The organism is Solibaculum intestinale (assembly GCF_040096205.1).
Classification (GTDB): domain Bacteria; phylum Bacillota; class Clostridia; order Oscillospirales; family Acutalibacteraceae; genus Solibaculum_A; species Solibaculum_A intestinale.
Window position 1 is genome coordinate 1 of record NZ_JBBMFD010000005.1, and the last position, 115,343, is coordinate 115,343.

Annotated in this window: 101 protein-coding genes, 3 tRNA genes, 1 pseudogene, 1 CRISPR repeat array and 1 other annotated feature (1 of these 107 running past the window's edge); of the genes and pseudogenes, 85 read left to right on the top strand and 20 right to left on the bottom strand. The window is 53.7% G+C overall.

Annotated elements, in window-relative coordinates; translation table 11 throughout:
• Nucleotides 1-92: 92 nt before the first annotated feature.
• The 9 genes from WMO26_RS04385 to WMO26_RS04430 form a co-directional block, all read right to left on the bottom strand.
• A complete protein-coding gene (locus WMO26_RS04385; RefSeq protein WP_349218416.1) occupies nt 93-3,680 on the bottom strand; it encodes an NEAT domain-containing protein in 3,588 nt (1,195 codons plus the stop codon).
• 707 nt (nt 3,681-4,387) lie between these two features.
• Nucleotides 4,388-5,227: a hypothetical protein gene (locus WMO26_RS04390; RefSeq protein ID WP_349218417.1), complete on the bottom strand. Its 840-nt coding sequence runs from the start codon at nt 5,225-5,227 to the stop codon at nt 4,388-4,390.
• A 1,319-nt stretch (nt 5,228-6,546) separates the two neighbouring features.
• A tRNA-Tyr gene (locus WMO26_RS04400) sits at nt 6,547-6,631 on the bottom strand.
• A gap of 39 nt (nt 6,632-6,670) precedes the next feature.
• Nucleotides 6,671-6,746, bottom strand: a tRNA-Thr gene (locus WMO26_RS04405).
• A gap of 100 nt (nt 6,747-6,846) precedes the next feature.
• Nucleotides 6,847-7,710, bottom strand: coding sequence for a PSP1 domain-containing protein (locus tag WMO26_RS04410; RefSeq protein WP_349218421.1), 864 nt, complete (start codon nt 7,708-7,710; stop codon nt 6,847-6,849).
• A gap of 140 nt (nt 7,711-7,850) precedes the next feature.
• Complete coding sequence (locus WMO26_RS04415; RefSeq protein ID WP_349218423.1) at nt 7,851-8,828, bottom strand: DNA polymerase III subunit; 978 nt, start codon at nt 8,826-8,828, stop codon at nt 7,851-7,853.
• A 9-nt stretch (nt 8,829-8,837) separates the two neighbouring features.
• Nucleotides 8,838-9,161: a cyclic di-AMP receptor DarA gene (gene darA / locus WMO26_RS04420; protein ID WP_349218424.1), complete on the bottom strand. Its 324-nt coding sequence runs from the start codon at nt 9,159-9,161 to the stop codon at nt 8,838-8,840.
• Nucleotides 9,162-9,239: 78 nt separating this feature from the next.
• Entirely contained in the window at nt 9,240-10,580 is a 1,341-nt protein-coding gene (locus WMO26_RS04425) for an aminotransferase class I/II-fold pyridoxal phosphate-dependent enzyme (RefSeq protein ID WP_349218425.1), read from the bottom strand.
• 90 nt (nt 10,581-10,670) lie between these two features.
• Nucleotides 10,671-11,342 (bottom strand): 4Fe-4S double cluster binding domain-containing protein, encoded by a 672-nt coding sequence (locus tag WMO26_RS04430; RefSeq protein WP_349218427.1) that lies wholly within the window; start codon nt 11,340-11,342, stop codon nt 10,671-10,673.
• A gap of 354 nt (nt 11,343-11,696) precedes the next feature.
• On the opposite strand from WMO26_RS04430, the gene WMO26_RS04435 reads away from it, so the two are divergent.
• The 16 genes from WMO26_RS04435 (at nt 11,697) to WMO26_RS04510 (ending at nt 27,555) form a co-directional block, all read left to right on the top strand.
• The gene (locus tag WMO26_RS04435) at nt 11,697-12,077 is read left to right on the top strand and encodes a NusG domain II-containing protein (RefSeq protein WP_349218429.1); all 381 of its coding nucleotides are present in this window, start codon (nt 11,697-11,699) and stop codon (nt 12,075-12,077) included.
• A gap of 20 nt (nt 12,078-12,097) precedes the next feature.
• Entirely contained in the window at nt 12,098-12,613 is a 516-nt protein-coding gene (locus WMO26_RS04440) for a Gx transporter family protein (protein ID WP_349218430.1), read from the top strand.
• A 70-nt stretch (nt 12,614-12,683) separates the two neighbouring features.
• Entirely contained in the window at nt 12,684-14,048 is a 1,365-nt protein-coding gene (gene rsxC, locus WMO26_RS04445; RefSeq protein ID WP_349218431.1) for an electron transport complex subunit RsxC, read from the top strand.
• Entirely contained in the window at nt 14,048-14,992 is a 945-nt protein-coding gene (locus tag WMO26_RS04450) for an RnfABCDGE type electron transport complex subunit D (protein WP_349218433.1), read from the top strand. The genes rsxC and WMO26_RS04450 overlap by 1 nt, the downstream gene beginning before the upstream one ends.
• Nucleotides 14,989-15,555, top strand: coding sequence for an RnfABCDGE type electron transport complex subunit G (locus WMO26_RS04455; protein WP_349218434.1), 567 nt, complete (start codon nt 14,989-14,991; stop codon nt 15,553-15,555). The genes WMO26_RS04450 and WMO26_RS04455 overlap by 4 nt, the downstream gene beginning before the upstream one ends.
• Nucleotides 15,555-16,250 (top strand): electron transport complex subunit RsxE, encoded by a 696-nt coding sequence (gene rsxE / locus WMO26_RS04460; RefSeq protein ID WP_349218435.1) that lies wholly within the window; start codon nt 15,555-15,557, stop codon nt 16,248-16,250. Before WMO26_RS04455 ends, rsxE begins: the two co-directional genes overlap by 1 nt.
• Nucleotides 16,250-16,840 (top strand): electron transport complex protein RnfA, encoded by a 591-nt coding sequence (locus WMO26_RS04465; RefSeq protein ID WP_349218436.1) that lies wholly within the window; start codon nt 16,250-16,252, stop codon nt 16,838-16,840. The genes rsxE and WMO26_RS04465 overlap by 1 nt, the downstream gene beginning before the upstream one ends.
• 18 nt (nt 16,841-16,858) lie before the next feature.
• Nucleotides 16,859-17,689, top strand: coding sequence for an RnfABCDGE type electron transport complex subunit B (locus WMO26_RS04470; protein WP_349218437.1), 831 nt, complete (start codon nt 16,859-16,861; stop codon nt 17,687-17,689).
• A gap of 236 nt (nt 17,690-17,925) precedes the next feature.
• Nucleotides 17,926-20,073 carry a CRISPR-associated helicase Cas3' gene (cas3, locus tag WMO26_RS04475; RefSeq protein WP_349218439.1) on the top strand — a complete coding sequence of 716 codons (2,148 nt, stop codon included), beginning with the start codon at nt 17,926-17,928 and terminating at the stop codon, nt 20,071-20,073.
• A gap of 147 nt (nt 20,074-20,220) precedes the next feature.
• On the top strand, nt 20,221-20,874 hold the full coding sequence (gene cas5c / locus WMO26_RS04480; RefSeq protein ID WP_349218441.1) for a type I-C CRISPR-associated protein Cas5c: 654 nt from the start codon (nt 20,221-20,223) through the stop codon (nt 20,872-20,874).
• Nucleotides 20,871-22,631, top strand: coding sequence for a type I-C CRISPR-associated protein Cas8c/Csd1 (gene cas8c, locus WMO26_RS04485; protein WP_349218442.1), 1,761 nt, complete (start codon nt 20,871-20,873; stop codon nt 22,629-22,631). The genes cas5c and cas8c overlap by 4 nt, the downstream gene beginning before the upstream one ends.
• Nucleotides 22,615-23,505: a type I-C CRISPR-associated protein Cas7/Csd2 gene (gene cas7c, locus WMO26_RS04490; RefSeq protein WP_349218444.1), complete on the top strand. Its 891-nt coding sequence runs from the start codon at nt 22,615-22,617 to the stop codon at nt 23,503-23,505. The genes cas8c and cas7c overlap by 17 nt, the downstream gene beginning before the upstream one ends.
• Nucleotides 23,502-24,176, top strand: a complete 675-nt coding sequence (cas4, locus tag WMO26_RS04495; RefSeq protein WP_349218445.1) for a CRISPR-associated protein Cas4 — start codon at nt 23,502-23,504, stop codon at nt 24,174-24,176. The genes cas7c and cas4 overlap by 4 nt, the downstream gene beginning before the upstream one ends.
• Entirely contained in the window at nt 24,173-25,204 is a 1,032-nt protein-coding gene (gene cas1c / locus WMO26_RS04500; RefSeq protein ID WP_349218447.1) for a type I-C CRISPR-associated endonuclease Cas1c, read from the top strand. The genes cas4 and cas1c overlap by 4 nt, the downstream gene beginning before the upstream one ends.
• Nucleotides 25,205-25,214: 10 nt before the next feature.
• The gene (gene cas2 / locus WMO26_RS04505; RefSeq protein ID WP_349218448.1) at nt 25,215-25,505 is read left to right on the top strand and encodes a CRISPR-associated endonuclease Cas2; all 291 of its coding nucleotides are present in this window, start codon (nt 25,215-25,217) and stop codon (nt 25,503-25,505) included.
• Nucleotides 25,506-25,664: 159 nt separating this feature from the next.
• Nucleotides 25,665-27,253: a CRISPR direct-repeat array (repeat unit 33 nt; unit sequence GTCGCCCCTCGCGAGAGGGGCGTGGATTGAAAT).
• 68 nt (nt 27,254-27,321) lie between these two features.
• Nucleotides 27,322-27,555, top strand: a complete 234-nt coding sequence (locus tag WMO26_RS04510) for a hypothetical protein (RefSeq protein WP_349218450.1) — start codon at nt 27,322-27,324, stop codon at nt 27,553-27,555.
• A gap of 261 nt (nt 27,556-27,816) precedes the next feature.
• On the opposite strand, the gene WMO26_RS04515 is transcribed toward WMO26_RS04510, so the two are convergent.
• From WMO26_RS04515 to WMO26_RS04530, 4 genes are all read right to left on the bottom strand, one after another.
• Entirely contained in the window at nt 27,817-28,479 is a 663-nt protein-coding gene (locus WMO26_RS04515) for a potassium channel family protein (RefSeq protein ID WP_349218451.1), read from the bottom strand.
• 28 nt (nt 28,480-28,507) lie between these two features.
• Nucleotides 28,508-29,134 (bottom strand): potassium channel family protein, encoded by a 627-nt coding sequence (locus WMO26_RS04520; RefSeq protein ID WP_349218453.1) that lies wholly within the window; start codon nt 29,132-29,134, stop codon nt 28,508-28,510.
• A gap of 362 nt (nt 29,135-29,496) precedes the next feature.
• Nucleotides 29,497-29,573 (bottom strand) — tRNA-Arg (locus WMO26_RS04525).
• 89 nt (nt 29,574-29,662) lie between these two features.
• On the bottom strand, nt 29,663-29,830 hold the full coding sequence (locus tag WMO26_RS04530) for an alpha/beta-type small acid-soluble spore protein (protein ID WP_349218454.1): 168 nt from the start codon (nt 29,828-29,830) through the stop codon (nt 29,663-29,665).
• A 175-nt stretch (nt 29,831-30,005) separates the two neighbouring features.
• Here WMO26_RS04530 and WMO26_RS04535 point away from each other — a divergent pair, with 175 nt between their 5' ends.
• Entirely contained in the window at nt 30,006-30,296 is a 291-nt protein-coding gene (locus WMO26_RS04535; protein WP_349218456.1) for a DUF2508 family protein, read from the top strand.
• 38 nt (nt 30,297-30,334) lie between these two features.
• Complete coding sequence (locus WMO26_RS04540) at nt 30,335-30,553, top strand: pro-sigmaK processing inhibitor BofA family protein (RefSeq protein ID WP_349218457.1); 219 nt, start codon at nt 30,335-30,337, stop codon at nt 30,551-30,553.
• 42 nt (nt 30,554-30,595) lie between these two features.
• On the opposite strand, the gene WMO26_RS04545 is transcribed toward WMO26_RS04540, so the two are convergent.
• From WMO26_RS04545 to WMO26_RS04565, 5 genes and pseudogenes are all read right to left on the bottom strand, one after another.
• Nucleotides 30,596-31,174: a DUF4364 family protein gene (locus WMO26_RS04545; RefSeq protein ID WP_349218459.1), complete on the bottom strand. Its 579-nt coding sequence runs from the start codon at nt 31,172-31,174 to the stop codon at nt 30,596-30,598.
• A 1,160-nt stretch (nt 31,175-32,334) separates the two neighbouring features.
• A pseudogene (locus WMO26_RS04550) lies at nt 32,335-36,489 on the bottom strand (rhamnogalacturonan lyase family protein).
• Between the two features lie 327 nt (nt 36,490-36,816).
• Complete coding sequence (locus WMO26_RS04555; protein ID WP_349218461.1) at nt 36,817-39,363, bottom strand: family 43 glycosylhydrolase; 2,547 nt, start codon at nt 39,361-39,363, stop codon at nt 36,817-36,819.
• Between the two features lie 522 nt (nt 39,364-39,885).
• Nucleotides 39,886-43,698 (bottom strand): rhamnogalacturonan lyase, encoded by a 3,813-nt coding sequence (locus tag WMO26_RS04560; protein ID WP_349218462.1) that lies wholly within the window; start codon nt 43,696-43,698, stop codon nt 39,886-39,888.
• Between the two features lie 208 nt (nt 43,699-43,906).
• The gene (locus WMO26_RS04565) at nt 43,907-47,239 is read right to left on the bottom strand and encodes a GDSL-type esterase/lipase family protein (protein ID WP_349218464.1); all 3,333 of its coding nucleotides are present in this window, start codon (nt 47,237-47,239) and stop codon (nt 43,907-43,909) included.
• 482 nt (nt 47,240-47,721) lie between these two features.
• On the opposite strand from WMO26_RS04565, the gene WMO26_RS04570 reads away from it, so the two are divergent.
• From WMO26_RS04570 to leuB, 4 genes are all read left to right on the top strand, one after another.
• Nucleotides 47,722-48,378 (top strand): SatD family protein, encoded by a 657-nt coding sequence (locus WMO26_RS04570; RefSeq protein ID WP_349218466.1) that lies wholly within the window; start codon nt 47,722-47,724, stop codon nt 48,376-48,378.
• Nucleotides 48,375-49,118: a DUF3307 domain-containing protein gene (locus WMO26_RS04575; protein WP_349218467.1), complete on the top strand. Its 744-nt coding sequence runs from the start codon at nt 48,375-48,377 to the stop codon at nt 49,116-49,118. The genes WMO26_RS04570 and WMO26_RS04575 overlap by 4 nt, the downstream gene beginning before the upstream one ends.
• Nucleotides 49,119-49,252: 134 nt before the next feature.
• Nucleotides 49,253-49,502 (top strand) — a binding site (T-box leader).
• A gap of 95 nt (nt 49,503-49,597) precedes the next feature.
• Nucleotides 49,598-51,280, top strand: coding sequence for a 2-isopropylmalate synthase (gene leuA / locus WMO26_RS04580; protein WP_349218468.1), 1,683 nt, complete (start codon nt 49,598-49,600; stop codon nt 51,278-51,280).
• 138 nt (nt 51,281-51,418) lie between these two features.
• Nucleotides 51,419-52,492 carry a 3-isopropylmalate dehydrogenase gene (gene leuB, locus WMO26_RS04585; protein WP_349218469.1) on the top strand — a complete coding sequence of 358 codons (1,074 nt, stop codon included), beginning with the start codon at nt 51,419-51,421 and terminating at the stop codon, nt 52,490-52,492.
• Between the two features lie 445 nt (nt 52,493-52,937).
• On the opposite strand, the gene WMO26_RS04590 is transcribed toward leuB, so the two are convergent.
• The gene (locus WMO26_RS04590) at nt 52,938-53,186 is read right to left on the bottom strand and encodes an AbrB/MazE/SpoVT family DNA-binding domain-containing protein (RefSeq protein WP_349218471.1); all 249 of its coding nucleotides are present in this window, start codon (nt 53,184-53,186) and stop codon (nt 52,938-52,940) included.
• 394 nt (nt 53,187-53,580) lie between these two features.
• Here WMO26_RS04590 and WMO26_RS04595 point away from each other — a divergent pair, with 394 nt between their 5' ends.
• The 24 genes from WMO26_RS04595 to WMO26_RS04710 all read left to right on the top strand — a co-directional run bounded on the left by WMO26_RS04595 (nt 53,581) and on the right by WMO26_RS04710 (nt 80,853).
• The gene (locus WMO26_RS04595; protein WP_349218472.1) at nt 53,581-54,165 is read left to right on the top strand and encodes a nucleoside recognition domain-containing protein; all 585 of its coding nucleotides are present in this window, start codon (nt 53,581-53,583) and stop codon (nt 54,163-54,165) included.
• 30 nt (nt 54,166-54,195) lie between these two features.
• Nucleotides 54,196-54,720 (top strand): spore maturation protein, encoded by a 525-nt coding sequence (locus tag WMO26_RS04600; RefSeq protein ID WP_349218474.1) that lies wholly within the window; start codon nt 54,196-54,198, stop codon nt 54,718-54,720.
• A gap of 74 nt (nt 54,721-54,794) precedes the next feature.
• Entirely contained in the window at nt 54,795-55,538 is a 744-nt protein-coding gene (locus tag WMO26_RS04605; RefSeq protein WP_349218476.1) for a pseudouridine synthase, read from the top strand.
• A gap of 242 nt (nt 55,539-55,780) precedes the next feature.
• Nucleotides 55,781-56,893: an ABC transporter ATP-binding protein gene (locus WMO26_RS04610; protein WP_349218477.1), complete on the top strand. Its 1,113-nt coding sequence runs from the start codon at nt 55,781-55,783 to the stop codon at nt 56,891-56,893.
• Nucleotides 56,894-57,282: 389 nt separating this feature from the next.
• Nucleotides 57,283-58,368, top strand: a complete 1,086-nt coding sequence (locus WMO26_RS04615; RefSeq protein WP_349218479.1) for a PucR family transcriptional regulator — start codon at nt 57,283-57,285, stop codon at nt 58,366-58,368.
• Between the two features lie 225 nt (nt 58,369-58,593).
• Nucleotides 58,594-59,280, top strand: a complete 687-nt coding sequence (ftsE, locus tag WMO26_RS04620) for a cell division ATP-binding protein FtsE (RefSeq protein ID WP_349218481.1) — start codon at nt 58,594-58,596, stop codon at nt 59,278-59,280.
• On the top strand, nt 59,267-60,181 hold the full coding sequence (gene ftsX / locus WMO26_RS04625; RefSeq protein ID WP_349218482.1) for a permease-like cell division protein FtsX: 915 nt from the start codon (nt 59,267-59,269) through the stop codon (nt 60,179-60,181). Before ftsE ends, ftsX begins: the two co-directional genes overlap by 14 nt.
• Nucleotides 60,171-61,577, top strand: a complete 1,407-nt coding sequence (locus tag WMO26_RS04630; protein WP_349218484.1) for a murein hydrolase activator EnvC family protein — start codon at nt 60,171-60,173, stop codon at nt 61,575-61,577. The genes ftsX and WMO26_RS04630 overlap by 11 nt, the downstream gene beginning before the upstream one ends.
• A 153-nt stretch (nt 61,578-61,730) precedes the next feature.
• Nucleotides 61,731-63,074 (top strand): S41 family peptidase, encoded by a 1,344-nt coding sequence (locus WMO26_RS04635; RefSeq protein WP_349218485.1) that lies wholly within the window; start codon nt 61,731-61,733, stop codon nt 63,072-63,074.
• A 262-nt stretch (nt 63,075-63,336) separates the two neighbouring features.
• The gene (locus tag WMO26_RS04640) at nt 63,337-64,197 is read left to right on the top strand and encodes a hypothetical protein (RefSeq protein ID WP_349218487.1); all 861 of its coding nucleotides are present in this window, start codon (nt 63,337-63,339) and stop codon (nt 64,195-64,197) included.
• A 191-nt stretch (nt 64,198-64,388) separates the two neighbouring features.
• Complete coding sequence (gene greA / locus WMO26_RS04645; RefSeq protein WP_349218488.1) at nt 64,389-64,868, top strand: transcription elongation factor GreA; 480 nt, start codon at nt 64,389-64,391, stop codon at nt 64,866-64,868.
• A 164-nt stretch (nt 64,869-65,032) separates the two neighbouring features.
• Complete coding sequence (gene lysS, locus WMO26_RS04650) at nt 65,033-66,547, top strand: lysine--tRNA ligase (protein ID WP_349218489.1); 1,515 nt, start codon at nt 65,033-65,035, stop codon at nt 66,545-66,547.
• A gap of 616 nt (nt 66,548-67,163) precedes the next feature.
• On the top strand, nt 67,164-67,952 hold the full coding sequence (locus tag WMO26_RS04655; RefSeq protein WP_349218491.1) for a MarR family transcriptional regulator: 789 nt from the start codon (nt 67,164-67,166) through the stop codon (nt 67,950-67,952).
• Complete coding sequence (locus tag WMO26_RS04660; RefSeq protein WP_349218492.1) at nt 67,949-68,497, top strand: hypothetical protein; 549 nt, start codon at nt 67,949-67,951, stop codon at nt 68,495-68,497. The genes WMO26_RS04655 and WMO26_RS04660 overlap by 4 nt, the downstream gene beginning before the upstream one ends.
• A 221-nt stretch (nt 68,498-68,718) precedes the next feature.
• Nucleotides 68,719-69,102, top strand: a complete 384-nt coding sequence (locus WMO26_RS04665) for a fimbrial protein (protein WP_435431548.1) — start codon at nt 68,719-68,721, stop codon at nt 69,100-69,102.
• A 40-nt stretch (nt 69,103-69,142) separates the two neighbouring features.
• Nucleotides 69,143-69,853: a hypothetical protein gene (locus WMO26_RS04670; RefSeq protein ID WP_349218493.1), complete on the top strand. Its 711-nt coding sequence runs from the start codon at nt 69,143-69,145 to the stop codon at nt 69,851-69,853.
• Nucleotides 69,854-69,868: 15 nt separating this feature from the next.
• The gene (locus tag WMO26_RS04675) at nt 69,869-70,795 is read left to right on the top strand and encodes a hypothetical protein (protein ID WP_349218494.1); all 927 of its coding nucleotides are present in this window, start codon (nt 69,869-69,871) and stop codon (nt 70,793-70,795) included.
• Nucleotides 70,795-72,192: a C39 family peptidase gene (locus tag WMO26_RS04680; RefSeq protein ID WP_349218496.1), complete on the top strand. Its 1,398-nt coding sequence runs from the start codon at nt 70,795-70,797 to the stop codon at nt 72,190-72,192. Before WMO26_RS04675 ends, WMO26_RS04680 begins: the two co-directional genes overlap by 1 nt.
• A 9-nt stretch (nt 72,193-72,201) precedes the next feature.
• Nucleotides 72,202-75,183 carry a TraG/VirB4 family ATPase gene (locus WMO26_RS04685; protein WP_349218497.1) on the top strand — a complete coding sequence of 994 codons (2,982 nt, stop codon included), beginning with the start codon at nt 72,202-72,204 and terminating at the stop codon, nt 75,181-75,183.
• A gap of 74 nt (nt 75,184-75,257) precedes the next feature.
• Nucleotides 75,258-75,800, top strand: a complete 543-nt coding sequence (locus WMO26_RS04690; RefSeq protein ID WP_349218498.1) for a DUF5697 family protein — start codon at nt 75,258-75,260, stop codon at nt 75,798-75,800.
• Entirely contained in the window at nt 75,797-76,459 is a 663-nt protein-coding gene (locus WMO26_RS04695; RefSeq protein ID WP_349218499.1) for a DUF6100 family protein, read from the top strand. The genes WMO26_RS04690 and WMO26_RS04695 overlap by 4 nt, the downstream gene beginning before the upstream one ends.
• 141 nt (nt 76,460-76,600) lie before the next feature.
• Nucleotides 76,601-77,722 (top strand): hypothetical protein, encoded by a 1,122-nt coding sequence (locus tag WMO26_RS04700; RefSeq protein WP_349218501.1) that lies wholly within the window; start codon nt 76,601-76,603, stop codon nt 77,720-77,722.
• The gene (locus WMO26_RS04705) at nt 77,713-79,605 is read left to right on the top strand and encodes a VirD4-like conjugal transfer protein, CD1115 family (RefSeq protein WP_435431549.1); all 1,893 of its coding nucleotides are present in this window, start codon (nt 77,713-77,715) and stop codon (nt 79,603-79,605) included. Before WMO26_RS04700 ends, WMO26_RS04705 begins: the two co-directional genes overlap by 10 nt.
• An 18-nt stretch (nt 79,606-79,623) precedes the next feature.
• Nucleotides 79,624-80,853 carry a S1 RNA-binding domain-containing protein gene (locus WMO26_RS04710; RefSeq protein WP_349218503.1) on the top strand — a complete coding sequence of 410 codons (1,230 nt, stop codon included), beginning with the start codon at nt 79,624-79,626 and terminating at the stop codon, nt 80,851-80,853.
• Between the two features lie 29 nt (nt 80,854-80,882).
• Here the strand turns inward: WMO26_RS04710 and WMO26_RS04715 are convergent, their stop codons facing one another.
• Nucleotides 80,883-81,380, bottom strand: a complete 498-nt coding sequence (locus WMO26_RS04715; protein WP_349218504.1) for a hypothetical protein — start codon at nt 81,378-81,380, stop codon at nt 80,883-80,885.
• Nucleotides 81,381-81,420: 40 nt separating this feature from the next.
• On the opposite strand from WMO26_RS04715, the gene WMO26_RS04720 reads away from it, so the two are divergent.
• From WMO26_RS04720 to WMO26_RS04910, 39 genes are all read left to right on the top strand, one after another.
• Complete coding sequence (locus tag WMO26_RS04720; RefSeq protein WP_349218506.1) at nt 81,421-81,693, top strand: hypothetical protein; 273 nt, start codon at nt 81,421-81,423, stop codon at nt 81,691-81,693.
• A gap of 75 nt (nt 81,694-81,768) precedes the next feature.
• Nucleotides 81,769-85,770: a SpaA isopeptide-forming pilin-related protein gene (locus WMO26_RS04725; RefSeq protein ID WP_349218508.1), complete on the top strand. Its 4,002-nt coding sequence runs from the start codon at nt 81,769-81,771 to the stop codon at nt 85,768-85,770.
• Nucleotides 85,771-86,006: 236 nt separating this feature from the next.
• Nucleotides 86,007-86,342: a hypothetical protein gene (locus tag WMO26_RS04730; protein ID WP_349218509.1), complete on the top strand. Its 336-nt coding sequence runs from the start codon at nt 86,007-86,009 to the stop codon at nt 86,340-86,342.
• A gap of 34 nt (nt 86,343-86,376) precedes the next feature.
• Nucleotides 86,377-86,787, top strand: coding sequence for a zinc-finger-containing protein (locus tag WMO26_RS04735; protein WP_349218511.1), 411 nt, complete (start codon nt 86,377-86,379; stop codon nt 86,785-86,787).
• A 39-nt stretch (nt 86,788-86,826) separates the two neighbouring features.
• On the top strand, nt 86,827-87,441 hold the full coding sequence (locus tag WMO26_RS04740) for a sigma-70 family RNA polymerase sigma factor (protein ID WP_349218512.1): 615 nt from the start codon (nt 86,827-86,829) through the stop codon (nt 87,439-87,441).
• A gap of 96 nt (nt 87,442-87,537) precedes the next feature.
• Nucleotides 87,538-88,155: a hypothetical protein gene (locus WMO26_RS04745; protein ID WP_349218514.1), complete on the top strand. Its 618-nt coding sequence runs from the start codon at nt 87,538-87,540 to the stop codon at nt 88,153-88,155.
• A gap of 2 nt (nt 88,156-88,157) precedes the next feature.
• Nucleotides 88,158-88,643 carry a hypothetical protein gene (locus WMO26_RS04750; protein ID WP_349218515.1) on the top strand — a complete coding sequence of 162 codons (486 nt, stop codon included), beginning with the start codon at nt 88,158-88,160 and terminating at the stop codon, nt 88,641-88,643.
• 103 nt (nt 88,644-88,746) lie between these two features.
• Nucleotides 88,747-89,406, top strand: a complete 660-nt coding sequence (locus WMO26_RS04755) for a hypothetical protein (RefSeq protein WP_349218517.1) — start codon at nt 88,747-88,749, stop codon at nt 89,404-89,406.
• A gap of 2 nt (nt 89,407-89,408) precedes the next feature.
• Nucleotides 89,409-90,395, top strand: coding sequence for a nucleotidyl transferase AbiEii/AbiGii toxin family protein (locus WMO26_RS04760; RefSeq protein WP_349218519.1), 987 nt, complete (start codon nt 89,409-89,411; stop codon nt 90,393-90,395).
• Between the two features lie 539 nt (nt 90,396-90,934).
• Nucleotides 90,935-91,348 carry a single-stranded DNA-binding protein gene (locus WMO26_RS04765; RefSeq protein ID WP_349218520.1) on the top strand — a complete coding sequence of 138 codons (414 nt, stop codon included), beginning with the start codon at nt 90,935-90,937 and terminating at the stop codon, nt 91,346-91,348.
• Nucleotides 91,349-91,373: 25 nt separating this feature from the next.
• The gene (locus tag WMO26_RS04770; protein WP_349218522.1) at nt 91,374-92,255 is read left to right on the top strand and encodes a hypothetical protein; all 882 of its coding nucleotides are present in this window, start codon (nt 91,374-91,376) and stop codon (nt 92,253-92,255) included.
• Between the two features lie 33 nt (nt 92,256-92,288).
• Nucleotides 92,289-92,690: a hypothetical protein gene (locus WMO26_RS04775; protein ID WP_349218524.1), complete on the top strand. Its 402-nt coding sequence runs from the start codon at nt 92,289-92,291 to the stop codon at nt 92,688-92,690.
• A 35-nt stretch (nt 92,691-92,725) separates the two neighbouring features.
• On the top strand, nt 92,726-93,559 hold the full coding sequence (locus tag WMO26_RS04780; protein WP_349218525.1) for a hypothetical protein: 834 nt from the start codon (nt 92,726-92,728) through the stop codon (nt 93,557-93,559).
• A gap of 98 nt (nt 93,560-93,657) precedes the next feature.
• The gene (locus WMO26_RS04785; protein WP_349218527.1) at nt 93,658-94,200 is read left to right on the top strand and encodes a sigma-70 RNA polymerase sigma factor region 4 domain-containing protein; all 543 of its coding nucleotides are present in this window, start codon (nt 93,658-93,660) and stop codon (nt 94,198-94,200) included.
• 26 nt (nt 94,201-94,226) lie between these two features.
• Entirely contained in the window at nt 94,227-94,460 is a 234-nt protein-coding gene (locus WMO26_RS04790; protein ID WP_349218528.1) for a hypothetical protein, read from the top strand.
• A gap of 123 nt (nt 94,461-94,583) precedes the next feature.
• On the top strand, nt 94,584-95,465 hold the full coding sequence (locus tag WMO26_RS04795; protein WP_349218529.1) for a hypothetical protein: 882 nt from the start codon (nt 94,584-94,586) through the stop codon (nt 95,463-95,465).
• Complete coding sequence (locus WMO26_RS04800; protein WP_349218531.1) at nt 95,462-98,497, top strand: N-6 DNA methylase; 3,036 nt, start codon at nt 95,462-95,464, stop codon at nt 98,495-98,497. Before WMO26_RS04795 ends, WMO26_RS04800 begins: the two co-directional genes overlap by 4 nt.
• A gap of 25 nt (nt 98,498-98,522) precedes the next feature.
• Nucleotides 98,523-98,936, top strand: coding sequence for a YopX family protein (locus tag WMO26_RS04805; RefSeq protein ID WP_178353067.1), 414 nt, complete (start codon nt 98,523-98,525; stop codon nt 98,934-98,936).
• A 4-nt stretch (nt 98,937-98,940) separates the two neighbouring features.
• A complete protein-coding gene (locus WMO26_RS04810; protein WP_178353066.1) occupies nt 98,941-99,111 on the top strand; it encodes a hypothetical protein in 171 nt (56 codons plus the stop codon).
• A gap of 22 nt (nt 99,112-99,133) precedes the next feature.
• Nucleotides 99,134-99,559, top strand: coding sequence for a defense against restriction DarA-related protein (locus tag WMO26_RS04815; RefSeq protein ID WP_349218534.1), 426 nt, complete (start codon nt 99,134-99,136; stop codon nt 99,557-99,559).
• An 80-nt stretch (nt 99,560-99,639) separates the two neighbouring features.
• Nucleotides 99,640-99,888 (top strand): hypothetical protein, encoded by a 249-nt coding sequence (locus WMO26_RS04820; RefSeq protein ID WP_349218535.1) that lies wholly within the window; start codon nt 99,640-99,642, stop codon nt 99,886-99,888.
• A complete protein-coding gene (locus tag WMO26_RS04825; protein ID WP_349218536.1) occupies nt 99,881-100,411 on the top strand; it encodes a DUF6788 family protein in 531 nt (176 codons plus the stop codon). The genes WMO26_RS04820 and WMO26_RS04825 overlap by 8 nt, the downstream gene beginning before the upstream one ends.
• Nucleotides 100,408-101,124: a Fic/DOC family protein gene (locus WMO26_RS04830; protein WP_349218537.1), complete on the top strand. Its 717-nt coding sequence runs from the start codon at nt 100,408-100,410 to the stop codon at nt 101,122-101,124. Before WMO26_RS04825 ends, WMO26_RS04830 begins: the two co-directional genes overlap by 4 nt.
• Nucleotides 101,125-101,210: 86 nt before the next feature.
• A complete protein-coding gene (locus tag WMO26_RS04835; RefSeq protein WP_349218538.1) occupies nt 101,211-101,747 on the top strand; it encodes a hypothetical protein in 537 nt (178 codons plus the stop codon).
• A gap of 15 nt (nt 101,748-101,762) precedes the next feature.
• Complete coding sequence (locus WMO26_RS04840) at nt 101,763-102,185, top strand: hypothetical protein (protein ID WP_349218540.1); 423 nt, start codon at nt 101,763-101,765, stop codon at nt 102,183-102,185.
• Nucleotides 102,178-102,384, top strand: coding sequence for a hypothetical protein (locus tag WMO26_RS04845; protein ID WP_349218542.1), 207 nt, complete (start codon nt 102,178-102,180; stop codon nt 102,382-102,384). Before WMO26_RS04840 ends, WMO26_RS04845 begins: the two co-directional genes overlap by 8 nt.
• Before the next feature lies 1 nt (nt 102,385).
• Nucleotides 102,386-103,576, top strand: coding sequence for a single stranded DNA-binding domain-containing protein (locus WMO26_RS04850; protein WP_349218543.1), 1,191 nt, complete (start codon nt 102,386-102,388; stop codon nt 103,574-103,576).
• A complete protein-coding gene (locus tag WMO26_RS04855; RefSeq protein WP_349218544.1) occupies nt 103,563-103,928 on the top strand; it encodes a hypothetical protein in 366 nt (121 codons plus the stop codon). Before WMO26_RS04850 ends, WMO26_RS04855 begins: the two co-directional genes overlap by 14 nt.
• Before the next feature lie 169 nt (nt 103,929-104,097).
• Nucleotides 104,098-104,838 (top strand): phosphoadenosine phosphosulfate reductase domain-containing protein, encoded by a 741-nt coding sequence (locus WMO26_RS04860; protein ID WP_349218545.1) that lies wholly within the window; start codon nt 104,098-104,100, stop codon nt 104,836-104,838.
• A gap of 28 nt (nt 104,839-104,866) precedes the next feature.
• Nucleotides 104,867-105,556: a DUF2786 domain-containing protein gene (locus WMO26_RS04865; protein ID WP_349218546.1), complete on the top strand. Its 690-nt coding sequence runs from the start codon at nt 104,867-104,869 to the stop codon at nt 105,554-105,556.
• A 123-nt stretch (nt 105,557-105,679) separates the two neighbouring features.
• Complete coding sequence (locus WMO26_RS04870) at nt 105,680-106,591, top strand: ParM/StbA family protein (RefSeq protein WP_349218547.1); 912 nt, start codon at nt 105,680-105,682, stop codon at nt 106,589-106,591.
• 4 nt (nt 106,592-106,595) lie between these two features.
• The gene (locus WMO26_RS04875; protein WP_349218548.1) at nt 106,596-106,979 is read left to right on the top strand and encodes a hypothetical protein; all 384 of its coding nucleotides are present in this window, start codon (nt 106,596-106,598) and stop codon (nt 106,977-106,979) included.
• A gap of 473 nt (nt 106,980-107,452) precedes the next feature.
• Nucleotides 107,453-108,169, top strand: a complete 717-nt coding sequence (locus WMO26_RS04880) for a LytTR family DNA-binding domain-containing protein (protein WP_349218549.1) — start codon at nt 107,453-107,455, stop codon at nt 108,167-108,169.
• A 129-nt stretch (nt 108,170-108,298) separates the two neighbouring features.
• Nucleotides 108,299-109,294 carry a C39 family peptidase gene (locus tag WMO26_RS04885; protein ID WP_349218550.1) on the top strand — a complete coding sequence of 332 codons (996 nt, stop codon included), beginning with the start codon at nt 108,299-108,301 and terminating at the stop codon, nt 109,292-109,294.
• A gap of 50 nt (nt 109,295-109,344) precedes the next feature.
• Entirely contained in the window at nt 109,345-109,866 is a 522-nt protein-coding gene (locus WMO26_RS04890) for a hypothetical protein (protein WP_349218551.1), read from the top strand.
• Nucleotides 109,867-110,090: 224 nt separating this feature from the next.
• Nucleotides 110,091-111,740, top strand: a complete 1,650-nt coding sequence (locus WMO26_RS04895; protein ID WP_349218553.1) for a dynamin family protein — start codon at nt 110,091-110,093, stop codon at nt 111,738-111,740.
• A gap of 114 nt (nt 111,741-111,854) precedes the next feature.
• A complete protein-coding gene (locus tag WMO26_RS04900; protein WP_349218555.1) occupies nt 111,855-113,795 on the top strand; it encodes a dynamin family protein in 1,941 nt (646 codons plus the stop codon).
• A 29-nt stretch (nt 113,796-113,824) separates the two neighbouring features.
• Nucleotides 113,825-114,004, top strand: a complete 180-nt coding sequence (locus WMO26_RS04905; protein WP_349218557.1) for a hypothetical protein — start codon at nt 113,825-113,827, stop codon at nt 114,002-114,004.
• A 42-nt stretch (nt 114,005-114,046) separates the two neighbouring features.
• Nucleotides 114,047-115,343 carry the 5' portion of a dynamin family protein gene (locus tag WMO26_RS04910; RefSeq protein ID WP_349218559.1) on the top strand. Its footprint extends 671 nt past the window's final position, so the window shows 1,297 of its 1,968 coding nt (coding positions 1-1,297); it begins with the start codon at nt 114,047-114,049; its stop codon lies off the right edge, out of view.

Here is a 115,343-nt window from a genome sequence, read left to right on the forward strand (position 1 = left end):
CGATCTCTCGCCACGAGGGCGAGCATCACCACCATACTGCACAGCGCCCGCATGAGCTTTGTTGCAGTATTCGCCATGTTAGGTTCTCCTTTTTAGGCTTCTTTGGATCTGCGCTTTCTGGTAACCAGGGTTACTCCCATCATACCCGCAGCGGCCAGAGCGAGCAGGGCGATGGCTCCCATATTGGAAGCGCTGCCGGTCTGCGGACTGGTGATGCTGTTCTGGTTTGCGTTCCCCACGGCCCCACTGTTTTCCGCATCGGTGATGGCGCTGCCCTTTTCGACCAAGGCATAGTTTCCAGCAGATTTCGTGTTGACGGTATAGTAGCCGTTCTCTACCATACCCTTTACCAGGATCTTGTTTGCATCCGCCATACGGTATACCGCTACATTCGCGGAATCATAACCCGCTGTGATCGGGAAGCGGATGCTCACCGTACCGTTGGGGGCTATTTCCTTGCCTTTTGCATCGAAGAACTTGACATCATAGAGTTTAAATTTCTTGCCCACATCGCTGAGGGAAGCAACGGTGCTGTCATAGTCCGCCCCCTTCGTGATTTCCAAAACGACAATCTGTACGCCTTGCGCAAACACGCCTTTGTCTGCATGGACCTTCACGCCGGTTGCATCGTCGGTGTAATCCACCGCAGGAGACGGTTCGGTCGGCTTTTCAGGTTCAAAATCTTCTTCACTGGCCGTTTTCAAGCTGGACCAGTCGATTTTCATCAACACATCCTGATCGCCGTTTCCTTCTGCAATCGCTTCCATAATGGGAACAAATACATGAAGAGGAACAAACCCGTCGGTATCGGCAATTGCGGTGGGCACCAATTCAAATCTTACCAAATCCGGATACAAGTTATTTTTATCATTGTATTGGTCGATTACATCTGTTCCGTCAGCATTTTTCTGCGTAGTAAGAACTTCTGACGGAATCCGTTCTCCTTGGGGAAGTCCATTTTCGGCATAGGTATAGCCATCTGCATAGTAGGACAGATCCCTTAAGTATCCAAACTGATTATTGATAGCCAACCCCTTAAAATCCAACTCAATGTAATACTTGCCGTCTTTTACTTCCAATTTTACCGTATGATTTATGGCGTTGTCAGACATGGACTTCTGGCCGCGGTTTGTTTTGTACATATCAACGTACAAGGAATAAATACCGTCTTCGAGGTTGTCTTTATCTAAGGGCTCGTCTGATTTTTCTTCCAAAGCATCCATTGCATTTGCCAGGGCGGTAATCTGATCGGCTACATCTTGCTCGGAAGCAGCCGGATTGTTGTATACAGTTTCAGCTTCTTCAATTGCCTTCTGTAAAGTGTTGTAGGTAGTGTCCGTGTAATTGTCCTTTTCAATTGCTTTTGCTTCATCGATTATATCTTTCAAAGCTTGTTTATCAACCGTCGGCTTTGCATCCTCCAGGCTGTCTAAAACCTGATTCAATACAGCAATTTGGGCATTTACAGCATCCTGAGAAGCCTCTGGGTTATTGTATACGCCTTCCGCCTCTGCAATCGCATTTTCGAGTTTTGTTCTGGAGGCATCTGTCAAATCTCTGTCCAAAGCTGCTTTGGCCTGGTTAATGGTTTCCAGCAGTACGGATTTATTTACTTCATCGCTTGGGTTTAAGCCGTCCAAGGCTTCTTTTAACTTAGTATAGTTCTCTTTGTTGTACTCTCCAGAAGCATAAACGTCATTATACACTGCTTCCAAAGCCGCGATTTTATCTGCATCGTATAACGCGCGCTGCGCTTTGCTGCAGAGGATATCAGCAATTTCATCCATGGTACTCTCGCACATTGCGGAGTAAGTGCTGTCCGGTGAAGATTGATACAAAGCGTTTAACGCATCGTAAGCGGCGTCTACTTCATAGATGGTGGCGTTGGGATTTCTTTTCACCTTTTTTGCCTGGGCAAGAGCTTCTTCCAAGGCAGCAAACCACTCGTCGGTATAGTCAACGTCAGAAAGATCCTGGTCCATTAACTCAATCAGCTGATTGAGTTCCGATTTGTCAACATCCAGTTCACCGACTCTTTTGGCATTTTCGTAATCAACCTGGACATAGGCTTCATCACTGCCGACATAGTTTCCATTCTTGTCGTAGATATAGTAGCTGAACTTCACGCTTTCCTTGTCGGATTGTTCCGGATAATCTACATAGAACCTTTTTGTGATGGTGGCGGTTCCTCCGTCTTCTGTCTGAACTTCTTCAGTTAAATCTGACATACTGGTAACATCGCCAAGAGTATTGGAGATTCTGAACCAATTGTCAGCCAAAGGATTCTGGGCGTTTTGGTTTACATCTATAAACAGTTTCGGAAGCTGATAGTAAATCTCAAGGGAAGCGCCTTCAAGTCTGCCATTCTCAGCACCGGTGTAAGCGTCCAATTTATCTGTTTTTACAAAATTGCCGTCTTCCGTCTTGTCATAGAACTGGAGGCCCACTTCATATTTGCCGTCCTCTTCGATGACAACGCGCAATTTCTGCATGTTGTCTAATACGTTCTTTGCCTGTAAATAGTATTCACGGCACTTGATTTCATCTTTTTTATAAATGCTGCTCATTTTTGATGAAATGAAACAGCTTTCTGCATTACGGTAGACCTCTGAAGTATACTCATCCTGATTCAGAGCCTGAAACTGTTCATATAAATCCTGGTACAGCTTGGAATATGGTTGTGCATTATTCGTGCGCGTCATCGTGGTAATGATTTCGTCAAGTTCTTTTGACAGATCATATACGTCCTGATCTGTACAATACTCTGTATCAATAAATGCTAAAATTTCCTCAATTTTACTCTGCAAAGCCTTCCAGCTTTCATCCGTAAAATCGCCCTGGTCTTGTTTTGCATAGTTGGAGGCGACGTTTTTGAGGTTGCTTTTTCGTTCATAATAAGTCCTCGAATCATAGGAAGAAGAGAAATGGGCATTGATCCAATAAAAATCATCGTCCGTAGAAGATTCCTTTGTCAGCAGCATTTTAGCGTCGAACAGGTTTCTTTCATAAATTTTTTCATAATCATCTGTATAGATGATTTCGCTGGTTTGATTGCTGAACTGCTCCACATAAAATGCAGCCAGCTCTTTGCCCTCCAATTTTCTCGCTTTGGTAAAATCGAAACCAAGACGAACGCCTGTTTCTGCATAACCCATTGCATCAACCACCGTGCACAGCCAGACAACTGGGTCGGGAGAAGAAAGCGGGAAGCTGATCTGGGATGGATAAATACCGTCATAAAAGCTTTCTACGCTTACATCATGGCGATTGTTGTCCTTACCATGAATCCAATCGTCATAATCTTCCTTATTTTCGTAATAGTACATTTTTGTTAAATGGCCGATACCGCCGTTGTATGCCATTTCGTGGAACTGTACCTTTGCAGTCAATTCGCCATCGGGACTCAGCATGATATAAGCCGTATGACTTAAAGCATCGTTGCCCATTGAGTAAGTGTCCTCTACATCGGCATTATATAAATATGCCGGTACTTCCAAGACTGCATAGTAATAGTCCTCTTGGTATGCTTCTTTATTCAGCGGTTCTGTTGGAATCTTTGCAGGCGGGAGAGCCTCCGCATCCTCCGCAGACACATTTGCAATTCCCAGGCTCATCACCATCATCATAGCTAGCAGCAGCGCCAGGCTCCGCTTAAGCCACGACTGTTTTGTCGTTGTCATTGTAAAAACCTCCGTTTCTCATGTTCCCCTCGGTTGGGGAGGACGACAACTTGGTTAGTGAAAACTAACTATCAAGGAAATGAAGATTGCCGTTTTACGGCGAACGGTCTATTTGGATCATGTGTTCCTCCTTCTGTTTCAATCTGGTCAGTGGACTGAGCTGCTCGCTCACTCACCCTGATATCTATGGACACGCTTTGCATTGATCTCGATGCCTGCCGTTTGCAAGTTAGTAAAAACTAACCAAGTCTCGAAAAAATGGCCCCTTACGGAGCATCTTTGAAGTGGTTATTGATTATGATGGGCTTTTATTTCGTTATGGAAAACACATTCCAATAAAACAATGAAAGTCTTCCGCTATTTCGAAGAAATTGGCTGTTTTCTATATTTCGCCCTTCGAGATTTTGCCTTTATATTGCCCTTAGAGGCGTCTTTGAGCTATTAAAAATTTACACAGGCCTGGCGGCAAACGTCAAAACCTTACGCGGATTTGATCTGCATTTATCTTTGAGAATTCCGCAATTTCCCTAAAGCATCCTCAGTATACCGATTTGCCTTTTTCCTGTCAATCAATTTTTTGTACCAAACCTGGGCCAAACAGTCTTTTCTGACCTCAAAAAACGCTGTCAGCCCCTATCAATCCCCAAAATCAAATTGTACCAACTATGGTTCAAAAAAATTTCAATTCGCCGTTGACAGCTCTGTTTTCAATGGATAAACAAGGCGAAAACCGCCATGCTCTCCGGCATATGGAAGTCCCCCACGCTGCACTGCATTTTCAGGCAGACGCTGCCGTGGAGCAAGGTATCCCGGCCTTTCCCCATGGAAATAAAGTCCAGCGCCGTTATCGGGAAGTACACATATCGTCCGTCGATCCCACCGTCTCGAAACTCCCCGTCACGGAGGTACTGCAGCTTGTTGACCCGGCCCTCCATCTTTTTTCCACTGGACATGGATTCGGCGGACACTGTTTTCGCCGTCAGATATATCAGCCCTTCGTGATTTTTTACGATCAGCTCACAGGGATTCTCAAACCCACGATTTGCCATGGAGAGGTTGTTGCTGTTTTTGATTTGCTCCCGGTAGATGATAAACGGGAAGTAGTAACTGCCGTCCTTCAGGTGGTCGCATATCTCGCGCCCGCTGAAATTGCGGCGTCCCGCAAAAATCTCTTTCAGGTGCATTCGGCTCTCCTGCTCGGCCAGCCGCTCCATGAATTCGTCGGAAAAACCTGCCGCCAGCGCCCGCAGTACGTTTTCCTTGATTTGAGCGGGTGGGATATCCTGATATTGCATGTACTGCTCCAGAAAGTTCCGCTTGTGCAGAAGCTCCTGCGCTACGCTTTGCCCCGCAGCGGTCAGCGCCGATTTTCGCGCTTCCACACGCTCCATCAGCGCCAACTCGTCCAGGCTGTCGAGCACATGGGTCAGCGTGGACTTTGGTTTATTCAGATATCGGGCGGCCTCGGTCACCGTCCGCTTTTTTGGCTCCGCCTCCAGGAAGTACAGCAAAAGCTGGATCTGGATGCCGGAAAGATTTTCGGACATAAAAAATCCCTTCTTCCTGTTTTTAACACACAAAAACCAAGCCTGTCCGCTTTTCCATGCGCACCGGCTCCATTTTACATACACACTTTCAGGCTGTAGGGAAATTTTAGTTAGCCATGGCTAACTAAAATGAATATATCACACCTTGCGGTGGTTGTCAAGTATTTCCGGTTATGGTTTCCTTTCCAGCCCTGCATGCTACCGCATTCCCTCCTCCTGATTTTCGCGCTAACAGACAGAGTCGGTGCTTGGATTTGTCATGATCCACGGCTGCTTTACGAAGACCGGCTTCTTGAAGGAAAGGGACGGACCGGTGTTTGTCGTTGATACGCAGGTCATCGATGATGCCCAGCTATTTTTTGTCGCCTTTGTCTGTGCCGTTCAATTCGTTTACAATAAGGAAAGCACAGTCCGGTTTCAAGACATGGAGGCTTCACGGAAGCTTGTAGCCGGGACCGGTCAGAAATACACGGTCTTAGAAGCCGCCGTGTCAAAGGGGAGTACCATGTCGCAAGACCGAACATCATCCGCAGATTCCGGTTGTCTAGGCCGTCCAGCATCTCCTTCGTTTCCTTGCCCCTGAGTTCGGAAACATACTTATGGGCTTCCCCCAAGATAGAGAAACTCGCTGCACAGGCCTACCGGCGATTCCCGCCGCTCTTTAAACAACGCCTTGATCTGGTCCATACTTTGGGCGATACCGCTGCAAAAGATGTTCCTGCTTCTCGTGGTCAAAACCAGGATAGGAAGCAGCCTATGGGTAGCGCGATATTGAAAGCCTCGTCAATAAGCGGGTAGGCCGGAGCCGCCAGCCGACCTTTGTATTTCCGGTCGGCTACAAGGTACGGTATTTGGATCAGCTGCCTGTAAAGCATGCCGACGAGGTAAGTTGGGAGTTTTGCCGCTGTCCGGAATACAGCAGAACAGGGCCGCCTTTCGCCCGCTCGTTTCCTCCAGATGGAGATCATCGGTATAGGGCGGACGATCTGCGGTAGGCTGAAAGCTGACATTCTAACACTTGATCCGCAGGAAATGCTTCTAAAGTATCTCGCCCAAACCTACTCAATGATTTTACAATAACCATATTGAACCTTTGTAATGTTCCATCTCGAATCATCTTCACATATCCTGGATGATTTTAATTCGAATTCCAGAACCTATATCAAAGCAATCCCTTATGAACGTCCAATTTGTATTTTCCCTCAGATAAAATATAACAAAAAGCTGCCTTTCGATTTCTTGAAAAGTAGCTTCTAACTTGGAAAGTAGAACGATTTAAAAGAAAAGAGTCTGAACGCGAATTGCGTCCAGACTCAGTCTGGTGGGGAGAGATGGATTCGAACCATCGAAGTCACTGACAACAGATTTACAGTCTGCCCCCTTTGGCCACTCGGGAATCTCCCCATATTCAGTTGTTTCGCACGCCTGGTTTTGGAAAGCAGGTGGAGCTGGTGGACGGACTTGAACCCCCGACCTGCTGATTACAAATCAGCTGCTCTACCAACTGAGCTACACCAGCACAATGGCGACGTGTCATAATATAGCATAACAAACGCGCCCTTGTCAACACCTTTTGATAAAATTATGCAGTTTTTGTCTTTGTTTTTTTCGCGCGCAGATTATTCCTTTTGCGCGGCAGGCTCGGGTTCCTCCTTGCGGATTTTTCCCCGTCCATCCTTGATGATTTTCACATCCTTACGGGAATATGCGCGGGGCAATGCTTCCCGCTGCTGGTCCAGACGCACCTTCAGCTGGCCGGTGAGAAGGCTGACCTCCTCCACCATCCCCCTGCCTTCCGGCGTGGCGACAATAGCGCCTACCCGGGGTGTAATGCGCAGCAGGTCGTCGTAGGCGTTCTGCTCGTACTTTAGGCAGCACATCAGCCGCCCGCAGGTCCCCGAAATTTTCACCGGATTGAGGCTCAACCCCTGCTCCTTGGCCATCTTGATGGATACCGGCTGAAACTCTCCCAAAAAGGAGGAGCAGCAGAAAGGCCGCCCGCAGATACCCATGCCGCCGAGCATTTTCGACTCGTCGCGTACGCCGATCTGGCGCAACTCAATGCGGGTGCGGAAAACCGAAGCCAAATCCTTTACCAGCTCCCGGAAGTCCACCCGGCCGTCCGCGGTAAAATAGAACAGAATTTTCGAATTGTCAAAGGTGTATTCCACGTCGATGAGCTTCATGCCCAGCTTGTGGTCTGCGATTTTTTTCAGGCAGATGCGAAACGCTTCCTTTTCCTTGCGGGAATTCTCCGCCACCCGTTTCAGGTCCTCCTCCGTGGCGGCCCGCATCACGGGCTTTAAGGGCTTGACGATGGTGGAGTCGTCCACCTCCCGGTTGGGCATGGCGACTTCGCCGCACTCGACTCCCCGGGCGGTTTCCACAATCACCCGCTGGGACAGGGAAAACGTTTCCCCGTTGGGATCGAAATAATAAATCTTGCCGACGGTTTTGAACCGGACACCGATCACTTCAGCCATTTGTTCCTCCAGACTGTTTATCCATCGCGTTTGCAAAAAAACGCGCACTTGAAAGCGAAAAAACCGCCCTTTTTGGGCCGCGTCTTATTATACCGGATTCCTCCGCTTTTTACAAGGAGGATTTTGCCGGAAAACAAAGGCTATCCCCGCAGACGGGCGCACAACAGAGTGATGAGCAGGATCTGGTTTATATTCCCGTCAAGCAGGCGCATCAGTTCTTCCACTTTGCCGATCAAAGAGAGAAGACGCTCGCTGGTCAGCGTCTGGGCCAGCACCGCCGCAGCCGCCGGGTCTGGGGAGATGGGCTTGCCGCCCCCCAGGCGGGCCGACAGCCCGTCCCGCAAAAGCAGCAGCAACTCTGACAGGGTGGCCCTGGTCAGGGGCTTGTCCCGTTCCAATTTGCCCGTGAGCTTTAATAGAGGAAGTTCTGCCGGGGCGCAGAGGGCCCGGGCCATTTTTCCCGCAAGCTCTGCTGCTTCGGAAAGCTTCCCGTCCTCCAACGCTTCCATTGCCCGGCCGATCACGCCGCCGCACAGGCTTGCCGCCCGGCAAAGCTCCTCTTCCGGCCGGTCAGGGAAGGCGGCACGCAGGGCCGCAACCGTTTCCTCCTCACTCACTGGGGACAACGCAATGGTTACGCATCGGGAAAGAATGGTGGGCAGCATGGATTCCCGGCTTTCGGCAGTCAGCAGAAAGACCGCGTAGGAAGGCGGCTCCTCCAGAATCTTTAAAAGAGCGTTTTGCGCCTGTACGGTCATCGTCTGGGCGTTCTCCAGAAGATACATTTTGTATTTCCCCTCGTTCGGGGTAATGAACACGTCCGCCTTGATGGCGCGGATCACGTCTAAGTGAAAAGACCGGGCTCCGCCGTCCGACCCGTATTCCCGGATATCCGGGTGAATACCGGTCAGGGACTTGCGGCAGGCGGCGCATTCCCCGCAAGGGACCTCACCGGCCCCTTTGCACTGATAGGCAGCGGCAATCAAGCGCGCCAAGGTGCGCCGCCCGCAGCCGGCCGGGCCGGTGAGCAGATAAGCATGGGGCAGCCTTCCAGACTCAAACACCCGGGAAAGCTGCTCCTTTGCCGCTTCATTTCCAAGAAAGGTCCCAAATTTCATAAAACGTCCTTACAGCTTGATAAACTGGTCTACATTAACTACGAACACCGTAGCACCGCCAACCGTAACCTCCACCGGATAGGAGGCGTATACTTCCATGCCGTAGGCGGAACTGGCCGGGGCGATCTGTGTGCGTTTCTTGCAGCATTTCGAGATGATATCCAGCACATCGTCTACCTTTTCGTCGTCCACGCCCACGAGCAGAGTGGTGTTGCCCGCCCGCAGGAAGCCGCCGGTGGTAGCGAGCTTGGTGGCCGAGTAACCCGAGGTAGTCAGAGTAGAGGAGAGCATGGAACTGTCGTCGTTGTTGACGACTGCAAGAATCAACTTCATAGAGGGTACCCCCTTTAATAGGTCATGGAACCGCCCGGCTTTGTACATTGTGTTTCAAAAGGGGCGGATATCCTCTTTCTATTTTATCACTTTGATCTCACAAATGCCATAGCTTTTGAGAATTTTCGCCGCCTCTTGGTCGATGATTTCCCCCGGCGCCACCACCGGCACGCCAGGCGGGCAGGGGCAAGAGGCCTCCGCCGCAATCCGTCCGACGCTGTCGTCGATTGCGATGCGTTCCCCCGGAGCCAACAGCGCCTGCCTGGGCGAGGCGGCTACCTTAGGCAGCGCCGTCACCGTTCCGGCCTTCGGCAGGGGCGTGCGGCACCCTGGCAGGGCGGACAGGGCGTTTTTCAGCCGCACGTAGTCTTTTTCCGGGTTAAACGGGGACGGAATGAGAACCACATGCAGCCCGTCGGCGTATTCCGGCTCCACCCCCTGCTGGCGCAGAAGTTCCGCCGCCGTATGTCCGGTAAGCCCCAACGGGCCGGTGCCGATGGTGATGCGTACCGGGTCCCATTCCCCCTGGGGCAGTGTCATCCCCAGAGCCAGCGCGTGCCGGCGTACGTCCTCCACCTGCTCCTTGAGCCTCGAAAAGGCTGCGGTGCCTTCCTCCTCAAGCCAGGCCCGGCAAAGGTCCAAAGACACCATGATGGGATAGGAAGGGCTTGTGGAGCCGAACAGGGCCATGGCGGAGGGGGCCTCCGCGCAATAGGCATCCTCGGCAATGTGCAGCCAGGCGCCGCCGGTCATCACCGGCAGGGTCTTGTGGGCAGAATCGCAGGTGATGGAGGCGCCGCGCTCCAAAGGATGGGCGCCAGGCGCTGCGAATTTCAGGTGGGCGCCGTGGGCGTTGTCTACCAGGAGCGGCACCCCGTGGGCCCGGCAAACCGCGGAAATGCCCTTTAGGTCGCACAGCACCCCATAATAATCGGGCGTAGTTACATAAACCGCGCAGGCGTCCGGGTTCTCGGTCAGGGCGGCCTCGATGTCCTGCGGGTAAATCCGGCCGGGAAGGCCGTCCCCCGCGTCGGGCCTGGGAAGGACCCATACAGGCGTAATGTCCAAAAGAGCCATGGCGTTAACCGCCGAGCGGTGGATGGTGCGTCCGGCTACGATCTTTCCCCCCTGAGGAACCGCCAGGCGCAGCATGGTCTGGATGCAAAGAGAACAGCCGCCAGCGGAAAACAAGGTGCGTTTGGTTTTGTACAGAGCACTCGCCCGCTCCATGGCTTCCGCGATAGGGCCGGCGGCCTCGTAAAGGCTGTCGGTATCGGGAATTTCCGTGGTATCCAGCCGCAAAAGGTCGCCCATCCGATCAAGGGGAGAGGCGATTCCCTTGTGGCCGGGCATGTGCATGGGGACGCGGCCCAGGGCAAGATGCTGTTCGAGTGCGTTTAACAAAGGAGAAGCGGACATATTCATTCCTCCATCGGCGTGATCAAAAAAGAAGGCGTTCTTTCTCATTATATGAAAAAGAAACGGTTTTGTGTCAAAAACGCCCGGTTTTTACCGCTTCCCCACCGGGCAGTTGGCCATGCAGATGCCGCATACCGCACCGCGGCCGATGTGCTGGTAGGTTTTCATGTGTTTCGAGCACTTGTCCGGGTCGTAATAGGACTCCCGGTCCATGCCGGGACGGAAGGAAACTCCCGCAATAGCCCCTGCCGGGCAGCAGTCCTGGCAGACGGTGCAGGCCCCGCAGCCGGGATAAACGGGCGGCTCGGTTACCGGAAGGGGACAGTCGGTCAGCACGGTGGCAAGCCGCACCCGGGGCCCCCACTGAGGGGTAATAAGCAAGGCGGACTTGCCGATCCACCCCAGCCCCGCCGCCACCGCTGCGGTCTTGTGGGGAAAGAGGCCCCGGTATTCCTCTCGCGGCGGGATGGACTGGGAGGCGGCGATGGGCATCGCTTGATAACCAGTCCGTTCCAGCCGCGCCGCCGCCCGCAGCGTCCAAGAGTCTAAAAAGGCGTTGGCGGCCCGGTAATGCTGGAAATAAGGATAGGTGGGCCCGTCTGCGACCGGGGCTACAATTGGGGACGAGAGGGCAAACACCAGCGTGATTCCGTAGGGAAGATGGGCCAGAGATGAGGGCAGCCGCCCGTCCAGCCGGGAGAATCCCACCGCCGCCATCCCGTCCTCTTCCATTTGCCGGACAAGTCCATCCAAGTCGAACATGGTCAAAGCCTCCTGATCCTATCCATATTCATAAGGCACAGCAAGAAAATCGACCGAGCAAGGAAAAACCGCCGCCGGACTGCACCGCTCCCGTTTCGCGGCTGCGCTGCCTCTAGGCAAAAAGCCGGCCTAGGTATAGCAAGCTGCCCGGGCGCATATAGAAGGGAGAAATCGAACCGCTTTTCTTCTGCCGGATTCTCATGTGTGCATAATATGTGGTATTATACAATATTTTTTGGGTTCTGGGGAGGTTTTGTTGCAATCAAGAGGGAGGGATGGTAAAATATTTGGGTATTGGATAAGAAATTTGCCGCGTTCTTTTCTCTGGAGCGGCACATGGGCAGGAGGCAGCTTTTGAAAGCACGCAAGCTTTGGCGGATGGCCGATCTGGCGCTGGTTGCGGTGGTGCTTGCCGCTGCAGTGATCACGGCGGTCCTCCTTTGGGTTCCCACCGGCGGCGACGCGGTGGCGGTCATTGCGGTAGGCGGGGAAGAGGTAGGCCGCGTGAGGCTCAGTGGTGTGACCGCAGGGTATGACCTGCCGCTTCACACCGACCCGCAGGTGATCCTTCGGGTGGAGCCCGGGCGCGTCTGCTTCCAAGAAGCCGGGTGCCCCGACCAAGTCTGTGTCAACACCGGGTGGCTGACCTCCCCCGGCCAGACGGCGGTCTGTCTGCCCGCCCGCGCCTCGGTGCGTATCCAGGGGGCTGGCGGGGTGGACGCGGTGGTCCGATGACAAGGCGGAGGTGCAAGCGAGTGGAAAGGAAAAGCCGGGCCAAACAGGTGGCGCTGCTTGGAATGCTTGGAGCGGTGGCCATCGTGCTGTCCTGGCTGGAAGGGATGCTCGGCCCGGTGCCCGGGCTTCCGCCGGGTGCCAAGCTGGGGCTTTCCAACGTGGCGACCATGCTGGCGGCTTCCACCATGGGACCCGGCAGCGCTATGGCCATTGCGCTTTTAAAGGGCCTCTTCGCGGGTTTGACCCGGGGCCTTACCGCAGGGCTCATGAGCCTTTCCGGCGGCCTTCTCAGCACAGGCGTGGTCTGCCTTCTCCTTTGGTGGAAAAGGTGCCCGCTGGGTTATATCGGCATTGGGATTGCGGGAGCGGTCTGTCACAACTTGGGGCAGCTTATGGTTTCCTTTTTGCTGACAAACGCCGCCGTCTTTGCCTACCTGCCTTTTTTGCTGCTGTTCGCTTTGCCGGCAGGAGCGGTCACCGGGCTTACCTTGTATATTTTACTGCCGGCCTTCTCCCGGCTTCGGGGAGAAAGGTAACGTTTGGTTATCCTTATGGTATAATGGGAACGAAATTATACCGGACAAGATAGATGATGGAGGAAACACAATGGAAAACAAAACCCTCAGGCGGTTCTTTTCCTTTGGGACGTCCCGGCCGCACGGCGGCGCGTCGGTGCCCCACCGGAAGAACACCGCGGACAGCGAGTCGGTGGTCATGCCGCCGCCCGAACGGGTGATCATTGCCATGCAGCAGCACATCGGCGCGCCCTGCGAGCCGACGGTGAAGCCGGGCGACCCGGTGGCGGTGGGCCAGGTGGTGGGGGACACGAAGGCGTTCGTATCCGCGCCCATCCATGCCAGCGTCTCGGGTACCGTTCAGGCAATCACCGAAATCCAGCTGCCCGGCGGGCAGAAAACCAAGGCGGTGGTCATCGAGAGCGACGGGGAGCAGCGGGTGCACGAAAGCGTACAGCCCCCGGTCATTCAATCCAGGGAGGACTTTGCGGCGGCGGTGCGCGCGTCGGGGCTTGTGGGCCTGGGCGGCGCGGGATTTCCGGCCCATGTGAAGTTAAATCCCCCCAAGGACGCGAAGATCGATACGCTGATTGTCAACGGCGCCGAGTGCGAGCCTTACATCACCGCCGACTACCGGGAGATTATGGAGAACAGCTGGGACATTATGTCGGGCGTTTATGCGGTCAAGGACCTTTTGGGCGTGGAAAACGTCATCATCGCCATTGAGAACAACAAGCCCGACGGCATCAAGGTTCTCAGCTCCATCGCCAATAACTCCAACGACCCCGATAACCAGGTGAACATCAAGGCCCTGCCCTCCCGGTACCCCCAGGGGGCGGAGAAGGTGCTCATCCAGGCAACCACCGGGCGGGTGGTTCCCACCGGCAAGCTTCCCAGCGACGTGGGCGTGGTGGTGATGAACATCACTTCCATCGCCTTTTTGTCCCGGTATATGAAAACCGGGATGCCTCTTACCACCAAGCGGCTGACCATCGACGGGTCCGCTATCTGGTCGCCGAAAAACGTGATCGTTCCCATCGGAACCCCCATCAAGGATGTCATCGCGTTTGCCGGGGGCTATAAGGAAGACCCCAGGAAAATCATCATGGGCGGCCCGATGATGGGCCTTGCCATGGTGGACGATTCCCTTCCGGTTTTGAAGCAGAACAACGCCATTTTAGCCTTCGACGAAAAGGAAGCCAAGCTTATGGAGCCGCTGCCCTGCATCCGGTGCGGCAAATGCGTGCAGGCATGTCCCATGAAGCTGATGCCCACCTCCATCGAGCGGCTCTATAAGGCAAAGGACGTGGAGGGCTTGCAGAAGGCGGGCGCCATGACCTGCATGGAATGCGGCTGCTGCGCGTTCGTATGTCCCGCGGGGCGGCGGCTGGTGCAGTCCATGCGTCTGTCCAAGGCCCTGATCAAAAACGCACCGAAGAAGGAGGCGAAGGGATAATGGAAAAGCTGTTTGTATCCTCGTCCCCCCATCTGCGCAGCGGGACGGGCGTGCGCTCCATCATGCTCGACGTGATCATCGCCCTGACCCCCGCCTTGATTGCCTCAGTGATCCTGTTTGGCCTGCGGGCCCTGCTGGTGACGGCGGTGTCGGTTGCCGCGGCAGTGCTGGCGGAATACATTTCCCGGAAACTCATGAAGCGCCCCAATTCCATCGGGGATTTGAGCGCCGTGGTCACCGGTATGCTGTTGGCCTTTAACCTGCCCGTGTCCATCCCCCTGTGGATCGCCGCGCTGGGCTCGGCCATCGCCATCGTGGTGGTCAAGCAGTTCTTCGGCGGCATCGGGCAGAACTTTGTCAATCCCGCCCTGGCCGGGCGCATCATCCTGATGGTGTCCTTTCCGGCACAGATGACCAAGTGGACCATGCCGCTGACCTCCTTTAGCGGGGTGGACGCGGTGACCACCGCTACCCCTCTGGGAATCCTCAGCGAGGGCGGGGAGCAGGCCATGCCCCCTCTTCTCGACTTGTTCTTCGGCGTGCGGGGCGGCTGCCTGGGAGAAACCTGCGGGGTGGCGCTTTTGCTGGGCGGGGTGTACTTGGTGGCCCGCAAGGTGATTAACCCCATTATCCCCATCTGTTATGTAGGCACGGCGGCGCTGTTGTCCCTGGCCTTCGGGCTGGACCCGCTGGTACAGATCCTGTCCGGCGGTCTGCTTTTGGGTGCCATTTTCATGGCGACCGATTATGCCACCTCTCCCTTGACCAATTGGGGCAAAGTGATCTTCGGCATCGGCTGCGGCGTACTTACCATGATCATCCGCCAGTTCGGCAGCCTGCCGGAAGGTGTGTCCTTCTCCATTGTGCTGATGAATATCCTGGTACCCTATATTGACCGGCTGACCCGTCCGGTTCCGTTTGGAGAGGAGGGAGCGCGGCAATGATAAAAAAGATCATAGGCCCGGCCGCCGCGCTGACCATTATCTGCGTGGTGGTGACGGCGCTGCTGGCAGGCACGAACTATATCACCAAAGACATTGTGGCAGAAAGAGCCGCCGCCACGGCGGAGGCTTCCCGCAAGCAGGTGCTCCCGGCGGCCGCTTCCTTTGAGGAGGTGACCATCGCCGAAGAGGAGAACGGCATGTATGCCGGGCTTGATGCGGCGGGCGAGGTGGTCGGCTACGTGTTCGAAACCTCCGGCAAGGGCTATGGCGGTGCGGTCAACGTGATGACCGGCATGACCAAGGACGGGGAAATCACCGCTGTGACGCTGGTTTCCCACAGCGAAACCCCAGGCTTGGGCGCTAAGGCGGGCAACGACGCTTTTATCTCCCAGTACCAGGGCGCTGCTCCGGAAGGCGGCTTTGCGGTGACCAAGAATGCACCCACCGCCGACAATCAGGTGCAGGCGGTCACCGGGGCCACCATTACCTCCAAGGCGGTCACCACCGCGGTCAACGAAGCCATCGAGCTCTATGAAACCTATGGGAAAGGAGGCGGTGCGTAATGGCAAAGGGCAAGCTTCTTTCTACCTTTACCAAGGGCATTGTGAAGGAAAACCCGGTGCTTCGCCTGGTGCTGGGCACCTGCCCGACCCTGGCGGTCACCACCATGGCAGAAAACGGCCTGTGGATGGGGATGGCGGCCACCCTCGTCCTTTTGGGGTCCAACGTGGTCATTTCCCTTACCCGCAAGGTCATTCCCGATAAGGTGCGCATTCCGGCCTTTATTACCATCATCGCCGGCTTTGTCACTCTGGTACAGATGCTGGTAAAGGCGTATGCCCCCGAGGTCAACGATAAGCTGGGCATTTTCCTGCCCCTGATCGTGGTCAACTGCATCATCCTGGCCCGGGCGGAAATGTTCGCCAGCAAAAACAAGGTGCTTCCCAGCATTTTAGATGCGCTGGGTATGGGAATCGGTTTTACCGCGGCCTTGGTGCTCATGGGTTCCATCCGGGAGCTTTTGGGCAGCGGCAGCCTCTTCGGCGTTCCCATCACCAGCAATTTCATTGATCCCATGATCGTCATGATTCTCCCGGCCGGCGGCTTCTTCGTGTTCGCTATCCTCATCGTGCTGGCCAACAAGCTCTCCGGCGACGGCAAAAAAGCGGTTCTCGGCTGCGCCGGATGCCCCTCCGCGGCCCACTGCCCGAATGCCCAGACGGGTGGCTGTGAGGAAAAGAAGGAGGGTGAGCAGTAATGCAAATGGCCATAACCATCCTGATTTCCGGGATTTTGACCGATAACTTCGTGTTATCCAAGTTTTTAGGGATCTGCCCGTTTTTGGGCGTGTCCAAGAAGACCAACACCGCCGCCGGCATGAGCGCGGCCGTTATCTTCGTCATGCTCATCGCCACTTTGGTGACCTATCCGGTATATGCCTGGCTGCTAGTTCCCAACGGCCTGGACTATCTGCAAACCATCGTGTTCATCCTGGTCATCGCGGCGCTGGTGCAACTGGTGGAAATTGCTCTGCGTAAATTCTTACCGCCGTTATACAATTCGTTGGGTATTTATCTGCCCCTCATTACCACCAACTGCGCGGTGCTGGGCGTGACCATCCTCAATTTCGACAACAACTACAACTACGGCGAGGCCCTCCTCAACGCCTTCGGCGCGGGCGTGGGCTTTCTGCTGGCGATGATTCTTTTTGCAGGCGTGCGGGAGAAGCTGGAGGGGTGCGACATCCCCGAGTCCCTCAAAGGCCTGCCCATCACACTCATTGCCGCGTCGCTGGTATCCATCTCCTTCCTGGGCTTTCAGGGCCTGGCGGAAGGGCTATTCAAGTAGAAAGGAGGCGCTTTTCCTTTGTTTCAAGAGATTTTGTTTCCGGTTATGATTGTCGGGATCATCGGCCTGCTGGCAGGCGTCGGCCTGGCGGTAGCGGCCATCGTCATGGCCGTGCCGGTGGACCGCAAGGCCCAGGCCATCAAAGAGGCGCTTCCTGGGGCCAACTGCGGCGCCTGCGGCTATTCCGGCTGCGAAGGGTACGCCAAGGCCCTGTCGGAAGGCTCGGCCCCGGCGGGGCTCTGTTCCCCGGGCGGCGCGCAGGTAGCCGAAGAGATCGCTTCCATTCTGGGGACCGCTCCGGCCCAGGTGGAGTATAAAACCGCTCTGGTCCGCTGCAACGGCACCATTCAGAACACCGGGGTGAAGATGGAGTACGACGGCCTGAGAAGCTGTGCGGCGGCCAGTATGTTTTACGGAGGCACCGGCAAATGTTCCTACGGCTGCATCGGCTATGGAGACTGCGTGGCGGCCTGTGAGTACGGAGCCATCCAAATTTGCAACGGGGTGGCGGTCATCAACCCGGCCCGGTGCAAAGGCTGCAACAAATGCGTCACCGTCTGTCCCAAGCACATCATCGAGCTGGTCAGCGCCCAGGCAGCGTCGGTGGTGCGCTGCCGCAACCAGGACAAGGGCGGCGAGACCCGCAAGCAATGCTCCGCCGGCTGCATCGGCTGCATGCGGTGCGTGAAGGCGTGTGAATTTGACGCGGTGCATGTGAAAAACTTCCTGGCAACGGTGGACTATGACAAGTGCACCGGCTGCGGCAAATGCAACGAGGTCTGCCCGGTGGGGTGCATCAGCATTCTGAAGGTGCAGGAAATCCAGGAAAATCCCGCAATCGTTTCTTAAAAAAGTCATATGGCAGAAAACCAGCCCGCCGAGATTTCGGCGGGCTGGTTTTCTATTTGCGGTAGAAATCAGTCCCATAAAAACGGATTGTGGACATTTGCTTAATTGCGTTCACATATAATTTCAAAATTATTGCTTTTTCACCAATAAAGTGCTATAATACTGTTAAATTTTAGTTGTTTTAAGTGCTCAACTAAGAAAATCTACGATTTTCGTACGAAAAAGGGGGATTGCCTATGACCATCTATTTGGGGCACCGCGCCGAAGATGGCCGGGAGCAGCTGCTTTTGGACCATTTGACCGGCGTCGCCCGGTACGCGCAGGCCTTCGCCGATTCCTTTGGCGCCGGTGCGCTTGCGTACCAAATCGGCCTTGCCCACGACGCCGGCAAGTATTCGGACAAGTTTCAGCGCCGCATTCGCGGCGCAGCCGTGCAGGTGGATCATTCCACCGCAGGGGCGCAGCTGATGATTGAGCGGAGAAACGCCCCCGCCGCCTACTGCATCGCCGGCCACCACGGAGGACTGCCCGACGGCGGCGGGCAGTATGACCAGGCGCAGCCCACCCTGTCTGCCCGCAAAGAAAAGCCGGTGGAACCTTACGACGGATTTTGGCGGGAGGTGACGCTTGAACCGGCGGCGTTTGCTCCCCCAACCATCTTAGGCAGTGGGGGCTTTACCGCCTCCTTTTGGATTCGAATGCTCTTTTCCTGCCTGGTGGACGCAGACTATCTGGATACCGAGGCCTTTATGCAGGGAAAAAAGCCGCCTAGGGGAGACTACGCTTCCATTGAGGAACTGCTTGCCCGCCTGTACCGATACATGGAAGACAACTTTAAAAACCCAAAAGGTGATCTCAACCGGGAGCGGTGTGCCATTTTGCAGGCCTGCATGGATGCGGGTAGGCAGCAAAGCCCCGGGCTTTTTACCCTGACGGTTCCCACCGGCGGAGGAAAAACCGTATCCTCCCTGGCCTTTGCGCTGGAGCACGCGAAGAGACATCACCTTAAGCGCGTGATCTACGTCATTCCGTTTACCTCGATCATCGACCAAACGGTGAGCGAGTTTGAAAAGATTCTGGGAAAAGGAAACGTGCTGGCCCATCACTCCGGCGTGGAATATGAGGACGGGGAAGGAAACGATTCCGACCAGTCCCGCAAAAAGCTGGCGGCGGAAAACTGGGACATGCCCGTGGTGGTCACCACGGCAGTGCAGTTTTTCGAGTCCCTCTTTTCCAATAAGCCTTCCCGCTGCCGCAGGCTTCATAACATCGCCCAGAGCGTGATCATCTTTGACGAGGCCCAGACCATTCCGCTGCCATACCTAAAACCCTGCGTGCGCGCCATCGCGGAGCTGACCGTCAACTATCGCACGTCCTGCGTGCTGTGTACCGCCACCCAGCCTGCACTGGGCCCCCTGTTTGCCGAAGTTCTGCCCGCGCTTCAAAGCCGGGAGCTGTGCCCGCCGCTCAACTACGATGTATTTCGCCGGGTGCAGTATGCGAACTTGGGCAAGCTTTGCGACGAGGAACTGGCGTCCCGGCTCAACGGGCATACCCAGGTGCTCTGCGTGGTCGGTTTGCGCAAGCATGCACAAACGGTTTTCGCGCTTCTTGAGCAGAAGGGAAGCGTGCACCTATCCACTCTGATGACCCCGCGGCACCGCCGCATCATGCTTCGGCTCATCCGCAGGCGGCTCAAAAGGGGTAGGACCTGCCGGGTGGTTTCCACCAGCCTCATTGAAGCGGGGGTGGACGTGGACTTCCCGGTGGTTTACCGGGCCGAAGCGGGGCTTGACTCGGAAATTCAGGCCGCCGGGCGCTGCAACCGGGAGGGAAGCCGCCCTCTGGAGGAAAGCTTTGTCTATCTTTTTACGCCGGAGGACGCCTATACCGCTCATCTGCCGCACATGCTCCGCCGCCCTATGGAAACCGCCCGGAATGTGGTTCGCGGCTGCAGAGAGCTCGACGCGCCCGAAACCATCGAGCGGTATTTTACCCAGCTTTATCAGCTCAGCGGGCCTCTTCTGGACCAAAAGCAGGTGGTATCCCGGTTCGAGAAGGCCCAGGGAAGTTATCCCTTTGCCACCGTAGCGGGGGACTTTCGCTTGATCGAAACGAATACCCGCGCCGTCATCATTCCCAAAGGGGCGCAATACCGCAAGCTGGAGGAGCGGCTGCGAAGCGGGGAGCGTTCGCGTGGATTGTTTCGCAAGCTGGGAGTCTTTACGGTCAGTGTCTACGAGCGGCAGTTTGAGGCTCTGGCGGGCCGGGGCGCGCTGGAATTTCTCGACGAGCAGGTTGCCATTTTGCGGGACCTGACGCTTTACGACGGAAAGACCGGGCTGAAAATACCGGAAGGGTGCGGGGAAGTGCTGTTTGTCTAAGCACAGGCGGCGATTAAAAAAATTTCGGAGGAAAGACCGGCAATGAAAAAGGAAAGAGGGAATGCCACTGAAAGGAAGGTTGTATTTTGACAGCCGAATGATCCGGCTGCTCTTTTTTGAAACGGAAAAGAAATGGGGGGATATTTTATGAGCAAAGGAATTCAAGTGGAGGTCTGGGGCCCCTATGCTCTGTTTACCCGCCCGGAGCTGAAGGTGGAGCGGGTGAGCTATGACATCATTACGCCCAGCGCGGCGCGGGGGCTAATAGAGGCCATCTACTGGCATCCGGGGCTGCGGTGGTGCATTGACCGCATTCATCTGCTCAGCCCCATCGCGTTTACCAACATCCGCCGCAACGAGGTCAAAAGCAAACTGCTCGTTTCCACCGCGCGCAGCGCGATGATGGGGACCGGTAAACTCCCCGCCCTTTATACCGGGGAGGACATCCAACAGCGCGCGTCTATGGTGCTTACGGATGTGCATTACGTCATCGACGCCCATTTTGTGCTGACGGACAAGGCCGCGCCCTCCGACAACGAGGGCAAATTTATCGACATCGCCCGCCGCCGCCTTTCCAGGGGCCAGTGTTTCCATTCGCCCTGCTTCGGATGCCGGGAGTTTCCCGCCTCCTTCCGGGCATGGGAGGGCGGACCCGTGCCCGCCATCGACGAAACCCGCGACCTGGGGCTGATGCTGTACGACATGGACTATTCTAACCCCAGAGACATTCAGCCCACCTTTTTCCGTGCGAAGCTGGAAAAGGGCGTCCTAGAGGTGGCGGGGCAGGAGGTGCTGCGATGATTCTCCAAGCGCTAACCAAGTATTACGACGCGCTGCTCACACAAGGCGCCATCTCGCCCCCCGGTTGGTGCGACGCGAAGGTTTCCTATGCGCTGCACATTGGGGACAACGGGGAACTGCTGGACGTTTTTTCCCTCAAGCAGCCTTCCCCCGACGGCAAGCGGGAGGTGCCGCAGATTCTCCGGGTGCCCGAGCAGGTGAAAAAGGCTTCGAATATAGCATCCAATTTCTTATGTTGTAATAGTTCTTATTTTCTTGGAATCGACACCAAGGGAAAGCCAGCTCGCACCGCAAAATGCTTTGCAGCGGCCCGCGCCCTGCACGAAGCGGTGCTGGCAGATGCGGATTCGCCTGCCGCCCGGGCCGTCCTGGCCTATTTCGCCCGGTGGGAACCGGATAAGGCCGCATCTCACCCTGCCCTGCAGGAAACCCTTTCCGATATCCTCAAAGGGGCCAACCTAGTCTTTTGGATAAACGGTGGGTACGCCCAGGAGGATCCCGCCGTCCGCGCCGCGTGGGAGGGCCGCCGGGGCGAAGAGGAAGCTCCCTGCGGACGGTGCCTGGTTACCGGGGAAACCGCCCCCATTGCCGTGCTGCACCCTTCCATCAACGGAGTGAAGGGTGCCCGCTCCAGCGGCGCGTCCCTGGTTTCTTTTAATGAATCGGCAGAGGAATCCTACGGCAAGGAGCAGCGGGACAAGACCGGCCAGGGCTTCAATTCACCGGTCAGTAAGCGGGCGGCCTTTGCCTACGGGACGGCCCTCAACCAGCTGCTGCGGGACCGGGAGCATGTACAGGTAGTGGGGGATACCACCATCGTCTACTGGGCCGAGGACGGGGAGCCTCTCTGCCAGGATCTCTTCGGCGCAGGCATGTTCGGCGCGCCCAGCAGCCGGATGACGCAAAACGATTTAAACCGGGCCATCATAGCGCTGGCAAAGGGAAAGCCGGTAAAGGTAAATGATGCCCTGTTAAACCCGGACAACCATTTTTATGTGCTCGGCCTTGCGCCAAGTGCGGCCAGAGTCAGTGTGCGGTTCTTTTATATGGATACCTTTGGCCGCATTCTGACCCATCTGCACGAGCATCACGAGCGGCTGCGCATTGAGCCGGTTGGGCTGTATCCCCCGTCCGTCTGGCAGCTGCTCAGCGCCACCGTCAACCCAAACAGCCGGGATAAAAAAGCCTCCCCGCCCATGGCGGGCGCTATGGTCCGGGCAGTGCTGGCCGGCGGGATGTACCCGGTTTCCCTGTTTGAGAATACCATGATGCGCATTCGCGCCGAGCGGGAGGTGTCCCCCAGGCGCGCGGCGATTCTCAAAGCGTTTTTTCTGCGCAACCAGATGTTTGCCGTCCCAAAGGAGGTTTTAGACGTGAAGTTAAACGAGGAAAGCGCTTATCTGCCTTACGTGCTCGGCCGGCTTTTTGCCGTGCTGGAAAAAATACAGCTGGATGCCAATCCGGGTGTCAACGCGACCATCAAGGACAAGTATTTCAACAGCGCCATGGCGATGCCGGCGGGGATTTTTCCACTTTTGACCAAGCTCTCTCAAAGCCATTTGCGTAAGCTGGAGGAACGCCGCCGCATCTACTATGAAAGAATGATTACCGATCTAAAGGGCCGCATAGGGGAAACCCTGCCCGCCCGCCTGTCTTTGGTCGAGCAGGGCACCTTTGATCTGGGGTATTACCATCAGGTGCAAAAGCTGTATACAAAGAAACACAAGGAGGAAAAAGAAGATGGCGGAGCCGATTAAAAACCGTTATGAATTTGTGATTCTTTTCGACGTGGAGAACGGCAACCCCAACGGGGACCCCGACGCGGGCAATCTGCCCCGGTTAGACCCGGAAACCGGCTACGGGCTGGTAACCGACGTGTGTTTAAAACGCAAAATCCGCAATTATGTGGAAACCGTCAAAGAAGGGGAGTCCGGCTACCGCATCTATATCAAGAGCGGCGTTCCGCTCAACCGCTCCGACGCCGAGGCGTTTACCGGCCTTGAGATTGATCCCAAGACCATTAAGGAGCTCAAAAAGAAGGACGACCAGCTGGACACAAAGGTCCGGGATTGGATGTGCCGCGAATTTTACGACATCCGTACCTTCGGCGCAGTTATGACCACGTTTATGAAAAACAACCTCAACTGCGGACAGGTGCGCGGCCCTGTGCAATTGAGCTTCGCCCGGTCGGTGGACCCCATCGTTCCCCAGGAAATCACCATCACCCGCGTCGCCATCACCACCGAAAGCGATGCGGAGAACAAGGGCACTGAAATGGGCCGCAAATATATCGTCCCTTACGCCCTCTACCGGTGCGAAGGGTATGTTTCCGCCAACTTAGCCCGCAAGACCACCGGGTTTTCCGAAGAGGACCTGGACCTTCTCTGGCAGGCGATCCTCAACATGTTTGAAAACGACCGCTCCGCCGCCCGCGGCAAGATGGCCGTGCGCCAGCTCATCGTTTTCCGGCACGACAGCGAGCTTGGCAATGCCCCCGCTTACAAGCTGTTCGATACGGTTACCGCCCGGTGCCGCGACGGGGTGGTAAGCCCTCGTTCCTATCGGGATTATGAAGTTGTCATTGACACCGATTCTCTTCCGGAGGGCGTGACCTGCACGCAGATGGTGTGACCGGTTTTCAGGAAGAAGAGTACCTGGCTATCTCCGGCATCCAGCATTTCGCCTTTTGCCGGCGCCAATGGGCGCTGATCCATCTGGAACGCCAATGGGCGGAAAACCTGCGCACTGTGGACGGGCAGCTCCTTCACCAGCGCGCCCACGACGCAGCACAAACTGAAAGCCGCGGGGACACCCTGCTTGTCCGCGGCCTTCCGGTGGTATCCCATACCCTCTGCGTGCAGGGCGTGTGTGACGTGGTGGAATTTCACCGGGACGCAGCCGGCATTTCCCTTGCCGGCCGGGAGGGCCGTTGGGTTCCCTACCCGGTGGAATACAAGAAGGGAAAGCCGAATGCTTACGGGACGGACGAACTGCAGCTGTGCGCCCAGGCCATCTGCTTGGAGGAAATGCTGCTGTGCAACATTTTGGAGGGCGCCCTCTTCTACGGGGAGCCTCACCGGCGAACCCCCGTGCTCTTTGACGATGCCTTGCGGGAGAAGGTCCTTGCTATGCTCAGGGAGATGCGAACACTTATGGCACGAAGCCATACGCCCAAGGCAACGCCCGGCAAATCCTGCAACGCGTGCTCTCTCAAGGATCTCTGCCTGCCGCGGCTTGCCCGTGTTCCCGCGGCTTCCGACTATCTGCGGCAGCACCTGCCGGATAAGGAGGATGTCCCATGAGAAAATGGCTCAATACCCTATTCGTTCTGTCGGAGGACAGCTATCTGGCGCTGGAAGGGGAAACGGTCCTGGTCTTAGCCGGCGAGGAAAAGAGGGGTCAGTTTCCGTTGCATACCCTGGAATCCATTCTGTGTTTCTCCTATAAAGGGGCAAGCCCCGCGCTGATGGGGGCCTGTGCCCAGCGGGGCGTCAACCTGTGTTTTTTAAGCCCCAAGGGCCGGTTTCTCGCCCGCGTCAGCGGCGAAAACCCCGGCAATGTCCTGCTGCGCAAAGCGCAGTACCGTGTTTCCGACGATGAGGGGCAAAGCTGCCGCTTGGCGCGTTGCTTTCTGTTCGGCAAGGTGTATAACTGCCGGTGGAGTTTGGAGCGCACCCGCCGCGACCATGGCCTGCGCGTAGACGAAGAGGTGCTTGCCCATGCCTGCTCTTTGCTTGCGAATGCACTGCCCGCAATTCTGTGCGAGACGGACCTGGGTGCCCTGCGCGGGCTGGAAGGGCAGGCCGCAGCCGTTTATTTCAGCGCGTTTGACCACCTGATTCTCAACCAGCGGGAGACCTTTTCTTTTTCCGACCGTTCCCGCCGTCCGCCTCTCGACCCAGTCAACGCTCTGCTGTCGTTTTCCTATACCCTGCTGACAAATGCCTGTGTCGGTGCGCTGGAAAGCGTAGGGCTGGACGCCTATGTGGGCTTTCTTCACCGGGACCGACCCGGACGTTCTTCCCTGGCGCTCGATTTGATGGAAGAACTGCGTCCGCTGTTCGCCGACCGGTTTGTGGTCACCCTCATCAACAACCGCGTGATTCGTCCAAACTACTTTGTAACACGGGAAAACGGTGCCGTCTGGCTGACGGACGAAGGACGCAAGGCGGTCCTTTCTGCCTGGCAGAAGCGGCTTGGGGAAACGCTTACCCATCCCTATTTAAAAGAAAAGCTCCCATGGGGGCTGGTTCCTTATGTACAGGCTCTGCTGCTGGCGAGAACGCTGCGGGGCGATTTGGACGCATATCCGCCGTTTTTATGGAAGTGAGGCGAGAAAGATGTTGGTGCTCATTACCTACGATGTCAATACCGAGGATGCCGCTGGACGCAAACGGCTGCGCCAGGTTGCCAAGCAGTGCGTTAACTATGGGCAGCGGGTGCAGAATTCCGTGTTTGAATGTTTGCTCGACCCTGCCCAGTGCCGGATGCTGCAAAGCAAGCTGTGCGCGATCATAGCGCAAGAGAAGGACAGCTTGCGGTTTTATTACCTTGGCAATCACTATCAGACCAAGATCGAACACTTTGGTGCAAAATCCGGATATGAACCTGAAGGGGTTTTATTGGTTTAGGTGCGAAGCAGGATCAATCAGCATTTGTTTGACGGTTCGCACCCGGATAGGACCTGTTTTGAAAATTTCTTTGTATCGGCAAAGGTACAAAAGCAGAATGGATCGCTCGTTTTTATGTAGAATGACGAAAAACGAGCAATGGTTTTGTTCGATTTTGCTGTCGCCCCTCGCGAGAGGGGCGTGGATTGAAATAGGGCTGCAGCGAAAGCATTGGCTGCCTCCACCAGGTCGCCCCTCGCGAGAGGGGCGTGGATTGAAATCGGGTCGGAGGCACCGCGCATGTCCGACCTCAAAGTCGCCCCTCGCGAGAGGGGCGTGGATTGAAATCGTATTCGTATTGGATTCGGATTGGATTGGATTGCGTCGCCCCTCGCGAGAGGGGCGTGGATTGAAATCAGATATCAAGCGCGTTTCCGCTTGCGTTTTGTTGTCGCCCCTCGCGAGAGGGGCGTGGATTGAAATCTTTGGAAGATGCAGCGGCGCGGGGCCTCCTCACGTCGCCCCTCGCGAGAGGGGCGTGGATTGAAATATTTTTTGTTGTGGTGTAAAGCTCCACAGTAATACGTCGCCCCTCGCGAGAGGGGCGTGGATTGAAATTGTTTTCCCGCTGCGCACCAGGTCAATGTAGTCCTGGTCGCCCCTCGCGAGAGGGGCGTGGATTGAAATCAACGGCAAAACCCTGGACGATTACTGCGACATCGTCGCCCCTCGCGAGAGGGGCGTGGATTGAAATTCTGATGATAGCGCAACTCTGCAAGGTTTAAAAGTCGCCCCTCGCGAGAGGGGCGTGGATTGAAATCAGCCAATGGGCGGTAATGTTCGGAATCCGCATGGGTCGCCCCTCGCGAGAGGGGCGTGGATTGAAATTCGTCGACTATTTGCGCTACGAGAAGGAAAAAGCGCGTCGCCCCTCGCGAGAGGGGCGTGGATTGAAATTGCGATAAGATGCAAGTCAAGATGCAAGTCACGGTGTCGCCCCTCGCGAGAGGGGCGTGGATTGAAATCACAACGGCTTCGCCGTAATCCTCGCCATAATCAAGTCGCCCCTCGCGAGAGGGGCGTGGATTGAAATAATCACCTTGGAGACGGCGTTATATCAATGGAAAAGTCGCCCCTCGCGAGAGGGGCGTGGATTGAAATCTCTGTGGCGCAGATGGTCGCCGGGAACTGGAGCGTCGCCCCTCGCGAGAGGGGCGTGGATTGAAATTGCAAACCATCACCACCTTTTGCATACCAAAAGTAGTCGCCCCTCGCGAGAGGGGCGTGGATTGAAATTCAAAAAGGAGGTTAGCGAATGGCTGATGAAACAAGTCGCCCCTCGCGAGAGGGGCGTGGATTGAAATCCAAATGGCTAAGGAGACAGGGATTAGTATTGCAGGTCGCCCCTCGCGAGAGGGGCGTGGATTGAAATGGTTATCTCCCCGAACAAATGTTCGAAGAAAGGGTCGCCCCTCGCGAGAGGGGCGTGGATTGAAATTCTTATGCCCTTATTAAGGTGGTGATACTTTGGCAGTCGCCCCTCGCGAGAGGGGCGTGGATTGAAATCGCTTGGAGAAGAACTGATACCAGTACTTAACGAGTCGCCCCTCGCGAGAGGGGCGTGGATTGAAATTCCGATTTCGCGGAATCGGTCCAGAGATCGGTCGGTCGCCCCTCGCGAGAGGGGCGTGGATTGAAATTTGGGTTAGGAGCATTTCGATCTTCCGGATATGGCGGTCGCCCCTCGCGAGAGGGGCGTGGGTTATAATTATCATATCTATAGACATGAGTACAATGACAAACGGTACGAATCAAAAATCAAAGGGGTGAAAGAAAGGTGAAAGTCCGGTATGTGGGGAAAAGCTTCGGAGTAGACAGCCTAACCAACGGAAGGGTCTATGAATGCTTAGGGGTGGAGCTTGGTTTCCTCCGGGTCATCGACGACAGCGGAGAGGATTACCTCTATTCCGCATATAGACCTGCGCCTTTGGACGGCTCTTCTCCCGGCGGCCGTTGGGAGATTGTCGAGGATGACAGCAAAGGGACTCTTGCAAAAGCAATCCATTTATAATTGCTCCATGCTTTGCATAAGGGCAATCTCGTCGTTCATCTCGCGAGGGGTGCGGGTTGAAATTTTGGACTTGAGGATGGAAAATGCGGTCGGGCTGTGTTACTCCTCTCATGAGGGGTGTGGATTGAAATGTGTGTCCCATGACGTATTGCAGCGCTTTTGGGGACATCTTTTATGGAAAACAAAAGGCGAAAAAGAGGGCCCGCGTTGAACGCAGTCCCTCTTTTTCTGTTTATCAAACTTATTATTTGGTTGCTGCCCTTATTTCTTCACTGCCGTCAGCGTCTTAACCAGCTGCTTGCGGTCCTTGCTCGTGGATACCGCCACCAGCTCGTCACCCGGCTGGATGATGGTGTTGCCCCGAGGAATGAAAAACTCGCCCCGGCGCACCACCGAAACGATGATGCATTCTTCCGGCAGAGGAATTTTGCTGATACGCATATTGCTTACCGCCGCGTTCTCCGGCACCTTGATTTCACAAATGACGCCCTCGCCGTGAATGGAAGCCAACAGACGGATACCCACCGTGTCAACCGTCTGTTCAATCAGACTGGTGATCAGGCCTGTGGAGGAAACCGGAATATCTACCCCCAGCTTGCGCATGATTTCCAGGTTCTTTGGATTGTTGGAGCGGGCAATGGTCTTTTTCGCGCGAAACCGCACCCGTCCCAACTGGCAGGCAATCAGATTGTTTTCATCCTTGCCGGTGACCGCCACCAGCGCATCGCAGTCACTGGCTCCGGCAGAATCCAGAGATTCGATGGTGGTGCCGTCCCCGCAGACTACTGGGATATCCAGCTCGTTTGCAATCCGGGTGCAGGCCTCTTTATTGGTCTCAATCAGGCGGATGTCGTGGCCGTTCTCCAGTAGGGATTTGCACAGATAATACCCTACCTTGCCGCCGCCGACGATGATAATTTTCATGGATATTTCTCCCTTCTGTTCCGGCCGGTCAGTCGACCACCCGGCAGCAGATCACCTTGTCGCCTTCGTCAATGATGTACTCCGGAGGAAGCTTCGCCGCCAGAATAATTTCACCCGAGTCCTTCTGTACCCCGAAAATTTCCTCGTTGTCCCGCAGCGGTACGTGTAAAAGTGTCTTTCCGCGGATGGACTTGTCCGGATGCTTGACCGCGAAGCCCACTGTGCAGTTGTCGAAGGAAAGGGTGCGCGGATCATCCTTGTCGATCATCACCGAGTAAAGCGTGTCCACCGTCAAGCGGGTGGGGCAGATGGTTCGGATGCCGAAGTGACTGAAAACCGTTTCTCTGGAAGGGTCCACGATGCTGGCCACCACCCGCGGAACCTTGAACACCTCCAGCGCCATCTGGGACACCATAATATTCACATTGTCGTCGTTGGTGACCGCTACCAGCGCATCGCAGCTTTCGATCCCGGCATTTTGCAGGACTTCCTGGTCCACCGGTATACCGACCACCGTGACCCCGGAAAAATTAAGTCCCAGCTGTTCGAGCTTCCCCGGGTCCCGGTCCACCACCGCCACATAATGCCCGTACCGGTTGAGTGCTTTTGCCAAACGCACCCCGATTTTATCGCACCCAACAATCATGACATTCATATGCTTCTCCATTTCCCGCGCATCTCTCTGCGCGTATCGAATCCTCGTCCGCCGAAGAAAGACGGACCTTGCAGACGAAGCGGACTTCTGTTACACCCGGTTGACCAGAGCAGAGTATGTTTGTCATCTTCGCCTGACATAAAAAACGGCAGGACTCCAAAAAATCCCGCCGCCGATGGACATGCGGGACAAAAGGCGGCCCCGAAACGATGCATCAACGTAAAACGCACCTCAACCTAAGTGAGGTGCGCGAATACTCTGAGAGCTTGCGCTGCGAGAAAGATATCACCTTTTCACGCGTGCGCTTCAGAGAAAAGAAAAGGAAAGAGTCCGAACGCGAATTGCGTCCAGACTCTGCCTGGTGGCCCGCCCGGAGGGATTCGAACCCCCGGCCTCCAGAATCGGAATCTGTCACTCTATCCAGCTGAGCTACGGGCGGATACTGGTTTGCCCAAATACTATACCACAACCCGGCAAATCTGTAAAGAGAGAATTTTATATAATTTCCATTTTATTCATATCAAAAAACTATTGCGGCCTTTTCCTGCTCATAAGCGCGCCGATCCGGCCGGTTTCCCGGGCGGTGAGGCCGCCCCAGCCTTCCGCCCGCAGGCGGTCGCCAAGCCCCAGGCTTTGGGCAATGCGGATTTTTTCCAGGTCCCGCGGCGTCGGTTCCTTTTTCTTTTTCTGTGCCAATGTGACGGCCTCCTTGCTTTCGTTCTGTCCCTAGTCTCTGCGGGAGAAAGAAAGTTATGCATCTTCTACCAAAACAAAAGGGAAAAAATGGGGAGATCCGTATAAACCCTGTCATGTCCGCCCATCCTACTGGCATATAAATACCACAGGTACTCTACCGAAAGGCGTGAAAGACATGAGCGGACTCAAAGAATGGAAAAACCAGCTGTTCCAAAAGAAACCCGACGCACAGGAAGTTTATACCCAGGAGCTGCTCGCGGAGATTCGGGAGGTATGCCGGCAGATGCAGAGTGCCAACTCCCGGTTTGCAAACGAAAATGACAATGACCTGGTAGACGCGTGCATTTATGAGATGGAAGCGCTCAACGCCCGTTACCGTTTTCTCATCAAGCGGGCGAGGGAGGTAGGGATTACCTGCACGCCGGTCCAGGCCAGAGAAAACAAGGGGGGAGAACAGGTGGGATAGGTGCTGTAGCCGCGGTTGCGGTTTTAGTAACCGGCGGTTTGGTCATCATCGGCTTCATGGTTCGGTCCGGAAAACCCGTGCGCAGTCTTTTGAGCTCAGCGGTGCAGGGAATTCTGGCCCTGGCGGTGGTAAACCTGACCGGTGCGCTGACCGGGGTGACCCTTTCCGTCAACGCGGCGAGCCTGGGCGTAGCGGCACTGGGCGGCATTCCAGGGATCATTGGAATGCTGATGATGAACATAGTGATGGCGGGGTAACGTCAAGAGGGGCAAAGCAATTGCTTTGCCCCTCCATTTTGTTTATACGCCGATCATCCGCCGGAAAGCCTCCATGTCCCCGGTCTGCAACGCGAGCACGCCCGCATATACCCGGCCCGGGTCTCTCAAAAAGTCCTCCCGGATTACCTCAGCCTGAATGCGGTCGGCCACCAGCAGGGAAAGCTGCATCAGCTCCCGTTTGCCGTCGGAAACGTGGCACACAACCGTGAAGCCGTCCGGCGTCTTGTTGATTTCCACCTGATTTTCCCGTTCCAGCTTGATCCGAGTCATCAGCTTCATTGCCGCGTGCACCGCCTTTTCCCGCACGGAAATGGGCAAATCCGATTCCAGCGTCTGGGCAATCCGGCTGCCGGTTTCGGTGACGGTGAGCATATCGTCCCCTTGGGTGGGCTGGATATGCCCCCGTTCCAGCAGCTCCCCGATCGCGTCGGTCACCTCGAAATAGTTCGCCAGTCCGTTTGCCTGGACGACCTGAATGATGCTGTTCCTGGAGAGGGGCACACCCACGCTTTTGAGCAGATAACAGACGAGGAGAAGCACCTGGCTGCGGCTGGTCAGGCCTCCGGGAGCCACCCCGTTGATAAATACGTTTTGCTCCATGGTCAAACCGCCTTTCCATAAATGGGATTGCTTCTATTATACAACTTTTTTTCGTCCGGGAAAAGGGCCAGACAAAAAAGCACCCCGTCCTCCCAGAGTGAAGAGGACGGGGTACATAAAGGAGATGACTATCAAAGCAAGGAAATGCGAGATCTTGCTTTTGATTAGTATGGTGAGGCAACGCGGCTTGCCGCTTGCAGCCAGAGTGAAAAAACACGACCGGCTACCGGGTACGTTTCCCAACTAGAGCACTTATTTTTACGGGAATCCATGTCAGTTATCTTACCAAAAACATCACGGTTGTAACTCGACTGCCGAATAGAGGTCAACCGAACCAATGCTCGGACAGTGCCGCCGCAAAGGGCGGCGGTCAGCCCCAGCTCAGAACTTTTCCTGCACAAATGCGTATTCTTTTTCCCACAGCGCCGGCTTGTGGAAGCTGCTCCATCCGGTCAGCGCCGCAAACAGCATCCATCCCAACCAACAAGGGACAACTCCTGCATATGTGCAACTAGAGATTTTTCTCCTCTTTTCTTTCTCCTTCTTCCATGGTCATATATACACCGTGTTTCAGCGCCACGGGCGGATTGCAGATTTTGGCATACCCCTATGCCGAAATCAAAAAGAATCCAAGTAACGAACAAAAACACAGTGAATATAACAAAAGAAAACATAAGCAAAATAAATAGATAACAAATAAAAAATGCAAATGTTATATTTATATTGCTGAGTTTATATTGTAATTATAGTTTTCTTACCGATTAAAGTTAAGTGGAAAAAACAAGCGAAATACTCGAAAAATTCATACTCTTTTAATTCATAAATCATTTTAATCCTTGTTTTCAGAAAATAGTAATCAATATTTCGAATAAAAAAGTAATTTATCGAAGATTTGCTCTGGCCAAGCAAGCAACTAGGTATCCTATTTTGACAGAGTGTTTCGAAAACAGGATGGCGTACCCGCCACCGGAGTACAGAAATGAGGAAGAAACGTGTGAACATTTTTTACATATCACATTTGAAGGGGAAACCCCGAAGAAACTCCCCGTGCTGCGGTGTGCGGCTTTCACCGGCATCTGTCTTTTTATGCGAAAAGTCCCGGCCTGCAAAGGCTTGCAGGCCGGGACGCGAGGGAAACTCATTCAGAGGAAGAGAAATGCCTATTTGGTAACGCGGACGGAAAGCGGCAGCGTGTCCTCCGCCCACGTAAGGTCCGCACCGGCAATCTTTACCGTAAAGTTACGGGCGCCGGGAGTACCAACACTCAAGGTGTAGGTCCAGGTGCGCACACCATTTTCGTCCACATACGTGCACGTGGTAGGCGCAAGGCCCATGCCGGTTTCGTTGAAGAGGCGGACCTTAGCAACATTGGTGGAAGTCTTGATGGTGGCGGTAATGGGCTCGTTGACCTTGCCGGTCGGATCTATCGCCGCCTCGATAAGTTCGATCTCGCCGCCCGGGGTAACCGATGCGTCGCCAATATGGAAGCGGACGGATACGCCCGTGTCAACGCCGTCTGCGTACACGCGCAGAGTACGGTCGCCCTTGGTAGCCAGAGAGAAGGTCAGGGTCCAGGTGATGGAACCGTCACCGTTGTCCTTGATATCGCGGACGGTTGCCAGGCCGTTGCCGTTTTCACCCACCAGGTAAGCCTTCGCTACGGTATCGGGGGTGGTGATGGTAACCTTGATGGTTTCGTTGACCGCATAGATTTCCTTATCGGCCCAAGCGGTGGTCTCTACGGGAGTGGGGGGTACATCCGGGTCAAATCCGTTGGTGTACGTGACCGGATAGGTGGGCAGTTCCATGTTCAGAACTTTATCCTTCACATCCTCGCCTAGATAGAAACCGCCGATATGAGGAGGCTGGTTGTAGGAGGTGTTCTGGCTGGCGACGCCGATGCGGTAACCCGAATCGTGCATCAAGGTGTAAATCATGTAATCGGTGGGGATGGTGGTGGAGTAAATGCGCAGCTCGGTGGAATCGGTGTTGCGGGCTACGATTTCCTCGCGCCAGTCGCCGAAGATGTCGGCGGTCAGGTTGGGCGTATTCTTGGTGCCGTTGTTGGTCACCGTGCCTTCCAGAACCGCAACCGTATCCAGGGTATTCTGTTCCCAGTTATACTTATAAATGGTCTGTTCGGTGCCGCCGTTGGAAGCACCCGGATTCTTGCCGTCGGGCAGTTCGCTGAGCAGATCGCCGTCCCAATAGGTGGCCCAGTTGCACACCATGCCCTTGGGCTTGGTTTCCACAACCGTCTCGCCGTAAACATTGTACATGGAATCGGTGGGGTCGATGATTTCGCTGGAAGGCTTCTGCGCCCAGACTTCAAAACCCGGATTGGGGGTAACGTTGGCGGCGATGCCGCGGCCGATATCCTGGTTGGCGTATTTCTTGCCGAAAATAAACGCGCCGTTGGAGGTGTCCACCACCGTGAAGTTCATCGGGCTGGCGGAATCCTCGTAGGGCATCATCAGCTGCATGCCCTGGCGGTCCGGGAAGAAGGGACCCATGTGCAGGGCGTCGCCGTGGCCCAGGTTATAGGACGTGGCTTCCTTGCCGTTCTGGCTCCACAGGCGGGAACCGTCATAGTTGATGGCCAGCGGGCCGGTGGTGATCTCATCGAAGCCATCGCCGTCCATATCGCCGGCAACTGCGTAATGGGCGCCTTTGCCGGTGTAATCGCTGGCATTGGGAAGCTTGCTGGAGTCAAAGCTCCAGTAATGCTGCAGCTTGCCTTCGACCACAAAGTACGCGCCCATAGTCACCTTGGTGTAGTAACCGCGCTGCTCCAAGATCGCCGGGCGGGTTTTGGTGGCGTCCTGGGGATCGGGCGCGTAGAACATGGTGTTGTTGAAGCGGTCGGAGCGGTTGCCCCAATCGTCGCCCCACAAGGAAGCGTCCACGATCTTGTTGGGATAGTCGACACAGTCCATCAGCGCACCGGTTTCGCCGTTTACCAGGATGAGGAATTCGCCCTAGCGCGGGTCGATTACATGACCGTTGGAAGCGACCCAGTCTGCGGTCGGGTCGCCGATGGTGGCGACGCAGTACTTGTCTTCCATGGTCATGATGCCCTCTTCGTTGGGCACGTAGATCTTCGTTCCGTCGGCGGCCTTGACGACGAACTCCGCCTTGCCGTCCTCATCGAAGTCATAGAAAAGGAACTGGTTGTAATGGGCGCCGGAGGGCTCGTTGTAGCCGATGTCCACACGCCACAGGATGGTGCCGTCCATTTTGTAGCAGTCAAAATAGGTGGGGCTGGTCATACCGGTCTTGCCGGAGTCCATGGAGTTGCTGGGATACCACTTGACCACGATTTCATACTCGCCGTCTCCGTCCACATCGGCAACCGACGCGTCGTTGAGGGAGTAGCTTCCGATGGTGCCCGACCCGTCATGGGTGGGTCGGTCGGCGGGCTTTTGAACCGCAATGCCCAGATAGTTCTGGCCCAGCGCCGTGAAGGGCTCGCTCTTGGTGGACTTGCCGCCCTGAATCGACTCGATGACGTACACGTCGCCGGCCTTACCGGCCGCGTCCACAAAATTCGTCTTGGTGGTGATAGGCTCTGCGTTGATCTTCTGGTCGTTGCGGTAGACGTTAAAGGAGATGCCGGTGTTATACTCCGTAGAGAGCAGGCGCCAGCTGACGAACACACCGTCCGCCGACTGCATGGCCACGACGCCCCGGTCCAGCCACTCGGTGGAACGCGCAATGGCGTTATAACCGGCGGGAGGCGGATTGATAAACACCGTGAAGGTGGGAACGATGTCGCGGAAGTTGTTGTATTCCGCCGGGAAGGTGCCGGTGAACACATACTGGCCCGCCTTTGTTTCATCGAAGGCGGGGGTGCTGGTCCATTCGACCGGAATGTCCTTCATCGTCTTGTCGCCCATGGAGGCGGTGACGGTGGTGGGCAGGGTGATCGGATCGCCCAGATACGCATAAATATTACTCGGCTGGGTGATGGACATAATCGCGTTTGCAGAATAGAGCTTCGTGTAAACACAGAAGTTGTCGATGCCGCTGGTAAAGGTGTGGTTTTTGCCGCTCAGGCGGATGCCCTGCATGGCGATGCGGGTGATGCCGCCGGCGGTTTCCTCGTTGAGCGGGATGTCCGCATAGGTAAGAGCGGAATCCGGTTCGCCCCGCTTGGAAATCACCAGGGTAGCGGTGTTTGCCTTAAAGTTGAAGGTCAGCTCCACGCTGTACCAGACGTCCTGCTCGGTAAAGCCGATCTTGGCGGCTTCGGTGGGAGAACCGTTCTGGTTGCCCGCATAGTAACCAAGCTGGCCGTTGGAGTTTCTCGACTGGAGGGCGAACACCTGCCCGTTCTGCGAGAAGAAAGCGAACTCGTTGGAGTTATCCCCGGAGACGTTGGAACCGGGCAGCCAGTCGAAGGTGAAGTACAGAAGGTCCCCTTCGATGGGAGAGTCAAAGCTCTTGCTGGCGGCGCGGCCGCCCGACTGGCCGGCGATGGAGAACTGTAGGTAATGATTGCCGTTGGCTTCGGAAACGTTCGTGGGGTTGGCGTTGCCGTCAAAGCCCCACACGCCGCCATCCTCAAAGTCGGCAGACTGGCTCAAAGACAGGGGGGATTTCACGCGGATGGAAACGTTGTCGATGCCGTTTGTGAAGGTGTGGTTGATGCCGCTCAGACGCACGCCGTTCATGGCCATCCGGGTGATGGGGCCGACGGTTTCGTCCGCCAGGGCAATGTCCGAATAGGTAACGGCCGTCTCCGGTTCGCCCCGCTTGGCAATGGTGAGCGCGGCGGTCTTGGAGGCCATGTTCAGGTCGAGCGTAACGCTGTACCAAGCCGTCTGATCGGTAAAGGAGATGGGCGTAGCGGCGGTAGGCGCGCTGGACGTGCCCGTGCTGTTGCCCGTATAATAGCCCAGGCTTCCCGCCGCGTTGGCGGAGCCTTTGGACTGCAAAGCAAAGACTTGTCCGGCCGCCGAATAAAGGGCGAACTCGGTGGAGTTGTTGCCGCCCGTGCTGGTGCCGGGCAGCCAGTCAAAGGAAAACTGGAGCTCATCCGCGTCGTATGGCGTGGCAAAGCTCTTACTGGCGGCACGGCCGCCCGACTGGTTGGCAATGGAGAACTGCAGGTAGTGGTTTCCATTGGATTCCTCTGCAATGGAAGGGTTGGCGTTGCCGTCAAAGCCCCACAAATCGCCGTCTTCGAAGTCGGTGGAATCGTTGACTTCAAAGTCAGCGGGAGGCGCTGCGAACGCGGTAACGGTGAAGACACTCATTACCATGCTCAGACAGAGCAGCAACGCAAGGAGTTTCCTAGTTTTCATTGCTTTCATACATCTCCCTTTTCTTTATTCATCTGAAATACCAGATGGTACCATCATCATATATGATTTTGCTAAAATAGTCAATTTGTTTCCTAATTTTTTTATCAGTATAGATTTATTTTCGGAATTATGTCCTTTTTTGAGGATGGATATTGTGCAACTAGACATACAAATTTTTTTTGCCGTTCTTCCTCAGAGACTCATTCCGATTTTCACAGGATGAACAGAAAAGGAGGTTATCAGAAAGCGGCATCAGCGGCATCATGGAAAAAGCCCCCGCGGATCCGATCGGGAATCCGCGGGGGCTTTTATTGATAAGAAGGAAGAAGGAAAGTGTTATCTAGTAATGCGAACCTGCAGGGCTTCGGTATCCTCCGCCCACTGCATATCAGAACCAGCAACCTTCACGTTAAAGGAACGGATGCCCGGGGTTCCTACGCTGAGAGTGTAGGTCCAGGTGCGCACGCCATCCTTATCCACGTAGGTGCAGCTGGTGGGAGCCAGGCCCATGCCGCTCTCGTTGAAGAGACGGACCTTCGCCACGCTGGTAGAAGTCTGGATGGTGGCGGTGAAGGGCTCGTTGACCTTCGCGGTCTTGTCAGCCTTTGCGCTGATGAGCTTGACCTCATTATCGGGTTCAACCGATACGGACGTGGTGCCAACGGCAATGTTTACATCCAGACCGGTGTCCATACCGTCCACATAAACGCTCAGGGTACGGTCGCCCTTAGAGCCCAAGGACAGGGTCAAAGTCCAGGTAGCCGTGCCGTCGCCGTTATCAACAGCCTCGCGGGTGGAGACCAGGCCGCTGCCAGACTCGCTGACCAGATAGGGCTTCTGGGCGTACTTGCTGGTGGTGACATTCACGGAGAAGGGCTCGTTGACCTTGCAGGCGGCCTTGCTGGCTTCCGCGGAAACCGGAACGTTCTTAATCAGGGCCAGATCATCGAACATAACCCACTGATCCGCCGCAGCGTCAGAGTAAACGCCGATTTCACACTGACCGCCGGTAATCTGGACATCAGAGAGAACGATCTGCGTCCAATCGTCCATCTTGTTGGCCAACGAGGCCTTGTACTCCTGATCGCCGGACTTGAGGTACATATCGCAGGCAGCCTGACCGCCGCTGCTTCTGACCCAGCCGTACATGGTGTAAGAGCCGTCCTCAAGATTGGTGATCGTCTGCTTGGTTTTGGTCTTGTAAGCGTCCGTGCCTTCGTTGCGCTTGGTGTATCCGTGATACCACGAATAGTTACCAAAGATCGGGCTGCAATAAGCCTTGCCGTCGGTGAGCAGCTGGAACTCCTTCTCTGCTGCAGAGGTGCCGCGGTTGCCGCCGTAGTTGATCTGTGCAACCTGGCCGGCAGTGCTCTCAACTTCCCAGCCGTTGGGAGTATTGACGTAACTTTGGATAGCGCCAAGGGCACCCGCAACGCGGTCGCACTCAAAGGAGGGGTTATGGATGTAGTTGTTGTTTTCGCCGACCGACCAGGTACCCTTTTCAAGGTCGATCTCAAACTGGGAAACATCGTTGAAAATCGGGGTAATGCCGTCTTCCGCAAAGGTAATCGGGCACCAGGCATTGTAGCCGATGCCGTTGCCGGCCATGTCGGACCAGCGGTCGCCCAGGAAGAGAATCAGGGTATCTTCCGTGCCCTGGACCTTCACAAAGTTGCTCACCTGAGTAACGTGGCTGAAGGTGGATACGCCGCCTTCCATCGGAAGAGAGCTGTTCGGCTTACCGTTCATGTCGGTAAAGGGGCCTGTGGGGCTGTCACCGATCATAACGAAGCTGGGAGAAGAGTTCCAGCCGCGCAGGTCGGAAGAAACCAGGTAATACTTGCCGTTGATGGTGAACATGGAGTTGGCTTCACGGCCGCCGGAACGTCCATATTCCTCGTTGCCTTCGTAAACCTTGGTGATCTTCTCGAGATGGGTGTAATCTTCGTTGAATTCGCCCACATAGATGATATCACGTTCCCGCAGGGTATTGTCCGGATCCTGCTGATACGGAGGAACGGTCACGCCGTTGGAGCAGAAGATCAGATAAGGCGTACCGTCGTCGTCAACGAATATGGTCTGGTCGCCGGTGCCCTTGCTGAAGCAGCCAAGCTCTCTCAGATCCGCATCGCAGCTGGCATACTTGAAGGGGCCTGTGGGGCTGTCAGACACAGCGTAAAGCACGCCGTTGTCCAGCGACTCGCCGCTGTTGAGCATGCCGGAGAACTGGGTGGCCAGAACGTAATTGTCGTTCTTTGCGTTGTACATAACGCCCATGCGGCCAACCCACCAGGTCATCCGGGAATTCAAATCTTTGCTGGTCATGACGTCGCCTTCGTAATCCCAGTTGACCAGGTCGGTGGAGGTATAGCAGGTGACAGCCTGGAAGTTGGAACCGCCGGTTTTGGCGCCGTTGCTCTCATAATACGTTATTCCAGAGCCGTATCTCGCGCCGTACCAATAGTACTTATCGCCGAATTTCTGGATATTACCCGCCTGAGACTGGATCGGGTTTCCATCGGTATCGCGATAGAATACATCGTTGGTGATCATATCGTCGCCAGTGATCACGTCCACATAGCAAGAGGCGGTTGCGCCGTCTGCAGCAGTGGCAGTGATCAAGGCGGAGCCGATACCCACCGAAGTGACGATGCCGTCGGGCGATACCCTAGCGACCTTCACATCGTCAGAGGCCCAAGTAACGTCACCCGCATCCGCACCGAAAAGATCCAGCTGAGTGACATCGCCGCCCTCGAGCATGGTAATCTCCGTTTGGGCCAGGCTCAGGGGAGAGGTTCCGTCTGCTGCAAACACAACGCCCTGCATGCATCCGAACAGGAGTGCGAAGGTAAGCAATACGGCAAGTAATTTGCGTGTTTTCATGTGTGTTTCCCTCTTTTCTTTCTTATTGTTTCAATTCGTCGGCTGCCGTGACTGGCTTCGGACAATATCCAACACCGCCTCGTGGGTTTCCCGGAAGAAAAGGAGCTTTCTTTTCACGGGGAAACCGCCGTGGCGGCAAGGGAATCCTCATCCAGTCATGCCCTTCTCAAAGCGGGAAATCATCCTTCGAGCCGGAAGAGCATGGCGCCGAAAAAGCGCCGGGGATGGCAATGCGATTATCGGTCCCTCCTTACATTTCTAGTTCTTTGCGGGATTACCAACCCTAGATATGGCAAAAGCCATACCAACCCCATACAACTATTATAGTTGTATGTATGCGAAATAAAAAGCAAAAAAACTGTGATATTTTTATAATAAATAGTAAAATCAATAATATATTTGTGCAAAATAGCAAATAATCGAAAACAATCGCAAGAAAAGAAAATCCCGGCCTGCCAAACAGCAGGCCGGGATTCGCTATGAAAGAATAACTTATAGGATAAGAAGGAAGAAGACAAAGGGTTATCGGGTGACGCGAACCTGCAAGGTTTCGGTATCCTGCGCCCACTCCAGGTCGGAACCAGCAACCTTTACCGTAAAGGTGCGGGCGCCGATGGAACCGACGCTGACCTGGTACGTCCAGGTGCGCACGCCGTTTTCATCCACATAGGTGCAGCTGGTGGGGGCCAGGCCCATGCCGTTTTCGTTGAAGAGGCGAACCTTGGCAACGCTGGTGGAGGTCTGAATGGTCGCCGTAATCGGTTCGTTGACCTTGCCAGTTTCCTCTATAGTCGCGCTGATGAGTTTGACCTCGTCGCCCGGCACCACAGATGCGTCGCCGATCTTGAAGCTGACGTCAATACCGGTGTCCACGCCGTCTGCATAGACGCTCAGGGTGCGGTCGCCCTTGGTGGCCAAGGAGAAGGTCAGAGTCCAGGTAACCGATCCGTCGTCGTTATACCGGAAGGAACGGTTGCTCGCCAGGCCCATGCCCGATTCGCTGACCAAGTAAACCTTCGACACGTTTGCGCCGGTGTTTACAGTTACGGTGATCGTGTCGTTGGGCGCGTATACTTCCTTATCGACAGAGGCCGAAACCGGCGCGTTGGTGTAGTACATCGGGGAGGTGGGCAGTTCCATGTTCAGGACCTGGTCCTTGTTGTCCTCACCCAGGTAGAAGCCGATGTGCGGCGGCTGGTTGTAGGATGTATTCTGGTTGGCAATCGCCGTGCGGTAGACCGGATCATGCATGAGGGTATAGATCATGTAGTCGGTCGGAATGGTGGTGGAATAGATACGAAGAGCGGTGGAATCGGTGTTGCGGGACACCATTTCTTCACGCCAGTCGCCGAAGATATCGGCGGTCAGGTTGGGGTTGTTCTTGGTGGAGTTGTTGGTATAGGTGCCTTCGAACACTTCGAGGGTTTCCAGGGTGTTCTCTTCCCAGTTGTACTTGTAAATGGCCTGGGCGGTGGGCGTCTCGGTAGCGAGTGCGTCGATCTTCGCGCCGTCGGGCAGCTCATGGAGGAGGTCGCCGTCCCAGTACATGTTCCAGTTACAGGTGAAGTTCACCGGCTTCTCCGTGGCGATGGTCTCGCCGTAAGCGTTGAAGATCGGACCTACCGGAATTTCGCCGGGCGTCTCGTTGTTCGGGCGCTGACCCCAGGCTTCGTAACCGGGCTGCGGGGTGATGTTGGCGGCCATGCCGCGGCCGCAGTCGAAGTCACCCTGCATAAAGCGGATGCCCATCAGGGTAAAGCCGGTGGCGCCGTCAAAGAGAGCAAAGTTATAGGGAGATTTCTTGTCTTCAAAGGGAGTGAAAACCTGCAGGCCGTCCCGGTCGGGAAGCATGGCGGCCACATGCAGCGCGTCGCCGTGGCCGAGGTTCTCTCTGCCTTCCTTGCCGTCTGCGATCCAGAGGGTGGAACCGTCGTGATCAATGGCCATCGCGCCTACGATGATTTCATCGTAGCCGTCGCCGTCGATGTCGGCAGTGGACATGGAGTGGTTGCCGCGGCCGTTGCGCACGTCGCTGTTGGGATCGGTCAGCCAGCTCCACTGCTTCTGCAGCTTGCCGTCAACCAGGAAGTAGGCGGCATAGCCGGACACGGTGTAGTAGCCGCGCTGCTGGATGGCAGCCGGGCGAATCTCAGAAGAACCTTCCGAGACCGGCAGATAAGCCACGCCGGCGTTAAAGCGGGTGGAACGGTTGCCGTAGTTGTCGCCCCACTGGCTTTCGGTATAGGAATCGTAACGGGTGGGATAATCCACCGTATCCAGGATGGCGCCGGTCTCGCCGTCGAAAGCGGTGAGGAACTCGTCCACGCCCACCTTGGTTTCCTTACCGGTGGTGGGATCCACGTCCATGCTGGTCGGGTCGCCGACTACGCCCAGAACCACAGTTTCGTCCATGATTCCCTCGGCGTTGGGCGCGTAAACGGTGGCGCCGTTGGCGGTGCGGATGATGAAGTCCGCCTTGCCGTTTTGCTCAAAGTCAAAGAGCAGGAATTGGTTGGTATGGGCGCCGGACATGGTGTTCGTACCCATGTTGATGCGCCAGAGGATGGTGCCGTCGAGCTTGTAGCAGTCGAACAGGGTCGGGCTGGTGGGCGTGCGTCCGGAAGAGTCGATGGCGTTGGCCGGATACCATTTGACCACGATCTCGTATTCGCCGTCGCCGTCCACATCGCCGACGCTGGCGTCATTGAGGGTGTACTCGGCCAGATCGCCCTTGATGGTCGCCTTGGGCTCGGGCTTCTGGACCGGGATGTTCATGTAGTTATGTTCCAGAGCGGTAAAGGGCTCGGACATGGAGGATTTCCCGTTCAGGATGGATTCGATCACATAGACGTCGCCCGGCTTGCCGGCGTCGTCGGTGTAGTTGGTCACATTGGTGATGGGCTGGGCATTGATCTTCACGTCGTTGCGGTAGACGTTGAAAGCAATGTTCGAGCCGTATTCGGAAGCCAGCAGGCGCCAGCTGATAAACATGCCGCTGCCGTTGTTGAGCGCGACCACACCGCGGTCCAGCCACTCCATCGAACGCTCATAACCGTTGTAGTTGGAGGAGGGCTTGGTGTAGATGACCGCGATTTTTGCCGTCAGGTTATTGCCGTTGCCGAATGCGCCGTCCTTAGGCAGAACAGGAGCGGTGTAGAAATAGGTGCCTTCCGCTTCCGGGTTGAAGGGACGGTCGGAGGTCCATTCGCCCAGCTGGGCGATGGCAGTGGTGCCGTCTTCCAAAAAGACCTTGGTCTCGGTGGGGAGGGTGGGCATCGGCTCGCCGAAGTCGACGCCGATGTTCTTCGGATTGGAGACGGAGGCGATATCCGGATACCGCTTGTAGGTCACCGTGAAGGTAGCCTGCAGATCGCGGATGTTGTCGTATTCACCGACAATCAAAGGCGCGGTCATGGTATAGACGCCGTTTGCATCCGGATTGAAGGCAGGCGTGCAGGTCCACTCACCCACCGGGATGTCCACGGTGGAGTAGTTGCCCAGCGTGGCTTTGACGGTAGCGGGCTTCGGGAATTCTTCGCCGTAGCCGATGGTCACGTCGTCCGGGTTCGTAATGGACAGAATCGCGTTGTCCGCATAAGCTTCGCTGGTTATCTCGAAGTTATCAAAGCCCATGGTATTGCTGACGTTGCCGCCGTTCTTGGTATCATCGGCATTGCGGCCGCGGGCGGCGAAGATCCACATTTCCGTCAGATCCACCGCGTCCTCACGGATCGGAATGTTCGAGAAAACGGTAGGCGCGTCCTGAGAGTCTCTGGCCTTGATGGACAGGGTCGCCGTATGGGCGGTGTAGTCCAGCGTCAGGCTGATGCGTACCCAGGTACCGGCCTTGAATCCGGTGTCGGTGGCAAGACCGCGGCTGACGATGTTGCCGGTGAACAGAGCGGGGGCGTCTCCGGCATAGAAGGCCAGCTTGCCGTCCTTGGAGGTGTTGAAGGTAAAGGTCTGGCCGGCAGTGCTGTAAAAGCGCAGCTCTGCCACGTTGTGCTCGTTGGGAACGGTTCCGGGCAGGTAATCGAAGTTGATAACCGCTTTGGTGCCTTCCTTCGGCTCAAAGGTCTTCAGGTTGCCTCGGTTACCGCCGGAGCTGCCCAAATTCGCTTTCAGATAATGGTTGCTGTTTTCCTCTGCCGTTGAGAAGGAATAACCGGCGTCGGCGACTTTGCTGTCGGTTTTAAAACCCCAGTCGCCTACGTTGTCCCCTTCAAAATTTTCCAGCGGAAAATAGTCCTGCTGGGCAGCGAACACGGTCATCGGCATTACGCCGAAGATCAGCAGTGCGCTGAGCAGCAGTGCGAGGACTTTTTTTGCTCTCATGTTTGTACATCTCCCTTTTTTTCTAATTCTCCCGGTCCGGGATGTACTAATTGTAGCGAAGGTTCACAAAGAAATCAAGACAATTTCGCCATATTTACATAGAAAAATGATGAATGTTAGAACAACTATAGATGAAATACAAAAAAACTGCACAAATAAAGGCGGCGATTCCCGAAAAAGGGAACCGCCGCCCGAATAGGAGAAAGAATTAGCGTACCTTTACTTCCAGCGTCTGATCGCCGTAGAAAACACGGTCGTAATTGGCCGCCTTGGCAGTGAACACACGGTTGCCAAGAGAGCCAACGCTCATCTCACAGGTCCAGGTAATGGTGCCGTCGGCGTTTTCCACGCTGGTGCAGGAGATGGGCGCCAAGCCCATGTTGCTTTCATTGAAGAGGCGCACAATCTTGGCACTCTTGTTGGTCACGATTGTCACTGTAAAGGGTTCGTTGCGCTTGACCGGATCGGTAGGGCCGGTAACGGAAATCACCGAAGGTTTCGGGTCTTCGGGATTAACCGCCGGATCACCCACTTTGAAGGCTACCGTTTTGCCGGTATCCACGCCGTCCGCGAACAGCTTCAAAGTACGGTCGCCCTTGGTGCCCAGCGCGAAGGTCAGGGTCCAGGTCTTGGTGCCGTCGGCATTTTCCTGGTAGGAGCGGGTGGAAGCCAAACCGCTGCCGGCTTCACTGACCAGATAGGGCTTGACCACGTCGCCAGGCAGGACCGCGGTGACCGTGATGGTTTCATTTGGCACATAGGAATCCTTGTCTGTTTCCACCGTTACCTTGGAGAAATCAAGCTGAAGGTTGGCCAGCGCCAGGTTGATCTGTTCGGCAACGTAGTCGTAATCCGCCTGCAGAGACAGGTCGAAATCGATAAAATAACCCAGGTTGTACGCATCCATCAAAGCATCTCTGGATTCCTGCGTGTACTTGGTTTCAAAATCATCTTGTGAAATGATTTCGTAGGCTGCATCGGCAGCTTCCATCAAGGAGTTGTCGTCAATGACCGTGCCGGCCGGGACATAGTAGATACCGAAGTTGTCCACATTGGTGCTCCACAGAGTGGACAAGTCGTTGCCGCCGGTGTCGTTTTTGCCGCGGGCCGTGTACCAGATCATGGAGGTCAGGTCCTTGGCGTCTTCCGGAATGGCGATATCGGGAACATAGGCATATTCATCGGGATACTGGTCTACATCCTTTGATTCAATGTAAAGGTCGGCGGTGTGGGTGGTGTAGTCGAAAACAACCTGGATGGAATACCAGATGTCGTTGCGAAGCCCCAGGTCCACAGCCGGCCCCTTTTCAAAGCCGTCGCTCTGGATGTCGGCGTACTGGTAGCCAGCCACGTAACCAATGTGGCCGTTGTTGGAGGTTTTGAGGGTAAAGTAGGGATCCTTGGAGTTGGCGGAGCCCAGAAAGCGGAACTCAGTGACGTTGCGCCGGTCGGGATTGCCAGGCAGCCAGTCAAACTCCAGGGACAGCTTGTCGGATTCAACCGCATCGAACTTCTTGGTTCTGGAGCGGCCGCCGGAAGCGGACACATAGAAGTTGAGGTAATGGTTGCCGTTTTCCTCCAGCTCACGGGTGATCTCCAGTTGGCCGGTGGTCCCCCAGTTGGCTGCAAATTCGCCTTCCATATCGTCGTTGATGACGACGCCTAGGCCGTGTTCAAGGCCGTTTACGGCGTTGAGCATGTTGTTGAGGGCGGCGTTGAGCATATCGTCGGATGCCTTCTCGTCTTTCAGTACCTCTATTGCTTCTGTACCGGCCTGTGCCAGCGGTACATAGGATTCTAAGGTATAATGATAAGGAGCATGGCGCAGCTCATAGCCGTATTCGTTGACCAAGTTTTCCAGCGCCTCCCGCGGAGATTGCACATACTGACGGACCGTAATGGGTTCGGACATAGGGCCGGTACCGGTCAGGCCGGTGGCGGCGATGGCGTAGTCGTAATCGCCGGTGGCCGGGGATTCCAGGGTGACCCGCAGATTGGGAGCGGTCAGGTCCGGGGTGACGTAGGCAGTGCCTTCCCCAACCTTTTCATACGTGCTTGCATCCGCACCCGCGGCCTTGCGGTAGACGGGGAAGCGGACAATCATCTGATCGGGGTGGTAAATGACCGATTCGGGCATTTCCCACGTAAGGGTAACGCTGCCGGTGGTTTGACGAGCCACCGTAATGTTGGACACCACTGCAGTGGGGGCGTTTTCCGTGTTCAGAGGATGCGCCTTCACATAGGGCTTAATGGGGGTGTCTAGGTCTTTGAGGTCGTTGGTGATGATCTGCGCGCAGAGAATGCCGCCCACGCGGGAGGGATGAGTGCCGTCCACCGTCAGGTAGCTGCTGGCGGCAGGAACCGCTTTCTTATATGCGGCAAACTGGGGATTCATATCAATGAGAAGGACGTTTTCCTCTTGTGCCAGCTCACGCATATACTTCATGAAGTTGGCGTTGCCGGTATGCGGGGTCACAAGGACCGGCGTGCCGCCGAAGGCGCGCACGGCGTTGACGTACTTCATCAGATACTCTTTATACAGGGCCGAATCGTTGGGGTTGATATACCGCCGGCCAGCGGCCGTCTCGTTGATGCCCCATTCGATCATAACCGTATCGCCGGGCTTCGCGTCCACAAAGAAACGGTTGAAGTCGCCCTTGCTGATGAAGTTGCGGGCGGAATAGCCGCCGCGTCCCTTGTTGTCGATGATGACGTTGTCGGCAAAGAACTGCCGGTTGGCAAGCTCCGAGCCCCAGCCCGTCTGCTCCGGAATGGGGGTCAGGTCGGGCTGGTCATAGGGAGGATAGGTGGCGACCGTGGAATCCCCGATGAAGCGGATGCGGGGCTGCTCGCTGGCCGCCTGCTGCTCCACGCGGGTAATCTCCATGGCGTTGATGCGCCCCATACCGGAGACGCCGTCGTTTGTAAGACTGGTGGCCAGTTCCACCGTCAGCTTGCCGTCATACACGGCTACACGCACGGTATTGTCCCGCCACTCGCCGGCCTTGCTTTCAATCCAGCTGGCCTCGGAAGGCTCGGTGTATGCGTCGGCCCATTCTTCGGTGGACCACTTGACCGCGTTCATGTTGCCGTTTAAGTAAGCGCCGGAAACGTATTGGTTCCACTTTCCGCCCTGAATGATCCGCACGTCATACAGGCCGTTGGGCAGATCCACCGTAAAGGTCGGATAGGAATACTCCACCACCGAGCTGCTCACCTGGGTGCGGATGTTGTTGTAATTCACTCCGTCGCCGAGAATCGCGTCAGGAGGGTCCATTTCCGAAGAACCCGACAGCTGCCCGTCAAAGGGCTGCCAGCCGTATCCCTTGGCTTCGTCGTAGCGGTCATAGCCGCTGACGGAAATGTAGCCGTCGACCGGTTCCTGTGAACTGTTGCCAAAGTCGAACTTCATGGTCGACCCTACCGGGAAGGTTTCGTCGGTAGCCGGCGCCGCCGACGCGATGCCCGAGAACGCCACGCTGGACATCAGCATCAGCGCGCTCAAGGCGACGGACAATGCTTTCTTCCATGATTTTGCCATTTTTTCTCCTCCTTCGTTTGAAACCTGCATCTTTCTTGCCTGCCTGAGACCGTCCGCATTCAGACAGCCGGCAGGAAAGGCGCTTGTGCAGCCCTTCAACAAAAGCCGTGTTTCTCCCAGCCGGCTTTTATCAGAGGGGCCTTTGGGAATGCTCACGGTCCGTGTGCCGGTGGGCACGAGCCCGCTGTACGCATCTTCCAGGAGATAGCTTGTACAATTCGCACACATTTCCGCGTGAATACTCTTTTATTATAGCATTGACGCCTGTAAATACAACACCTAATCATTTGATTTTAACAAAATTTAGAGAAAAATTACGAAAAATTTGGAATGCACACGCTGCTGCGGCTTATACAGACGGAAACGGAGTACGGCGCAAGAGAATCGAGCAAAGGGCGGCGAAAATAATATGCATATTTTTATGCATGAGTTGAACTTATGCATAACCAGTGGTATAATTGAGCGCAAGAGGTGAGACGAAGATGTATTGCGCGATCATCGGAGACATCATTCAGTCCAAAGAGCTTGCCGACCGGGCCGGGGTCCAGGCAAAGCTGCAAGAGACGCTCACGCAGATCAACCGGCGATATGAAAAGGCCCTGGCGTCCGACTGCACCATTACCCTGGGCGATGAATTCCAGGCCCTTTTGTTTACGCCGGTTCCCGCTTTCGAGCTCATGGAAGAGGTGCAGCGTAGGATGCATCCGGTGCGTCTGCGCTTCGGCGTGGGGGTGGGGGAGATTACCACGCCCATTTCCCGCCGCCTGGCCATCGGGGCGGACGGCCCGGCCTACCACTACGCGCGCGCCATGATTGATCGGATGAAGGAAAGCGAGCGCGGACGGGAACGGCCCAGGGAAGAGCTTTTGTATTTTTCCGGGGACCCCGGCGACGGCCTTATTAACGCCGCCGCCCTCCTTTACCGTCAGGTGGAGCGGGACTGGACCGGTTCCCAGCGGGAGAAAATCGCCGCTTATCTGGAAACCGGGGGGACCCAGGAGAGCATCGCCGCCCGGCTGAACGTCTCCCAGTCCAGCGTCAACCGGGCCTTTAAAAGTGCTCGCCTTTATGAATATCGGTATGCCTTGGAGCAAATCCGCGCGTATCTGGAAAGCGTCTACGGGAGGTGGGAACTGTGATCAAAAGCGTGTGGTTTTTGGTGCTGCTGCTGGGACACCTCTTGGGAGATTTTACCTTCCAGACGCCGTCTTTGGCCAAAAAGAAAGCGGACAACCTGTTTTACGTGCTGCTCCACGGCGGAATTTATGCCTTGTGCATGGCCGGTGTCCTGGTGGCTGCGTTTCCCTTTTCCTTTGCGCTTCTCTATGTGGGCCTTTTGGCCGCTTTGACCCATCTGGCGGTGGATTTGGTGAAGTTTTTCCTGTCCCGGCAAAAGGAACTGGCTCAGACCCACGCCGCCGCCCTCTTTCTAGGGGACCAGGCGGCCCATCTTCTGATTCTGCTGGCTCTTTCCCTTTTCGTTGGGGATGGGACGCTTTCGCTGCGGACCTGGCCGGAACCGGTGGCGGCCAACCTCGCCTTTACCACCGGGGAGTTGCTTAAAGCGGCCCTCCTCCTTTTGCTGGCGGGCAAGCCGGCAAACCTGCTCTTTCTCACCCTGTTTCGCAAGTTTCGCCCCCAGAAGGACGGACAGGAGGAAGTGAAAAACGCGGGAGCCACCATCGGCACCCTGGAACGGATTGTCATGATGACCATGCTCTGCCTGGGGCAGTACGCGGCGGTGGGGCTGGTGCTCACCGCCAAATCCATCGCCCGGTATGACCGGATTTCCAAGGAGCCGAAATTTGCCGAATACTATCTGTTGGGGACTCTGACGAGCCTTTTTTATTCGGTGGCCGCCGTTTTCCTGCTTTGGTAGGAGGGTGCGCGTTCCCGGCGGCTGTGTCGGCAAGAGACCCGCAGGCTTGCGGCTTTTAGCTGAAAAATTTTTACGGACTCCCTTGACAAAGGGGGCGGACGTGCATATAATAGGGTCAAATCAAATATGATTTTCCAAAGACGTAGAAGGGAATAAGACACAGCTGAAGGCTTTCAGAGAACCGGCGGAAGGTGCGAGCCGGCAGCGGACGTTGTGTGTATAGCTCATCCCTGAGTTGCCCGTCTGAAACTCCTGTGGAGCAGTAGGAAGGGACGCTTGTGACGGCGTTATCGGTCAAGGCCTTGCTAGAGGCCGGTGAGGATGCGGGCAAACCGCATCGAAATAGGGTGGTACCGCGTAGAATGGTAATTCGACGCCCCTGTATGTGAGTGTTTCACATACAGGGGCTTTTTTGTACCCCAAACCCCGTTGCTCTTTTTCACCGGCTGACAAACTGATTTTTGAAAGGAGCATGTCCCATGAAAGAAGCGTTTCGAAAGTACATTCCGTTCACTCCCGTCGACCTGCCCGACCGGCAGTGGCCGGGGAAGACCATCGCCAAAGCCCCCATCTGGTGCTCGGTGGACCTGCGCGACGGCAACCAGGCGCTGGTCAATCCCATGAACCTGCAGGAAAAGCTCAAGATGTTTCATACTCTGGTGGACGTGGGGTTCAAGGAGATTGAGGTGGGATTCCCGTCGGCGTCCGAGACGGAGTATGAAATTCTGCGTACTCTCATCGAAGAAAACCACATCCCCGACGACGTAACCATCCAGGTCCTGGTGCAGGCACGGCCTCATCTCATCCGCAAAACCTTTGAGGCCATCCGCGGCGCCAAGAACGTCATCGTCCATTTCTATAATTCCACCTCCACCCTGCAGCGCAAGGTGGTGTTCAAAAAGGATATGGCCGGCATCATCGACATTGCGGTGGAAGGCGCCAGGCTCATCCGGGAGCTCACCCGGGAGATGGACGGTTCCGGCACCAACATTCGTTTTGAATATTCCCCCGAATCCTTTTCCGGCACGGAAGGGGAAAACGCGGTGGCCATCTGCCAGCAGGTGCTGGAGGCCCTGGGCGCCACCCGGGAGAACAAGGTGATTTTGAACCTGCCCTCCACCGTGCAGATGAGCACGCCCAACGGCTTTGCCGATCAGGTGGAGTACTTTTGCCGCAACCTGCCCTGGCGGGACCGGGCCATTGTTTCCGTCCATCCCCACAACGACCGGGGCACCGGCGTGGCGGATGCGGAGCTGGCGATGATGGCGGGGGCCGACCGGGTGGAAGGCACTCTGTTCGGCAACGGCGAACGCACCGGCAATGTGGACATTGTGACGCTGGCCTTAAACATGTATACCCAGGGCGTGGACCCCAAGCTGGATTTCAGCAACATCAACGCCGTGCGGGAGGTCTATGAGGCATGCACCAAGATGCCCGTCCACCAGCGCCACCCTTACGCGGGTGAGCTGGTCTTCACCGCCTTCTCCGGCTCCCATCAGGACGCCATCTCCAAGGGCAAGGCGTATATGAAGGAGAGCGGCACCCCGTACTGGGAGGTTCCCTACCTGCCCATCGACCCGGCGGACATCGGCCGTCAGTACGAGCCGGTCATCCGCATCAATTCCCAGTCTGGCAAGGGCGGCGCCGCCTACGTCATGCAGGCGGAGTTCGGCTACAACCTGCCTAAAGAGATGCATCCGGAGTTTGGGCGCATCGTCAAGGCCGCTTGTGACCAGGCCGGCCGGGAGCTCAAGCCCAGGGAAATTTTCGATCTCTTCGAAAAGGAATACCTGGACATCCGCACCCCCTACCTGCTCAAGCGGCATAAGATCAACCAGGAATCGGGCACCAACGGGGAGGCAGCCGTCTGCTTTGAGGGCGTGGTATCCTGCGAGGGCAAGGATATGGAGATCACCGGCCACGGCAACGGCCCCATCGACGCCTTCTTCAATGCCATCCAGCAAATCGGCGTGGAGGGCTACCAGTTTATTTCCTACCATGAGCACGCCATCTCCAAAGGGTCTGATTCCAAGGCCATCGCCTACATTCATTTAAAGAACCCGGCCGGCGAGGACGTGTTCGGCGTGGGCGTCGCCAGCAACATCAACATCGCCTCCATTCGGGGCGTGTTGTGCGCCATCAACCGCTCGGTATCCAAATAAGGCGCCCGCAGGTGCGGGGACCCAGCTAAAGGCTCATTGCCTGCGGCGCACGGCCGTACCGCAGGCATAGCGACGTCTGTCCACCTCCTTTTCGGCGGACAGGCCGGTACATATTATAATAAAGGTGTGGTTTCATCCATGAAAAACTATCAGGTGGTGCTCCTGAAAGGAGACGGAATTGGTCCGGAGATCGTCCGGGAAGCGGTCAAGGTTCTGGACAAAACGGCGCAGAAATTCCGCTTTGGCGTGACCTATACCGACGCCCTCTTAGGCGGCGCGGCCATTGACCAGACCGGCGTTCCGCTTCCAAAGGAAACGGTGGAGCTCTGCAACCAGGCCGACGCGGTGCTTCTGGGCGCTGTGGGAGGCCCGAAATGGGAGACGCTTCCCGGCAACCTGCGTCCGGAGGCGGGGCTTCTGGGCATCCGTTCGGCCATGGGCCTGTTCGCGAACCTGCGCCCGGCGAAGATCTTTGCTCCCCTGCGCGCGTCCTCTCCCCTGCGCGGCGATATCATCGGTGAGGACCTGGACATTCTGGTGGTGCGGGAGCTTACCGGCGGCATTTACTTCGGCGAGCGGGGCCGCCGGGAGGTAAACGGCCAGCCGGCCGCCTACGATACCGAGCAGTATACCGTCCCCGAAATCGAGCGCATCGCCCGGGTAGGGTTCGACTCCGCCCGCAAGCGGGGCAAGAAGCTCTGCTCGGTGGATAAGGCCAACGTCCTGGAGGCCTCTCGTCTGTGGCGGGAAACAGTCATCCGCATCAGCGCGGAGTACCCGGACGTGGAGCTTTCCCACATGTATGTGGACAACTGCGCCATGCAGCTGGTGCGCAACCCCAAGCAGTTCGACGTAATCGTCACCAACAACATTTTCGGTGACATTCTTTCCGACGAAGCCTCCATGATCAGCGGCTCCATCGGTATGCTCGCCTCTGCCAGCCTGGGCAGCGGCAAAAACGGCCTTTTTGAACCCATTCACGGTTCTGCGCCGGACATTGCCGGCCAAGGCATCGCAAATCCCCTGGCCACCATCCTGTCGGTGTCCATGCTGCTGCGCTATTCCCTGGAGGAACCTCAGGCGGCCGACGCCATCGAGGCGGCGGTGGCGAAGGTACTCGACGAAGGCTACCGCACGCCCGATATCTTTACCGAAGGCGGCAAGAAGGTCGATACCGCTCAGATGGGCGATTTGGTCGCGGCCTGTATTTAACTTATATTACGTCAAAAGAAACCGGCCGCACACAGGTGCCTGTGCGGCCGGTTTTCTTTTGACAGACGACGGCGAAAAAGGATACCCTATCGTCTTTTTGTGAATGTTTTACACGCTCGCGAAGATAAAACCCGGTTTGGCCTTCCGGAACTATAAAATAGCGGTTTTTTTGTATGAATATTTTGCCATGTCAAAAAATCGAATAAAAAAGCCGCCCGGTTGCAGGCGGCAAAGAAATAACGTTTGGTACTTGCGGCGCACGCGCATGAAGGACAAGGCGGCGAAGAGCCCCCTTGGCTGCGTCCGTTTTCAAAAAGGCGTCTGCCCGGCAGAAGCGAACAGCAAAAAAGTGGCGGGGATTTCGGAATCTCCGTCACTTTCTTGATAACAGGGAAGAGGTTGGACCAAACTCTTTGGCAAAGCCTTATGTAGGAGGCTTTGCCACTTATTTCGTGCGTTCGGTGAGTTCCTTGATACAGTTCGGGCAGATGTTGCGGCCCTTGTAGTTGATGATGTCTCTCGCGTCATTGCAAAAGATGCAAGCCGGCTCATATCTCTTGAGGATGATGCTGCCGCCATCCACGAAAATCTCCAGCGGATCCTTTTCGTTGATGTCCAGCGTGCGGCGGAGTTCGATGGGAAGGACGATACGGCCCAGCTCATCGACTTTGCGGACGATACCAGTAGATTTCATAAATGCTGCCCCCTTATATTGATAGGTTAAAATCCTATCTTGTCTTCATAATAATAATATTTTCCATAGATGTCAACCGAAAATCTTATATTAATTGATAATAGTTTAAATTTCTCTCGAGATTGTTAAATAAATAACAAAACAGTGCGTCGAAATTACTCGAAATTGGAAAGATTATGACTAAATTGTGAGGAAAAATTACTTCATACAAATCAATATTTTAAGTTGTATCTACAAATGATTTTAGGATAAAGTTTCCAAAAGCCAGCATTCCCAGATTTAGGATGATAAAGGAATGAATTTCCGCCGCCTTTCATATACATGCAAATGGACGGTTTCTTTGCATACATCTCTGCACAAAGGCCTCCAAAACCATGGAAGGGAATGGGCGCGTATGCTCAATTATATATGGGCGGGCCTGATGGTGCTGTCGGTGGTGTTCGGCATCTGCAACGGCCGCATGAGCGAGGTGTCCGCCGCCATCATGAGCGGCGGCGGGAAGGCGGTGGAACTGACGCTGGGCCTCCTGGGTGCCATGTGCTTCTGGGGCGGGATCATGAACGTGGCGGATAAAGCGGGGGTAACCGCCCGGATCAGCCGGCTCATCAGTCCCATCACCAAACGCATCTTCAAAGGAATGGACCCCAAAAGCGCCCCTGCTAAGGCCATCTCCATGAATATCACCGCAAATCTTCTGGGCCTGGGAAACGCCGCTACCCCTTTGGGGCTGAAGGCTATGCGGGAAATGCAGAGGGAGAACAAGGTGCCCGAACGGGCCACCAAGCATATGATTTTCTTTGTGGTGCTCAACACCGCCTCCATCCAGCTGATCCCCACTACCGTGGCGGTGCTGCGCGGGAACTACGGCGCCGCCTCACCCATGGACATTCTGCCGGCGGTGTGGATCACCAGTATCGTCTCCTTGACCGCCGGCCTGGTGACCGCCTGGCTCTTAGGACGGTTCGAACGGAAAAAATAGACGCACGCCGGCAGAGCGAGGAGGAGAATCATGGCACAGCTGAGCGATTATCTTCTTCCCATCCTGGTTGGGGCGGCGGTGCTGTTCGCCTTGTTTAAGGGAGTCGCATCCTTCGACGTGTTCGGCGGCGGCGCCAAGGAAGGCTTCGAGACCACCATTAAACTGCTGCCTACCCTGGTAGGGCTGATTACCGCAGTGGAAATGTTCAAAGCGTCGGGCGGCCTCGACGTGCTGGTGCACGCCTTGTCTCCGGTGGCGCAGGCGCTGGGCCTGCCCCAGGAGGTTATGCCTCTCGCGCTGCTGCGCCCCATATCGGGGGGCGGATCCCTGGCCATATTGGAGAGCATCTTTCAGGACAATGCGCCCGACTCCTTCGCCGGCCGGGTGGCATCGGTGATGATGGGATCCACGGAAACCACCTTTTACGCCGTAGCCGCCTATTTCGGCGCGGTGGGCGTCAAGCAGATCCGCTATACCGTGCCCGCAGCGCTGACTGCGGACCTGGTGGGGTTTGTCATGAGTGCGCTGACCGTTCGCCTGCTTTTTGGCGTATAGGGATTGACGAGGCGGGGGCAGACACGTACAATATACCTATTATATATCCACTCAATTGGAATAGGAGGCGTCTTATGGCAGTGATACGGCTGGACCGTATGCTTTCCGGACAGGGCGTATGCAGCCGAAGGGAAGCGGGAATGCTGGTCCGCAAGGGAGCGGTTGCGGTAAACGGCCGGACGGCCCGCAATCCCGAACAAAAGGTGGACCCGTGTGAGGACGTGGTGGCGGTGAACGGCCAGCCTCTTATTTATAAGGAGTACCTTTATATTTTGCTCAATAAGCCGAAGGGGGTGGTGAGCGCCAGCAGCGACCCCAGGCAAAGGACCGTGCTCGACCTGCTGCCCGCCTCTTTGCGCCGCCGTGGCCTATTCCCGGTGGGCAGGCTCGACAAGGACACCACTGGCCTGCTGCTCATCACCGACGACGGGGATTTTGCCCACAAGCTCATGTCCCCCAAAAAAGAGGTATACAAAACCTATGCGGCAAAGCTGGACGGGCCTGTGGGAAAAAGGGAAGCGGAAGCTTTCGCCCGGGGGCTGATTTTGAAGGACGGCACTCCATGCCGCCCGGCGGTTCTCCTTCTGCCCGGGGACGGTTCGAACACCGCTACCGTGCGCATCTGCGAAGGGATGTACCATCAGGTCAAGCGCATGTTTGAAGCGGTGGGACGACAGGTGGTGGAACTGCACCGTACGGCCATCGGAAATTTTACGTTGGAAAACGAGCTGCCAAGCGGAAAATGCCGGGAATTGACGGAAGAAGAGATAGCGTTGCTGCGAAAAAATGCGCAGGACAGCGAAAAGGAAATCTGTTGAAAATCCATAAGAAATCAAAATGCATTTTGACCGGGAGCAAAAAAAGGTTCGTGAAATCGTCTTAAAAAGAAACAAAAATATGTACGTTTTTTGAACTGCTGGGCGTTTTACATAATCCTCAAAAGCAAAGTTTGGGTAATTAATGACTGTTCTTCGCTTCGAGTTTCTGATATAGTATTATACACAGAGTGATGCCGAATACGAGCAATTCGAACCACAATACAACTCAGGAGGCTATTAAAATGGCAGGTTTATCACTAAAGAACATTTACAAGATTTACTCGGGCAATGTCACAGCGGTTTCTGACTTTAATCTTGAAATTGAGGATAAGGAATTTATCATCCTTGTCGGTCCTTCCGGCTGTGGTAAGTCCACCACCCTGCGTATGATCGCGGGTCTGGAGGAAATCAGCAAGGGCGAACTCTACATCGGTGACCGTCTGGTCAACAACGTTCCTCCGAAGGATCGCGATATCGCGATGGTGTTCCAGAACTACGCCCTGTATCCCCACATGACCGTGTTTGACAACATGGCGTTCGGCCTGAAGCTGCGCAAGGTTCCGAAGGATCAGATCAAGCGCCGCGTGGAAGAGGCCGCCCGCATCCTGGATATCTCTCACCTGCTCGACCGTAAGCCGAAGGCGCTCTCCGGCGGTCAGCGTCAGCGTGTTGCTCTGGGTCGTGCCATCGTGCGTGAGCCGAAGGTCTTCCTGCTTGACGAACCGTTGTCCAACTTGGACGCCAAGCTGCGTGCGCAGATGCGTACCGAGCTTGCCAAGCTTCATAAGAGACTGGGCACCACCTTCATTTACGTTACTCATGACCAGACCGAAGCTATGACCATGGGCGACCGCATTGTGGTTATGAAGGATGGTCTGATTCAGCAGGTCGATACTCCGCAAAACCTGTACGACAAGCCCTGCAACATGTTCGTTGCCGGCTTCATCGGTTCTCCCCAGATGAACAACATCGACGTGGTCATCGAGAAGAAGGGCAACGATTACTTTGCCAAGTTCGCCAACTACGCCATCAAGCTGCCGGCGAACAAGTCCGAAGGCGGTAAGCTGGATGCTTACATCGGCAAGGAAGTGGTCATGGGCATCCGTCCGGAGCATATTAAGGACGAAGACCTGCACATCGAGGACAATCCCGATGGCATCGTGAACGCTGATGTGGAAGTGACCGAGCTGATGGGCGCTGAGATTTACCTCTACGTGACCCTGGCTGGTACTCCTATGATCTGCCGCGTGGCTCCGACTTCCACTGCGAAGACCGGCGAGTCTGTTAAGCTGGCGATCGACACCACCAAGATCCACCTCTTCGACAAAGAGACCGAGAGAACCATCACCAACTAATTGGATTTTGAGCCATAAAAAACCGCTGTGGGTTTTCCCACAGCGGTTTTTTTCGTGGAAGCCGGGCGCGGGCATCAAGGAGAGAAACCAGCCGGAGAGGTAGGCTTGACTCGAGGATCATATGAAAGCCAGAGCATGGTTGCCTTATGGATTAAACAGGAAAAGAATATGGCATACTATATAAAAATCTGTACAATTAGAAAGAGGTTTTCTCCGTTGTTTTTCCTCATTCCGCTAAATTGTTACCATTTTGAAACTTTTATCGTGGAATTGTTGCAAAGAGTCTCAAATTTGTGTAGAATAAGCTTAATGATCGAAAAAGAGTGGGAAGAAATCTGACATTTTGTTCGATTTGTTTTGGGTAATGTAAATATAGGAGGGAATTTGATATGTCCAACAGATTGTTCCAGGGCGTTGTGGTACAAATGAGGGATGCCATCGACCGCACCATTGGAGTCATCGACGAGTCTTCCACCATTATCGCGTGCAGCGAATTGGGCCGGATCGGCGAAACCATAGAGAAAATCTCCACCGAAACCTTGTCGGTGGCCGACCTTCTTATCAGCGACGGGTATACCTACCGGGCGTTCACCGGAGTGACCAAATCGGATTATGCGGTGTTTGTGGAAGGAACGGACGAGCTTGCGGCAAAGTACGTTTCGCTTCTGTCCATTGCGCTTTATAACATCAAGCAGTACTACGACGAAAAGTATGACCGGGGCAATTTCATGAAGAACGTGATTTTGGACAACATCCTTCCCGGCGACATTTACCTCAAGGCACGGGAGCTCCGCTTCAATACCGACGTGACCCGCGTGGTGCTCCTCATTCGTATTTCCACCCGCACCGACGTGTCGGCTTATGATGTGGTCCAGAACCTGTTCCCTGATAAAAATAAGGATTTTGTCATCAACATCAACGAAACGGACATTGCCCTCATTAAGGAAATCCGGTCAAATATTGAGACCAAGGACCTGGAAAAGCTGGCCCGCTCCATTGTGGACACCCTCAGCGGCGAGTTCTATACCCATGCATTTGTGGGCATCGGTACCACGGTCACCGGCATCAAGGACCTGGCTCGTTCCTTCAAGGAAGCCCAGGTGGCGCTGGAGGTGGGAAAGGTGTTCGACACCGACAAGACCATCGTCAGCTACGACAATCTGGGCATTGCCCGTCTGATTTACCAGCTGCCCACCACGCTTTGCGAGATGTTCCTCAAAGAAGTGTTCAAGAAAGGCGCCATCGAATCGCTCGACCAGGAGACCCTGTTCACCATCCAGCGCTTCTTCGAGAACAACCTGAACGTTTCCGAGACCTCCCGGAAGCTGTTCGTCCACCGCAACACGCTTGTATACCGCTTGGAAAAAATCAAGAAGCTCACCGGATTGGATCTGCGTGAATTTGACCACGCCATCGTGTTCAAGGTGGCGCTCATGGTAAAGAAATATCTTTCTGCCAACCCTGTAAAGTATTGAGTTTACAGGATGAAGCAGCTTGAAAAGGAAAGAACGTGTGTCCGGGTCTGTACAGCAGGTCCGGACATTCGGTTTGCTTGAACGGAAAATTTCCGTTCTTTTCCTAAAGGATCCACAAAATGCTTCCATCTGCCGCCCGCCATGGGCAGGGGCCTCTTTTGCTGCAGCAGCGGGAGATCTGTTTTGAAAACCGGCAGAAATCTACATAAGAAGGGTAGGGAGCGAATGATTGAATTTCGTGGCGTAACGAAAACCTATCCCAACGGAACGACCGCGCTCAAGGACGTGAACCTCACCATCGAGGACGGAGAATTCGTCTTTATCGTCGGCTCATCCGGCGCGGGAAAGAGTACCTTTTTAAAATTGATTATCCGCGAGGAGGTCGCCAATGCCGGAAAAATCCGGGTCAATGGCTTTGACTTTTCCACGATGAAAAAACGGGATGTTCCGTATATGCGCAGGACCATGGGAATCGTGTTTCAGGATTTCCGCTTGATTCCCAAGATGACCGTGTTTGACAATGTAGCTTTCGCCATGCGGGTAACCGGTGCACCGCCCAGGCAGATCCGAAAGCGGGTTTCCAAGGTGCTGGCTCTGGTGGGCCTGAGCCACAAGGCCCGCTGTATGCCGGGGGAGCTCTCCGGCGGCGAACAGCAGAGAGTGGGCCTGGCGAGAGCCATGGTCAACAACCCGAAGATGATCGTGGCGGACGAGCCCACCGGAAACATCGACCCGGAACGGTCTTTTGAGATGGTCAAGCTTCTCAGTGAGATCAACCGCCGCGGCACCACTGTGCTGATGGTAACCCATGAAAGGAGTCTGGTGGAACGCTTCGACCGCCGGGTGATCCAGATTGACGACGGAAGCGTGATTTCCGATACGGGGGTGAAAGAATCGCATGAAGACGAGTAGCCTCGGGTATCTGATTCGAGAGGGCTTCCGTAGCCTGTGGACCAACCGGAACATGGCGCTGGCGTCGGTGGGCGTGCTGCTGTCCTGCCTGGTGCTGCTGGGCAGTGCGGTTTTGGTGGTGCTCAACATCAATCAGGCGGTGGGATGGATGGAAAGCCAGAACATTGTGATGGTTTACTTAAAGAGCGGGACCACCCAGGCGGATATCGATGCGGTTCAGGCGAAATTCGCCCAAATGGACAACATTGCACAGACCAAGTTCATCTCCAAGGAAGAGGCGCTGGAAACCCAGAAAAAGGCGCTGGGAGAGGACGGGGACCTGTTCGACGGATACAAGGGTGAGAACCCTTTCCCGGATGCGTATCAGGTTTCGGTCAAGGATGTGGAGCGGTATACCGAGACGGTGGAGGAACTGCGGGGCATTACACAGGTGGAAAAGGTGTCCGAGCGTACCGAGGAAGCGGAGGCCATGTTAAATGTGCGTAACACCGTGTCGGTCATCAGCTTCTGGGTCATCGGCCTGCTGATTTTGGTGGCCCTCTTTATCATTTCCAACACCATTAAGATTACCATCTATGAGCGCCGTCTGGAAGTGAGCATCATGAAATCGGTGGGTGCTACCAACGGGTTTATTACCATGCCTTTCATTATCGAAGGAATGCTCATCGGCCTGATTGCAGGCCTGTTGTCCACGGGGATTTTGTGGTATGTCTACGGCTTGGCTGCCGACGGGATTCTCAAGATGTCCGCCTTTGCGACCCTGGTTCCCTTCTCCGACGTGGGATGGTTGATCCTGCTGTGCTTTTTGGGAATCGGGATGGCCGCAGGCGCATTGGGCAGCTTTATTTCCGTACAACGCTATTTAAGAACCAACGGCGGAGGTGTTTACAATGTCCTATAAATCTTTGGGCCGGAGGAAAGGCCTGAAAACCAAATTTCTGTGCCTGCTGACTGTTCTGACCGTGATGATCGGCTCCATGCCGATGACGGCGCTGGGTTTGACTCAGGCGGAAGCGGACAAGATGCGCAAAGAATTGGATGCAAAGATTGCCGATTTGCAAACCCAATACAACACGGCTTTGCAAAACCAGGAGGACGCACAGGGGCAGATTGTCATCATTGAGGAAAGCATTCAAACTCTGGAAGAGCAACAGGCCGTGATCAACGATCAGATCGCCCAGCTGGACACCACCATCCAGGAATATGACCGGCAGCTTCAGGAACTGGACGGAAAGGTGCAGGCGACGCAGCAGGAGATTGATGGCCTAAACGCCAGGATCACCCAGCTAGAGACGGACTTGAGCGCAAAGGAAGCCCAGGTGGACGATACCTACGAGGTGTTCATGCAGCGCATGCGCGTGCTTTATATGAGCGGAGAGGTTTCCTCGCTGACCATGTTTTTTAATTCCGGGGATTTTGCCGATTATCTCTATCAGGCAGAGGTCAAGCAGCGGCTTGCCGAGCAGGACAAGCAGCTGGTGGACACCCTTCGCACTCAAATTGAGGAAATGAATGCCACCAAGGCGGACATTGAGACCTCCAAACAGACCCTTTCCGCCAAGATGGACGAGCTTCAGGCCGCCCGCGGTGAACAGCAGGATAAGAAAAATCAGGTGCAGGCGGAGAAGGCCAAGCAGGTAGAGGCCAAGCAGGCGCTTGACAGCAATGTGGCCGAGCTTGCAAATCTGCGAAGCGAGCAGCAGGCCAAAGTGGAGTATGCCCAGAGGCAGCAAGCGAAGGCTCAGCAGGGTATCAGCGCTGCCCAGGAGGAAAAGAGCTCTATCCAGGTGACCGAGCAGGGCAAAGATGAGAACCCGGTTGTTCCGCCCGTGGATGAAGATCCTTCGGCTATGAACTTCATTTGGCCGGTTCCCGGGTATGACCGTCCCAGCAACATTTCTTCTCCCTATGGAAACCGCGTAATCTTCGGCAGGCTGGAATTCCATAGCGGCATTGACATCGCCGGCTACGGCGATTACGGCCACATTGCCGGCAAGACCATTGTGGCCGCAGAGGACGGCGTGGTGACCATTGCGAAAAACGACGGTCAGTGGAATTACGGCTGGGGCAATTACGTAAGCATTGACCATGGCATCAACAGCGCCGACGGCAAACGGTATGAAACCTTTTACGGCCATACCCAGACGGTGCTTGTAAGCGTGGGGCAGTATGTGACCAAGGGGACCCCCATCGCTCTGGTAGGCACAACCGGCAACTCCACTGGCTATCACCTGCACTTTGAGGTGCGGGCGAATAACCAGTATCAAAACCCCATGAATTACGTGCACACCCGTTAACAACGGAAGAAAAAGAGGCCGCGGTAAGCGGCCTCTTGCGTCGGAGGTATGGGTGGGAATCCGCCTGTGCTTCATTAGAACGGCCGGCTCTTTTCCGTGCGAAAGGGCTTCGGGCATATGTGAATTCTGCGCACGGAGAAACGGCGGAACTAGATGAACAAACGAATCCCACTGGGCATTACGCTGGCGCTGATGATGCTGACGGCCGCGATTACCGTCACCATCACGATGGTGCTGTCCCAGCAAAAGTTTGACGAAAAGCTCGGCAACATCAACGAACGCCGCGCCATGTACGCAAAGATCAGCGAGATCGATACGAAGGTTCGGGAAAATTATTTTGGAGACATCGACGAAACCGAATTGATGGATATGGTGGCCAGCGGCTATTTGGCCGGGATTGGGGATAAGTATTCCTCCTACCTGACCGCCGCCCAGACCGCCGAACTCAACAGTGAAATCAACGGCAAGGCCACCGGCGTAGGCCTTCGGGTGACGGAATACACCGACGGCAACATTTACGTCTACCAAGTGATGGCCACCTCTCCGGCCCAGACCGCCGGCGTGCAGAAGGGAGACGTGATCATCCGCGTGGGGGACAGCGCCGTTGCAGACCTTGGATACCGGGAAGCCACCAAGCTGCTCAGCGGTGAGGTGGGTTCCACCGTGAACATTACCGTGCGCCGCGGGGAAGAGGAGATACCCTTCACTCTGGCCCGGGCAAGCTATGAGAACTACACCGTATCCGCCGGTATCATGAGCGGCGTGGGCATTGTCAAGATCGACGAATTCAACAACAACACCGACGAACAGTTTATCGGCGCGGTAGAGGCGCTGCTGGCTCAGGAGCCGGTGGGTCTGGTGTTTGATCTGCGGGGCAATACGGGAGGCACACTGGAATCGGTGTGCGCCATGCTCGATTACCTGCTCCCGGCTGGCGACGTGGTTTCCAGGACCGACAGCACTGGTACCCATGTGATCTATACCTCCGACGACCATGAGGTGGACATTCCCATGACCGTGCTGGTCAACGAGAAAACCGCTTCGGCGGCGGAACTCTTTGCCTGCGCCCTGCGCGATTACGGCAAGGCCCAGCTGGTGGGCACTACCACCTACGGCAAAGGCAGCATTCAAAGTCTCTTTACCCTGACCGACGGCTCCAGCATCAATCTGACCGTCGCCAAGTTCAATCCGCCCAAATCGGAGAACTTTGAGGGCGTGGGCCTGACGCCGGATGTGGAGGTCCGCCTGAGCACCGAGGAAAAGCAGAACTTTTATTTCCTCAACCCCATGGATGACCCGCAGCTGAAAAAGGCGCTGGAGCTTCTCAATCCGCCGGTCCCCACCGACTATATTGAGGTTCCCTTCTCGCCCGCGCCCACCTATGTTCCCAATGGGAATACGTCGGCGGCGCCGGATTCCGGGGAAAGCGGGACGCCTCCCGCCTCTTCTGAAGAGGCAGTCTCCAGTGAGGAGCCTGCTGGGGACAGCGCCGCATAAGCGGGAATCGGTAAAGAAGGAGCCGTGGCTTTGCCTGCGGCTCTTTTTTTACATGGAAAGACCGCAGGCGAGCCGCTCTTGCAAAGAGAAACAAAGTGTAAAATTTACAGGATCTTTCTGCGTTTTTGCAAATTTCGCAGAAAAAACGCATATGATTGGGTATGGTGCATGAAGTTTGAAATGCTATATGGTATTTATTTCATAAAAATATACCGTATGTATTTCAACTTCCGCTTTTGATCACATAGACGAGGTGAAGAGAATGTTTTCCGTACTCAATCTGCAAGAGCACATATCGCAAGGATTTTGGGAAAAACTGACCGGGTGGATCAAACGCAACCCGGTGGGAGCGGAGCTTATAAAATCCGGCCCGGTGCGGTATTGGGAAGTCAAATGGGAGCAGCGGGGAAACCGCCCGGTGCCGTGGGGACAAATTCAGGAGCTGGCCCGGTGGGCACCGGCGGGGATTTTGCTTCCCAAAGGGGTAGAGCCGCCCGAGGGGATTGATCTGCCGCTGGTACCCGGGGAAGGCCTGCAGCGCCACCTTCTGCAGGAAGCGGCGGTGGCGGCGGTAGGCGCCAGCCGAGCAGAACCTCTAAAGCTGTCGGTGGCGGTGTTCGACCCCGACGGGCGGCTGGGCTCTCTGGCGGTGCGTTTCCTGCCCTATGCGGCCACCGTCAAGGTGATTACACAGAACCCCGAGCAGTTGCTGGACGCCCAGCGCCAGGCCATGGTGGAATACGGTGCGGCGCTGCTGGTTACCGACGAACCGGCCGCTGCCCGGGATTGCCCGGTAGCGGTGGCCACCGAAGGGCTGCCGGAAGGATACGAGGAAGGAGAACAGGTACTGTTTTCCTTGGAAAAGCGCCGCCCGTCGCCGCCCGGCCTGAGCGTTACCGGCTGCGTCGCCCGGCTGCGGGAGGACTGCGCCGCCGCCTGCCCCTCTTTTCTCGATCCCGAGCAGTTCGCCGCCGCCCTCTTTGTCACCCGCCAGTGCCCGGGCGGTTATTATGGAGGCGACTGCCGGCTGTCGGACGGGCGGCGGATGCCGGCCCAGCAGGTGGGTGAATGGATTGCCGCCTGCGTTCGCCAGGAATCGCCGCCGCTGGAAAGAAGGGCGTAGATGAAAGACGGAAAATTCCGCTTGTTTCCGAGAAATTTTGAGTTTTCCCCGTTGACATGAGAAACCGATTTGACTATAATTATTCTAATATGCGGGGTAATACAAATATGAAACCGGAACGCCTCCGCCTTTTAAGGCGGAGGCTATCATAATACAATGCGCAAGGACGCATTTTTGGAGGGTTTATCACAATGGCAATGGCAAAACAGGTGCTTCTGACGGATGAAGGATTGAAAAAGCTGGAAAATGAACTCGAAGAGCTCAAAGGCAATAAACGAAAAGAAATCGCAGATAAAATTGAGGTTGCCCGTTCCTTTGGCGACCTTTCGGAAAACAGTGAGTACGACGAGGCGAAAAACGAACAAGCTATCGTGGAAGCCCGCATTGCGGAGCTGGAAGCCACTTTGCGCAACGTCAAGATTCTCGACGAGGACGATCTGACCACCGAGATGATTCACGTGGGATCGAAAATCAAGGTGTTTGATAAGGAATTTAACGAAGAGGTCAGTTACCAGATTGTCGGATCTACCGAAGCCGACCCTATGAATGGCCGCATTTCGGACGAGTCCCCGGTGGGCAAGGCGCTGCTGGGCCATAAGGTGGGCGATGTGGTGGACGTAGAGGTTCCCGACGGCGTAGTCACCTTTGAAATTCTGGATATTGCCAAATAAGGAGTCACAAAAGGATATTCGGTATGGAAGTAAGGAACATGCCTTTTGCGAAAAATGGTTGACGCGGGCGGGGAGCGGCAGGTTCCACTCCTTCTGCCCGCACTTTTTTTGAGAAAATTTTAGGGCGTGCGGCAGTTGCCGGGAGCGCCTCGGGGGGATAAAACATGAGCGAAACAAAGGAAGTAAACCAGTCGCCGGAGCAGGAGACTCAGTCGTTAAGCGAGCTTTTGCAGATCCGGCGGGACAAGCTTGGCGAGCTGCAGGCCCAGGGAAAGGATCCCTTTGCCATCACTACCGCCGAGCAGACCATCCATGCCGCGGACATTGCAGCCCGGTTCGAGGAGCTGGAGAACACCGACTGCGCCATTGCCGGGCGGATGATGACCCGCCGGGACATGGGCAAGGCAAACTTCATCGACTTGCATGACGCCACCGGCCGCATCCAGGTGTACGTGCGCATGAACGACGTGGGAGAGGAAGCCTTCGCCCAGTTTAAGAAATGGGACTTGGGGGACCTTATTGAAGTCAAGGGCTTTATTTTTCGCACCCGCAGGGGAGAAATCTCGGTGCATGCGAAAGAAATCCGGCTTCTTTCCAAGTCGCTTCTGCCGCTGCCGGAGAAGTTCCACGGTCTTAAGGACACCGACACCCGATACCGCCAGCGGTATCTGGACCTGATTGTCAACCCCGAGGTGAAGGATACCTTCCTAAAGCGTAGCCGGATCATTTCCTCCATCCGCCGCTATCTGGATTCTCAGGGCTTTGTGGAGGTGGAGACCCCGATTCTCAACGTGATCGCCGGCGGCGCCACCGCGCGCCCCTTTGTCACCCATCACAATACCTTGGATCTGGACATGTACCTGCGCATCGCGCCTGAGCTCTATCTCAAAAGGCTCATCGTCGGCGGAATGGAGCGGGTGTACGAGCTGGGACGCAACTTCCGCAACGAAGGTATGGATGTGCGCCACAATCCGGAATTTACCATGGTGGAGCTCTATGAGGCCTTTACCGATTACCACGGCATGATGGAGCGGGCGGAGAACCTGATCGCAGGAGCCGCTAAGGAAGTATTAGGTACCACCAAGATTACCTACCAGGGCGAGGAAATCGACTTGACGCCGCCCTTTGCCCGCATGACTATGATTGACGCGGTCAAGAAGTTTTCCGGGCTTGACTTTGATTCCTTCCGCGGAGATGATGCAGCCGCCCGTGCGGCGGCCAAGGGCCTTGGCATCGAAGAAGTCAAGGACGATATGGCTTGGGGCGACGTGCTCAACCTGGTGTTTGAGGAAAAGGTGGAGGAGCAGCTGGTTCAGCCCACCTTTATTATCGACTATCCGGTGGAAATTTCGCCGCTCACCAAGCGCAAGCCGGACGCGCCTCATCTCACCGAGCGGTTCGAGCTGTTTATTGTGCGCCGGGAGTTCGGCAACGCCTACTCCGAGCTCAACGATCCCATCGACCAGCGTGCCCGGTTCGAGCGGCAGGCCGCTCTGCGGGAAAAGGGAGACGACGAGGCCCAGATGCTCGACGAGGACTTCCTCACAGCACTGGAATACGGAATGCCGCCCACAGGCGGCTTAGGGATTGGAATCGACCGGCTGGTGATGCTGCTGACCGACAGCTACTCCATCCGCGATGTGCTGCTTTTCCCGACAATGAAGCCGCTGGAAAAGTAAAGAGGCTAAAAACTGCATAAAATCAAGGCTTTAGGGGTTTGTGCAGGATAAAAATACGCCAACTTACGCCAGCTTTACGCCAATATGTGCAGTTGTCTATACAAAAAAGGGTTGCTCTTAGTTCAAGAACCGTGTCTTGCATATAAAGTAGGACACGGTTTTTTGATGCATATTTTTATGGCGTAGAGAATGGAGCCTATCTTTTGTTTGAAAAGGTCAACTTACGCGACCCCGCATTTTTTAATGCGGGGCTTTTTTTATTTGGAGGTGTCTTATGTCAGAATACCAATTAGAAATAAAACAGATCGTGGATTATCCGCGATGCCGGATTTATCGGCAGTTCGTGCAGTCCCTTATGGAAGACCGGAGCATTCGCCTTGGCGGCAGTTCCGGTCTTTTTTATTATACCGTCCTTTGCAGCTACGCGAATTTCCGAACATCATACAAGCGGATAGATGGGATCAGCTACATCATCTATCCCGGCGAATGGCTGTGCCGGATCAGTGAACTGGCAGAATGGTTTCGCACCCGTTTTCAGCATCAGGCGATTTCCCGCCTTCAGGATTTGCAGGACCGCCATCTGATTACCTTTTCCCTTCTCGGCCGTGGAAGGCTGGTGAAATTCAAAATTACGGACTGGCAGAAACATAACCGTGTACTGGATTACAACGCGCCCTGCGCCAAAGATACCGGCTTTTTCTTCCTGCCTGTTTCCACTGCCAATGAACTTCTCAGCTATGGCCGCTGTTCAGAGATGGACGCGCTGCTGGATCTGTGGGTGAATACCGTATACAACGACGAACAGGTGCAGGGTTCGGATGCGGGACCAGTAGTTTATCTGCGCAACGGCACGGGGAGCCCGCTGCTTGGTTACGCGGGGCTGGCTGAACGCTGGGGCGTTTCCAAAGCAACCGCCGGACGTTATCTCAATAAACTGAGCAGCCTGGACTATATTTCCGTCATTTCCTTTCCCGGCGCGCATGGAAGCGTTATTTGCATGAACAACTATCTGTCTACCATGTTCGAGGTATCGGACGTCATGGTAGATAAGGAAGAAATCGCCATGCTGCTGCACATCGGCCTAACTATGCCGGAAATTGAAGAAATGATGGCGGAACCCGTTCCCGGTATCGGTTCAGAAGAGGAAGACGGCGTTTCAAATCCGTATGTTGCTTTTATCCTTCAAAAAGTCATGGAAGTCCTTTCCGTACAAGGGTTTCCGTGTTTTTCATGTCCGAAAATTCAGTATAAGTTATTACCATTATCCTGCGATTGCAAGGAAGAAGTATTTTGTATTTCAGATGGTATAGTAGGATTTAAGGCATTACTGGTTATTTTATGCGGAAAAGACAGGGAATTGTTCCGCTTTGAACTGAGATTACTGCCAAAGGGGGAGAAAAAATGAAACAGGCGATAGAGAATAAAGGGACAGAGAACCCGGTGTATCACGATACATGGATGCTTTTGAGGAAATACCGGGACGTGGTGTGGAGCCTGGAACTGTCCGTACAGCAGGTGCGCCGGCAGTTCCAGATCGAGTTTGGCAGCAGCATTGAGGATTTTCTGGAGTCTATCTACCTTGCCGGCGTGGATTTTGCGGATTCCGGCATTCAGGAACACGCCAGAAGCATTGAACGCAGCTATCAGATGATCCGGCTGATGGAAAGCGCGGTCAGCCTGCTCCGAAATAAGCATAAGTTTGGGGAACCCTATTACTGGATTCTGTACTATACGTACCTTTCCCCGCAGCAATACAGGGACACGGAGGAAATCATCGGGCAGCTCCAGCCGCATATCCAGGACATCAGCTACCGGACCTATTTCCGCAAGCGGAAAGAAGCGATTGAGGCGCTCTCGTCAGTCCTTTGGGGATATACTTCCCGTGACAGCCTGAATCTTTTGGAGCATTTTTTCCCGGATAATGGCCGCGAAAAAGGCCCTGGCAGATAATTGGCACAGAAACGCACAAAATTGGCACGGTTTTGCTATTGAGGCGTAAATCCCCCTGTGATAAAATAAGTATGTTGAAAACTATATACCGGAGCCGGGAACGGCAGAGAGAACGCCATTTTTACGAATGGTGTTTTTTTATTGCCTTTTTCCGGTTCCTGACCAGCAGGCCGCTCGTTCCGTGGGCGGCCTTACTTTATTTTCAATAGGAGGATGATGATTTGAAGAAAAAACCCATTCGAGAGCCGCTGAAACGCCGAGGGCATATCAACTGCAGCCGAATGCTGTATATGACGTTCCTGACGGTGTGTATGCTGGCGTGCTTTTCCCAGCAGGCGTTCGCGGCGACAACCGTGTGGCAAAAAGCGGAAGAGATTATGAAGGACGTCTACAACCAGATCCTGCTGATTTCCACGATTGCGGCCGTCGTTACAGCGTCCATTGCGCTGCTGATGATGAACTTTTCCAAAAGCGGCAAAACAGTGGATGAGGCCCGCGCCTGGCTCAAGCGGATTATCATTACCTGGGCGATTTTAAACGGCCTCGGGTTCATTGTCAGCTACATCACGCCGTTCTTCGCCGGAGGCAAGTGGGGGACCCCATAAAGGGCCGCAATCCCGCATTGGCTGAAAGGAGCGTGATGCCGTGGGCATATTAGACGGGATTGTGGCGTGGATCGCCGAACAGGTCATGCACGGCCTGGATTTAATCAGCACGTCGGTCTTAGGCGCGCTCGGCTGCGATATGAATACCTTTCTCCGGTACTTTCCGGCGGCCGGGACAATGTACGATATCTTTGTCGCGCTGGCAATCGGGCTGATTTTACTGAACTGGGTGTGGCAGCTTTTCCGGAACTACGGCCTCGCCGCGGGGATTGAGGCGGAAGATCCGGTAAAGCTGTCCATCCGTTCGGTTCTTTTTATCCTGCTGGCATATTTTTCAGACGAAATCGTCAGTACTATCCTGAAAATCGGCGGGACGCCGTATCAGTGGGTGCTTTCGTCCTCGCTGCCGCCGCTGGATTTTGCCGATTTCAATTCCGCGATTACCGTGATTCTCGGCGTCTGCGCCAGCGGGGCGGTCGCCATTATCGCGCTGATCCTGGTGCTCATCATGGCCTGGAACTATATCAAGCTTCTGTTTGAAGCGGCCGAGCGATACGTCCTGCTCGGCGTGCTGGTCTATACGGCCCCGGTGGCGTTCGCGCTGGGATCTTCCCAAACGACGTCGCAGATTTTTAAGAGCTGGTGCCGGATGCTGGGAGGCCAGATTTTCTTATTGATTATGAACGCATGGTGCCTGCGGCTGTTTACCAGCATGGTCGGCACCTTTTTATCCAATCCCCTTTCGCTTTGACCGGAGGTGACATAGATGCGAAAAACACGAAAAATCCTGCTGGTCCTTACGCTGGCGCTGGTATTTGCAAGCCTGTCCGCAGTCCCCGCCTTCGCGGTGACGGAGGCCGAGGTGCAGCAGCAGGTAAATTCCATAGGCAAAGAAGGCGTAACAGGGAATGTCTTTATCTGGTTCCTGTGCGCCATCGGATTTTTAAAGGTATCCCAGAAGATCGACAGCTTTATGAGCAGCCTTGGCATTAACGTAGGGCATACCGGAGGTTCCATGCTGGCGGAAGCCATGATAGCGGCCCGCGGGGTTGCTTCGGTGAAATCCTTCGGCGGCCACAGCGGCAGCGGGGGCGGTTCCCGGGGCGGGGCTTCTTCCGGGGGTGTGCCGGGGTCCGGCACTTTAAAGGGCGGCCTTGCGGGCGTCGTCAGCCGCAGCTTTCAGAATAACGCGGTCAAAAACGCCACCGGCAGCAAGGAAGGCGGCCTTGGAGGCAAGGCGTTTGCTTCCTCGCTGGAAAAAGGCGGCGGCTTCGCCAACCGGATTATCGGCACGGTGGCAGCCGGCGATCTCTCCACTACCGGCTCCATGACCGGGGAAAAAGCGTCCGCCGCGCTGTCTTCCTACCTGGGCTATACCGCTTTGGGCGAAAACGCCGAGGGAGTTCCCAGCTTTTCCAATGTGGAAATCGGAGGCGGCCGGATTACGGCGACGGAAACCTCTGAGGAACATCCGGAGGGGATCGCCATAGGGATGTACCACGCGGACCAGTATATGGCTCCCAGCGGGGAGTATTCCACGGTGACCGCCGCCGACGGCACGACCTGGTACAAACAGTACGCGGCCGATACGGTAGAGCGCAAGCCCAGCAAGGTGCCGGACGGCAATATTACCTATCATGAGAGCATTGTGAAAAAGCTGCCCGACCCGCCGAAACGAAAGGACCGTGTCTGATGCCGGAAGAAAAAAGCAGCCAGGGTTCCAGCCCTGTGGAAAAAGGGGCGCAGGCCGCCAACGCGGTGCGGGGTGCGGTCAAGACCGGGAAAGCAATCGCCGGGGCCGCCAAGGGCGCCGCTGCCGGCGGGCCTTACGGTGCGGTGGCAGGGCTTGTTTGGGGAAACCGGCACCTGATTGGGAAAATTATTCTGATTACAGTATTTATCATGCTGTTGCCTGTTTTGTTTATCCTCATGCTGCCCGCCCTCATTTTCGGCGGGCTGGTGGACGCTTTTACCCCGGACGATCCGACGGTGCCTGTGCTCAACGACAGCGCCTATATTACGGAAAACATGACTGATATTACAAACTCCGTGAGCGGCGTCCTATCGGAAGCACTGGAAGACATATTAAAGGAAATTGAGGATGATTTCGCTTCGTCCACCGCCGACCAGCGGGAAATCATCAACCCGCATGAGAACGCCCCGGCATATAACGCCAACGCCTTTGTCTCCCAGTTCTGCGCCTCCAAAAACGAGGATTTTGAATCCATTACCTTTGCCGATATGGAGTCCACCCTGCGGAGCGCCAAAGGGGAGCTGTACTCTTACACATCAAAAGAGGAAACCCGGACGCGGGTGGAAACCACCGTTACGGTGGACTCCGGTACCGGCAAGGAAACGGAAACTTCGACCACAGTGACGGAGGACTGGATCGTATATACCATTGTTTACAACGGCGAGGATTATTTCGCGGACCATGTGTTCCATCTGGACGCGGAGCAAAAGGAGCTTTCAAATAACTACGCCCAAAATTTGAGCGTGTTTTTGGGTGATGGGATGTTCCAGCGCCTGCCGAATGGGTATGAAGCAATCGGTTCTCTCGGTGATATCAAGTTTACCGATGGGGACACGGAGGTTGTCTACTTCAACCAACTGGACGAACGCTATGCGGATAAGCCCTACGGGACGGACGACATCGGCGGCTATGGCTGCGGCCCTACCGCGATGGCGATTGTGGTTTCCTCACTTACGGAAGACATTGTCGATCCGGTGGAAATGGCCAGATGGTCGTATGAACACGGCTACTGGGCTTCGGGCAACGGCTCTTACCACGGCCTGATCCCTGCCGCCGCTGAGGCATGGGAACTTCCGGTGGAGGGATGCGGAAAGGACGGCGGACAAAAAATTTCGGACGCGTTGAGCGGCGGGAAGCTGGTAGTCGCGCTGATGGACGAGGGACACTTTACAAATTCCGGCCATTTTATTGTCCTTCGCGGCGTCCGGAACGGCAAAATCCTGGTAGCGGACCCCGCCAGCTATGAGCGAAGCGAGCAGGAATGGGATTTGTCTATTATCCTTGACGAAGCCAGAGAGGGGGCGGCGGCCGGAGGCCCGTTCTGGATTATTGGATAGGAGGATTCCATGAGCAAACCCAAAGACAATGAATTTGAAACCTACTATATTCCGCCGAACTTTATTGAGGGTTCCACCCTGTTCGGCGGGCTTTTTAAGCTGCGCAACGCAATCGAGGCCGGTATCCTTGCCGTAGGGGCAGGCCTGCCGGTTTTCCTGCTGGATATACCACTGACGACGCGGATCATTATTCTGTGCCTGACCGCCCTTCCCCTGGGCCTTCTGGGGCTGTTCGGCGTATCGGGAGAATGCCTGTCGTCCTTTATCTTTGCTTTCTTCAAATGGATAAAAAACCGGCGTGTGGTAGGAATCGTCCCTGAAAAGGAAACGCCGGCAAAGAAGGTGAAAAAAGAAAAGCCGGAAAGGAAAGCGGCCCGTGAAGAAAAGAAGGGTGAGGACAAGGAGCCTTCCATGATGGCCGAGATTCTGGGCGTTATCCGGAAACGGTCGGCTAAAAAGGAAAAGCCGGCGCCGGAGGCAAAGGAAGAAAAACCGCGGAAACAAAAACAGCGGGAGGAGAAACCGCGGCCGCGCCGGCAGCAGGCCGGGACGGATTTTTTGAACCCGGCGGCCGCTTACCTCCCCATTGATAAGATTGAAAACGGCATTATCTATACCAAAGACCACCGGTATATCAAGGTGATCGAGGTGGTGCCGATTAACTTCCTGCTGCGCAGCGCCAGGGAGCAGCGCAGCATTATTTATTCCTTCATCAGCTATCTTAAAATCAGCCCGGTCAAAATCCAGTTCAAGGTGCTGACGAAACGGGCGGATATCAATAAGCACACGGAAATCGTGAAACAGGAAATGGAACGGGAGACAGACCCCCACTGCCGGATGCTTCAAGAGGATTATCTGAAGCTGGTAGGGCGCATCGGCTCCCGTGAGGCGACTACCCGGCGCTTTTTCATCGCCTTCGAATATGAGGCGTTCGGGCGCAGGGGCGGGGACGAGGAAGCGGACGCTGTATCGTCGCTGCAGGTTGCCGCCCGCACGGCGGTCAATTACCTGAAACAGTGCGGCAACGAAGTGCTGATGCCGGAAAATGAGGACGAATTTACGGTAGATGTGCTGTATAACATCCTGTGCCGGCAGGAAAGCTCCGACGTGCCGCTGTCCTCCCGTGTGGAGGAGGTCGTATCCCGGTATGTGGAGCAGGGGAAAAGCACCGACGCTATCCCCTGCACGGAGTTTTTCGCTCCAAAAACCATTGATTTTACCCATGCCAAATACCTTTGCATCGACGGGCTGTACCATTCGTACCTGCTGATCCCGTCCGACGGGTACAAGTCCCGCGTAGCAGCCGGGTGGTTGAGCCTGTTGGTTAATGCCGGCGACGGCATTGACATCGACCTGTTTCTGGCGAAACAGCCCAAGGAACGCATGGTGCATAAGCTGGGCCAGCAGCTCCGGATCAACCGCTCCAAAATCAAGGAGGCTAGCGACACGAACACCGACTTTGACGATTTGGACGGGGCAATCCGCAGCGGCTACTTTCTCAAAGACGGGCTTGCCAACAACGAGGATTTCTACTATATGAATCTCCTTATTACCATCACCGCCGAAACGCCGGAGGATCTGGAATGGCGCGAAAGGGAAATGCGGAAGTTGCTGGTATCCCAGGATTTGAACGTCTGCGCCTGCCCTTTCCGGGAAGAGCAGGCGTTCCTTTCAGCCCTCCCCCTCACCAGCCTGGAAAAACACCTGTTTGGGCGCTCCAAACGCAACGTCCTGACGGCCGGGGCGGCAAGCTGCTATCCGTTTACGGCTTTTGAGCTGTGCGACGACAACGGAATCCTGCTTGGAACCAACAAGATTAACAATTCTCTGGTTATTGTGGATATCTTCAATTCCAAGGTCTACAAAAACGCGAATATGGCGATTTTGGGGACCAGCGGGGCCGGCAAAACCTTTACCATGCAGCTGATGGGGCTTCGGATGCGGCGGAAAGGCGTCCAGGTATTTATTATTGCGCCGTTAAAAGGCCATGAATTCCACCGGGCCTGCAAAAACATCGGCGGCGAGTTTATCCAAATCAGCCCGGCATCGAAAAACTGTATCAACGTTATGGAAATCCGGAAAACCGATACGTCGGCGGACGAGCTGCTAGACGGCGGCGCTTTGGAAAAATCGGCGCTGGCTTCCAAAATCCAGCAGCTACACATCTTCTTTTCCCTTTTGATTCCGGATATGGACCATGAGGAACGGCAACTTTTGGACGAGGCGCTGATTAAAACCTATAACAAAAAGGGCATCACCCACGACAACGCTTCGCTGGACGACCCGCGGAACCCAGGCCACTACCGGGAAATGCCCATATTAGGGGATTTGTATGAGGTGCTGTCCGCTTCCCCGGAAACCAGGCGGCTGGCGAATATCCTGAACCGACTTGTTCATGGCTCCGCCCGTTCTTTCAACCAGCAGACCAACGTGGATTTATCCAACAAGTACACCGTGCTGGATATTTCGGAACTGAGCGGTGACCTGCTCACCGCCGGTATGTTTATCGCGGTCGATTTTGTCTGGGACAAAGCAAAAGAAAACCGGACGGTGGAAAAGGCCATCTATATCGACGAGTGTTGGCAGCTCATCGGCGGCGGGGGAAACCGACTGGCGGCAGAATATGTGCTGGAGATTTTCAAAATCATCCGGGGCTACGGCGGCAGTGCGATCTGCGCCACACAGGACCTCAACGATTTCTTCGCGCTGGAGGACGGCAAGTATGGAAAGGGAATCATCAACAACTGCAAGACCAAGGTAATCCTCAATCTGGAGGACGAGGAGGCGCAGCGCGTCCAGAATATCCTCCACCTTTCCGAAGCGGAGGTCATGGAGATTACCCATTTTGAGCGCGGCAACGGGCTTATCAGCTCGAACAACAACAACATCACAGTGGAGTTCAAGTGCAGCGACTTGGAAAAATCCCTGATTACTACCGACCGGCGGGAATTGCAGGAGCTGCTGCGGCAGAAGGAGGGAATACAGGCTTAACACGGACGGAATACGCATTACCCGGCTGTATGCGGATTTTTTACGGATTTAATACGTATTAAAGGAGATGGAAAATGGTGAAAACCAGAGAACAGCTGTACGGCAAAGAGGCGGCCTGCCTGCTGCGGGATATATCCAGCTACCACTGTATCCGGCGCGGGCAACTGTACCGGCTCTATCCACATAAGGACAGGGGGGTGCTGGATAACCTGCTGGGCTATCTTGTGAAACAGGGGCGGGTTTTCTATAGCCCGCGGATCGATATTTACTATGACAGCCCGGACTTTGAGACAGACTGGGAAATGCTATCGGCTTTATGGGTACTGGCGGATTTCGCAGACCGGGCGGAGTATCACTCCCCCGATGATTTCCCAGTCAAAATCATCTTTTTTGCGGGCGGCGAGGTTTATGAGGTTATCTGCGTCCCTCCGGATAAGGAAACGCTGGTGGAGCACGCGCTCGCCCGGTCCGGGGAAGAGGGCGGCAGGCGTATCCTCATTGTCGAGGGGGCGGAGCAGATCGCCCGGCTCCGCGTCCCGGGCACGGCCGCTTTCTGTACGGTATCCGACACGGGCGAAATTCAGTATTTTAAACAGAAACAGGAGGAACCTTATTGAACCGAGCGCACATATCGCAATACATCAACGGGCTGCTGGAGGATATCTCCAAGCTGTCCAATACGCTTTGCGCGATGAACCGGACCGATATTGAACGGTATCCGGAAAATTATGGGCTGCTTTCCACGGACGCCGCCCTGCACAGCGAACTGATTGCCTGCAAAATGCGGCATTTGATTTATGAAAGCACGAATATGAAAAAAGCCGAATACCTCACTTCCGCCGGCGTTGTGCAGGGGATCCGAGTTTCGGAGGAGGATGGCGTATTAAACATATTCCTCCCCTGCCTGGTCCCGAAGCGGAAAGGAAGGAAAAGCTCCGAGTTCCTGAGCGACCCGCTGTATTTTACTATGAACCAGTATGCGGACAGCCACACGCTTCCGAAGTTCGGCCACTGCGTCGTCTGCTTTTCCCACATTTACAGCAAAGAACGCCCTTTATCGCGGGTACGGGATTACGACAACTTGGAATTAAAACAGATGCTGGACGTGATCGCCGCTTTCCTCATGGAGGACGACAGCGGGCTTTTGTGCGACGCCTACAACACGACGGAAATCGGGGACCGGGATTGCACCTGTATTTCCGTGATGGGAAAAGAACGCTTCCCGGAATGGATAAAAGAGCGTGAAAACCGCCTGAAATCCATATCCGATTTTTAGGCTTTTTCGGGCCCCCGGAACAGGATACCGGAAAAACGCCGGGAAAGCGCGTCCTTCCGGGCTGTTCAGGGCAATACGAAAAGGCGGGTTTTACCCAGGTTAATCGCGGCTGGGTAATTTTTTAGAAGGGAGGCGAACGCCATGCAGTCCCGACAAACCCTCCCCGGCAGACAGACGGCCGCTTACCGGATTTTAGAGTTTGTCGCCCTGTCCGGCGAGTTTCCCACAGACCGGCTCTCCCGTCTGCCCGGTGGAGAGGCATATAAGGCCCATGTCATACAATCTCTTAAACAAAAACATTTACTCCGCACCTTTTACAAGGACGGCCTGCGCGGATACCGCCTGACAGCAAAGGCAAAGGGGCTTCTCACAGCGGACCGGCCGGAGCGGTTCCTTCCGTATCTGGCCGGTGCCGCGGAAACCAACCATATCAAAAGTGAACCGGCCCGGCGGCAGCGGCTACACCGGATAGCCGAAACCGCCGCCACCATGCAGAATGCGGGCGCCGCTATTTTCCCTGATGAAAAACCGGAGGTGTTTTCCCCGGCTTGGGATGGACGCCCGCAGATTTTCATCACGGCCCCTGCTTTTTACAATTCCCGCGAGATCAAGGAACTGGGAATAGAGGCCGTAAAAATCAAGGGTGCGCGCTCGGCCGGTGTCCTGCTGACAGAAAGCGCCGTCTTTGTGATATATAACCTGGGCGGCTCCCTGATGAAATGGCAGTACCGGGCAGAAATGCGGACCAAGGCGCTGATGCAGACAATCCTTTGCCGGGAACGGCTGCCGGAGCAGTACGCGCCGGAGGATGTGAAGGGACTGCTTTTGGGGGACAATATGGAGCTGGCCGCTACTATCCTTTCGGGGGAGGGCGGCAGGCAGTACCTGCTGCTGGACGGAAGCTACGAACATTTTTACTATTTGACAAACGACCGCAGGGGCGAAAAGCTGCTGCGGATGATGTGCAACGCAGAACTGTCCGAAGAGCTGGAAGCCCTTCTGTTAACGGATTTGTGGGAGAAGGACGAGGGGCTTCCCATAGAAAACGACGCCATCGACGGCAGCGGTAGTCCTGTCCTTTTCGCCTACACCTGCGACCTGCCCCGCATCCGGCGGTTTGACACGGCGCTCCGGCTCCAGAATAAAGCCGGCACGCTGATCTGCTTTGATTTTCAGGCGGAAGCCCTCCGCCGCTGCTGCGGGGAGCAGGTACGGTTTCAAACCATCAACTTTGAAAAATGGGAAAGGAGATTTTGCATATAAGACGCAAAAGGCTGTTTTCGATTCTGCTGGGATTCCCGCCCCTTCTGTTTGCCCTGCTTTACGGAGGCGGGTACATCGCGCAGTTTATCCGCAACTATACCATATGGAAAGACGCGGGCGGCACACCCGGCTATGGAACATCGCCGGAAATGCCGACATTTTCGTTGTCCGCCTGCCTTGCGGCTATGTTCAGTTTCCCGTATGGGATCATCGGCGTGCTCATCTGCGCCGGTGTACTGGCCCTGCTCATTGTCATGGTGATGCGGATGGGCTATGGGGACACCGGGGAGTACGATAAGGAGCGGAATTTCATCTATTCCAAAAAGGGCACCTACGGCACATCGGGTTTTATGTCCGAAAAGGAAGCAGAAGAGGTGCTGGACTTAACCTCCAGCCTGAAAAAGCATACCGGCGCCATTCTCGGCACGCTGAACGGTAAATACGTCTGTGTGCCGGAAGAAAGCCGGCTCAACCGGAATATCGCCGTATACGGTGCCAGCGGTTCGATGAAGACCAGGGCCTACTGCATCAACCGCATCCTTCAGGCGGCGGCACAGGGGGAATCCCTGATTATCTGTGATCCCAAATCCGAACTGTACGAAACAACAAGCCAGTATCTGCGGGAACAGGGCTATACCGTCCGGGTGTTCAACCTGGTATCCCCGGAGAACTCGGACGCCTGGGCCTGCCTTTCGGAAATTGAAGGTGACGAACTGATGGCCCAGCTTTTCTGCGACGTTATTATCAAGAATACCGGGGATGAACGGGGCGACCACTTCTGGGACAGCGCGGAAACGAATCTCCTCAAGGCTTTGGTTTTGTATGTGGAACGGGGCTACCCGGAGGGGCGGAAAACCATGGAAGAGGTCTACAAGCTGCTCACCCATACGGCGGAGCAGGAATTGAAAAACCTGTTCGACCTGCTCCCTTCCTCCCATCCGGCCAAAGCGCCGTTCGCAATTTTCCGGCAGGCATCCGATACGGTGCGCAGCGGCGTTATTATCGGGCTTGGCAGCAGGCTGCAGGTGTTCCAAAACAAGAAAATCTGCAATATGACAGGGTTTGATGAAATAGACCTGGAACTGCCGGGGCAAAAGCCGTGCGCCTATTATGTGGTCAATTCCGACCAAGACAGCACCTTTGATTTCCTTTCCTCTTTGTTCCTGTCCTTTTGCTTTATCAAGCTCGTCCGCTACGCTGACAAAAACTGCCCCGGCGGAAAGCTACCGGTCCCCGTCCATGTGCTGGGTGAGGAACTGACGGCCTGCGGTGTCATTCCGGATTTGTCCCGCAAGATCAGCGTGATCCGTTCCCGCAATATTTCCATGAGCTGCGTGTTTCAGAATTTAGCGGGGCTTCAGAACCGCTATCCGCAAAACCAGTGGCAGGAGATATTGGGAAACAGCGATATCCAATATTTTTTGGGCTGTTCCGATCCGTTGACAGCAGAGTACATCAGCGAGCGGTCCGGCGAGGTATCCGTCCATGTGCAGAGCAAGGCAAAGCAGCTTGGCACATGGCGGGTGAGCAACTACACGCCGGAATACCGGGAAACTAGCGGCGTCGGGCGGCGCAGGCTGCTGACGATGGACGAGGTGCTGCGGCTCCCGGTATCCCAGGCGTTGGTGATTATCCGGGGGCGGAAAATTTTAAAGGTGGATAAGCTGGACTATACCCTTCATCCGGAGGCTTCCAAGCTTCACCCCTGCAAGGCTTCCGCCCATGTTCCGGAATGGGGCAAATCTCAGCGAAAGGAGGTGGATGCTCCGCAGCCCAAACAGAAAAAACGCGCCGTACGGAAACCAAAGCCGCCGGATGCGCAGAAATCTCAGCCGGGCGTTGTCCCGGCGACCAAGGACGATATCATGTCGTCCGAGCACTAAATTTATAGGAGGTAGCCTATGCCGAAAGAAACAGAAAATTTAGAAGCAACCGGGGAATTCACGGAACAGCCTGAACTCCCGGCCGCTGAAACGGAGGAAGCAGATGGACAGACAGACGCCGCGTGGGAGCCGGTTTCAGAAAACGCCGAGGATCCTCCCGCCGAAGCCATGGAAGCGCCCAAGCCGAAACGCACCCGCCGCAAAAAAGCGGCTGTTGAGGAAACCGATCATGTACCCGCCCCTGAAGCACCGGAGGCCGCACCCACAGAGGAAACCCTGCCGGCCAGTGAAGAGCCGGCCGCTGGGTCCCCTGTTTCAAAACCAGATCCCGCGCCGCCGCGTTCCTCGCCAATCCTGACACTGGAGGCGGGAACCGATGTGGAAACCGAAGAAAGCCTTGCGGATATTGTCTGGCATGAAATCCACAATGCCTACCGCACCCGGCGGATGCTGACCGGGAGGCTGGGAGGCCTGGAGCAGACGGACAGCGGGAAGACCGTCGCTGTGGCGGATTACAAGGGTTTCCGCATTGTAATCCCATTGAAAGAGATGGTGATGGGGTATCAGAACAATCTCACCGGGGACGAATATACGGCGATGATCGTGCGGCAGCACAAGCTGTTAAGCCGGATGCTGGGCGCGGAAATCGACTTCGTTGTAAAGGGGATTGATTCCAAAACCCGCAGCGTTGTCGCCAGCCGCAAGGAGGCCATGCTGAAAAAGCGCAAAATCTTCTACATGGACACTGACGACGCCGGGGAATACCGTATTTATGACGGCCGGATTGTCCAGGCAAGGATAATCGCCGTCAGCGAAAAGGCGGTCCGCATCGAAGCGTTTGGCGTGGAAACCACTGTGATGGCGCGCGATTTGTCCTGGGACTGGATCGGCGACGCCCGCGAACGCTTTTCGGTAGGCGGACAGGTACTGGCGCGTATCCTCAGCGTAAAGCGGGAGGATATCGAGCATATTTCCATCAAAGCGGACGTCCGAAGCGTATCCGGCGCAAGGCAGGACAATCTCCGCCTGTGCCGGGTCCAGGGCAAGTATGCCGGGAACGTTACCGACGTCCACAAGGGCGTGGTGTATATCCGGCTTGCCAACGGAGTCAACGCCATTGCTCATTCCTGCTACGACCGCCGCCGTCCCGGGAAAAAGGACGACGTCAGCTTTGTCGTTACCGGCATTGATGAGGAGCGCGGCGTGGCTATGGGGATCATTACCCGTATTATCCGCCAAAATCTTTAATTGTTGAAAAACGGCGGCGTTTGGTCGTATTATATAAGCAAAGACGAAAAATTCCATAGTTGGGAGGGATGCTCCATGCGTAAAATCCTCTTCGTCTTGCTTGCCGCTTTGCTGGCGGCCATGACAGGCTGCCGGTCAGAGGCGCCGCCGGACGCCGCCGTTTCTTCTTCACTGCTGGATTCAGCGGGAACAGCCTCCGGCACGTCTTCCGTGGCGCCCAGCCGGAGCGAGAGTGCTTTGCCGGAGGGGCCGTCCGCTTCAAGCAGCGGCAGTTCCCCCATCCAGTCTCCCGGATCTGCGGAGGGCCGGGCCCCTTCCAGCCGGCCGGGTACGGCTTCCAGGGAAGCCGCCGCGTCTTCGGAGCAAAAGCCGCCGGCCACACCGGAACAAACCAATCCGCCGGAAAGCGCCGGCAGCGCTTCGTCCGCGCCTGCTCCATCAAGCACACAGCCGGCGCCGTCCCCAGAAGAGGAAACTCCAGCGCCGGAACCGGAAGCATCTGAGCAGCCCGCGCCGGCAAAAAGCATTTACGATTTCCCCTTCGATATCGAACAAATCAAGGCGGAAATGGTACAAATCGGGGAAACTGAAATGGGCTGGGCCCATCGGGTGCAGTATCAGGATGGAACATTGATAACCCCGGACAACTCTTCGTGGGGTACAGTTGTCGTTGGAAATCAAAATATACAGGGGGAACGGCTGAAAACACAGCTTTATGATTTAGTGACGCTTTACACAGATGAATATATGGAAAGCTGCGGAGGAAATCCGATTACCTCTTTTACCATCTATATTGAACCAATGGAAAACGGAGCGTATGTATTCTATTTACTTTACTGAAAATTAAATATCTGCAACAAAGGACATTCCGATTAAGGGATGTCCTTTTTGTTTAGAAAGGAAGGTTTTTTGCCTATGAAGAAAAGCATCTCAGCCAAAGGGAAAAAACTAATGGCGGTGCTGCTGACTGTTGTTATGCTGATAGCGGCAGTCCCTTTAAACGCTTTCGCATTTGACTATGCCAGTGGTGAAAAAGTATTAGCCCGTGTAGGTCGGCAGTTTGTGGGCTATGACGGTTCCAAGGTCTACAGCAACCCGGACGATTACGCCCTGCGCTACCGTTCCGACGGCAGCACCTATTTCCAGGCGTATGGCGGTTCGGCCGCCCGCGGGCATCTGTATCTCTACACACAGTTCAATACAGACGAACAGTGGGTTTACTGTATTGAGTATGGCGTGGACTTTGGAAGCGGACAGAACTATATTTCTGAGAATGGAAATAATTCAGATTATTTTATGAATCTTCCTATTGTTGCCCGAGATGGTATTCGTCTGGCGCTGGCAAACGGCTGGCAGCCGGGGAAAGCCCTTCCCATTTCCGGAATCAATGACGACGACTTTTTCTACGCCACCCAGGCAATTATCTGGGAGTACCAGCAGGGGCTGCGGAAAAGCCCCACGAAACTGGTGGACAACGGCCCGATCAAAGCCGACCAGTTCTACAAGGCCATCAAGGGGACAAGCTACGAAAGGGCCTATCAGTGGATTTTACAGCAGATGTCCAAACATGCGACTGTCCCCAGTTTCTCCAGCACAGACAGAGAAGATGCGCCGACGTATGAACTGAAATACGACAGTTCCACGAAAAAGTACAGCCTCACTCTGACAGACAGCAACAATATCGGCGTCGATCTGGAAAAAGTCGGCGGCGGGGATGTGAGCGTTACCCGGAAGGGGAACCAATACACCTTTACCTCAACCGAAATCATTCAAAATCCAGTTCTCTTTGAGTATAAGAAAAATATTGCGCTTCCCAATAACCCACTTCTTTTATGGGGAACGCCGGGCTATCAAACAATGGTAACCGGCCTGGATGACCCGGTCCGGTTCTATGTAAACATCAAAACCGAAGCGTTCGGCAGCGTCAAGCTGGTAAAAACCAGCGAGGACGGAAAGGTGGAAGATATCCCGTTCCACATTTCCGGGGAAGGCGTCGATCAGGATATCCGCACCCAGGCGGACGGGACCTTCCTGCTGGAAAACCTGCGGCCGGGCGTTTATGAAGTAACCGAGCTGACGGAGGATAAATATGAGCCGCAGGCAACCAAACGGGTGACGGTTCTTCCGGGCCAAACGAGCACTGTGACCTTCAGCAATACCCTCAAGCGCGGGGATTTGACCGTTACCAAAACCGCTGAGGACGGCTTTGTGGAGGATAAGACATTCCATTTGTATGGTACCAGCCTGTCCGGTTTGGCGGTGGATGAATATGCAGTAACCGATGAGCGCGGCGTCGCCACCTTCGAGGATGTTTTGATCTCCGGCGATACGCCTTACACGCTGGAAGAAGTCGGAGTTGAGGAAAAATATATGGTGCCGGAAGCACAGCAGGCCGCGATTGAATGGAATAAGGTAACGCACAAGTCGTTCGACAATGTACTGAAAAAATGGCGTGCCACTCTGACGAAATCCGATATGGAAACGGGTACGGCCCAGGGCGACGCCGGCCTGGAAAACGCCGAATACGGCGTATACAAAGGCGGGCAGCTGGTGGGCAGTTATTTTACCGGGCCGAACGGTGAATTTACAACGGATTGGTATGTCTGCGGCGATGATTGGACCATCAAGGAGATAGAACCCAGCGAGGGCTACCTGCTGAACCCGGAGGTTTACCATGTCGGTGCGGAACCGGAGCTGTACGAACTGGAATACAACGAAATCGCGGTGGACGCGGGTGAACAGGTGATCAAGGGCCGCGTGGCGGTCCTGAAGCACAGCGACGACGGTTCCACAGGGGTTGAGACGCCGGAGCAGGGCGCGGAGTTCCAGTTGTTCCTGCGTGATGCCGGCTCCTATGAAAACGCGGAAGAAACCGAACGGGATATCCTGATTTGCGATGAATACGGATATGCGGAAAGCAAAGACTTCCCATACGGCTGGTACCGGCTTCATCAGACAAAAGCCGGCGTACCAGGGACCGAGTTTATCAAGGATATTGACATTTTCATCTCCGAAGACAGGCAGGTCTACCGGTATCTGCTGAACAACGCGCAGTTTGAAAGCCGCGTTAAGGTTGTCAAAAAGGACGCTGAAACCGGAAATACGGTGCCGCTGGCCGGACATGGCTATGAACTGTACGATCCGGAAGGCAATCAAATCACCATGACGATTACCTACCCGGAAATCCAGGAAATCAGCACCTTCTACACTGGGGAGGACGGCACGCTGATTACCCCTCTCAGCCTGCCCTACGGCAAAGGCTATTCGCTGGTTGAAGTGGAAACGGTGGAGCCCTATGTGCTGGACTCTACCCCGGTATATTTCAACATTGTGCAGGAAGACGCCAGTGAAGAGGACGGCGTGACCGTCGTTGTGGTAGAAAAAGAGAATATGCCGCAGAAGGGTACCATTTCTCTTTACAAGGATGGCGAAGTGTTTTCGAGCGTTTCCACCGCCGGCGGCGAAGACAGCCCGCTGCTCTATCAGCCGGTTTATGACAAGTCCGGACTGGAGGGCGGCGTGTATGATGTGGTCGCTACCGAAGATGTGATTTCCGGCGGCGTGCTCCGTCACCACAAAGGCGATACGGTAACTACTCTTACCACTGGACCGGACGGCTGGGCAACCAGCGAGCCGCTTTACCTATCCACCTATCAGATTTTTGAACGAAAAGCGCCCTACGGCATGACGCTCAATCCGAACCCGATTACGGTCACACTGAGCTATGCCGGCCAGCATGTGGAAATCACCACTGCTGAGGCGCATATTACGAACGAGCGGCAGCGGGTAGAAATTGACCTGCAAAAGATTCTGGAACAGGACGAAATCTTCGGGCTTGGCATGAATGGCGAAATCCGGCACGTTGCCTGGGGGCTGTATGCCGCTGAGGATCTGACGGCCGCGGATGGCAGCACTATCCCGGCGGACGGCCTTTTAGAGATTGTTTACTGCGATGAAAACGGCAAGGCGGCTTTCCAAACGGACGTGCCTGTGGATTCCAAACTGTATGTCAAGGAATACGCCACCGATAGCCACTATATCATTTCCGATGAAAAGTATCCCGTTGAATTTGCCTACCAGGGACAGGATACGGCAGTTATCCATATCAGCGTGAACGACGGTGAGGCGATTGAAAATGAGCTGATTCGTGGGGACATCTACGGCTTAAAGGTCAGCGAGGACGGCGAAGGGATTGCCGGTGCGGTCTTTGGATTGTTTGCCCCGGATGAAACCGAGTTTACGGAAGAAACCGCTTTCATGACTGCTGAATCCGACGAATCGGGTGAATTCGCCTTTTTGAACGTCCCCTTTGGCGACTGGGTCATCAAGGAATTATCCTGCCCGCCGCAATTTGTCCTCTCCGGCGAATTGTTCCAGGTGACGGTAAGCGAGCAAGATCAGCGTATTGAGATCGAGGCGGTCAACAAATGGATTACCGGCTCGGTTCAGACTACCAAGGTGGACGCGGCATATCCGGAAAACCGCCTGTCTGGCGCACTGTTCGGGATTTATCTGGATGTCAACGGGAACAAGGTTTTTGATAAAGGCGTCGATACCTTCGTGGAACACCTGGAGGAAACCGAAACAGGCGTCTACCGGCTGGATGGGCTGAGATATAACGGGTACTTTCTCTACGAGGAGAGCAGCCCGGAGGGATTTGTCAAGGATGACCGCTACTATTACTTTGAAATCAGCGAAAACGGCCAGGTTGTCCTAATTGAAAACGAGGCCGGCGTTGGCTTTATCAACCAGCCGGTCACACCGGAACAGCCGGAGGAACCGGAAGAACCGACCGAACCGCCTAAAACCGGAGACACGTCAAATCTCTGGCTGTGGGTAGGGGCCGCTTCCGCTTCCCTGGGGATCATTATCCTCGTGTGTATTAAAAAACGCAAAAAACAGACGCTTTCCAAGTAAGCGGCAGAAGGACGCCGGGGCATTCCAAACGGGGTGTCCCGGTTTCTTCTTTTCCCCTTGAAAGTGCCTGCTGGGGGGATCTTTAAAGAAAAAAGGGATAATAATAGTAGGAGGTATTTTTTGCACATGCTTGTCGATAGAGATGCCCTGAAAGGGGCGCCAAGGGGATCTTTGGAAAAAAATCGAATAATAATAGTAGAGGGTATTTTTTTACCCGTCCTAAAATTGGAGGGAAAATGAACAATCAGATTTTACAGCTGTATGCATTTCTCCAGGCGTCCCGCGGCAACTGGCGGAATGCCATATGGATCGAATGTAAATTTTGCTTATATAAGAACCAGCAGTGCGATGAGTATTTGCTGGCGGCTGACCGGAACGGCGCCCCGCTTGTCTTTTCCGTGGAGCAGTTCCGGCGGCTCACAGGAGATACGCCGGTCAAAGACGAATGTATAGCTGTTTTGAGCGAACAGGCTTTTGAAGAGCTGTATTCCTCCTGGCTTCTTTGGCACATAGACTGGCTGAAAGACTGCCGCCTGCGCCAGCTGGCGCAAGGCAAAGAGCCCGCGCTTTAATGCGCGTTAAATCCGTATTCAAACCGTATTGGAGGTGATATTTTTGAAAAAAGTACAAATCCGATGCCCTTACTGCGGGGCGAAAGCCACGCTGCGTCCCTCAAGCGCGGTCTATGGGGACGCGGCAAAAACAGACGGCTTTCTCTATGTTTGCGACCGGTACCCGAAATGCGACGCCTACGTCGCAGCCCACCGAAAATCCAGGCTCCCGATGGGAACCTTAGCCAATGGAGATTTGCGGCATAAGCGTATCGAGGCCCACAAAGCGTTCGACTGGATGTGGAAAAGCGGGCTGATGTCAAAGCGGCAGGCCTACAAATGGATGCAGGCCAAGCTGGGGTTAAGCGAAGAACAGGCGCATATCGCCAAGTTTGGAGAGTACATGTGCGGCCAGCTGATCGATGCCTGTGCGCAGGCATACGACAATATCCGGGCGGCGGCATGAAATACGAGGAGGCGCAAAAAATGGGGAGTGTGAAAGAGTATGGGCGGAAGGACAGTCCTGAATGACAGCCAGCGCCGGTTGGCAGAACAGCATTTGAACATTGTATCCCGGGTTATCTGCCGGTACATCATCGTCAATGAAACATTGTTTGGTTTTGAATATGACGACATTTACCAGGAGGGATGTATATGGCTGTGCAAAGCGGCGGCCAGTTTCCGGCCGGAACTGCGGGTTCCGTTTGACGCATATGCGGAAAAGGTAGTCGCCAACGGACTTCGTACATACTGCCGGTTAATGTACGGGAGGCAAAAGCGGGGCTGCTGCATTCCTTTGGACGCCGATTTGAATATCACGCGGCTTATTTTAGAGCAAGCCCCGTCCCCCGCGTATCATCAGGAAGAGGAACTGCTCGCTCAAATGGACGCCGCGCGGCTCCTGCACCATATGAAGCGGGAGTACAGCGGTACAGCACGGCTTGGCATTGAGGCGATTGAACTGAAACTAAAAGGGTATTCGGGAAAAGAAATTGCGGATATGTACGGCGTCAAACCCAATCTGGTAGGCGCATGGATTTCAAGGGCAAAGCAGAAATTGCGGAAAAACCAGGTATTTGTTTTATGGATGGAAACTTATACGGGACAAGCCGCTTCGTAAAAGAGTATGGAAAGGGTGTTGTTTATGACCAGGTTATTTACAGCTGTAGGCCGCCTTCATATTGAAGGACACGGAAAGGACGGGAAGATTCCTGTTGTGATTTTAAAGAACCGGGAGTACATACTGGATATCCAGGAATTTGTGCTGTGGTCGGCGTTGAATTGGAGAATCCTTCGTCCCGGACAGGTTCAGAATTTGTATTGGGAAAAAGAACAGGAAACCGGATTTTGCTCCTCCCGCAGCTTTGACGACTGCATGAGCCGGCTGACCCAGCGCGGTCTCGTTGCTGAAGGCAGCGGAGAAACAGACGAGCAGGCGCTGTACCGGCTGCTGTCCGATTTATATATCATGCCGATTTCGGAAAATCCGTTTCTCCGCCTTTGTTCTTTTTTCCGGCTGTGCGTGTTTGGAAACGTACCCTACTCCGCGGCGAAAAAGATACTGCGCAGGGATAAGCGCACCGCCGATGAAAAGAAGGTAATCCGCCTTGCCAGACAGGCTCTCCTGTCTACGGCGGAGATCGTCAAGTGCTTTGAACGGAATAAGCTGGATTTTTGCTGTGAGGAAGAGCTTCTGGATACTTTGTATTACGATGAATTTACTACCAGCGATAACATAGCGGACATGGTATCCTGCCTGCCGGAGTGCCGGTCTGTTATACGTTCTGTGGCAAATCTTTATCTGCGCAGGCAAATCATTTTTGAGAGGATATGAGAATGGAGAAAATTCTGAATGCTCCGGCGCCTCTGCGGCGCCGGCTTATACTCACGGTACTGCTGGGGATTGCCTGCCTTTTGGTCGGGCTTGCCATGTTCCTGTTTTCCAAAGACAGGATCATGCTGCTGTTAAGCGCCGCAGTCTGTATCCTCAGCTTTTGCAGGGCATACGCCTTTTACCAGGCTGTCAGCCGAAAAGAATATGAAGTGGTGGAGGGTACTTGTGTCGGCGTCGTTCCAAAGCCTTTGCGCAAATACCGGAAAATCCGGATTATGGACGACGAAGGCAACGAATCCGCCCTTCTGCTGGGCAAGCATTCCAAAATCCAGATCGGCTTCCGTTACCGCTTTTATTTCAAAAAGACGCAGCGGCTGACATTGGGAAGCGAGTATTTTGACTCCGCCCTTTCTTCCGACTGCTTTCTGGGATATGAAGAGTTGGGAGAACTGGGGAACCCTCCTGAGTCGCCAGAAAAGGCGGATTGAGATTTCTTTCTATGTTCATTGACAGGCCGCCTTTTTGATGATATAATAATTGCATAATAAAAGACTATATTTTGCATATAATATATCAAAAGGAGGTGCGGCGATGAAAGAGCAAACTTATACCCAGTTTATTCAGCAACTGATTGACGGATTTCAACCTGGTGAACCAATACTTGTCCGGGAGCTTGGAAATCGAATTGCTGAAGCATATGCCATGGAGGAAAAGAAAGCCTGCGCTGCAGCAGCTGTTGCAGTAAAGCGGCTGATCGATACCGGCACATGCCCCAACCTTCGCTTTTTTGCAAAGGGCGTCTATTATGTGACAAAGCAAACCGTTTTCGGCGAAACTGGCATCAACAAAGATAAATTGATTGAGCTGAAATATCTGAAGGACGGCACCGGGTATGAGACGGGCGCTGCGGTTATGCACAAGCTGGGCCTTACGACGCTTATGCCGGCCGAAAGGACCTTTGTTTCCAACAGCGCACAGCACAGAGCCAAGCGGGATGACGCACTGGGTATTGTTATTCGTGCGCCGCGGATTCCCGTAAATAAAGAAAACCGCTTTTATCTTCAGTTCTTGGATTTGCTCAACATGTATGACGATGTGCCGGTGGACGCAGAAGATCCGTACCAGCTGCTCGGCCGGTTTGTGCAGGCAAGGGGATTGGATTATGGTACCCTTCTGCATCTGGCAGATACCCACTATAACGGAAATACGATTATGAAGCTTGCCCATGTGGCAGGCAGACAAGGAGTATAAAAATGAAGCTGCATTTGGACTCGGATGCTTTTCGCGTCCTGATAGAGCAGGTATCCGAAAACACCGGATACCGTCAGGACGTTATTGAAAAAGATTACTACGTTTCTATGCTTTTGCAGGAGCTGGCACAGTTCCAAAGAGAGGGTCTGCCCGCCTATTTTAAGGGCGGTACGGCTCTGTATAAGGCGCTGCACAGTGTCCGGCGTTTTTCAGAAGACGTCGATTTATCCGTCGATGTCCGGGAGTGCAGCCGCACGCAGGGAGACAAGCGCCTGGAGCGGGCGACCAAAAAATACACCTGTATGGAGCGCAATCCCAACGAGGGCCGCACCAACCGCTCGGAGGTAATTTCCTACTACCGTTATCTCCCGGTTGTGGAATACGATTCTAACGACGTTTTGCAGCGTTTTGGAAAAGTAAAAGTTGAGGCCACGTCCTTTACCATCAGTGAACCATATGAGCCTGTGATAATTGCCCCGCTGATTTACGAACAGGCGGGGCCAGACCAGCAGCTTATTTTGCTTCAACAGTTCGATGTCCGCCCCTTTGAAATTCTCACTATGACAATCGAACGGATTTTCGTAGATAAGCTGTTTGCAGCGGAAGCCTACACCCGAAACGCGGAAAAGGAGCACCGAGCCTTTGAAGCGTCAAAACATATCTATGATTTGGCAGTTATCGCAAGCGAACCGCGCATCGTTTCATTGCTCCAGGATAAAGAGCAGTTGGCAAAACTGCTGACAATCCGGCTGACCGAGGAACAGAAGCGGTTGGACGGTATCCCCGGCGTTCTTCCCAAAGACTTTATCTTTTTCGACAAAGCATGTGCAAATACGCACATTACGAAGGCTTATGCAACGATGCAGAATCAATATGTCTTTATTCCGGATGACCGGATTTCGCTGGATGAAGCGCAGTATCAACTGCATTGTTTGCAAGATCAACTAAACCAAAATCAAACGTGGAGCCATGCAACTATTAAAAAATAGCGTCATGGCAGCTTAAATAAAATCCTCCTTATGGCTTTTGAACGCCGTGAGGAGGATTTCTATATAGGAGGATAAACTGTATCCATGCGAGAATCGCCTTTGGATATACTGCATAGGTTAGTCGGGTGTGAATACCTGTCGGATATGCGGCTGAAAGAACACGAGAATCGAAAAGCGCGAGTCCTACTGCATCAGTTGAATCCAAAAGATTTTTCTGCTGCACAGTGGAAAGACACAATCGAGTATTTGTATAAGGATGTATAGGGATTTATCACAAGCAAATATCTATATATTGATTATGAACTCTTGACAAACGCAAGATATAGTGTTATAATACCATTGTAATTGATTTTTTGTGCGTGATCCGTTAGGATTTGCAGGCATACTTGCTTGTATCGTGGGGAGCCTCTCACATTGCACACGCTTGTCAAGTTTGTATTCAAAGTGCCGACAGTATGGTTTTGCCCTTATGGGCGGAAACTGTGTGCCGGCGCTTTTTTGTATATAGATATTTTAGCCGGAAGGCAGAAAGGAGCGAAATGGCACAGACCTATGTAATCGGCCGGGTAACCGCTGATTTGGAACTGAAGACCAGTATCAACAGGCATCCGTATGTGCGCTTTGACATTGCTGAGAATATCGGCGGCAAGGAGCACCGCAGGACGCAATACCTTCAAATCTGCGCGATGGGAGACGATGCTGAAAGGCTCGTCCGCGCCCGCGTAAAGAAAGGCAGCCTTATCTGGGTATCCGGCTCTTTGGAACTGGAGGTATACACCAGGAGAGACGGCGTTACTACGGATAAGCGGCTGAAAGTATTGCTTGATAACTGGGGATTTGTCCCGGCCGGAACAGACAAGGCGGGAACAAAAGCCTTGGATAGTAAATTCTCCGAATCACTGGACAAAATTTCGCCGGTGATTGACGGGGAAAGAGAAGCCTTGCCGGGTTGAAAACCGGCGCCAAGAGGAACCGTATGTGTTTCAGAAAGGAACGCATATGGTTCCTCTTTTTTTGTTTTTTAGAGAAAAAGTCTCAGAAAGGATGAAACGAATGAATAAGAAAACAAGCCTCTGGTCAAGTATATCCGTTTTGACAACCGCGGTATTGGCAGTCATGGCATTTATCCGCGGGGACATACAAATCTGGCTGCTGAGCGGTATTTTTGCGGTGTGGGCGGCATGGGCGGCAGTAAAATTCCTGCTTCCTGCCCTTAAAGCGCAGCGGTACCGCCATATGGCCGGAAAAGCGCGAAAGAAGAAAAAAGGACAGCTTCCAAAGAAAGAACTTTCCGTACCGGATATTTCCGATCCGGTCGGCCTTGTCCTGCTCCGTCATGTGAACTTCCGTATTTCGGCGTATTTACAGTCGGCCTATCCGGAAGCGACATGGCAGTGGCTGGAGGAATTCCCGGAAAAAATCGCCGCGAAAGGCGGGACGGGAAGAATCCGGCTTTATGGCGTACCGGACTTTGATTATGCCGACGTCAGCTTCGATCAGAAAGCGGATATCAGCTGTTCGCTGCTGAAAATTGTGCCGATGGCCGAAGTACAGCAGGGTTCAGGAGAAAAGAAAACCATCCCCCAGCAGCAAACCCCGGCAGATCCGCAGGTTTGGTATGAGAAGCAGGGGCGGAACGTGCTGGAGGACTTAATCGCCGACCTGCATTCACGCGGCCATCACAGCCTTACAATCCGGGAAAACGGAGAAATCGCCATCGCGCAGGCGGATTCCGAAATTGTCCGCCCCGCGTTTGAGACTGTGCCGGAGAAGGTTTACTGGCCGAGACTTGTAAAGGTTTTCGAGCGGGAAGGGCTGGCGGCTGATATTACTGAGGGTGGCATGGTGCTGTCCTGGTGAAAAGGCAAATCAGGAGGAAAGGAGTGACGGAGAATGAAATCCGGACTGACAATCCAGGAGCTGGCGGCGGATGACCGCGCTTTTCTGCTGAAGATTCGCGATACCGTTCTTACGGCGGTAAACGAAGCTAATTTCAGCCGGGTTGTCGAAATGATGCAGGAAGCGGCAAACGCGAAGATGAATACAGCGAATGTGCCGGAAGTAGTCCGTCTGGCAAGCCGTGATTTCGGTATTACGGACGAAGAACATCCCGGCGTATTGCAGCATCTGATCGAGGGCAGGGACCTGACGCTTTACGGGCTTGCCAACGCGGTTACACGGTACAGCCAGGATGTGGAAAGCTATGACCGTGCGACGGATTTGGAAAGCATCGGCTACAATATCCTGTCGATGCCTGCGAAAAGATGGAACAGTATCAACCAGATGGCGGCGTGACGGCTGCCATAACAAATGATTAGGAGGATCTGATTATGACTTACAACAACGAAAACGCTTTGGCAGAGGTCAAAAACTTCACCCTTCCCGCCATGATTGAGAGCGATTTTTCCAATGAAGAGCTGTCCGAGGATTTTGACGGCTTGCAGATGAGTTTCCAGCGTGTGAAAATCCCTGCCGGGGGTACGCTCCAGTTTGAGATACCCGGAGACGATCCTGAGAACCCGGATTATGAGAAGACGCTGAGAGGCATTATCGTTTACAACCATCAGGCCGGCGCTTACTGGCCGGAGGGTTCGGAATACGACGATAACGTAGCCCCTTTGTGTTCTTCTGTAGACGGAAAACTGGGGATTGGAACGCCAGGAGGCGCCTGCGCCCTGTGCGAACTGAATAAATTCGGCACAGACGGAAAAGGCAAGGCGTGCAAGAATATGCGGCATCTGTATATCCTTCGCAGCGGAGAATATATGCCGATCCTTCTGTCTCTCCCGCCTACAAGCATCCGTCCGTTCAGCGATTTTATGAACGTATCTTTCGTTTCCCGGCGCCGCCCCGCCTGGAGCAGCGTTGTGGAGATCGGGCTGAAGCGGGTAGACAACGGCTCGAATACCTACAGTGTGGCGACATTCCGGAAGCTGTATGACTTTTCGGGGGAAGAACTGGCGCAGGTGAAGCACTATGCGGATAATTTCCGGGAGCAGGTTAAAATGATGCTCCAGCAGCGTGCCGCGGATTCAGAAACGCGGATGGAACCGGAGGGCGTATATGAGCAGGATTCCCGTTATTCAACAGTGGAGAGCGGGGAGCATTTTGCAATTTCCGGACCAGGGACAATCGACGGGGAGCGGGAAGCTTTGCCGGCATAAAGAAAATCATGCGCGCGGCCTGCCGTGCGGAAAGTACAAGGAGAGGATACTGCCGATTGAAGTTGGCAGTGTCCCTTTCTCTTTTTGGAGGGATAAAAATGACAATGAAAACATTGACGGACGAACAGCGTAAATTCGCTGAAGAAAACCATGACCTGGTGTATACGTTCCTAAATGAGAACAGACTGCCGACGGTCCAGTATTACGACGTTGTGATCTTTGGCTATTTGCGGGCAGTACAGGAGTATTGCGGGAACCCAAAGCTGCAAAAGTATAAATTTGCTACTGTGGCATGGAAAAAGATGCTGTGCGCCCTGAAAGATTATTATAAGCATATGGCTAAGGATATCCTGTTTCAGGAGGATACGGTTCATATTGATGATATGAATGCTAAACATATCCATACCCCACTGGAAAATATAGCCGTCAATCAGGACGAACTGATGACGCAGATGGAAACGGAACTGATTCTCCACGCGCTGGCAAAGAGGCTGCCGTCCAGGGAAATGCGGATTATCCGCATGAAGGTGGATGGCGCCGGTATGCATGATATTGCGAAGGCGGAGCATATTACTTTCCATGAGATTAAGCGGCTCCTGGCCGGGGCATATGATACGGTTATTCAGGTTTTGCTGGGATAAGAAAGAGTAAGGAGGTCAAGACAAGAATGATGAAAAAGCATGTTTCCTTGAGCGGACGTCTTCTCTTCCCTTTAAAAGAGGGACAGTGCGCATTGATTCAGCGCGGAGGCGGCGTCATCCGCACCTCGCGGGTTGTTGAGATTTTGGAAGTTACCGACATATCCGTCAGGTTTGAAACCATGAATACGGTTTATCTGGTGTCAACGGCCCCAGTGCCAGGCGCGGCGGCAGCCCCGCTGGAACTGCGTATGTGCGCGTAATCCGGGATAATGAAAAGACAACAGGGACAGCATAGCCAAACCGGCTGTGCTGTCCTTTCATTTTTCTTAACAGAATTAAAGAAAGGATTTTGATTTATGAACGCTTTAGATAAGCTGGACGCGGTGCAGGTCAGCGCGGACAACCGGATTTCGGAAACGGACCGGAAGTTCTGCGAGGCGCATCAGGCGGCGTATGTGGACGCCAAAGCTTCATTAAGCGAATTGGAGTATATGTGGACAGATATCGTTAATCGTCAGGCAGAAACCTTAAAGCCGATTGAGGAAATCTGGAACAATGTGCAGAGATATATCCATCTCCCCCATTTTTCTGAACAGGATATCCGGAATCAGCTGGAAGAACTGAATGAGCTGTTTATTTCCAACCTGGTGCGATATTTTAATCACAGCTATAACGTATCTCTTGACTCTAATACCGTCATTGATGTGTTGCTGCCGCATAAACCCAAAAGCGATTACCACTCTCCGAATACAGAAGCGATAGCAGGATATCATCAAAAGCTGCGCTCTATGGAGGTAGACTACAAAGACGTGCTGGATCAGATTTTTATTCAGCTCGGAGGCCGGACCTTTCTGGAACGGGCGCTGGATGAAATCAAGGAAGCGTGCCATAAGGCAGCCTGGTGTACTTATACCGGTAAGGCAGAGTACGAACTGAAAAGCGATACGATCCGGTTTACCTATGGCTGCCGCTTTGAAAGTATGTTTGGTAAATGGGAGCTGAATGACAAAATGAAAAGCATCCTGATAGGACTGGCATATTTTGAAACAGGGACGTTTGGATATTATCCCGCGGCTATCTCCAAGCTCCTTGGCTGGAGCTATCGGGAAGACCCAGTTGTCATTTTTTCTAATTACACGAAGCTCCAATCGCTGCGGATGTTTAAGAATGGCCGCGTAGATATCAAATTCAAAAGCAAGGACTATGCAGGCCGGTTTGTTTCCGAGTTTCTTGGCTCTTGTCCGCTGATGGAGGTGAAGAAATGAAATACGCGGTTTGCGATACCGCTGTACCGCAGGAAAGACGGCAGGAAACCAATGAAAAGCTGCTGTATCTGATTGATAGCGGCAAAGCTGGTGAGTATGGGATCAGCGGCGGCGATATCTATAACCTGTATACCGGTGACGGCGGCCTGCACGGACTGCGCCGGCAGGATTACGAAAATTACGCTTCGTACAGCGAGGCCAAGAAAGAAATCGAGAACGGGCAGTTTTTCACCCCTCCGCTGCTTTGCCGTCTGGTTGCGGAAGCATTGTCCCCGCCGCCGGACGCGGCTGTGGCTGACCTGACCTGCGGCGCGGGGGCCTTTTTCAATTTCATGCCGGCAGAAAACAATCTGTACGGCTGTGAGCTGGACATTAAGGCATATAAAGTGGCGGGATATCTCTATCCTCATGCGAATCTGGTGAACGGCGACATCCGTTCCTACCAACCGCCCGTCCGCTTTGATTATGTGGTCGGGAACCCGCCGTATAACCTGCGGTGGTGGGTAGACGACGGGGAGAAAATCCTTTCACAGCTCTATTACTGCCGGAAAGCGGCGGAACTGCTAAAGCCGTTTGGAATTCTGGCGATGATTGTCCCCGCGTCCTTTTTGTCGGATGATTTTTCCGATGGAACATCTATCCGGGAGATGGAAGAACGCTTCAGCTTTTTGGGGCATGTGGCTTTGCCTTCGAACGCTTTTTCTTTTTTGGGAGTGCGGCATTATCCGATTAAGCTGCAATTCTGGCAGAACCGCGGTGAAGGCATTGAGGTACAGCCGTATCACATCAAAGTGAATCGGTTTTTAACCGCCGGCTTTGATTGTGGGAAAGAAGCGGAATGGATTTCTGAACATCTTCTGCAAGGCGCTATTAAGCTGCTGAAAAAGAACCGTTATTCCGCGGTGCGGGAACTGGCAAAGGAAAAAGAGCTGTCGGAGGGATTTCTATACCAGGTACAGAAAATGCTCTATCAGATAAAGTGCCATCCGAAGCTGAAGGAAAGCTATGCTAAGTGCTACGAGTATTTTTACCGGTTCTGCACGGAGACGCAGCCCAAGGATATGAAGTACGAGGAATGGGCAAAAAAGAGGCTGACGGAGGCCAAAGTGCTTGCCTGTCTGAAACGCACCCTTCAAAAGCAGAACGCCCGGCCGCCGCAGGACAAGATCGCCTTGGTGAAGCGGGACTATGATTTTATTTATAAGGGCTACAGCGGCAAGGCGCGCCGGCAGATTCCAGAGGAAAAACGGGCGCCTGTCCCGATGTATGAAATTGTTTCTTCAGACGGCGCGTGGGAATTTCCCGGTTATGAACGCCTGGTGAGAAAAAAACAGCGGGAATACGTCGGCCAAAACCGGCCCTTTGCCACTATGGAGGAGGATCCGGAGATTGGCGCGTGGCTGGAAAACTTTCACCTATGGGATGCAGAGAACGAAGAGGAAATCCGCCTCAACGAGATCCAGCGGCACGATCTAAACCTGATGCTGCAAAAGCGGTACGGGCTGCTCCAATGGGAACAAGGCAGCGGTAAAACGCTGGCCGGTATCGCCTCGGGGCTATACCGGATGGAAAAGCAGAACGTCCATCATACCTGGGTGATATCCCCTGCCATCTCTATCCGCAACAACTGGGACGAGGTCTTGCCAAATTATGGCTTGCCCTATGTTTTTGTAGAACGGCTATCAGATTTGGAGAAAATCCAAAAAGGCGATTTTGTCCTCCTTACGCTGAATAAGCTGGGTACATACCGGCGCCAGATTAAACGGTGGGTGCGGAGGTACGGGCAAAAACTGCACCTTATCTTTGATGAGAGCGATGAGATGACAAACCCTTCCAGCATCCGGGCCAAGTCCGTACTGGACTGTTTCCGGCGCTGCCGCTGCAAACTGCTGACAACCGGCACAAGCACACGGAACAATATTTCGGAGTTTGCGCCGCAGCTGGAGCTGATGTATAACAATTCGGCCAACATGCTGTCATGGAGTCCAAGGATTTACCATTATGAACGCGGCGACGATTTTTTATCCAGCAAGGTGAATCCCTATTTTGGACAGCCTATCCCCGCATATAAAGAGGGCTACCGGCTGTTCACAGCCTCCCATCTGCCGGAAAAGATTACCGTATTCGGCGTGGGGCAGCGCACACAGGACATTTACAACGCGGACGCTCTCAGCGAAATTCTCGGCAAGACGGTCATTACCCGGACCTTTCCGGAAATCGTCGGCAGGGAAATTCGACGGATTCATCAGGAGCCGGTATCGTTTACCCAAGATGAACGGGCTGTGTATCAAATGGCGATGGAGGAGTTCCGGAAAATGCGGGAAAACTACTTCGCCAGCACGGGAAATTCCCGGAAGGACGCCATGATGCGTCTGATGCAGCAGATTACGTTGCTTCTGCGGATCAGCGCGGCGCCGGACACGGTTGTAGAATATCAGGGCGGCATACCCACCAAAATACGCCGTGTTGTGGAGCTGGCCGGCCAGTTCGAAAATGAAATTATAGCCATAGGCGTCCGGCACAAGGTTGTTTTGGATTCTTACAAAGCGGCGCTGGAAACAGCGTTCCCGAACCGCGCCGTTTTTGCGGTGACGGGCGGGACAACCAGCTTTGCTCAAAGGCGGAAGCTGCGGAAGACATTGAAAGAGAGCGGGAACGGGATTTTGCTGTGTACGCAGCAGAGCCTTCCGTCCAGCGTCAATTTCGAGTATGTGAACAAGGTCATTATTCCGGAGATGCACTACAACAACGCCAAAATGAGCCAGTTCTATATGCGGTTTGTCCGCTACAATTCAACGGAATGGAAGGATATTTACTTTGTTACCTATGCGGGAAGCATTGAATCCAACCTGATGCAGATGGTGATGGCAAAGGAGAAAATCAATTTATTTATGAAAGGCCAGGATACAAACCTGGACGAAATCTATGATCGTTTCGGCGTGGATTATGACCTTCTTTCGCTGCTCATGTATCGTGAGCAGGATGAAGAAGGGAATTTCCATATCCGCTGGGGCGAACAGCAAATAGCATGATATTTACAGAAAGGATGAATCTACAATGCGAGACTTATTATTCCGTGGGCAAACCCGCAGAAAAGGGGAAAGAGTTCTTATGAACGGCAAGCCCATAGATGCAAATTGGGTTTACGGCGGTATTTTTCAGGGAAAAGGGGATTTTTCCGTGATTTATACCTATGAGCCAATTAAAAAGATGCCGGTTTATACGGACACAGTGGGACAATATGCAGGAATCGATGACAAAAACGGCACGAAGGTTTTTGAGGGTGATATCCTGAAATTGAAGCACCGCTTATACGTGATTGAATGGAAAAGCGGCTGCTTATATGCTTCCCAGAAGAGTTATTTGAAAGATAGCGTCAGCACGTTCTATAAACCGGTTGACAATCTTATTGCTGAAGGCGCGGGGGTAATCGGAAACATCTATGATAATCCGGAACTGCTGGAGGGATGAAAAGATGATGGGAAGACTGGAAAAACGCTACTGCTGGATCATGGATATTCTGGCATGGGGGCACGGAAAGTATACCGAAGAACAGCTCGAAAAGCTGACCATGCCGGAGTTGGCGGAAATTCACAGCCAAGTTTATCATCAGCATCTTGAAGAAATTCAAAGTATCCATCTATGATTGAAGAATTGAGGGAATAGAAATGAGATATTACAGTACACAGTGCCCGATTACACCGGGAAGCTATCCGGAGCCGGAAAACAACAAGATAACCGAAATCCACAATTATGAGAATAAGACCTATTGTGAGGAAATCGGACGGGAGGCATGGGGATATATTGAATACGCACATCCTCTTCGCCCGGAAGAAGCCAGTGATTTTGAACTGATTCCAACACCCCGTAAGATAAAGAAAATGAGGTTTATTGGTGTGGACGGCTGGGACCGCATGGTTTTCAAGGATGAAGACGAATATGTGTGGAAATACACGGAGCCGGGAGAACTTCCGATGGAACGTCACGACCTCTTGCATTCATCTACGAACAATGCGCTCGATGGAGAACCGTGCTGGCCGATGAAGCCGGACATTGACTACCGGATTGAAACAGGCAGCCAAGACACAAAATAACGGAGATGATTTAACCTGCAAACGCTATTTGTAAATTGACGAATAGGTTAAAATGTGATATACTATGAAAGGAATTGAAAATGGATAATAAGGATATACCGACATGCCCATTCTGCGAACAACTTGAAAAGTTCAAGCAGACAGAGGCTGAATATATGGAAATGCGGCGCGGTCAATCAGGTAAAGCAACGGCGAGATATAAATCTGCCTTGATACATGAATTATATTATGATGGCTACTGCTGCGGCAGTACGGCATATTATACGGAAAAAATGAATTATTGTCCCGTGTGTGGGATCAAATTGAAAGCGGGTAATACAGATGGATAACACCATTGTCATGGAGTACACGAAGCTGCTGGAGAAAAAGGCAAGACTGCAAAAAGAATTGTCTGTTCTTCCGCAGGGGTATATCTCGAAAAAGAATATCAACGGCAAGACCTACCACTATCTGCAAAACAGGGTTTCCGGGAAAATGGCCGGAATATATCTGAAAAAGGATAAGGTGGATAGGGTTTCCGAACAGATTCGCCTGCGGAAACAATACGAAGAGGAGCTCCCGAAAGTGAATACCCGCCTGAACGAGCTGGAACAGGCAGCCCGGTTGATCGGGCATGGCTTGGACCGCCGGCTGCTATTACAGAAGCTGGGAGCGGGCATGGATATGCTTTCCGCCGAGCAGAAAGGACGCTGCATTTCTTTTGCCGACGCGATGAACGCCATCGAGGGAGTCCCGGCCAGCGAGCAGACCTCCAAAGGGCTTGCCGACTGGCAGGATGGGAAAACGTCTTACCTTTCCGTTTTTGAAGCAACGCTCCGGCGGTATGGTTTTAAAACGGAGGTTCAGCCATGAGAGACCCCTATTTATATGATGACGCGGACGTGCTGAAAAACCTTGCCGGCATTAAGGACGCCGATCTTTTGCGGAAAGCGGAGGCGGACATCACGAATTTAGCGATGGCTGGCATCTATAACCGGCAGTATGAAAAATTCGACACAGAAACCCTGAAAGATATTCACCGCACAATTTTCGGCCAGATTTATGAGTGGGCCGGGGAATTTCGGGAAATCCAGATGATAAAGCCGGAAGACGTGCTCGGCGGCGATACCGTCCGGTATGCTTATCCCAAAGAGATTAAAAAACAACTGGCGGCTTCCATGAAGGAAATCGCCAAACTCCACCGAAACGGGGAAAATGACCGGGAGATTGTCTTCCGCATGGTCCGCATCATCGCGCAGATCTGGCAGACGCATCCCTTCCGTGAGGGGAATACCCGAAGCGTGATCGTATTTGCTATCCTGTTTGCCAAATCACTCGGCTTTGAAGTGGAACATGAGATGTTCCGCGTCCATGCGTCGTATGTGCGAAATGCGCTTGTCTGGGCGTCACAGGGCATTTATTCCAAGTATGAGTATCTGGAACGGATATTTTATGATGCCGTTCTCGGAGAAGAAGCCAAACCGGAAACCGCCGGAGCTTCTTCCGACGGGAAATATGAGAAAATCGGGGACTACAAGGTGTCCGATTACAAAGAACGGCCGCATCAGTATTTGGACGAAAAGTAGTCCGAAAACTGGTGCAGCAGGTTAAGAGAGAACAAGGCTGAGACAATCGGCCCTGTTCTCTTTTCTTTTTTGAGAAAGGTTGATTGATGATGAAAAATCAGATATTCGAATATGGCGGCTTTCACTTTATACCGGAGAGAAAATTTACTGCACAGGAGAAGGATTTCTTCAAGATTTCCCGCCAGCAGCGGATTGACTGCAGCCTTGGATTTTGTGTGCCGGGATATATTTATGAAAGCAAATACGACTACTCGTATGAGAGCTTTTATGAAGCGGCAACCAATAAAGACTGCGACCTGTTCCGTTGTGTAGAAAATGGCAAGTTGTATCTCCCCTGCGAAAATGATTTGCAGGAGTATATCGAAAACAAGCGGAGGAAAAACGAGTGCCTGGATTGTGGCTGCTATGATGAAACAGAAGGCTGTGTATTGACAAGCACAGAGAAACAGGAGAATTGTCCGAAGTGCAGTGAGTCCAGTGTCCTGCTCAGTGATTATAAGGATTTTTTTAAGGACATCACGGCGCTGCACGACTGCAACGACTGCGGTATCAGTAAATGCAAGTTTGCTCCTGAACCCGGTCAAATGGTTCGTATCAACTGCCCTCTATGGGTGGAAAAATGAAAGGAATCCTGAGTTATGAAAAGAGCTTCGATTTTATCCGAATTAAAAACCCAACGTCCATATCTTCTGCGGGAATATGGCAAAGCGGATGGCAGTCTTGTCAGCTGTAAAAAAATCTTCCATATCCGTGCTGATTATGACGGATACAGATGGTGGAATACGATTTGGCCGTGCCGTGAAGAGCTTGCTACGCCGCAAGTCTGCCGGGAGGCTGATTTGATGTATGAACGCCTGACTGCGGACGATGCCTTTCGGGATCTCGCAGCTCTTAGGAAGTTCTGCGGAAAGCATCCGGAGGCGGCAGTCCATGGGTGCGGGGACGAATACAACTTTTATTTTGAAGGCGAACGATGCACATATTGGCTGCGCTGTATCACACGGAGCAAAGACTACAACCTATATCTGCATGTATTCGCAAAGGAGGATGAAAATGGATAAGGCGCGCTGGCTGGGCATTAGCTGCCCCCTTTGCGGACAGGAACTGAACAGTTGGGACGTCCGTTGTTCAAAATCAGTCGGATACCTGGATTACCAGATATGCGAGAACTGCCTTTGTAAAGAGTACGATATGGAAAAAGAAGAATTCCGTGACCGTATGGAAGCCTATTTTGAAATACGGCCGTGCAGGGGGCTTTGAGATGGAAAATCTGAATTTGCTGACCCGACGGCTGTTTGCCGAGGGATGGACGAAAGACAACCACCCAAATTTTGTCAGTGACTGGACATATTGCAACGAGTTTCAGGGCGGTTTTGAGTATACCATTGAAAAACGGAACCGCATGGTGTTTTCTACGCCATGCGGCCTGCTGGTAAAGGGCTCCCATTGGAACAGCGGCTATATGTCGTATATGGGTATTGATTGGACGCTGGAGAACGACAATCCTACGATTAACTGCCCTTACCGGAAGCAGGGGTGTAAGAAAAATCATCCTCTGCTCCGGGATCATGCAACGGACGGAGGATTGTGCAAAATGGTGTTCTGTGCCTGCCGTGAGGTGGCGGCGCCGTACTGGTATGAACAGTCGCTCGATAAGGCGCTGGATGAACGTGCCCAAAGAAAAGAGGAGCTGTTTCAGGAGTTTGCAAAGAGTAAACGGCGTATCTGCCGGTATCACTGTTATTTCGATGAAAATACCGAAACATGGACGCAGCATTATAATCCGATGAATTGCGCCGGAAACCATGCCGGATGCCAGTACTGTACGATTCTCGGCAAAGAGCTGGACACAAGAAAGGGGAATGTTTTCTATGATTTGAAGATCACCCGAAAGCCGGAAACAATGACGCTGTTCACCAAGGAGTACGAAGTGAGTATTCACAAGGATAAACGGCTGTTGGAGCACAATGTGTCATTGGACATCTGCGAGGCAATCATGAAGATTTGCCCAGATGAGGCACAAAGGAAAGCGGAATCCAAGTTTTCCAGGGAACTGTTTTTCAGTGAACATCATGGGAAATATTTCAAGGTGGAAGCGATCAATCTTCGGGCAGAGCGCCGGGTCAGCCGTGATTTGATGCAGGATCTTGCCGATGTGCAGGCCGGTTATACCGTAACCCATGAGGCGGATGTCCTCTCAGCGGTAAAACAACAGAAGTCTGAACGTAAGGAGAAGGCAAGGCAGGCCCGAATCCGTAAGGCCAAAAAGCTGATTTTACAGTATGGCCTGGACGGAATCCCGGCGTCAGACCTTTATCGTGTGCGAAAAATGATTGATAAGGGCTTGATTTCCAAGGAGGATATTTCCCTGCTGGAAAGACGGCATAAGGTAGAACAGGGCATGGAACAGCTTACATTTTTTATGCAGGAGGACAGCTATGCACATACATGAATTGGCGGACTGCTGTACCTTTGATGAAGTGGCAGTCGGCGGTAATCTGCCGGCTACAGAAGAATACCGCGCTTTTCTAAAAAAGCTGCACCCAAAGCAGATTTTGAATATGCGGATCACGATACCGCTGTACCGCGTCCGCTATTCGTATATGACGCGGCGGGGGAATGTCCGGCAAAGCGAGAAATTCTTTTTTGCGACAGCCGGTGAACATGAGGAACTTCATCTTGAAGTGGAGATGAAGCTGAAGGACTGGTTCGAGGATGAAAACCGGGAGCGGCCTTACCGGGCGGTATCCAATGTAGAAATTCTGGATATCGGCCGTGTGGCTTATGCCACGCTCCCGCTGTGATTTTCTTCTCTCACAATATGCAAACCGCGCCCCTTGTTTAAGGGTTGCCGCGAGGCGTCAGGCGATTGCGCGCCGAAACGCCGAAAAAGGAATCGGCCAGCGGTGTAAAAGTACACGCCGGAAAGGATGGACTTTTCCGTTTTCAGCAAAATATTTTGTCGGAGATGGAATGGTGAAACATATTGTGGGCTGGTCCGGCGGCAAGGACTCGTCGGCCATGCTGATTCGCATGATGGAAGAAGGGCGGCCGATTGACGACATTGTGTTTATTGAGGTGATGGCGACGCCGGCTCTCGGCGGAGAGTTGCCGGAAATGTATGAATACATCCAAAAAATGGAGAAGTACATCGACCGTAAAATTACGGTTGTCCGGTCGGTTTTGGACTTCGACACAGTGTTTCATTACACTTATGGTTCGGGCCGGCGGACAGGGAGTATCTATGGATTTCCTTTTACAATCGGGGCCTGGTGCAATGGCCGCTTAAAATTAAGGACGATCCGGCAGCACTATAAAAGCTATGGCGAGCATATCCGGTATCTTGGGCTGGCTGCCGACGAACCCAAACGGCTTGCCCGGCTGGATTCGTTTTGCCGTGCCCCTCTTGCTGAATGGGGTATGACGGAGCAGGATTGTGTGGATTTTCTGAACAAGCGGGGTATGTTAAACCCGCTGTATCAGAAATTCCGGCGGCTTGGCTGCTGGTTCTGCGTCAAACAAAGCCTGGATTCCCTGCGCGTGCTGCGCCGGGACTATCCCGAATACTGGGCGATGCTGCTGGCGTGGGACAAGGAAAGCCCCCGTACCTTTAAGCCAAACTGCACGGTCATGGATTTGGAGCGCCGGTTTTCGCTGGAAGACCGGCAGCTCCGCCTAGCCGCTGCTGATGAAGCTTTTTTGAAAGCCGCATAAGGAAAAAATGATAAAGGAGATTTGCCCTATGGAAATGAATTATAAAGTGAAAATCAAGAAACTGTTGGCGCTGGCTGAAAGCCCTGTGGAAGCAGAGTCCCGGGCGGCTTTGCTGAAAGCCCGCGAACTAATGGCGAGGCACAAGCTGTCGGAGCGTGATCTGAAAGATGAAGGCGGTCAGGAAGTCAAGGATGTCGAGCTTGAAATTACCTGCAGCAAGCGGCGTGACCCGTGGATTGTAAATCTGTCAGGGGTTATCGCTGAAAATTACTGCTGCAAGGGGTACCGGCGGCATTCGTCGGGAAGCCAGACACAGCGTATGGGCTTCATTGGGTTCGAGGATGACGTGGAGATTTGCGCCGCTGTTTTCAAGTATGCTGTGGATTGTGTTCAGGCGAAGGTGAAGGAAATCAAGAAAGAATACAAGAAGCATGGGTTTCGGGCTGATTATATCAAGAAGCTGTGCGACAGCTATGGGTACGGCTTTGTAAACGGCGCCGATAAGGCTTTCAAAAGGCAGCAGGAAGAATTGCCGCAGGAATGGGGACTTGTGCTGGCGACGCCCAAAGAGGTACAGGAAGCGTCGGCGCACTGGAGACAACATGAATTCAAGGCGCGCGCAGCTCAGGCAGAAAACCTCCATATAAACGCATTTAGCAGCGGTTATGCGGATGGCAAGCGATTCGACCCCAAGCACAGATTGAATGCGGGTATATAGGTTACAAAAGGTAAAGGTATCGGTGGGAGCAGAAGATTTCTGCTCCCATTCTTTTTTGTTGAAATAACACGTATTCCAGTCGTATTAAATAAGTATAAACCAAATTTCAAAGGAGTTGACGCCATGTTAATCAGTATCGACCATGGGAACAAACAAATCAAAACCGTACACAAAACCTTTACCTCCGGCCTGTGTGAAAGCGAAACAAGGCCGCCTTTCGGCCAGGATGTTTTATCCTACAACGGGAAGTATTATACCCTTTCCGACCAGCGCATCCCGTATATGCGGGACAAGACCGCCGACGAACGCTTCTTCATCCTTACGCTCTTCGCCATCGGCTTTGAACTGCGGCGGATGCTGCCGGCGGAGAACCCGGTTAGGGTTCAGCTGTGCGTTGGTCTGCCGCCGGCGCACTACGGAACGCTGTATAAGAAGTTCGAAGAGTATTTCCTCGGCCGGGGCGTCCTCAATTTTCAGCTCGGCGGCGAACCGTTTTCCGTCCTGATTACCGAAGCCCTCTGCTTCCCGCAGGCTTATGCAGCCGCAATTCCCGTCTATGCAAAGCTCCAGCAGCTTCCCAAAGCGGTGATTGTAGACATCGGGGGCTTCACGGCGGATTATCTGCAAATCAAATACGGGCAGGCGGACCTTTCCGTGTGCGATTCACTGGAAAACGGCGTGATTGTTCTCTACAACCGCGTCAAATCCAAAATCAACGCGGATTTCGATATGCTGCTGGAGGAATCGGACATCGACGCCATCCTGCAGGATAAGGGGCAGGGATATGATGAAGCGGTCTGCCGGATCGTCCGGGAGCAGGCGCGGCTTTTCATCGACGACCTGGCCGGCAGGCTGCGGGAGCGGATGATCGACCTGCGTTCCGGCAAGACGGTTTTCGTAGGCGGCGGTTCCATCCTGCTGAGAGAGCAGATTGAAGCCTGCGGGAAAGCCGGACCGGCGCTTTTCGTGGACGAGCTGGCCGCGAACACAAAGGGCTATGAGCTGCTGTACCGGGCCTCCAAGTTCGGAGGATAAGCCTATGCCGGAGAAAAAAGAACAGAACAAATTTACCATACAGTTTAATGCCGCCGATCCGTCCCACCGGCAGGTTGCCGACGTCCTCAACCGGCAGGGGCGGCGTAAGGCGCAGTTCCTTGTCAACGCCGTCCAGCATTATCTGCACTGTCCTGAAACGCCGGATATCCCCCAGGCGGAGCCGACAGATACCCGCGTGATTGAAGAGCTTGTCCGGCGTATTCTGGAAGAACAGGGCAAAACGGTTCCCACGGCCCGGGAAACGGAAAATGGGCGTCCGGCCTTTCCGCGTTCAGAAAGCGTCCGCTGCGATGACGCGGAGGAACTGCTGGGAGAAAAAGGGCTGGCGGTTATCGCCAATACGATGGCGGCGTTCCGGAAAGAGTGAAAATTTTGTTTTGGAAAGAAAAAAATCATACTGAACACATAAGGAATTCAGAAAATGATCTCCTAAAAATGTTTGAAAAGGGTGATTTATTATACTGTAACATGTATAAATTCGATTTTGAAACAGAAGTCGGAATAAAAAGTGAACTTGCTTTTTTTGATAAATTTCGATATAATTAAAATTATAATTGGAGGTAATTGCAGTATAATTTTTTGTAAAATTTGTGCAATAGGGGGTTGACAAGCATGGCCGCCATAGGTAAACTTTTACATACATACATACATACATACATACATACATACATACATACATACATACATACATACATACATACATACATACAGGAGTAGTCTGTCTTTTCAAGAATACTATTCAGAATCAAAAAGGACACAGAAATCCTTTTCAAAGGGTTTCTGTGTCCTTTTTTGCTTTTTTCCAGGAATATATGGCTGTCAGGAAAGGAGGCCATATTTATGATTGAAATTGCGGTATACCATCACGACAGCGAGTATCGAAAAAAGGTTTCGCAAGATTTTATAAACAGCTTAAAACAGTCGCAGGTCTATGGAAAGGTGTACTCCATTCAAAATTTACAGAAGTTTTCAGAGAACCTTTTGAACGGGAAATATCAATTTGACATCATTTGCATTGATACGGCTGAGAAAGAGCATGCGCAAAGGCTCATGGAACACACTTCTTCCAATCCGGAGTATATTCTTCTGGATACGCCTGCGGAGGAAGTATCAGGATATATGCGGTACAAACCTGCGGCGTGGATACATTCAGATGGAGACGGGCAGAGAGAAGTAGCCAAAGCGTTGCAGTCCTGCCTATATCATCTGCACAGAAAACGTGAAGAATGCTTCTGTATCCGTACAAAAGCGAAAAGCGTGCGGATTCCCTACCGGCAAATCCTATATCTGGAAAGCCGTCTTCATCAGGTAATTGTTCATACGGTACGGCCGCAGGATGTGTGTGCCTTTGCCGCCGTTCTGGACGATGTGGAAAAAGCGCTTCCGGAAGAAACATTCTTCCGATGCCATCAAAGTTTCCTCGTAAATATCGACAGCATATACCAGCTTGACCGTACGGGACGGAATTTGATACTGAGCAACGGAGAAACGCTTGGAATCAGCAAGCGGTATTATAAAGACGTTAACCGCATTTTTCCATGGGAAGCCACAATATAAAAGCCAAATTTGCAGGAAAAGACCAAATCTGCAGTTTGCTCGTCCAATACGGCAAAAGGGGTGGCGCCATATCCCTACAACGATATAATGGAGACAAGCTGAAGATACTGAAAAAGGAGGAAGCACATCATGAAGGACTTTATGGATTTTTCAGGGGCCTTAGACGGTGAAGATCCCACCATATCGCAGGGAGCAGACAGCTTTACAACAGGGACGGATTACAACGGAGACGGCATTATGGACGGGGAAGCAGTATATGAAGACCTGAATGGAGACGGCGTGTTCGATACCATTACCGCATCGGTAGATACAAATGGCGACGGGATCGTGGATTTTGTTTCTGTATATCAAGATACAAACGGCGATGGATTTACGGATTATTCTGCCACCCTTATGGACGTTGATACAAACGGGGATGGAATCGCGGACAGTGTGTTTTTTGGCGAAGACGCCAACGGCGACACTGTTTTTGAGACAACACAGATCATGGACGCGGAGGAATGGGCCATGTTTACCGGAAGTCCGGACAGCGGATATGTCCCGGTAGACGAAGGCGGAGGCTTTGACGCGGGATATGAGCAGTTTAATCCCGCGGAAACCGATATGTCCCAGGTAGTCGGAACTCCTGTTGCGGACGAGCAGTGCTGGGATTATCAGGGAGAAAATGGTCCCTGTGCAATTTATGCGCAGGTAATGGCGTATGAAGGCATGACCGGACAGGACATTGACCCTCAACAGATGATAGACGTCGCCACGGAGCAAGGGTGGTACGATGATGGAACCTCCATGGAGGATATGGACAAAATCTTGAATTATCTTGGCGCTGAAACAGAAAAAAGTTTTGGCGGAGATATGGAGGATCTTCATAACTGTCTGGAAAATGGCGGCAGGATTGTCGTAGCGGTGGACGGGAATGAAATCTGGTATGGAAATACCGAAACCTATGCGCCGAACGATCCGAACCATGCGGTAGAGGTTATCGGAATCGACTATTCCAGCCCGGAGCCGATGGTTATTATCAATGATTCCGGCACGATGGACGGACACGCGATCACAGTACCGGCTTCTCAGTTTATGGACGCCTGGGAAGACAGCGGTTACTACTATGTGGAGGCATACGCCTGATCCGGACGGATGGAGGAATATCAAGAACAATAGAGCAGGAGGATGAAACGATGCTTTCAATACAGGAGTTTTTAAAGAAAATCAATACAGGCAGCGCCGTCCGTGAAAATATCCCGATGGGGCTGGGAATGGGATTCCCGGTACTCAATATTACAGGGGACCGGCTTTTAGTTTCCGTTTTTTACTATCGTTCCGTGCTGCGGCCAAATGACCAGACTTTGCTGATGCCGCCGGAATATAAGCTCACATTGGACTATCCGAGCGGGAAACTGACATCGTTTGAAAACCTTCGGTTGGATCCCCGGTATGCAAAGGTGAATTTTGATAAGCCGGTGGGGATATTCCGGCATGAAGCAATCAAACATTTGGATCGGGATGGATACAAAAAAGCGAAAGAAGATTTATATGACGCGCTGAACCGCTTAATCGCGTTTTTAGGGGATGAGGGCGAGTTTACGAAAGAAGATGAGGAAAAACTGTCAGGACTTTATACCATGATGACAGAACCGTCCTTACATCCATTCTATAGATCCCTTTCCCCCCAGTTCTTTGAACGGTATATCGAGCAATAAAGGAGGCGGAAGCTGTGTTTCTCAAAAATAAAAACTTTTTCAATGATCCGGCCCCTTTGAAAGAGAGCACGGAGAAAAGGACGGATATACAAGAAAATAGAGAGTTTTCCGTGAGGGAGCCAGAGCACAGGGAAAATGTAAATCTCAGCTTCTATGACGAAGCTTTTATGGCGCGGCTTCAGAAGCTGGAAGGATATTGCCGTGAAGCCGGCAGGAAGGACTTGTTGGAACAGTTAGCTTCTATCAGAGCGTACTTGGCGTCGGAAAAATTCAGTGTGGCGGTAGTCGGTGAATTTAACCGGGGAAAAAGCACCCTGGTCAACCGGTTAATCGAACAGGATATCATCCCGACCAGCGATATCCCGACAACCGCCCTTCCGATTTACATATCCGGCGGAGAGCAGGAAAGCCTTGTTTTAAAGACTGCGAATGGGCAGAAGCGGTACCAGATCGAGGAAAAGAGCTGGGAAGCCATTGAAGAGGAACGGAAAAAATTCGCCGGGGCCAAAGGTGAAATCCTTTTAAAACGAAACTGCAGCCTCTTGATAGAGAACGATCTGGAAATCATTGATACCCCCGGCGTCAACTCTCAAATTCGCGGTGACCTCAGTATGGCGGAGCAGGCATTGAGCGGATGTGACTGTGCTATTTTGCCAATGGCCGCCATAGCTGCATTCAGCGAATCGGAAAAGCTGTTTCTTCAGGAACGGATCCTGATGAAGAAAGTCCCGCGCATTATGGTGGTTTTGACCAAGCTGGATCTTGTGGACGAAAAGCAGCGGTTAAGTGTTGTAGAATCCGTGCAAAGAAAACTGGAAGCTATGGAAACCGAAATCCCGCTTTACCTGTCTGCGGAAAACATGGTGGAAGGATGGGAAGATCGCTCTGGGACAGAAGCAATCCGGAAACAGATTCTTGCATGGCTGCATGAGTCTTCCCATATCCAGCTAAAAAAAGAGAGGGCCAGCCAGGAAATGAAGGCTGTTTCCTCAGACTTGGCGGCGGTCTATCAGTGCCAGCTGGATATTATCGAGGAAAAGGAAGAAAAGCGGAAGGAAACAGCGGAACAGAGCAAACAGAAGCTGCTCCGCAGCGCACAAATCCAGTGGGATGCCTTGGAAATCGATATGCTGAACCGCTGCAACCAGAATTTTGAGTGGATCCGCAGCATGACGGAGGAACGGCAGCAGGACGTCATAGAAAAACTGACGTTAGAGCTTTCCCATGTGACGAATCCAAAAGATTGGTGGGAGAAGGACTACCCATACCGGATCAAGATGGAAATGATCTCCTTGGGAAATGTTCTGGAAAACAATCTTCAGGGCTTCTATACCCGCGACGTCAACTGGCTGAACCATCTCCTGCAGGAGAAATACAGTTCCGCTGTCCCGCCCCAGAACCAGCGGATTGCGGAGAAAAATATCTTTCGCGCCCCGATGGAGCAGCAAGCGGTTGAACTGGAGGATATGAAACGCTCCCGGCTGATTTCCCGCGTGGGGACGGGTGTTGCTACGGTAGGAGGATACCTGATAGGCGGACTAATCGGGCTGTCGCCCATTGGGATGGCCGTAGGTATCGGCGGCGGTATCCTCTCCGAGGTCTTTATGAATAAACGGGTGGAATCGCAGAAACGGGAACTTACAAGGATTATCCGTGAGGAACTGCCGGGCGTTTTCAGCAGCAGTATTGAAACTGTTGAGAGAAATATCCGGGATGTTTATATTTCAACGATCCGTACAATGAAACAGACCTGTTCAGATTGGGTAAAGGTGAAATGCGATGCCATTGACGCAGCGCAGAAGCAGGCGGACGATCCGAAGCGCGAAGAGGCTGTCCGCCGGAAACTTGCCGAACTGAGGGAAATCGGCATATAGCGTCAGCAAAAGATATAAAAGTAGGAGGAAAATACAATGACGAACGATCAACTCAAAGAGTTTGTGGCAAGGCAAAAGCGTCTGACCGGAATTATCCAGGAGGCTTCCGGTCTGGTGCAGAAACTGGATATGGAGCATTGCGCCCAGACGCTGCAGCAGCTGCGGCAGAAGATTTCATCGGATACCTTCAAGATCATGGTAATGGGGAATTTCAAAAACGGCAAAAGCACATTTATCAATGCGCTTCTCGGCCAGGAAATCCTGCCGGCTTATGCCGTGCCGACCACCGCGATTATCAATGAGATCAAATATGGTGAAAAGCCGAAAGCGGTCCTGCATTTTTTGAATCCGCTGCCGGAAAAAATGTACGACGGGATCCCTGAGAAAGCGCTTACCCACATGCGGCGGTTTAAAATGAAGGATGTCCCCCCGATTGAGATGCCGGTGGATGAAATTGAGGATTTTGTCGTTATCCCTATGGGGATGGAGCATAAAGAGGCGATCAAACAAAGCCCCTTTGAAAAGGTGGAGCTGTTCTGGCCGTTGGACCTGCTCAAGGACGGCGTGGAGATTGTGGATTCTCCCGGATTGAATGAAAACCCGGTGCGTACCCAAGTTACAATGGAATACCTGAGCAAAGCGGACGCCATTATCTTCGTATTCAGCGCTTTGGCAATGGGTTCTGCGGGAGAGATTGCATACATAGACGATACGTTGCGGAAAAACGGTTTTGGGGAACAGAGCCTGTTCTGCGTGGTAAACCGCTTTGATCAGCTGACCAGCGAACGGGAACAGCAGCGCCTGCGCAAATTCTCAGACAACCTGTTGGCGCCTTATACAAAACATATTTATTACACATCGGCCTATAAGGGGCTGATGGGGCAGATGCAAAGCAATCCGGCCATGCTGGAGGAATCCAAAATTCCTGCCGTAGAGACAGCTTTGGCGGACTATCTGGCTAACGAGCGCGGAAGAATCAAGCTGGCGACGCCGGCCCGGGAACTGGTCCGCGTGATTCGGCAGGATGCGCTGGAAACAATAATCCCGCAGCGGCGCAATGCGTTGTCTACGGATTTGGACGTACTGAAGCAGCGGTACAGCGAGGCGCAGCCGGAAATTGAAAAGCTCAAGCAACAGAAGGATCTGATCACCAGCCGAACGGAGGCATTTATCGCAAACTTGATTCCGGACATACGTCGGAGCGCCGTCAATTACTTTAATAACCTCCCGGGGCAAATCCGCGTATGGGTTGAGGAATATGAACCGGAAACAAAGGTTTCTGCTCTGCATCCGAAGCGAGATGCGGAGGCATTGTCGGACGAGCTTGTGAGCTTTGTGCAGAATAAAATAGACAGCGAGACAAGAGAGTGGCTGTCCGGACCATTTACCAATTTGGTCAATGATAAAGTAGAATCCTTGAAGGATTCTCTCGAAGGCCGTTTGGAAGAATTTTTTGTTTCACTGGATCAGGTTAAGGTGAACGTAACAGGTTCTCACAATATCGATACAGAAGATATTCCAGTTTGGAAGCGCGTTGTCGCAGCTGGCGGTGGTATTCTGATCGGTGATGTGGGCGTGGCAGCTTTGGGTGCTACAACGGGACTTTCTTCGGAATTTGCGAAAGGCATTGCCTTGCAACTTGGCGCTTATATTGGGCTGGCTATCCTGGGCATTTTGAATCCGTTTACGATTATTGCGGTAATTGCAGCTTCCGTTATCCGGGGCGGGCTCAAAGTATCTGAAAAAGCTGTGAAAAATGCTAAGGAACAGGTGGCCGCGACGTTCTGCGAAGAAATCAGTGGGAAAAGCATGCAGTTGGTCGATACCGTTGTAAGCGGAGCGACAGAGAATTTCGATAAAATCAAGGATATCATCTCCAAATCTATGGACGTAGAAATCGGAGAGATGCAGAAGCAGCTGGAAGGCATTATCCGCGATATGGAGCAAGGCAAGGAAGTTGTCCAGCAGAAGTCGGAGCAGCTCTCCGAATATGAAAAACAGCTGAAGGGAACGGCGGAGAATCTCGATACCTTCATTTTTGAGCTGCTGAAATAGTGCATGCTGAAATTCGGAAGGGGAAGAGGTTGGCGGCGAACATGATTTTTCAGGCAGAAGAGATTGACGTCCCTGTTAATTGGGACAGTTTGCTAAACTGTTTGGAGCAGATGAAAAAGGTCTCTTCCTTCCAAGCGCTTTTTGTTGAAGGATATTTCCCCTTTGGAAGTGTTCCTTCAGGTGGCGAGGGGAAATGCTTGTTTGAATGATGCGCTTGAGAATATACGGAGTCAGCAGGAGAGAAAACGAAAATGAAAGCACATATATGCACAACAGAGAACACGGCGGCTGTATCCCTTGATTTCAGGACGCAGCAAATGATTCAAATGGCGGATATTGACGGACATATTCAATTTATGAAAACGCTTATGAAGAAGTATGAGTTCCCATGGAAGCAAAGGGAGCAGCTTCAGGCAGAGTTGAAAAAAATCCAGGTCCGTCAGAACGAAAAGACATTGAATATGGCGGTAATTGGTGAATTTTCTTCCGGTAAGAGTAGTTTTATCAACGCCCTTCTGCGGGAAAACCTGTTGGAAACAGACGCAATACAAGGGACAACTGTGGCCTCTACCTTGATTGGCTACAGCCCGGAAAGGATTTTCCGTACCTGTGGGAAAGGCGGAAGAGGAAAACAGACACGAAAAACGGAAAGCTCAGCGGCATTGGCGAAACTTCTTGCAGCATATACCTCTGGTGATCGGAAAGATGAAAATGTGCAGCATCTTGAGGTGGGCTACCCTTCTGATTTTTTGCAGCAGGGCATCTGTATTATTGATACGCCGGGAACCAATTCGCTGGAGCAGTGGCATGAGGACGTCACAAAGGAAGCAATCCGGGAACAGGCGGATGCCTGTATTATCCTTACCAGTGCGGAAAAACCATTCCCGGAAAGCTTCTGCCGCTTTTTGGAGGATAACCTGCAGGATGTTTTGCAAACCTGTGTTTTCGTGGTGACTAAAATAGATTTAATCCCGCCGAAGCAGCAAGCCAGACAACTGGAGTATATCCGAAAAGTCCTGGAAGAAAAGCTGTCTGTTCATGATCCGTTGATATTGCCTTATTCGGCGCTGCCGGTCATAAATGGAACCGGAACAGAATATATTGAGGGAAACCGTGAAACAGAAGAAAGAATCCTGAAGTTTTTGCAGGAACAGAGAATCCGGATCCAGTTGCAGCGGTGCATGGCCCTGTCAGAGAACGCAATGGGACGCCTGAAAGAAAGCATGGAACAGGTCTCTTCGCAGCAGAAACAGCGGCATGACCAACTTATGCAGGCCATTACGACAGACCTGCAGAGCTTTGTCACGAGAAAGAAATCGGAAATCAGTTTGACCTATCAAGAAGATGCAAATATAAAAGCGCAGGAATTCAACAAAAAGCTCGACGGCTGGATTGGGTATCGAAAGAAAAAGGTTTACGAAGCATTCGAAGAACCCACAACAGAAAGCGATATACGGGTCTTTTTACAGACAAAACTGAATCCTTTATTAGAGGAAAAGAAGTCGGAAATCTTGAAAAATGTCGGCATATCCACAGAGAACTCCTCGA

Bases quoted from the DNA above. Each gene is read 5' to 3' on its own strand.
- WMO26_RS04385 (WP_349218416.1), bottom strand. From the start codon at position 3,680: ATGACAACGACAAAACAGTCGTGGCTTAAGCGGAGCCTGGCGCTGCTG.
- WMO26_RS04390 (WP_349218417.1), bottom strand. From the start codon at position 5,227: ATGTCCGAAAATCTTTCCGGCATCCAGATCCAGCTTTTGCTGTACTTC.
- WMO26_RS04410 (WP_349218421.1), bottom strand. From the start codon at position 7,710: ATGGCTGAAGTGATCGGTGTCCGGTTCAAAACCGTCGGCAAGATTTAT.
- WMO26_RS04415 (WP_349218423.1), bottom strand. From the start codon at position 8,828: ATGAAATTTGGGACCTTTCTTGGAAATGAAGCGGCAAAGGAGCAGCTT.
- darA (WP_349218424.1), bottom strand. From the start codon at position 9,161: ATGAAGTTGATTCTTGCAGTCGTCAACAACGACGACAGTTCCATGCTC.
- WMO26_RS04425 (WP_349218425.1), bottom strand. From the start codon at position 10,580: ATGTCCGCTTCTCCTTTGTTAAACGCACTCGAACAGCATCTTGCCCTG.
- WMO26_RS04430 (WP_349218427.1), bottom strand. From the start codon at position 11,342: ATGTTCGACTTGGATGGACTTGTCCGGCAAATGGAAGAGGACGGGATG.
- rsxC (WP_349218431.1), top strand. From the start codon at position 12,684: ATGGAAAACAAAACCCTCAGGCGGTTCTTTTCCTTTGGGACGTCCCGG.
- WMO26_RS04450 (WP_349218433.1), top strand. From the start codon at position 14,048: ATGGAAAAGCTGTTTGTATCCTCGTCCCCCCATCTGCGCAGCGGGACG.
- WMO26_RS04455 (WP_349218434.1), top strand. From the start codon at position 14,989: ATGATAAAAAAGATCATAGGCCCGGCCGCCGCGCTGACCATTATCTGC.
- rsxE (WP_349218435.1), top strand. From the start codon at position 15,555: ATGGCAAAGGGCAAGCTTCTTTCTACCTTTACCAAGGGCATTGTGAAG.
- WMO26_RS04465 (WP_349218436.1), top strand. From the start codon at position 16,250: ATGCAAATGGCCATAACCATCCTGATTTCCGGGATTTTGACCGATAAC.
- cas3 (WP_349218439.1), top strand. From the start codon at position 17,926: ATGACCATCTATTTGGGGCACCGCGCCGAAGATGGCCGGGAGCAGCTG.
- cas5c (WP_349218441.1), top strand. From the start codon at position 20,221: ATGAGCAAAGGAATTCAAGTGGAGGTCTGGGGCCCCTATGCTCTGTTT.
- cas8c (WP_349218442.1), top strand. From the start codon at position 20,871: ATGATTCTCCAAGCGCTAACCAAGTATTACGACGCGCTGCTCACACAA.
- cas7c (WP_349218444.1), top strand. From the start codon at position 22,615: ATGGCGGAGCCGATTAAAAACCGTTATGAATTTGTGATTCTTTTCGAC.
- cas1c (WP_349218447.1), top strand. From the start codon at position 24,173: ATGAGAAAATGGCTCAATACCCTATTCGTTCTGTCGGAGGACAGCTAT.
- cas2 (WP_349218448.1), top strand. From the start codon at position 25,215: ATGTTGGTGCTCATTACCTACGATGTCAATACCGAGGATGCCGCTGGA.
- WMO26_RS04515 (WP_349218451.1), bottom strand. From the start codon at position 28,479: ATGAAAATTATCATCGTCGGCGGCGGCAAGGTAGGGTATTATCTGTGC.
- WMO26_RS04520 (WP_349218453.1), bottom strand. From the start codon at position 29,134: ATGAATGTCATGATTGTTGGGTGCGATAAAATCGGGGTGCGTTTGGCA.
- WMO26_RS04535 (WP_349218456.1), top strand. From the start codon at position 30,006: ATGAGCGGACTCAAAGAATGGAAAAACCAGCTGTTCCAAAAGAAACCC.
- WMO26_RS04545 (WP_349218459.1), bottom strand. From the start codon at position 31,174: ATGGAGCAAAACGTATTTATCAACGGGGTGGCTCCCGGAGGCCTGACC.
- WMO26_RS04555 (WP_349218461.1), bottom strand. From the start codon at position 39,363: ATGAAAACACGCAAATTACTTGCCGTATTGCTTACCTTCGCACTCCTG.
- WMO26_RS04560 (WP_349218462.1), bottom strand. From the start codon at position 43,698: ATGAGAGCAAAAAAAGTCCTCGCACTGCTGCTCAGCGCACTGCTGATC.
- WMO26_RS04565 (WP_349218464.1), bottom strand. From the start codon at position 47,239: ATGGCAAAATCATGGAAGAAAGCATTGTCCGTCGCCTTGAGCGCGCTG.
- WMO26_RS04570 (WP_349218466.1), top strand. From the start codon at position 47,722: ATGTATTGCGCGATCATCGGAGACATCATTCAGTCCAAAGAGCTTGCC.
- leuA (WP_349218468.1), top strand. From the start codon at position 49,598: ATGAAAGAAGCGTTTCGAAAGTACATTCCGTTCACTCCCGTCGACCTG.
- leuB (WP_349218469.1), top strand. From the start codon at position 51,419: ATGAAAAACTATCAGGTGGTGCTCCTGAAAGGAGACGGAATTGGTCCG.
- WMO26_RS04590 (WP_349218471.1), bottom strand. From the start codon at position 53,186: ATGAAATCTACTGGTATCGTCCGCAAAGTCGATGAGCTGGGCCGTATC.
- WMO26_RS04595 (WP_349218472.1), top strand. From the start codon at position 53,581: ATGCTCAATTATATATGGGCGGGCCTGATGGTGCTGTCGGTGGTGTTC.
- WMO26_RS04600 (WP_349218474.1), top strand. From the start codon at position 54,196: ATGGCACAGCTGAGCGATTATCTTCTTCCCATCCTGGTTGGGGCGGCG.
- WMO26_RS04605 (WP_349218476.1), top strand. From the start codon at position 54,795: ATGGCAGTGATACGGCTGGACCGTATGCTTTCCGGACAGGGCGTATGC.
- WMO26_RS04610 (WP_349218477.1), top strand. From the start codon at position 55,781: ATGGCAGGTTTATCACTAAAGAACATTTACAAGATTTACTCGGGCAAT.
- WMO26_RS04615 (WP_349218479.1), top strand. From the start codon at position 57,283: ATGTCCAACAGATTGTTCCAGGGCGTTGTGGTACAAATGAGGGATGCC.
- ftsE (WP_349218481.1), top strand. From the start codon at position 58,594: ATGATTGAATTTCGTGGCGTAACGAAAACCTATCCCAACGGAACGACC.
- ftsX (WP_349218482.1), top strand. From the start codon at position 59,267: ATGAAGACGAGTAGCCTCGGGTATCTGATTCGAGAGGGCTTCCGTAGC.
- WMO26_RS04630 (WP_349218484.1), top strand. From the start codon at position 60,171: ATGTCCTATAAATCTTTGGGCCGGAGGAAAGGCCTGAAAACCAAATTT.
- WMO26_RS04635 (WP_349218485.1), top strand. From the start codon at position 61,731: ATGAACAAACGAATCCCACTGGGCATTACGCTGGCGCTGATGATGCTG.
- WMO26_RS04640 (WP_349218487.1), top strand. From the start codon at position 63,337: ATGTTTTCCGTACTCAATCTGCAAGAGCACATATCGCAAGGATTTTGG.
- greA (WP_349218488.1), top strand. From the start codon at position 64,389: ATGGCAATGGCAAAACAGGTGCTTCTGACGGATGAAGGATTGAAAAAG.
- lysS (WP_349218489.1), top strand. From the start codon at position 65,033: ATGAGCGAAACAAAGGAAGTAAACCAGTCGCCGGAGCAGGAGACTCAG.
- WMO26_RS04660 (WP_349218492.1), top strand. From the start codon at position 67,949: ATGAAACAGGCGATAGAGAATAAAGGGACAGAGAACCCGGTGTATCAC.
- WMO26_RS04675 (WP_349218494.1), top strand. From the start codon at position 69,869: ATGCGAAAAACACGAAAAATCCTGCTGGTCCTTACGCTGGCGCTGGTA.
- WMO26_RS04680 (WP_349218496.1), top strand. From the start codon at position 70,795: ATGCCGGAAGAAAAAAGCAGCCAGGGTTCCAGCCCTGTGGAAAAAGGG.
- WMO26_RS04685 (WP_349218497.1), top strand. From the start codon at position 72,202: ATGAGCAAACCCAAAGACAATGAATTTGAAACCTACTATATTCCGCCG.
- WMO26_RS04690 (WP_349218498.1), top strand. From the start codon at position 75,258: ATGGTGAAAACCAGAGAACAGCTGTACGGCAAAGAGGCGGCCTGCCTG.
- WMO26_RS04700 (WP_349218501.1), top strand. From the start codon at position 76,601: ATGCAGTCCCGACAAACCCTCCCCGGCAGACAGACGGCCGCTTACCGG.
- WMO26_RS04710 (WP_349218503.1), top strand. From the start codon at position 79,624: ATGCCGAAAGAAACAGAAAATTTAGAAGCAACCGGGGAATTCACGGAA.
- WMO26_RS04715 (WP_349218504.1), bottom strand. From the start codon at position 81,380: ATGCTTTTTGCCGGCGCGGGCTGCTCAGATGCTTCCGGTTCCGGCGCT.
- WMO26_RS04720 (WP_349218506.1), top strand. From the start codon at position 81,421: ATGGTACAAATCGGGGAAACTGAAATGGGCTGGGCCCATCGGGTGCAG.
- WMO26_RS04725 (WP_349218508.1), top strand. From the start codon at position 81,769: ATGAAGAAAAGCATCTCAGCCAAAGGGAAAAAACTAATGGCGGTGCTG.
- WMO26_RS04730 (WP_349218509.1), top strand. From the start codon at position 86,007: ATGAACAATCAGATTTTACAGCTGTATGCATTTCTCCAGGCGTCCCGC.
- WMO26_RS04740 (WP_349218512.1), top strand. From the start codon at position 86,827: ATGGGCGGAAGGACAGTCCTGAATGACAGCCAGCGCCGGTTGGCAGAA.
- WMO26_RS04750 (WP_349218515.1), top strand. From the start codon at position 88,158: ATGGAGAAAATTCTGAATGCTCCGGCGCCTCTGCGGCGCCGGCTTATA.
- WMO26_RS04755 (WP_349218517.1), top strand. From the start codon at position 88,747: ATGAAAGAGCAAACTTATACCCAGTTTATTCAGCAACTGATTGACGGA.
- WMO26_RS04760 (WP_349218519.1), top strand. From the start codon at position 89,409: ATGAAGCTGCATTTGGACTCGGATGCTTTTCGCGTCCTGATAGAGCAG.
- WMO26_RS04765 (WP_349218520.1), top strand. From the start codon at position 90,935: ATGGCACAGACCTATGTAATCGGCCGGGTAACCGCTGATTTGGAACTG.
- WMO26_RS04775 (WP_349218524.1), top strand. From the start codon at position 92,289: ATGAAATCCGGACTGACAATCCAGGAGCTGGCGGCGGATGACCGCGCT.
- WMO26_RS04780 (WP_349218525.1), top strand. From the start codon at position 92,726: ATGACTTACAACAACGAAAACGCTTTGGCAGAGGTCAAAAACTTCACC.
- WMO26_RS04785 (WP_349218527.1), top strand. From the start codon at position 93,658: ATGACAATGAAAACATTGACGGACGAACAGCGTAAATTCGCTGAAGAA.
- WMO26_RS04790 (WP_349218528.1), top strand. From the start codon at position 94,227: ATGATGAAAAAGCATGTTTCCTTGAGCGGACGTCTTCTCTTCCCTTTA.
- WMO26_RS04800 (WP_349218531.1), top strand. From the start codon at position 95,462: ATGAAATACGCGGTTTGCGATACCGCTGTACCGCAGGAAAGACGGCAG.
- WMO26_RS04805 (WP_178353067.1), top strand. From the start codon at position 98,523: ATGCGAGACTTATTATTCCGTGGGCAAACCCGCAGAAAAGGGGAAAGA.
- WMO26_RS04810 (WP_178353066.1), top strand. From the start codon at position 98,941: ATGATGGGAAGACTGGAAAAACGCTACTGCTGGATCATGGATATTCTG.
- WMO26_RS04815 (WP_349218534.1), top strand. From the start codon at position 99,134: ATGAGATATTACAGTACACAGTGCCCGATTACACCGGGAAGCTATCCG.
- WMO26_RS04820 (WP_349218535.1), top strand. From the start codon at position 99,640: ATGGATAATAAGGATATACCGACATGCCCATTCTGCGAACAACTTGAA.
- WMO26_RS04825 (WP_349218536.1), top strand. From the start codon at position 99,881: ATGGATAACACCATTGTCATGGAGTACACGAAGCTGCTGGAGAAAAAG.
- WMO26_RS04830 (WP_349218537.1), top strand. From the start codon at position 100,408: ATGAGAGACCCCTATTTATATGATGACGCGGACGTGCTGAAAAACCTT.
- WMO26_RS04835 (WP_349218538.1), top strand. From the start codon at position 101,211: ATGATGAAAAATCAGATATTCGAATATGGCGGCTTTCACTTTATACCG.
- WMO26_RS04840 (WP_349218540.1), top strand. From the start codon at position 101,763: ATGAAAAGAGCTTCGATTTTATCCGAATTAAAAACCCAACGTCCATAT.
- WMO26_RS04845 (WP_349218542.1), top strand. From the start codon at position 102,178: ATGGATAAGGCGCGCTGGCTGGGCATTAGCTGCCCCCTTTGCGGACAG.
- WMO26_RS04850 (WP_349218543.1), top strand. From the start codon at position 102,386: ATGGAAAATCTGAATTTGCTGACCCGACGGCTGTTTGCCGAGGGATGG.
- WMO26_RS04855 (WP_349218544.1), top strand. From the start codon at position 103,563: ATGCACATACATGAATTGGCGGACTGCTGTACCTTTGATGAAGTGGCA.
- WMO26_RS04860 (WP_349218545.1), top strand. From the start codon at position 104,098: ATGGTGAAACATATTGTGGGCTGGTCCGGCGGCAAGGACTCGTCGGCC.
- WMO26_RS04865 (WP_349218546.1), top strand. From the start codon at position 104,867: ATGGAAATGAATTATAAAGTGAAAATCAAGAAACTGTTGGCGCTGGCT.
- WMO26_RS04870 (WP_349218547.1), top strand. From the start codon at position 105,680: ATGTTAATCAGTATCGACCATGGGAACAAACAAATCAAAACCGTACAC.
- WMO26_RS04875 (WP_349218548.1), top strand. From the start codon at position 106,596: ATGCCGGAGAAAAAAGAACAGAACAAATTTACCATACAGTTTAATGCC.
- WMO26_RS04880 (WP_349218549.1), top strand. From the start codon at position 107,453: ATGATTGAAATTGCGGTATACCATCACGACAGCGAGTATCGAAAAAAG.
- WMO26_RS04885 (WP_349218550.1), top strand. From the start codon at position 108,299: ATGAAGGACTTTATGGATTTTTCAGGGGCCTTAGACGGTGAAGATCCC.
- WMO26_RS04890 (WP_349218551.1), top strand. From the start codon at position 109,345: ATGCTTTCAATACAGGAGTTTTTAAAGAAAATCAATACAGGCAGCGCC.